Raw genomic sequence first — 114460 nt, 5'->3', positions numbered from 1 at the left:
GTCGCGTCTCTCGATACTGCGGTGTTCTGGGTTATTGCTCTCGCACCGTTGATTGGCCTGATTTCGCTGCTTGCCATTCGCTGGGAGCCGTCCGGCTACGATATTGACGCCGAAGATTATCGCTAAAATCCCCCAAACCGGCTCAGCAATGAGCCGGTTTTTTCCGCCATCCATAAGCGTCTCATATGACAAGGTTCATTTCTGCCAGGGCATACTGAAGCAGATAATGACGAGCGGATGGATGCAGCATGTTAGCAACCCAGGTCACTGATAACGCGTATAAAGGCTGGCAGGCGTCGCTTGCGTTGCAGTTTCGTCACACCCCTGAAAAAACCATTCTGCACTCGGCGCGACACGTCGGCCCGCTTACCGTTCAGCGCCCGTTTTATCCCGAAGACGAAACCTGTCATCTCTATTTGTTGCATCCGCCCGGCGGAATTGTCGGCGGCGATACGCTGGATATTTCGGTCGAACTGGCCGCGAATAGCCATGCGCTGATCACCATGCCGGGTGCCAGTAAGTTCTATCGTAGTAGCGGCGCGCAGGCGCTTCTCAATCAGCGTTTTTTTATGGCCGAGAACGCAACGCTCGAATGGCTGCCGCAGGACACCATTTTCTTCCCCGGTGCGAACGCCCGACTCCGCTCGGTTTTCCATTTGCACCCTTCCAGCTCCTTGCTGGCGTGGGAGTTGCTGTGTCTGGGCCGCCCGGTGATCGGAGAGACCTTCAGTCACGGCACGCTCGACAGCCGACTGGAAGTGTGGCTCGACGACCAACCGCTGCTCATTGAGCGCCAGCATTTGGCCGACGGCGATTTGACTCCAGTGGCGGAACATCCCTGGATCGGCACGTTGCTCTGCTATCCGGCGAACGACGCGCTGTTGGACGGCGTGCGCGAACGCCTCACGCCGCTTGAGAACTTTGCCGGTGCGACGCTCACCGACGGCCTGCTGTCGGTGCGTTTTCTTTCTCACGATAACCTGATTTGCCAACAGGCGATGCGCGATATCTGGCAGTACCTGCGACCAATGGTGACCGCCAAAGCGCCCCACGCTCCACGAATCTGGCAGACCTAAGAGAACCCTATGGAACTGACCCCCCGAGAAAAAGACAAGCTGTTGCTGTTTACCGCCGCGCTGGTCGCGGAGCGCCGCCTCGCGCGCGGCGTCAAACTCAATTACCCGGAATCGGTCGCGCTGATTAGTGCCTTCATTATGGAGGGTGCGCGCGACGGGCAAACCGTGGCGGAGCTGATGGAAGCGGGTCGTCATGTGCTAACGCGCGCACAGGTGATGGAGGGCGTGCCGGAGATGATCCCGGATATTCAGGTGGAGGCCACCTTCCCGGACGGCTCCAAGCTCGTTACCGTCCACAATCCGATCCTTTGAGGTGGAGCGATGATCCCAGGCGAATACCAGATTAAACCCGGCCAGATCGCCCTGAACGTCGGGCGCAAAACCCAGCGCACGATCGTCGAAAACCACGGCGACAGACCGATCCAGGTAGGATCGCACTATCACTTTTACGAAGTGAATCCGGCGCTGAAATTTGATCGTGAACCAACCAAAGGATATCGCCTGAACATTCCAGCCGGTACCGCCGTGCGTTTCGAACCGGGGCAAAAGCGCGAGGTGACGCTGGTGCTGATCGCCGGGGCGCAGCGGGTGTTTGGTTTTCGGGGCGAAGTGATGGGCGGTCTGGAGGATAACAATGGCTGAGATTTCGCGTCAGGCATATGCCGACATGTTCGGCCCAACGACGGGCGATAAAGTTCGGCTGGCCGATACTGAGCTGTGGATCGAAGTAGAAAACGATCTCACGGTGTACGGAGAAGAGGTTAAATTTGGCGGCGGGAAAGTGATCCGCGACGGCATGGGTCAGGGGCAAATGACCGCCCAGCACTGCGTAGATCTGGTCCTGACCAACGCGCTGATCGTCGATCACTGGGGAATTGTGAAAGCCGATATCGGCGTCAAAGACGGCAGGATCTTCGCTATCGGCAAAGCCGGAAACCCGGATATTCAGCCCGGCGTGACGATCCCGATCGGCGCGTCGACCGAGGTGATCGCCGCCGAAGGCAAGATCGTCACCGCCGGTGGGATCGACACCCACATCCACTGGATCTGCCCGCAGCAGGCCGAAGAGGCGCTGGTCTCGGGCGTAACCACCATGATTGGCGGCGGCACCGGACCCGCAGCAGGAACAAACGCCACCACCTGCACGCCGGGGCCGTGGTATATCGCGAGGATGTTGCAGGCTGCGGATACGCTGGCGGTCAATATTGGCCTACTCGGAAAGGGCAACACGTCAAACCCTGAAGCCCTGCGCGAACAGGTCGCGGCGGGCGCGATCGGCCTGAAAATTCACGAAGACTGGGGTTCAACGCCTGCGGCAATCAACTGCTCGCTGGAGGTCGCCGAAGAGATGGATATTCAGGTGGCGTTGCACAGCGATACGCTGAATGAAGGCGGGTTTGTCGAAGACACGCTTGCAGCCATTGGCGGGCGAACCATTCATACCTTCCATACCGAAGGGGCGGGCGGCGGCCATGCGCCGGATATTATTACCGCCTGCGCGCACCCGAATATTTTGCCCTCCTCCACCAATCCAACGCTACCCTACACGGTCAATACCATTGATGAGCATCTCGATATGCTGATGGTGTGCCATCACCTGGACCCGGATATCGCCGAGGACGTGGCCTTTGCCGAATCGCGCATTCGCCGCGAAACCATAGCCGCCGAAGATGTATTGCACGATATCGGCGCGTTCTCGCTGACTTCGTCCGATTCCCAGGCGATGGGCCGCGTGGGTGAAGTGATCATCCGCACCTGGCAGGTGGCGCACCGCATGAAGGTGCAGCGCGGGCCGCTTGCGGAGGAGTCCGGGGATAACGACAATTTTCGCGTCAAACGCTACGTCGCCAAATACACCATCAACCCGGCGCTGACCCACGGCATCGCTCACGAAGTCGGCTCAATTGAAGCGGGTAAACTGGCGGATCTGGTGGTCTGGTCGCCGGCATTTTTTGGCGTCAAACCGGCCACCATAGTGAAAGGCGGAATGATCGCCTGTGCGCCGATGGGGGATATCAACGCCTCGATCCCCACGCCGCAACCGGTGCACTATCGCCCGATGTTTGGATCGCTCGGGGCTGCGCGTCACGCCACGCGCCTGACGTTTGTCTCCCAGGCTGCCGCCGCGAACGGCATTCCTCAGCAGCTCAATTTGCAAAGCGCGATTGCCGTGGTGAAGGGCTGCCGGACGGTGAAAAAAGCCGACATGATCCATAACAGCCTGCAGCCGAACATCACCGTCGACGCGCAAACCTACGAGGTACGCGTCGACGGCGAACTGATTACCAGCGAACCGGCAGACATCCTGCCGATGGCGCAACGCTATTTCCTGTTCTGAGGAGAGATGATGATCTATTTAACCCAACGTCTTGATCACCCCCATCCCGTCACCGCCAGCGTGACCCTGCCGATTGATGTGCGGGTGAAAAGCCGCGCCCGCGTAGAGCTGAACGACGGGCGTGAAGCGGGCCTGATGCTGCCGCGCGGGCTGTTACTTCGGGGTGGCGATCTGCTGACTACCGACGATGGCCAGGAGGTTGTCGAAGTGATCGCCGCGCCAGAATCCGTGTCAGTGGTGCGCTGCGCCGATCCGTATCTGCTCGCACGCGCCTGCTATCACCTCGGCAACCGCCATGTGCCACTGCAAATCATGCCTGGCGAGCTGCGCTATCACCACGATCATGTCCTCGACGACATGCTGCGCCAGTTCAGTCTCGAGGTGACTTTTGCCCATCTGCCGTTTGAGCCGGAAGCCGGGGCCTACACAAGTGAAGCCCACGGCCATGCGCACGCCCATTCTCATTAAGGCACGTTGAGCGAATGGAACACAACCGCCAGCAGTTACGCCTGATGCAGCTCTCCAGCAGCAGCCTGCCGGTCGGGTCATTCACCTGGTCCCAGGGGCTGGAGTGGGCAGTGGAAGCTGGCTGGATCAAAACGGTGGCAGAGTTCAGCCGCTGGCAGATTCAGCAGATGGAGCAGAGTTTTTTGTGCGTCGATTTGCCGCTGTTTATCCGCCTGTATCGCGCCTGCGAGCAGAACGATTTCGCCGCCGCAAAACGCTGGACGACGTATCTCCTCGCCTGCCGGGAGACGCGCGAACTGCGCGAAGAAGAACGCAATCGCGGCGCGGCTTTTACCCGCCTGATTAAGAGCTGGGAACCGGATTGCCCACCCGACTGGCTGCCGCTGTTTTCACAAAGCCAGCTGTGCGGCATGGCATGGCTAGGCGTGCGCTGGAGGATTGACGCCCACGCGCTGGCCCTGAGTCTCGGCTACAGCTGGATAGAGAGCGCGGTAATGGCGGGCGTGAAGCTGGTGCCGTTCGGGCAGCAGGCTGCCCAGCAGTTGATTATCGATTTAAGCGACCATTTTGCTGAAAAGCTCGGTCAGGCGTGGCAGCTCAGCGATGACGAACTGGGTGCGGCGACGCCGCTCTCGGCCATCGCCTCGGCGCGTCACGAAACTCAATATTCACGGTTATTCCGATCCTGAGGATTTTTTATGGCTGATTACAAACATCCCCTGCGCGTGGGCGTGGGTGGCCCGGTCGGTTCGGGTAAAACCGCCCTGCTGGAAGCGCTGTGCAAAGCGATGCGCGACACATATCATCTGGCCGTCGTGACCAACGATATCTACACCAAAGAGGATCAGCGCATCCTGACGGAAGCTGGGGCGCTGGAGCCGGATCGCATTGTCGGCGTGGAAACCGGCGGCTGTCCGCATACCGCGATCCGCGAAGATGCCTCAATGAACCTCGCGGCGGTGGAAGCGTTAAGCGAGAAGTTCGGCAATCTGGATCTGATTTTTGTCGAGAGCGGCGGGGATAATCTCAGCGCCACTTTTAGCCCGGAGCTAGCGGATTTGACGATCTACGTGATTGACGTGGCGGAAGGCGAAAAGATCCCGCGCAAAGGCGGGCCGGGGATCACTAAATCGGATTTTCTGGTGATCAATAAAATGGATCTGGCACCGTACGTCGGGGCATCTTTAGAGGTGATGGAGCGTGACACCAATCGCATGCGCGGCGAACGTCCGTGGACGTTTACCAACCTGAAAGTGGGTGACGGGCTGGCGACGATTATTAAATTTTTGGAAGTGAAGGGGATGTTGAAGGTTTAGCAGATTTTGCCGGGCGGCGCTTCGCTTGCACCGGCCTACAAAACCGTGGCTCGGAGAAATTTGTAGGCCCGGTAAGCGCAGCGCCACCGGGCAACACAGACCACACTTATGCCGCAGGCAGCTCTGCCAGCGGCCAGCGTGGACGCACGGAAACACTTAAATCCGCCGTCGCGCCCGCCTTCGCACGCACCATGCCCGCGTAGGCAATCATCGCGCCGTTATCGGTGCAAAACTCCGGACGCGCGTAAAACACTTCGCCGCGACGTTTTTGCATCATCTCCGCCAGCTTCGCACGCAGTGTACGGTTGGCACTCACGCCTCCCGCCATCACCAGACGCTTAAAGCCGGTCTGATCCAGCGCGCGTTTGCACTTGATCATCAACGTATCCACCACCGCATCTTCAAACGCACGAGCGATATCTGCACGGGTCTGATCATCGTTGTCATTGTTGCGAATGGTATTCGCCGCGAAGGTTTTCAGGCCAGAGAAGCTAAAATCCAGCCCTGGGCGATCGGTCATCGGACGCGGGAAAACAAAGCGTTTTTCGACGCCCTGAGACGCCAGTTTTGACAGCATCGGACCACCTGGATAATCAAGGCCCAGCAGTTTGGCGGTTTTATCAAACGCTTCACCGGCGGCGTCATCGATAGACTCGCCCAGCAGTTCGTACTCGCCAATGCCCGTCACGCTGATAAGCTGGGTATGACCGCCGGAAACCAGCAGCGCCACAAACGGAAACTCCGGTGGATTCTCTTCCAGCATCGGTGCCAGAAGATGCCCTTCCATGTGATGAACCGCAATCGCCGGAACATCCCACGCGAACGCCAGCGAACGCCCTACGGTTGCGCCAACCAACAGCGCGCCGACCAGACCCGGACCGGCGGTATAGGCCACCGCATCGATATCTTTTGCGGTCAAACCGGACTCTTTCAGTGCCGCCTGAATCAGGGGAACGGTTTTACGCACATGGTCGCGAGACGCCAGCTCAGGCACCACTCCGCCGTAATCAGCGTGTAATTTCACCTGACTATACAGTTGGTTGGCTAGCAGACCTTTTTCGTCGTCGTAAATGGCGATGCCGGTTTCATCGCAGGATGTTTCAATACCCAGTACACGCATGGCTAAATTTACCTCTTTTCAATACCGCGCAGTGTAGGGCGAATGCGGGTCGATGTATACCCTGAGGGGTGAGTTCGTGTATACTCTACCCCCTTACAAAAGTCCCGTTCAAAAACGGCATTGGTGCTTTACAAAGCAGCGTTAGTTGCAGTAAAATTCCGCACCATTTTGAAATAAGCTGGCGCCGATGCCAGCGGCAAACCGAATTTATCAAAGGTGAGAGTTACATGCCGGTAATTAAAGTACGTGAAAACGAGCCGTTCGACGTAGCACTGCGTCGCTTCAAGCGTTCATGCGAGAAAGCAGGTGTTCTGGCGGAAGTTCGTCGTCGTGAGTTCTATGAAAAACCGACTACCGAACGTAAACGCGCTAAAGCTTCTGCTGTGAAACGTCACGCGAAGAAACTGGCTCGCGAAAACGCACGCCGTACTCGTCTGTACTAATCTGTTGAGGGCGCACGCCCTCAATGGTCAGACTGAGTTATAGTCGTAAGGCCGTGCTTCCGGAAGGAATGCGCGGCTTATTTTCGTTTATGCATTAGCAAATACACAAAATCATTCACACTGTATCAAGGCGGCAAGGGAGTGAATCCCCGGAGCTTACTTAAGTAAGTGACAGGGGTGAACGAGCGCAGCCAACGCAGAGACAGTTTGAAGGATGAAGTGTACTAACGGGGCCTATGGCTGGACGAATTCCACGCGTTTTTATCAATGACCTGCTGGCCAGAACCGACATCGTCGATCTCATCGATGCGCGGGTAAAGCTCAAAAAGCAGGGTAAGAACTACCATGCGTGCTGTCCGTTCCATAACGAAAAAACCCCCTCTTTCACCGTTAACGGTGAAAAACAGTTTTACCACTGCTTTGGCTGTGGCGCACACGGGAATGCCGTCGACTTTCTGATGAACTACGACAAGCTCGAGTTTGTCGAAACCGTCGAAGAACTGGCGGCGATGCACAACCTTGAAGTGCCCTATGAAGCAGGCAGCGGTCCGAGTCAGATTGAACGTCATCAGCGACAAACGCTTTATCAGCTGATGGACGGTTTGAATTCGTTTTACCAACAGTCTCTTAAGCAAAATGCAGCTGAACCTGCGCGTCAGTATCTGACAAAGCGCGGCTTGAGCGACGAAGTGATTGCGCGTTTCGCTATTGGTTACGCCCCGCCCGGCTGGGACAACGTGTTAAAGCGTTTTGGTGGCAATAGCGAAGATCGTAAGTCTCTGATTGATGCCGGTATGCTGGTGACAAACGATCAGGGCAGAAGCTACGACCGCTTCCGCGAACGGGTGATGTTCCCCATCCGCGATAAGCGAGGCCGGGTGATTGGTTTTGGTGGGCGCGTGCTGGGTGACGGCATGCCGAAATACCTTAACTCCCCGGAAACCGATATTTTCCACAAAGGTCGCCAGCTGTATGGCCTTTATGAAGCCCAACAGGATAACGCTGAACCCCGGCGTTTGCTGGTGGTCGAAGGCTATATGGACGTGGTCGCGCTGGCTCAGTACGACATCAACTACGCGGTTGCGTCGTTGGGAACGTCGACCACCGCCGACCACATTCAACTCCTGTTCCGGGCGACGAACAACGTCATCTGTTGTTACGACGGTGACCGTGCCGGACGCGACGCCGCCTGGCGCGCACTGGAAACTGCACTACCCTATATGACCGACGGGCGCCAGTTGCGCTTTATGTTCCTGCCCGACGGTGAAGACCCAGATACGCTGGTGCGTAAAGAGGGCAAAGCGGCGTTTGAAGCGCGGATGGAGCAGGCTCAGCCGCTCTCCACGTTTTTGTTTAACAGCCTGATGCCGCAGGTAGATTTGAGTACCCCGGACGGTCGCGCTCAGCTGAGTACGCTGGCCCTGCCGCTGATTACTCAGGTCCCAGGAGAAACCTTGCGCATATATCTGCGTCAGGAACTCGGCAACAAGCTCGGCATTCTGGATGACAGCCAGCTTGAACGTTTAATGCCAAAACTGGCTGAAAACGGTGCGGTTCGCCCCGCGCCACAGCTAAAACGCACAACCATGCGTATACTGATAGGGTTACTGGTGCAAAACCCAGAGCTGGCGCCGCAAGTGCCGCCGCTCGCGGGGTTGAACCATGAAAAGTTGCCAGGACTTGGCCTGTTCTCAGAACTGGTCAATACGTGTCTGTCTCAGCCGGGTCTGACCACCGGCCAACTTTTAGAGCATTATCGCGGCACAAAAGAGGCCGCCACCCTTGAAAAACTGTCGATGTGGGACGATATAGCAGATAAGGATATCGCAGAAAAAACGTTCACCGACTCACTCAACCATATGTTTGATTCGATGCTTGAACTGCGCCAGGAAGAGCTCATTGCTCGCGAGCGCACTCACGGTTTAAGCAGCGAAGAACGCCGGGAACTCTGGATGTTAAACCAGGAACTGGCGAAGAAATAAACGAAAGAAGCAATCTTTCAAGAATTCAACGGCTTAAGTGCCGAATATCGATCGGGAAGCCCCCGGCAGCCGCACTGAGAGGCAGCGGCAAAAATATAAGTACGCCCTCGCTTCAAAGGTTGGCAGCGACACCGCCGACACCAATTAAACGAATTAAGTGTGGATACCGTCTTATGGAGCAAAACCCGCAGTCACAGCTGAAACTTCTTGTCCAACGTGGTAAGGAGCAAGGCTATCTGACCTATGCCGAGGTCAATGACCATCTGCCGGAAGATATCGTCGATTCAGATCAAATCGAAGACATCATCCAAATGATCAATGACATGGGCATTCAGGTGATGGAAGAAGCACCGGATGCTGATGATCTGTTGCTGGCTGAAAACTCCAACAACACCGACGAAGATGCAGAAGAAGCTGCTGCACAGGTGTTGTCCAGCGTTGAATCTGAAATCGGGCGTACCACTGACCCGGTGCGCATGTACATGCGCGAAATGGGCACCGTTGAACTGCTGACCCGCGAAGGCGAAATCGACATCGCGAAACGTATTGAAGACGGGATCAACCAGGTTCAGTGCTCTGTTGCCGAATACCCTGAAGCGATCACCTATCTGCTTGAGCAGTACGATCGCGTCGAAGCCGAAGAAGCGCGTCTGTCTGACCTGATCACCGGTTTTGTCGATCCTAACGCTGAAGAAGACCTGGCGCCAACGGCGACTCACGTCGGCTCTGAGCTGTCTCAGGAAGAGATGGATGACGACGAAGACGAAGAGGAAGAAGAAGACGACGACAGCAGTGATGACGATAATAGCATCGATCCTGAGTTAGCGCGCGAGAAGTTTGGCGAGCTGCGTACTCAGTACGAACTGGCTCGTGACACCATCAAAGCCAAAGGCCGCAGCCATGTTGCCGCTCAGGCTGAGATTCAGAAACTGTCAGAAGTGTTCAAACAGTTCCGCCTGGTGCCAAAACAGTTCGACTATCTGGTTAACAGCATGCGCGTCATGATGGACCGCGTTCGTACTCAAGAACGTATCATCATGAAGCTGTGCGTTGAGCAGTGCAAAATGCCGAAAAAGAACTTCATCACTCTGTTCACCGGCAACGAAACCAGCGAGACCTGGTTCAACGCGGCTATCGCGATGAACAAACCGTGGTCTGAAAAACTGCATGACGTGGCTGATGACGTTCAGCGCGGCCTGCAGAAACTGCGTCAAATCGAAGAAGAGACCGGCCTGACTATCGAGCAGGTTAAAGACATCAACCGTCGCATGTCCATCGGCGAAGCGAAAGCCCGTCGTGCGAAGAAAGAAATGGTTGAAGCGAACTTACGTCTGGTTATTTCGATCGCCAAGAAATACACCAACCGTGGTCTGCAGTTCCTGGATCTGATTCAGGAAGGTAACATCGGTCTGATGAAAGCGGTTGATAAGTTTGAATATCGCCGTGGTTACAAATTCTCCACCTATGCTACCTGGTGGATTCGTCAGGCGATTACCCGCTCTATCGCGGATCAGGCGCGCACCATCCGTATTCCGGTGCATATGATTGAGACCATCAACAAACTCAACCGTATCTCCCGCCAGATGCTGCAAGAGATGGGTCGCGAGCCGACGCCTGAAGAGCTGGCTGAACGCATGCTGATGCCAGAAGATAAGATTCGTAAGGTGCTGAAAATCGCTAAAGAGCCAATCTCCATGGAAACGCCAATCGGCGACGATGAAGATTCGCATCTGGGTGATTTCATCGAGGATACCACCCTCGAGCTGCCGCTGGATTCTGCTACTACTGAGAGCCTGCGTGCTGCCACCCACGACGTTCTGGCTGGCCTGACCGCCCGTGAAGCGAAAGTCCTGCGTATGCGTTTCGGTATCGATATGAACACCGACCACACGCTGGAAGAAGTGGGTAAACAGTTCGACGTAACCCGCGAACGTATCCGTCAGATCGAAGCGAAGGCCCTGCGCAAACTGCGCCACCCAAGCCGCTCTGAAGTGCTGCGTAGCTTCCTCGACGATTAATCGTCTTTGAAAAGTAAAAGCTCCCAAATGGGAGCTTTTTTTTTCACCGTTATTCCACCAGACTTCTACCTTCCCCGCACCATCAGCGCCTCGTCCAGCTCCCGATACGCCTCTACCAGCTTATCCAGCGTCGCCCGATTTAACCCGCTCGGATTCGGCAGCACCCACACCTGGGTCATGCCGATCGTGATACTTTGCTTGCCCCACTGCGCCCCTCGCTGGCTAAATGCCTGCTCGTAAGCCTGCTTGCCGAGGATTGCTAACGCCGCGGGCTGATAGTCTTCTATCTTCTTCACCAGCTCCCGCCCGCCGCTGCGCAGCTCATGCAGGTTAACTTCCGTCGCCTGCACCGTGGGTCGCTCCACCAGCATGGTGATACCACAGCGCGTATCCAACAGATGCTGTTCTTCTTCGGGCTTTAAAAGCCGATCGGTAAAACCTGCCTGATGAATCACTTTCCAGAAACGGTTTCCCGGATGGGCAAAGTGAAAACCCGTATGCGCGGAGGACTTGCCAGGATTGATCCCACAGAACACAACCCGCAGTCCAGGTGCCAGAATATCGTTGATCATCTCATTCCCCGATGAATGCATCAGGCATTCAGTATAAAGGATTGATAATGCGTTGTTTATAAAAACAGCAGGCAGGTGCGAATGTCTGGATTGCAGCAGGGAGTTACTCTATAATTCACCGCCACGGCCCCTTAGCTCAGTGGTTAGAGCAGGCGACTCATAATCGCTTGGTCGCTGGTTCAAGTCCAGCAGGGGCCACCAAATAACAAGGGCTTACGTGAAAACGTAGGCCCTTAGTTTTTTCAGGATTGATGAATCAGCGTGTGGTTAACTCACACCAGCTCCCGGAGTTGCTCCTGCATGTAGGCAGAAAAGTATTCAGGGTTCTTGATCACTACGTGGTCAGTTGCGTTAATTTTCTCGGCCCACCCGGCCACTTTTTTCGTAAAGTCGGGATCCCATCCCTCTTGTGCCCCTCGCGCCATAATGTCATCCGCGCTTGCAGGCGTACCCAACTCCTTCAAATACTTGAAAATTCCTTTCGCAGTACTTTCATCCATCGAATGCGGCACTGACGCGGAAGTGTCCATACCACCAATGAAATCCAATGCTTTCTCAATGACTGTTGGCATACTCTTATCCTTAAAATTAACCATCTAGTAAACAAGGTTATACTATGGCCTGAAATTGATCGGAAATTCAAAGAGATTGTCACGGTACCGGAAACCACATCACACACCCTTGAGCGCTTCCGATACGTTCCTGAAGCATTGCATAATCCACACCCCCGAACCATTAACCCCCTCACAAACATCTAAAACTAAAGAAATCCCCCGTCGCGCCGATCATCATCCGTGTGTATTATTTCCTGTAGCTCTGACCACAACTAACCTTAACTCAAATACTTAAGCGCTAAAGCGAAAGGCATCATGAGCACACCGATCAAACGGCTAGAAATCATAAAAAATGCCATTGAACTGGAAGATGACGACATCATCGACAGCCAACTGGCACGGCTGAAAAGTGAAGCGTTTGACGATGAGCTACAGGCGATCGTCGTGGCGCTTGAGAATAAAAACTATACCGCAGCAATCAGAGCCATCACCGCATGGTTGCAGAGTCAGCGCTCACTGACTCAGTGGCGCGATCCGCAGGTTGCCGCCAGCAAGCTGGAATTGAAGGCTCTGGAAGAGCGCCTTCGCGAGCTGATTGATCGCCGTAACGCCCGCGTGCAACAACTGGACGAGTTCAACGATCTCTATTTCTCCCGTCTCGGCCCATTGATGTCGCAAATACTTCAGCTGCGTAAAACCCTCGCAGAACTGAATCTGCGCCGCCAGCAGGCGGAGTCGCGTCGCCGCGAAGAGGATTATCGTCGCTGCCAGCAATATATGGCGCAGGCCGTTGAAGTGCTGACCACACTGACGCAGCGCTGGCGTGCGCTGCCAGCCGATTCGGTGCAGGCCGCCGATGCGCGTAAGCATTTGCAGCAGCAAAGCGATCTGATTGCCAATCTGTTGGCCGAAGCGCAAGAGCTGGAAATGGGCTTAACGCGCGAAGAAGAACCGGCGCGTCAGGCGCGGGACGAGGCTAACGAAGAGTACGAGAAATATCGCGAGCAGCACCACGATGCAGAAATGCGTCTGCGCAAAGGCAAGGATCTGTCAGAAGAAGATCAGAACGAGCTGAAACGGCTTTGGCGTCAGGCCAGCAAACTCTGCCATCCGGATCTGGTAGCGGACGATCTGAAAGAAGAAGCCAACACCATGATGGTGCAGCTCAACCAGGCCAAACAGCGCGGAGATGTGAAAGCGATTCGCTCGTTGGTGGCGCGTCTGCAGCAGGGCTTTGAGCCGCTGATGGCCAGCGATCGACTGAACGATCTGGAACGTATTCGCAAAAAAATGGCTCAGGTTCGCGAACAAATCGACACTTTAGTGAACGAGCTGGCGGAGCTGGAGAAAGAAGAGTCCTGGCTACTGGTCTCCTCGCTGAGCAATATGGAGTCTTATTTTGCCCAGCAGGAGAAAGCGCTGCATGACGTTCGTAGTGCGCTCGAACACCAGGTGAACGAAGCGCAGTTCGACGAAGTTGCCTAGTTACTTCGCGTGCCAGTATGCGCTGGCACGCACCAGCTGTGGGTCAATCGCGTCAGTCTCAAACTGGCAACTCAGGTTTTTGACGACCTTCCCTTCCCCGGTCAACCAGATAAAGTAATCCGCAGCAGGCACGCTCAGCATCGCCAGACGATCGGCCACCGCCTGCTCGCTATGTCCGACAATCCAGGTGATGTTGAAATCACTCAGATGCGCCAGATAGTCTTTATAAGACTCATCACCCACGGTCACCACGGCGTGAATTTCCGGTTTGAACGGCAGTGCAGCAATCGCTTCCAGACGACGACGCAGCGCAGGCATGCCGGACTCATCGCAAACGTACAACTGCCACGCATAATCTTCCGGCACCACAAGCGATCCGCGCGGGCCGCCGATCGTTAGCTTATCGCCTGCTTTAGCCTGTACCGCCCAGTTGCTCGCAAGCCCACCGTCATGAACAAAGAAATCGAGCACCAGTTCGTTGCGCGCCTCATCGTACAGCGGCGTGTAATCACGCGCTTGCGGGCGTACACCCTCACCCCAGTTGATGCCTTCGTCGGTCACAACCGGAGGTACAAAAGCTGCGCCCGGAGCCGGGAAAAAGACTTTGGTATGGTCGTCAAAACCCTTTGAACTAAAACCTTCCAGCGCTTCACCACCTAAGACGATGCGTTGAAAGCCAGCGCTTACACGCTCAACGCGGAGCACGGTCAGCTCGCGAAAGCGCAGTTCATTGCGTACACGTTGTGGGTAACGAGGTGATGTCATTTTTCTGCCTTCGTGAAGTGAATACGATATATCTAAATCAGATTCAAATGATAATGATTGCTAACAAACGAGATTGCAAGTCTTTTTTTGATATAGATGATTCATGCACATCCCCAATCTAAAAAATAACAACAAAGACAATTATTTCAATATTTTAAAGAAAAAACAAAAAACTAATTTGCTAATCAGATAACTTTAGATATAAATTAGATATATCAAATTAAGGAGAACACTCATGCGACATTCACACGACGATTTTGGCCACGAACACCACCATCATGGCCGTGGCGGGGAGCATCACGGTGGCGGACGCCGCCAGCGCTTCTTTGGCCACGGCGAGTTGCGCCTGGTGATTCTGGATATTCTCACCCGCAACGCCAGTCACGGCTATGAGCTGATTAAAGAGATTGAGAGCATGACGCAGGGAAACTACACCCCGAGTCCTGGTGTGATTTATCCGACTCTCGATTTCCTGCAAGATCAGGCGTTTATTACGATTTCAGAAGAGGAAGGCGGGCGTAGGAAGATTGCCATCACCGTTGCCGGGCAGCACTGGCTTGATGAAAATAAGGAACATCTGGAACACATTCAGGCACGCATTACCGCACGCTGCGTGGGGTTCCAGTTGCGTAAAAACCCGCAAATGAAGCGGGCTTTGGATAACTTCAAAGCGGTACTGGACCTGAAAGTTAATCAGGGAGAGATCAGCGACGCGCAGCTTAAGCAGATTATTGGCGTTATCGACCGCGCAGCGCTGGATATCTCCCAGCTGGATTAAGCCAGCGCTTCCTCGCGCACGCGGAATACTTTTACCAGCTCTTTCAGGTGCAGCGCCTGATCGTTAAGCGAAGCCGCCGCCGCAACAGACTCCTCCACCAGCGCTGAGTTCTGCTGGGTGGTGGAGTCGATCAGGCCAATCGCACTGTTAATTTGCGAGATGCCTTCCGTCTGTTCGTGGCTCGCCTGGCGTATCTCACGCAAAATAACGTCCATCTCTTCCACATTCCCCACCATGCCGTTAATTAGCCCGCTGGCTTTTTCCACCAGGTTCATTCCGTCTTGAGTCTGGCTAGTCGAGCTTTCGATCAGCTGGCGAATTTCGCTGGCTGAGGAGGCGCTTTTCTGCGCCAACTGGCGCACTTCGCCTGCGACCACCGCAAATCCACGCCCATGCTCACCGGCACGCGCCGCTTCGACAGCGGCATTCAGCGCCAGAATATTGGTCTGGAAGGCAATCGCATCGATCAGGTTGATGATGTCGGACATGCGGTTAGAGGTTTCATTAATCAGGCGCATTTTCTGCGTCACCTGCTTCATCATCTCGCCGTTGTTTTTGACCACACTCGCCGCATCGGCGGAGAGATTTGTCGCTTCACCGGTGTGCGCCGCCGTATTTTTCACCGTCGCGGTGATCTGCTCCATCGACGCGGCAGTCTGCTCAACCGAGCTGGCCTGTTCTTCGGTACGTGCCGCCAGATCCTGATTCCCCGCGACAATTTGCGCCGCCGCGCTGGAGATATTTTCCGAGCCGGATTGAACCTGCTGCACAATTTCCAGCAGCCGGGTTTTCATCTCCATCAGCGCATGAAGCAGCAAACCCGTTTCGTCTTTGCTGCGCGTGGTAATGTTGCGGGTTAAATCGCCTTCGGCAATGGCTTCGGCAAACGAGACCGCCTCGCCCAGTGGGCGGGTGATGGAACGCACGATAAACCAGCCAATCGTACTGCCGATCACCACGCTAAACACGGTCAGGATCACCAGCAACAGGCGGTTGGTGTTGAAATCCCCGTCGACCTGCTTCCCGGCGCTCTGCATTTCACTGTTTTGCACCGCGATCAGCTCCTGCACTTTGGCCTTGTATGCCTGTTGCAGGTTCACCGTTTTGGTCATCATCTCCTGGATCGCGCCCTCACGATCCTTGTTCTGCACCGCCTGCAATATCCGGTAACGAGAATCCAGATACTGCTGACGCACATCTCGAATGCCGGTCAGGATCTGTTGCGATTTGGGGTCTTTAAGAGAGTTATTCAGGTCCGTGAGGATGACGGTAATGTGTTCGCTGATCTCCTTCAGCCGCTGCTGCGACTGAGCGGCATACTGGCCCTGCTCGTCCAGCAGCATGAGCTGTTGAGTGCTAACAAATTCCTGGAAGTTATCGATTAACTGATTGGCTTTTACCGTCGTCGGGTAATCCTGGGTAATGATGGATTGCATCCCATTATTTGCCCGATTCAGGCTCAGGAGCGACAGACTGGCGCTTACTACCATCAAAACAATTAAGAATCCAAAGGCCAGAAATAATTTTGTGCCGATCTTTACGTCATGTAAGAACATATATACTCCATCGATGTGATTATTTCTCAGACGATCAGCGTTATCGGTAACTTTCTCGCTAACTTTATGACTTTGATCGTTTTTATATTTCATAACCACGGCAATGGATAGGCTGAATCTATTAATAACGCGCCATCGATCGTTACTTAAGCTTCTGACAGGCTCTTTGTGAAATAGCGTTGGGGTAAATTGGCTTAGGTGAATATAAATAACTGAGGTGATTATTTTAGTTATTTAATATTAAATTAACATTTGAACGTAAATATAATTACAACTTTAGGAACGAAAAAGCCCGCTTATTTTTGCAGAAATAAGCGGGCTTTTTTCCTGAACCTTACTGACTCAATGGAGAACCGTTACCGCATCTTCAAGACGCCCGGCGCGGTGCTTCACCATTGCCGAAACCCGGGCGCTCTCTTCCACCAGATCGGCGTTTTTCTGCGTGATGTCATCCAGTTCAGCCACCGCGCGAGTCAGGTCAGATAGCCCTGTCGCCTGCTCGGACGTCGAGTGGCTGATCTGGGCAATCAGGCGCGTCACATTTTGTACCTGCTCAACAATGTCATCCATAGTGCGCCCGGCGGCATGAACCTGGTCGGAACCCGACTGAACCTTGCTGGCACTGGCATCAATCAGTTTGCGGATATCATTCGCAGCGCTGGCGCTGCGGCTTGCCAGGTGGCGAACCTCTCCGGCCACCACGGCAAAGCCTTTGCCCTGCTCGCCCGCACGCGCCGCTTCTACTGCCGCATTGAGCGCCAGAATATTGGTCTGGAAGGCGATATCGTTGATGAGTTTAGTGATGGAGCCAATCCGCTGGGTGCTGTCGGCAATATCGTCCATCGTTTTCACGACGGTCTGCATTGCGCTGCCGCCTTCAGCCGCCGCACCGCTCGCCACTATCGAGAGTTTATCAGCCGCCGCTGCGGTTTCAGAATTACTCTGCACCGATGCCGCCATCTGATTCATGGTGGTCACCGTCTGCTGCACGTTAGCCACCGTCTGACGGGTGCGGTCATTAAGATCTTCATTGCCCTTCGCCAGGCGATCGCTGCCATCACGCACGCTCACCACCTGACTTGAAACATCATTGATCAGCCAGCGACACATCAGTCCCAGTTGTCCAACGGCACGTAAGGTCAGCCCAAGCTCGTCGCTGCGATTAAGATGGTCGACGCTGTTCCGCTCACCGGTTGCGACTTTGAGCGCCTGTCGGGCCACATTTTCTACCGGACGGACGATTTGCTGCTCGAACAGAACGGTGCCCAGCAGCATCACCAGCGCGCTCGCACCCAATGCGGCCCAGCTCGCATGCGTTGCAATAAGCGTGGCCGCCAGTGCCACAAACAGTATTGCCATGACGCACCGCACCCGCCAGCGCAGCGGCATCGCCGGTAATTTCCCAAACACGCCTTTACTCACCACCAGCCCTTTATGGACGCGCTTGTTGCAGCGCCCTTCGTTCAGCGCTTTGTACAGTGGCTCAACCGCCGCGATCTCTTCCGCCGTCGCCCGGGTACGAATCGACATGTAGCCCGTCACCGCGCCGCCGCGCACCATCGGCACTGCGTTAGCACGCACCCAGTAGTGGTCGCCATTCTTGCGGCGGTTTTTCACGATCCCGCTCCACGGCTCGCCCTGTTTTAGCGTGTACCACATATCGGCAAACGCCGCTTTCGGCATATCCGGGTGGCGCACTAAATTGTGCGGCTGCCCCAGCAATTCATCCAGTTGGTAGCCGCTCACTTTCACGAAGGTGTCGTTGGTGTGGGTCATGTGGCTGTGGAGATCGGTGGTGGACATGAGGGTGGTATCGTCGTTCAGAGGATATTCATTCTGAGTGACATACGGTTGAGCGGACATGATGGGCATCCCTTGCAGGTTATTTGAATGTTAATTTTGTGGGTTTATCTTTTTTCGGCGGTAAACAGTTTATCTTTAGTTGTTAAATCCGATCGAGATCGCAAATTGCGGTTAAACCGCACTTTTTGTACGCATTTCTAATTGATTGATTTAAAATACTTTCATAAAGAAATTACCCACAAAGGCTGACCTGTTAACGTCTCCTTAAGAATCAAAGTCCGCACCACAAGGGTGCAACTGACCCATTCAGGCGCAAATAACCCCCTCGCAAAGCCCAGCGGCAAACCTCGTTTCGCCCTCCCGGCACGATTAAATTTTGCGCAACATTATTTTAACCTGGCATTTATCCCGATTTTCGTTAAGTCACCAGAAGTGGCGTAATCCCTGCAATAATTAATTCAGTATCATGTGATACGCGATCCCCCGGAGCTCATTTTGAACAGGTTACCTTCCAGCGCCTCGGCTCTTGCCTGTACCGCGCACGCACTGAATCTCATTGAAAAGCGAACGCTTGACCATGAGGAGATGAAACAACTTAACCGAGAGGTGATTGATTACTTTAAAGAGCATGTAAATCCGGGGTTTTTAGAGTACCGAAAATCTGTTACCGCTGGCGGGGATTACGGAGCCGTAGAGTGGCAAGCGGGAAGTCTGAATACGCTTGTCGACACCCAGGGACAGGAGTTTATAGATTGCCTGGGTGGTTTTGGAATTTTCAACGTGGGGCACCGTAATCCAGTTGTGGTTTCCGCCGTACAGAATCAGCTCGCGAAACAACCCCTTCACAGCCAGGAACTGCTCGATCCGCTTCGCGCCATGCTTGCGAAGACGCTGGCGGCCTTAACGCCTGGCAAACTGAAATACAGCTTCTTCTGCAATAGCGGCACGGAATCGGTCGAAGCGGCGCTGAAACTCGCCAAAGCGTACCAGTCTCCGCGCGGGAAATTCACCTTTATCGCCACCACCGGCGCGTTCCACGGGAAATCCCTTGGCGCACTGTCGGCTACGGCAAAATCGACCTTCCGCAAACCGTTTATGCCGCTGCTGCCGGGCTTCCGTCACGTGCCGTTTGGCGATATCAACGCGATGCGCACCGTGCTGACCGAGTGCCGTAAAACCGGCGACGACGTGGCGGCGATTATCCTTGAGCCGATTCAGGGCGAAGGGGGGGTGATCCTGCCGCCGCAGGGCTATCTGCCTGCGGTTCGCAAGCTGTGCGATGAGTTTGGCGCGCTGCTTATCCTCGATGAAGTGCAAACCGGGATGGGACGCACCGGCAAGATGTTTGCCTGTGAACACGAGAACGTGCAACCGGACATTCTGTGTCTGGCAAAAGCTCTCGGCGGCGGCGTGATGCCGATCGGCGCAACCATCGCCACCGAAGAGGTGTTCTCGGTGCTGTTCGATAATCCGTTCCTGCATACCACCACTTTTGGCGGTAACCCGCTGGCCTGTGCGGCCGCGCTGGCAACCATCAACGTGCTGCTGGAGCAGAACTTACCGGCTCAGGCGGAGCAGAAAGGCGATATGTTGCTGGACGGTTTCCTGCAGTTAGGCCGCGAGTACCCGGATTTGGTACAGGACGCGCGCGGAAAAGGGATGCTAATGGCCATTGAGTTTGTGGATAACGAAATCGGCTACAACTTCGCGAGCGAGATGTTCCGCCAGCGTGTGTTAGTGGCCGGGACGTTGAACAACTCGAAAACCATCCGCATTGAACCGCCGCTGACGCTGACCATTGAGCAGTGCGAGCAAGTGCTGAAAGCGGCCCGTAAGGCGCTGGCGGCAATAAGGGTGAGTGTGGAAGAGGCATAAGTGCCGATATCTCGCCGGATGGCGCTGCGCTTATCCGGCCTACGTGAGAGTGGTTTCGTAGGCCGGGTAAGCGCAGCGCCATCCGGTTTTTTTAAACGATACGAACGCCCACTGGCATCGCGCGCTCCGCTGTTAACAGCACGCTTTCGCTGCCGTCCTCGGTCTCAGCGCACAGCAGCATACATTCCGACACTTCCCCGCGCATTTTGGCTTTTTCCAGATTACACAGCACCACCACCTCTTTACCGAGTAATTCCTGTTCGGTGTAATACGGCACCAGGCTGGTGACGGTCTGAAGCTGGCGCTCGCCAATATCAATCTGCACGATATACAGCTTATCGGCATTGCCGTGACGCTTTACGTCGATAATTTTCCCGGTGCGCATCTCCAGGCGGGCGAAATCCCCGTAAGAAACCTTTTCCATGATAACCCCCAAGTAAATATTTAGTAAAATTATCACAACATAAGCGGCGTTGCCGATCAATGGATTTTTACTAAATACGCGGGATTCATTACAATGGCGGCAGATTCTATTTTAACTCCCGCGCTGAGGGGCCACATGGCAACACTGAAAGATATCGCAAAGGAAGCGGGCGTGTCGCAGGCCACTGTGTCGCGCATTCTTAACGACGACCGGACGCTAAACGTCAAAGAAGAGACGCGTCACCGGATCCTGGAAATTGCTGAAAAGCTGGAATATCGCGGCAGCAGTGCGCGTAAAAGCCTGATCCAGCATGATGCCTGCCATCACGTGCTGGCACTTTACAGCTACCGTCAGGAGCTGGAAATCAATGACCCCTACTACCTCGCCATCCGTCATGGCATTGAAACCCAATGCGAAAAGCTGAATATCGGCCTGACCAATTGCTATGAAAATCAGGGGCTGCCGGAGATAAGCAAAGTCAGCGGAATTCTGATTGTCGGCAAACCGGCAGAGCAGATGCGCCAGGCGGCAGAAGCCCTGAGCGACAATATCTGCTTTATCGATTTTCACGAGGCGGGTTCCGCTTTTGACTCGGTGGATATCGACCTGGTGCGCATCAGCAAAGAGGTGATCGACTTCTTCGCCGCCCAAGGCGTGCAGCGTATCGGCTTTATCGGCGGCGAAGATGAGCCGGGTAAGGCAGATATTCGCGAAAAAGCGTTCGTCGAATACGGCCAGCTCAAAGGCGTAGTGTCGGAGAAAGATATCTGGCGCGGCGGCTTCTCCAGTTCATCGGGCTATGAGCTGGCGACGAAGATGCTGGCGCAGAACGACTTCCCCGAAGCGCTGTTTGTCGCCTCCGACTCTATTGCCATCGGCGTGCTGCGGGCGATCCACGAGAAAGGGCTAACCATTCCGCAGGATATCAGCCTGATTAGCGTCAACGATATTCCCACCGCGCGCTTTACCTTCCCGCCGCTGACCACCGTGCGCATCCATTCTGAGATGATGGGCAGCCAGGGTGTAAACCTGCTGCTGGAAAAAGCACGCGATGGCCGTGCACTGCCGCTGCAGGTGTTTGTTCCCAGCCGGTTGAAGCTGCGCGGCACGACGCGTTAAACCCCTTGCCGGGTGGCGGCTACGCCTTACCCGGCCTACAAAACCCGAGGCCGTTGAAGGTTTTGTAGGCCCGGTAAGCGCAGCGCCACCGGACAATGACCTCATCTCCCCCTCCCCCCTATTTTCGTGATCCACTTAACTCATTTCATTTTTACTGATTTTATTTAGTAAAATATTTACTAAACTCCCCAGCAATGATGTTTTAACCCACAGGGAGATGACATGAACCGCTGGGAGAATGTTCAGTTAACGCACGAGAACCGGCTGCCGCCGCGCGCGTACTTTTTTGCCTATCACGATATCGATCAAGCCCGCCGCTTTGCCCGCGAGGCTAGCAGCCATTTTCTGCTGCTGAGCGGCCAATGGGCGTTCCGCTATTTCGACCATCCGCTTGAAGTGCCCGAAGCGTTTCCCCACCAGCTGATGAGCGACTGGGGCCAGATTAGCGTGCCGTCCATGTGGCAGCTGGAAGGCCACGGCAAACTGCAATACACCGATGAAGGCTTCCCCTTCCCGATTGACGTGCCATTCGTTCCGAGTGCGAATCCTACCGGCGCCTATCAGCGCGTATTCACGCTTGGTGAAAGCTGGAGCACGCGCCAGACGCTGATTAAATTCGACGGCGTAGAGACCTATTTCGAAGTGTACGTAAACGGCCATTACGTCGGGTTCAGCAAGGGCAGCCGCCTGGCCGCTGAATTCGACGTTTCGCCGTTCGTTCATGCGGGTGAAAACCTGCTGTGTGTCAAAGTGATGCAGTGGGCGGATTCAACCTACATCGAAGATCAGGATATGTGGTGGACGGCGGGGATCTTCCGCGACGTCTATCTGGTGGGTCGCGAGCTGACGCACATCGACGATTTCACCGTTACCACGACCTTCAACGACGACTATTGCGACGCCACTCTCTCCTGCCACGTCGAGCTGGAAAACCTGGCCGCCCAGACGCAAAACGTCACCCTTGAGTATCAGCTTTTCGACGGCGAACAGCGACTGTATCAGGGCGAAGCGCAGGCCAGCGTCAGTCAGCGCCAGGCTCTCGATTTCAGCGTGGATGTGAAGCAGCCCAAACAGTGGTCCGCCGAAACGCCTTATCTGTATCACCTGCTACTGATCCTGAAAAACGCGGCGGGCGAAATACTGGAAGTGGTGCCGCAGCGCGTGGGCTTCCGCGACATCCAGGTGCGCGACGGCCTGATGCTCATCAACAACCATTACGTGATGCTCCACGGCGTGAACCGCCACGATAACGATCATCGCAAGGGGCGCGCGGTGAGTATGGATCGCGTCGAGAAAGATCTGATCCTGATGAAGCAACACAACATCAACTCGGTACGCACCGCCCACTATCCGAACGATCCGCGCTTTTACGAGCTGTGCGATCTCTACGGTCTGTTCGTGATGGCGGAAACTGACGTCGAATCCCACGGATTTGCCAACGTCGGCGATCTGAGCCGCATCACCGACGATCCAACGTGGGAAAGCATGTATGTCGAGCGCATCGTGCGCCACGTGCAGGCGCAGAAAAACCATCCGTCGATTGTCATCTGGTCGCTCGGCAACGAATCCGGCTATGGCTGCAACATTCGCGCGATGGCGAAAGCCTGCAAGGCGCTGGACCCAACCCGTCTGCTGCATTACGAAGAGGACCGCGACGCCGAAGTTGTGGACATCATCTCCACCATGTACACCCGCGTGCCGCTGATGAATGAGTTCGGCGAATATCCGCATCCAAAACCGCGCATCATCTGCGAATATGCCCACGCGATGGGCAACGGTCCCGGCGGATTAAATGAATATCAGAACGTGTTTTATCGTCACGACTGCCTGCAAGGGCATTACGTCTGGGAGTGGTGCGATCACGGCATTCAGGCGCAGGACGCGGACGGCAATACCTTCTACCAGTACGGCGGCGATTTTGGTGACTACCCAAATAACGCCAACTTCTGCCTCGACGGGCTGATCTACTCCGATCAAACACCTGGCCCCGGCCTGCTGGAATACAAGCAGGTGATCGCCCCGGTGAAAGTCAGCGCCGTCGATCTCGCGCGCGGCGAGCTGCGGGTCGAGAACAAACTGTGGTTCAGCACACTCGACGACTACACCCTGCGCGTGGAGATCAAAGCCGAAGGCGAGCTGCTCAGCAGCCAGACGCTGAAAGTAAGTGATTTAGCCCCGAACAGCGCCCGCACCGTTCAGATTACCGTGCCAGAGACAGACGGGCGCGAAAGCTGGGTCAACGTATTCGTCAGCAAAGATTCCGCCACTTCTTACAGCGATGCGAATCACCCGATTGCGCAGTATCAGTTTGCGCTGGCCCCGCGCACCCTGGTCGCGCAGCCGTGGCAGACAGACAGCGCCACGCCACTGGCCGTCAGTGACGAGCGCCTGACCTGCGTCGTCAGCGGACACAACTTCCGCATGGTGTTCTCGAAACTCAGCGGCAAGCTCACGTCCTGGCGGGTGAACGGTGAAGAATTGATCGCCGAAGAGGGCAAAATTAACTTCTTCAAACCGATGATTGATAACCACAAGCAGGAGTACGAAGGGCTGTGGCAACCGAATCATCTGCACATCATGCAGGAACATCTGCGTGCATTTGGCATCAAGCACGACGGTGATGAACTGGTGATTGAAACTCAGACCATCATCGCGCCGCCGGTGTTTGATTTCGGGATGCGCTGCACCTACCGCTGGCGCATCAGCCCTGCCGGTGCACTCGGCGTCGAGCTGGCGGGCACGCCGTATGGCGACTACCCGCACATGATCCCGTGCATCGGCTTTACGCTCGGCATCAACCAACACTTCGATCAGGTGACGTACTACGGGCGTGGGCCAGGCGAAAACTACCCGGACAGCCAGCAGGCGAATCTGATCGACGTCTGGAAAAGCGACGTCGATGCGATGTTCGAAAACTACCCGTTCCCGCAGAACAACGGCAACCGCCAGCAGGTGCGCTGGGCGTCGCTCACCAACCATAGCGGCCACGGCCTGCTCGTGGTGGCGCAAAAGCCGATCCACTTCAGCGCCTGGCCGTACAGCAGCGAAGCAATTCATGCCGCGCGTCACTGCAACGAACTCAAGCGCAGCGGGCATATCACATTGAATCTTGATCACCAACTGCTGGGATTAGGTTCTAACTCCTGGGGCAGCGAAGTGCTGGACAGCTGGCGCGTGCGCTTCCAGCCGTTCCGCTACGGCTTCACCCTGCTACCGACCTGTGGTGACGTGCAGGCCCAGGCGTTTTCTCTTACTCCCGCAGCCGCCGAAAGCGAGGCCGAATAATGGACATTATTAACAACCTGGAAGAGTTTACCCGCCGCTACCACGGTGGTCGCAAATGGCAGCGCTGCGTGGAAGCCATACAGAACATCGACAGCATTCGTCCCGGCGTGGCGCATTCGATTGGCGATTCGCTCAGCTATCGCCTGACCACCGACACCACCACCGACGCGCTTTTCCTCGGACACAGACGATATTTCGACGTGCATTACTACCTGCAGGGTGCGCAAAAAATCGAGTACGCACCGAAAGCGCAGCTTCAGGTGGTGGAGTGCTACCGCGATGAAACCGACCGAGAGTTCTTTAAAGGCTGCGGGACCACCGTGCAGGTGCACGAAGGCCAGATGGTGATCTGCGATATCGACGAAGCCTGCCGCTTTATTAGCGACGGCGCGGTGAAGAAGGTCGTCCTGCGGGTGACCGTAGAAGATGGCTATTTCCATAACAAATAAAAAGATCCGGTGGCGCCGAAGTAGCGCCACTACACTCCTCGTACCCGGAGATTCGTTATGTCAGAGTCCACTGTTTCACAGTCCAAGCGTAATACCATCGGCAAGTTCGGCCTGCTGTCGCTGACCTTTGCCGCCGTTTTTAGTTTTAACAACGTCATCAACAATAATATCGAGCTGGGGCTGGCATCCGCGCCGATGTTCTTCCTGGCGACGCTGTTCTACTTTATTCCGTTCTGTCTGATCATCGCCGAATTCGTCTCGCTGAATAAAAACTCCGAGGCGGGCGTTTATGCGTGGGTGAAAAGTTCGCTTGGCGGGCGCTGGGCATTTATTACCGCCTACACCTACTGGTTCGTGAATTTATTCTTTTTCACCTCGTTATTACCGCGCGTCATTGCCTATGCCTCCTATGCTTTTCTCGGCTATGAGTACATTCTCACGCCGTTTGCGACGGTGGTGCTGAGTCTGGTGCTGTTTGCGTTTTCGACGTGGGTGTCAACCAACGGCGCGAAAATGCTCGGGCCGATTACGTCCGTGACATCCACTCTGATGCTGCTGCTCACGCTTTCCTACATTTTACTGGCGGGCGCGGCGCTGATGGGTGGCGTACAGCCTGCCGATCCGATTACCGTCGATGCGATGATCCCCCACTTTAACTGGGCGTTCCTCGGGATAACCACCTGGATCTTTATGGCCGCTGGCGGCGCGGAATCCGTCGCGGTGTACGTCAACGACGTGAAGGGAGGCTCGAAGTCGTTCGTCAAAGTGATTATCCTCGCCGGGATCGTCATCGGCGTGCTCTATTCCATCACCTCGGTGCTGATCAACATTTTTATCAGCAGCAAAGAGCTGAAATTTACCGGCGGCTCGGTGCAGGTATTCCACGGTCTGGCGGTCTGGTTTGGTCTGCCGGAAGTGCTGATGAACCGCTTCGTGGGTCTGGTCTCCTTCACCGCGATGTTCGGCTCCCTGCTGATGTGGACCGCCACGCCGGTGAAAATCTTCTTCTCCGAAATCCCAACGGGCATCTTTGGGGCGAAAACTGTGGCCCTCAATGAAAACGGCGTTCCGGCGCGCGCGGCGTGGATCCAATATTTGATTGTCATTCCGCTGATGATTATTCCGACAATGGGATCAAATACCGCGCAGGATCTAATGAACACGGTGATTAATATGACCGCCGCCGCGTCGATGCTGCCACCGCTGTTTATTATGCTGGCCTATCTGAACCTGCGTCGCAAACTCGACCATCTGCCGCGTGAATTTAAAATGGGCTCTCGCACCACCGGCATAGTGGTGGTGTCGATGCTGATTGTTATTTTCACCATTGGTTTTATTGCCTCCACCTTCCCGACCGGCGGCAATATTCTGACGATTGTGTTCTATAACGTTGGCGGCATTGTGATTTTCCTCGGCTTTGCGTGGTGGAAATACAGCAAATACGTTAAGGGATTATCGCAAGACGAAAAAAAGATTGAAGCCGCGCCAGCTTCGACCACCTCCTGATCACACCAGAAAATAACAATGAAAATAACTCCTTCTCTTTATGGGGCACTCGCTGCCCTCTCTTTTTGCACGCCATCGATGGCAGCGGAAGAAGTACGACCGGCAGAACATGACGATACACGTACGCCAGAATTGAGCGCCACGTCATTCCGTTTTTACGGCGAGATGGGCGTCGGCGGGTATATGGATCTCGAAGGCCCGGAGAAACACAAATACAGCGACGGAACCTATATCGAAGGCGGGCTGGAGATCAAACACGGCCCGTGGTTCGGCCTGATCTACGGCGAAGGCTGGACCGTGCAAGCGGATCATCAGGGTAACGCCTGGGTTCCCGATCACAGCTGGGGAGGTTTTGAAGGTGGCCTGAACCGTTTTTACGGCGGCTATCGCACGGATGACAGCACCGAAATCATGCTCAGCCTGCGCCAGGATTCATCTCTCGACGACCTGCAATGGTGGGGCGATTTCACGCCCGATCTGGGCTATGTCATCCCCAACACCCGCGACATCATGACGGCGCTTAAAGTGCAAAATCTGGCAGGAAAACTGCGCTACAGCGTGACCGCCACGCCCGCCGGACATCACGACGAGAGTAAAGCGTGGCTACACTTCGGCAAGTACGATCGCTACGACGATAAGTACACCTATCCAGCGATGATGAACGGTTATTTGCAGTACGAATTCATCGATGGCGTGACCTGGATGAACGGTCTGGAAGTAACCGACGGCACCGGCGAATTATTCTTAACCGGGCTGCTGTCACCTAATCTCGCCGCCCGCGCATGGCATCATACCGGGCGCGCCAAAGGGCAAAACGTGCCGGGAACGGAAACCGGGTTTATGGCGAGCGCGATGGTCGAAACGCTAAAAGGGCTCTACTTCTCCACCGCCTGGAGCTACGCCAAACATCGCCCTGATGATTCTGCCGACGAAACCACCTCATTTGCGCAGTTCGGCATCTGGTACGAATACGGCAACGGACGCTTTGCCACCGCCGCCGACAGCCGCTGGTACATGAAAACCGCCTCCGGCGACCCCAGCGACCAGGTTTTCCTGATGCAATATTTCTACTGGTAACAAGGACCGATTAACCATGAAACTGACCACCCCACTCGCCCCGCTGGCCTGTGCTTTGATGCTCAGCCTCTCGGCGCACGCGGCTACCGCTGATAGCTATAAAAACGTGATTAACCGCGTCGGCGCGCCGCACTACATGCAGGATTTTGACAGCGACGACCACCAGCGTTTTAACCCGTTCTTCGATCTCGGGGCCTGGCACGGACATTTGCTACCCGATGGCCCGGAAACAATGGGCGGCTTCCCCGGCCCAGCGCTGCTGACAGAAGAGTACATCAACTTTATGGCCACCAACTTTGACCGCCTGACGGTCACGCGCGGCGGCAAAAAAGTCGATTTCACAATGCAGGCATGGAGCCTTCCCGGCGCATTAGTCCAGACCCTGACCGCGCCGGGCGTGAAGATCGTCATGACCCTGCGCTTCGCCAGCCCGCGCACCTCGCTTCTGGAAACACAAATCACCAGCGACGCGCCTCTCGTTCTGCAATGGGATGGCGAGTTGCTGGAAAAACTGGAAGCCAAAGAGGGCAAAGCGGTTTCCGATAAAACTATCGACAGAGCGTATCCGGACTATCAGCGCCACCTGGCCGCCACGCGCGACGGCGTGAACGTGACGTTTGGCAAAGTGCGTTCGACCTGGGATCTGCTGACCTCCGGGGCATCGCAGTATCAGGTGCATAAGTCGATTCCCGTTGAGACTCACATTGACGGGCATCGCTTCACCAGCACCGCGCACATCAATGGTTCGACGACGATCTGGACCACTTATTCCCATTTGCTGACCGCCGACGACGTCAGCCATGAGAAGGCGCAGATCCGCGATATCCTCGCCCGCCCTGCGCACTTTATGCAGGCGTCGGAGAAGCGCTGGGAAGGTTACTTACAGCGCGGACTGACGAATCCAGACGCCACGCCGGAACAGACGCGCGTCGCGGTGAAAGCCATCGAAACCCTGAACGGTAACTGGCGCTCGCCGGGCGGCGCGGTGAAATTCAATACCGTCACGCCGTCGGTTACCGGGCGCTGGTTCTCCGGCAACCAGATCTGGCCGTGGGATACCTGGAAACAGGCGTTTGCGATGGCGCACTTCAATCCGGAGATCGCCAAAGAGAACATCCGTGCGGTCTTCTCGTGGCAGGTCAAAGCCGACGATAAGGTGCGTCCGCAGGATGCCGGATTTGTTCCGGATCTGATCGCCTGGAACCTCAGTCCGGATCGCGGCGGCGACGGCGGGAACTGGAACGAACGCAATACCAAACCGAGCCTCGCAGCCTGGTCGGTGATGGAAGTGTATAAAACCACCCAGGACAAAGCCTGGCTGGAGGAGATGTATCCGAAACTGGTGGCTTATCACGACTGGTGGCTGCGCAACCGCGATCACAACCACAACGGCGTGCCGGAGTACGGTGCGACGCGCGATAAAGCCCACAACACTGAAAACGGCGAGATGCTGTTCACGGTGAAAACCGGCGATAAAGAGCAAACCCTTTCCGGGCTTAAAAATTACGACGCGACCGTCAGCAAAGGCCAGTACGACAGCCTGCAAATTCCGGCGCAGGTGGCAGCGTCCTGGGAATCCGGGCGCGACGATGCGGCGGTGTTTGGCTTTATCGACAAAGATCAGCTGGATAAATACGTGCAGAATGGCGGGAAACGCAGCGACTGGACGGTGAGCTTCGCCGAAAACCGCGACGCCAAAGACACCCTGCTCGGCTATTCCCTGATGCAGGAGTCCGTCGATCAGGCGAGCTATATGTTCAGCGATAACCGCTATCTGGCGGAAATGGCGACGATCCTCGGTAAACCCGAAGCGGCGAAGCACTACGGACAGCTGGCGGATAAGCTCGCGGGCTACATCAATACCTGCATGTTTGATGCGAAAAGTGGTTTTTATTACGACATCCGCATTGAAGAAAAACCGCTGGCCAACGGCTGCGCGGGCAAACCGATCGTCGAGCGCGGCAAAGGGCCGGAAGGCTGGTCGCCGCTGTTTAACGGCGCAGCGACGCAGGCGCACGCCGATGCGGTGGTGAAAGTGATGCTGGACCCGAAAGAGTTTAATACCTTCGTGCCGCTCGGCACCGCGGCGTTAACCAACCCGGCGTTTGGCGAAGATATCTACTGGCGTGGGCGCGTATGGGTGGATCAGTTCTGGTTTGGGTTGAAAGGGATGGAGCGCTACGGGCATCGCGACGCGGCACTGAAACTGGCGGATACCTTCTTCCAGCACGCCAAAGGGCTGACCAGCGACGGGCCGATTCAGGAGAACTACAACCCGCTGACCGGTGCACAGCAAGGTGCGCCGAACTTCTCGTGGAGTTCTGCGCATTTGTATATGTTGTATAACGATTTTTTCCGTAAGGAGTAGTCTGGGCCCCTCACCCCGGCCCTCTCCCCAAGGGAGAGGGGGAAAAGCGAATGACCCCCTCACCTACAGGGAGAACACCGGACGATCCCCTCTCCCTGTGGGAGAGGGTTAGGGTGAGGGGCAAGGTCTTACTCCGGCATCAACCCCACAAAACTGCGCTTCTTACGCGGCTCCGACATCAACGCCTCAAGCTTATCGACGCACGCCAGATAGTGCGGGGTTTTCTTGTGGGCCAGCACCGCTTCTTCGTCTTTATAGGCCTCGTAGATAAAGAACCGGGTTTTCACTCGCGGGTCCTGCAACACGTCAAACCGCAGATTCCCTGGCTCCTGAATCGCCCCTTCGTGATTAGCGCGAAACACCTCCAGAAACTCATCCACGCGCTCCGGTTTGATATTGATTTCCACTAACGTCACGTTCATTTCACCTCTCCCTGTTTCTCTTCCTGCCAGAACTGGAACGCCTCGCGGGCGCTCATGTTCTCGTGTACTACTTTCTTCACTGCCTTCAGCATCGCCAGCGGCGCGCTGGACTGGAAGATGTTGCGCCCCATATCCACGCCCGACGCCCCCTGATCGATAGCGCGGAAGCACATCTCCAGCGCCTCGTGTTCCGGCAGCTTTTTACCCCCGGCGATCACAATTGGTACCGGGCAGCTGGCGGTCACTTTTTCAAAACCCTCTTCCACGAAATAGGTTTTGACGAATTGCGCCCCCATTTCGGCAGCAATACGGCTGGCGAGCGAGAAGTAGCGCGCGTCGCGAGCCATCTCTTTCCCGACGCCGGTTACCGCCAGTGTCGGAATGCCGTAGCGGTTCCCTGCATCCACCAGTTTGATAATGTTGTTGATCGACTGATGCTCAAATTCGCTACCGATATACACCTGCGCCGCCACGGCGCAGACGTTCAGGCGCAGCGCATCTTCCATCGCCACCGCCACGCATTCGTTCGACAGCTCACCCAGAATCGAGTTACCGCCCGAGGCGCGCAGCACCACCGGTTTGTTGGTGGCGGGCGGCACGGTGCTTCGCAAAATGCCACGGGTACACATCAGCACGTCGGTCTCGGCAAACAGCGGAGCAATCGACAGATCGATGCGCTCAAGCCCGGTGGTTGGCCCCTGAAAATAGCCGTGGTCGAAGGCGAGCATCACCGTGCGGTTGCTTTTTGGATTAAAGATGCGCGCCAGCCGCGACTGCATCCCCCAGTCCAGCGCGCCGCACCCCTTCAGGGTAAAGGGCACGTTCTGCTGCGGCGTGCCGATGCCAAAATCTTTTCCGTCTTTGATGTCATCTAAATCAGCCATGTTCTCCCCCGTCAGAAGTCGTATTTGTCGATGTTCTCTTTGGTGAACACCACGCGCTCCGGCAGCAGCACGATGCCGTTCCCTTTCGCCTCATACTGATAGCCCTGCACGCTGTTCGGCTCGACCTTCAGCACGCCGATGCCTTTCACATCCACGCTGTCGCCGACGTTAAGATCGCCTTTTTTCAACAAATGATCGGCGACATTGACCGCAATTTTGCCCTGCTGTACCACATCCCACAGGCCAAAGGCTTTCACCGTACCGCGCTCGACGTACGGGCGCATCACGTTTGGCGTACTGAAACCGACAATCGCCACCCCTTCACGTTTGAGGTTTTCCGCCGCCTGTGCCGCCGCTGGCAGCGCGTTGGCGTCCGGGGCAATGATCGCGTCCAGATCCGGATAGGCTTTTAAGATCCCTTCGGCGGTTTGCAGAGATTTGGTGGCGTCGTTATAGCCAAACTGGGTGGTCACGACCTGCCATTGCGGGTGGTCTTTCTCGATTTTGGCCTTCGCCTCTTTCACCCACTGGTTCTGGTCGGTTACGGTCGGGCTTGAGTAGAAGAAGGCGACTTTGGCGTTCGGCTTAGTGACCTGTTTTCCGGCCATATCGACCAGCAATCCGCCGAGCTGTTCCGGCGTCCCCTGGTTGATATAGACGCTGCGGCATTCAGGTTTGGTGTCGGAATCCCAGGTCAGCACTTTCACGCCGCGCTGCATCGCACGTTTCAGCGCCGGGCAGAGGCCGTCCGGCGAGACGGCGGAGACGATAATCGCGTTGAAGCCCTGGTTAACGAAGTTGTTGATGAGCTGCACCTGGCCGGAGACGCTCGGCTCGGTCGGGCCGTCGTAGGTCACGTCCACACCGAGTTCTTTACCCGCCTCTTTCGCGCCGTTGCCGCCGCTGGTAAAGAAGCCGACGCCAACCAGTTTCGGAATGAAGGCAATCCGTTCGGCGGCCTGCGCCGAGGCAAAGCTTAACGCCATCGCCAGGACTATCAGTTTTGTTTTCATCTTACGCTCCGGGTATTTTTTGTGAGAAGAGTGCGCAGCCATTCACGGTGCAAACTCAGCGAACGTCCCATCACCACCACAACCAGCAGCGCCCCTGACAGCGCGCTCGACACCTGGTTGGGGATGCCGACCATCTGTAAACCCTGTTGCAGATACCCCACCAGCAATGCCGCCAGCGCCGTACCGACAACCGAACCTGAACCGCCATAAATATTCGCCCCGCCGAGCACCGCTGCCGTCAGCGCAGGCATCAGCAAGTCGCGCCCCAAATCAGAACGCGCCGAGCCGAAATAGGAGACCATCACCAGCGCGGCAATGGCCGACGCCACGCCAACCAGCCCGTACAGCGCATAGGGCATTCCGTTCACCGACAGCGCCGCATAGCGTGCCGCACGCGGGTTTTGCCCAATCAAAAACAGGTGTCGACCAAAGCGCCCGCGATGGGTGAGAAGCCAAAAGAAGAAGGTGATCACTGCAAAAAGCACTAACGGAATTGGCAGGCCAAACAGCGTCAGATTGGCAAACGCCGTAAAGCTGTCCGGGAAGCCGCCGATGCCCTCATAGCCGGTCGCGCCCGCCATGCCGGAGAGCAGCAGCGCGCCGCCGCCGTAGAGGTAAAGCGTGCCGAGGGTGATCACCAGCGGGCTGATGCCGGTGTAGTGAATCAGTGCGGCGTTGAACAGGCCGCACAGCAGGCCAACCAGCAGCGTGAGTGGGATCGCCAGCGCCATCGGCCAGCCTGCCTGCATCATCACGCCCAGCGCAATCGCGCACAGGCCAATGGTCGAACCGAGAGAAATATCAATCCCACCGCTGATGATCACCAGTGTCAGCGGCAGCGCCACAATGCCGATGCAGATGAAATCGCTGGTGCTGAACAGCAGCATGTTGATGTCTAGCATGCGCGGGTTGATGGCCCCGAATAGCAGGATCTCCAGCACCAGTAAAATCAGCAGCGCGCTTTCCCAGTTAAGCTTCATTTACGCCACCTCTTTTTTGCGTTTCGGAAACGGGGTGACGTGCTTTCCCCCTTTATTGCCCGGCTGGAAACGGCTGTACTTCAGCGCACGCTGATGGCGGGTCAGCGCCTGGCGCAGCCGCCCGTCGAGGACCAGCACGCCGAGCAGCACCAGCCCGGCGATAAAGTCGTTCCACCAGGCAGGGAGCTTGAACAGCACCAGCACGGTGTCGATTTGCGTGAGGAAAAAGGCACCGAGAAACGCGCCGACCAGCGTCCCGGTTCCGCCAAGCAGCGAAATGCCGCCCAGCACGCAGGCGGCGATGGCTTTCATCTCCAGCCCGCTGCCGGTCTGATTCGGCACAAAACCGATCTGCGAGGCAAAGACGATCCCGGCGCAGGCAGCCAGCACGCCATTAAGCGTAAAGGCGATCATCCGGGTGCGGTTCACCGCCACGCCGAGCTGGCGCGCAGCGGCGAGGTTATCGCCCACGGCGTAAAAATCGCGGCCCGACGCGGTGCGCGACAGCGTCCACGCGCCAATCAGTGCCAGACACAGCACCACCATCCCAAGCGGCGAAATGCCCACCGCGACCGGCTCCGACAGCGCTTTCAGGCTAGACGGTAAACCTTCGATCCACTTCCCGCCGGTCCACAGCAGCATCGCGCCACGGTACAGCCCCAGCGTACCGAGCGTGGCGACAATCGCCGGAATGCGCAGCCCGACCACCAGTAGCCCGTTAAAGGCCCCGGCCAGCGCACCAATCGCCACCGCAAACAGCATTGAAACCGGCAGACTGTAGCCATTGTTGAGCGCCACGCCGACGGCGATCGCACACAGCCCGACGGTCGAACCGACCGACACATCAATGTTGCGCGTCAGCATCACCAGCGTCGCGCCCAGCGCCAGCAGGATCAGGATTTGCGAACTGGCGAAAATCATCCCCAGGGTCTGAAAACTCAAATAGGCCGGATTGAGCGCAACCAGCACGCCGAACAGCGCCAGAATGGCGAGGAAGGCGCTCAACTCGCGGTTTTTAAGTAAGGTCTTCATGATTGGCCTCCAAAAGCCAGCGCCATCATTCTGTCGACGCTGACGGCGTGGCGCGGGAGTTCGCCGTTGAGCACGCCCTGATGCATCACCAGTACGCGGTCGGCGAGCCCCGGAAATTCATCGAGATCGCTGGAGATCATCAGCACCGCCACGTTTTGTGCCGCCACGCTTTTGATCAGTTGATAGATATCCGCGCGGGCCGAAACGTCCACCCCGCGCGTCGGTTCATCGACGATCAGCAGCAGCGGATTGGCCTCCAGACAGCGCGCCAGCAGGACCTTCTGCTGATTGCCGCCGGAGAGCGTACGCACGGTTTGATCCGGGTGATTGAGTTTGATCCCCAGCGCCCGGTGATAACGCTCCACCACCGCCGCTTCACGCTTGCGCTGCTGCCAGATGGAGGGCTCATTCAGCGCCACGGTGTTCCAGCGGATCGGCGCATCGAGAAACAGACCGGACACCTGCCTGTCTTCCGGGAGGTAAACCAGCCCCTTGTCGAGGCGCGACAGCACCGAGTCGCCACCGATCTCCTGATTTTCCAGCCAGATCTTTCCGCCGCGAACGGGGCGCAGTCCGTACAGCGTTTCGGCAAATTCCGTGCGCCCCGATCCTACAAGACCCGCCAGCCCAACGATCTCTCCGGCATAGATCTCAAGATTTAGATCGATAAAGCCTTCGCCCGTCAGATCTTCCACCCGCAGCACCGGGAAATCCTGCGCCTGGGTGCGCCGATTGCCCGGCAGCGCCAGCCACAATTTTTGCGTGTCGCTTAAGGTGTGTTCACGGCTGACGGGCGTCATCGCCGCAATTAAGGCGCTGTCGTCGAACGCCGCGGTTTCGCCGCTCAGCACTACCGCCCCGTCGCGCATCACCGAGACGTGGCTGGCGAGCAGGCGAATCTCCGGCAGTTTGTGGGAGATAAACACGATGCCGACGCCGAGCGCCTGTAGCGCGCGAATCTGGCGAAACAGGCGCTCGGTTTCCCCTGGTGTGAGCGACGCCGTCGGTTCATCGAGGATCAGGATTTTCGCCTCGCGCATTAATCCGCGCAGGATCTCCACCATCTGCTGATCCGCCACTTCCAGCGTGCTGGCGGCAGCGTCGAGATTAAGCTGGCATTGCAGCTGCTGGAGTTTATCGGCGAGGCGTTTTTCGAGCGCAGTCCCGCGCGGCAGGCGGAACAGGATGTTTTCACGCACGGTAAGATTGGGAAATAACATCGGCTCCTGCGGCACCAGATAGATCCCTAACTGGTGCGCCTGGCCGGGCTTAAGGCGCGCAAAAGGTTTTCCTTCAACGGTCAGTTCACCGCCGTCGGGCGTTTCCACCCCGGCGATAATTTTCATCAACGTCGATTTTCCCGCGCCGTTACCGCCCATCAAGGCGTGGACCTGACCGGACAGCAGCGTGAAATCAATGCCTTTCAGCACCGGCACGCCGGAGAACTGCTTGTGGATATCACGCGCTTCGATCAGGACCGTCATCATCGCTCCATTTTGAACAAATGATTTTTTGATTTAATAATGTTCAAAAGCGTAGACGGTGAACTATATTGACAACCGTGCAGGGATCACAATTTCATGGATTAAGATCCTAATAACCGGTCGTCGTTTTTTTAAAGATCCGTTTTGCCGCGTGGCTCACACTTTCTGCCTGCGTCAAAGCGAACATATGATCTAAATTTTTATAAGAGTTCAAAATATGGGCGATAAACGCATTGCCGAAGAGAGTCGGTTTGCCGGACTGGCGCTGGCAGAGGAAGAACTGGTCGCCCGGGTGGCGTGGTGTTACTACCACGACGGCCTGACGCAGAACGATATTGGCGAGCGCTTAGGGCTGCCGCGCCTGAAGATCTCGCGCTTACTGGAAAAAGGGCGTCAGTCGGGGGTGATCCGCGTGCAGATCAACTCTCGCTATGAGGGATGTCTGTCGCTGGAAACTGAGTTGCAGCAGCGCTTTGGCCTGAAATTGGTTCGCGTGGTGCCGGCTCTGAATTCCGCGCCGATGAACGTGCGCCTGGGGATTGGCGCAGCGCAGTCGCTGATGGGTTTACTGGAACCCGGACAGCTGCTGGCGGTGGGATTTGGTGAAGCCACCATGAGCTGCATTCAGCACTTAAGCGGCTTTATTAGCTCACAGCAGGTGCGGCTGGTGACACTTTCCGGCGGCGTAGGGCCGTACATGACCGGCATCGGCCAGCTGGATGCAGCCTGCAGTATCAGCATGATCCCGGCTCCGCTGCGGGTTTCTTCGGCAGAAGTGGCAGGGATTTTAAAACGCGAAGCCAGCGTGCGGGATGTGATCCTCGCCGCCACCGCCGCCGACGCAGCGGTCGTGGGGATTGGCTCCGTGAATCAGCGCCGCGACGCCACTATTCTGCGCTCCGGTTATATCAGCGAAGGCGAGCAGCTCATGTATGCGCGCAAAGGGGCGGTCGGCGACATTCTCGGCTATTTCCTCAATGCCGCAGGCGAACGGGTGCCGGATCTGGAGATTCATCAGGAATTACTCGGCGTGACGCTCGATGAACTGGCGCAGTTGCCCACCATCGTCGGCGTGGCCGGAGGGGAAGAAAAAGCAGATGCGATTTACGCCGCACTGAAAGGTCGCCTGATTAATGGCCTGGTGACGGAAGAGACGACAGCCCGCGCGGTGCTTGCCCTGGCGAACTAAGCCACTTGCCCCGTGCCAACACGAGGCAAGCTCATGAGTTACCTTTTAGCGTTAGATGCAGGGACGGGAAGCGTTCGCGCCGTGGTGTTTGATTTACAGGGCAACCAAATTGCCGTCGGCCAGGCAGAGTGGAAACACCTGAGCGTGGAGAACGTGCCCGGCTCGATGGAGTTCGATCTCGACACCAACTGGCGTCTGGCCTGCCAGTGCATTCATCAGGCGCTGGAGCGCGCACATCTGAGCGCGGCAGATATTCAGTCTGTCGCTTGTTGTTCGATGCGCGAGGGGATCGTGCTGTACGATCGCAACGGCGACGCCATCTGGGCCTGCGCCAACGTCGATGCCCGCGCCAGCCGCGAAGTGGCTGAGCTGAAAGAGATCCACGACTATCGTTTTGAATCCGAAGTGTATGACGTCTCCGGCCAGACTCTGGCTCTCTCCGCCATGCCGCGCCTGCTGTGGCTGGCGCACCATCGCCCGGATATTTATCGCAAAGCGGCGACCATCACCATGATCAGCGACTGGCTGGCGGCGAAACTTTCCGGCGAGCTGGCGGTAGACCCGTCCAATGCGGGTACCACCGGGATGCTCGATCTGTTCAGCCGCGACTGGCGTCCTGCTCTGCTGGATATGGCAGGGCTGCGCGCCGATATTCTCTCGCCGGTGAAAGAGACCGGTACCGTACTGGGAGCCGTGACCCGCGAGGCGGCGTCGCAGTGTGGTCTGCGGGAAGGCACGCCGGTGGTGATGGGCGGCGGCGACGTGCAGCTGGGCTGTCTGGGCCTCGGCGTGGTGCGCGCCGGGCAAACCGCCGTACTGGGCGGGACCTTCTGGCAGCAGGTGGTGAATCTCCCGCAGGTGCGTACCGATCCGGAGATGAATATCCGCGTGAATCCGCATGTGATCCCCGGCATGGCGCAGGCTGAATCCATCAGCTTCTTTACCGGACTGACGATGCGCTGGTTCCGCGACGCGTTTTGCGCCGAAGAGAAGCTGATCGCCGAGCGGATGGGGATGGACGCCTATTCCCTGCTCGAAGAGATGGCCGCTCGCGTCCCGGCGGGTTCACACGGCGTAATGCCGATCTTCTCCGATGCGATGCATTTTAAGCAGTGGTATCACGCGGCACCGTCGTTTATTAACCTCTCAATCGACCCGGAAAAATGCAATAAAGCGACGCTGTTCCGCGCGCTGGAAGAGAACGCGGCGATTGTCTCCGCCTGTAATTTGGCGCAGATTTCCCACTTTTCCGGCGTGACGTTTGAGAGCCTGGTGTTCGCGGGTGGCGGCGCAAAAGGCGCACTCTGGAGCCAGATCTTATCCGACGTTACTGGCTTGCCGGTACGCGTGCCGGAAGTGAAAGAAGCCACCGCGCTGGGCTGTGCCATTGCGGCAGGTGCGGGGGCTGGGCTGTATGCAGATATGGCGTCGACGGGGGAAAAACTGGTGCGCTGGAGCCGGGAGTTTACGCCCAATCCCGAGCATCGCGAGCTGTACGACGGCATGATGCAGAAGTGGCAGGCGGTCTACGCCGATCAGCTTGGGCTGGTGGATAGCGGGCTGACGACGTCGATGTGGCAGGCGCCGGGGCTTGTAAGAGTTGTGGCACCTTGAAAAGATGCCGGATGGCGCGATGCTTATCCGGCCTATGTTTTTGCATTGCTCTCTTCGATTTTTCCTTCGGGGGTTAATTCATATTCATTGACCGACCAATCTGAAGAAATCTGAAAATGAATATTTTCATAGGGCCGCTCGTTCACGACTAGCGGATAGTTTTTCACAATGCAATTATGTTCATCCTTACCCATTGAAAAACACAACAGATCTTCTTTGGGACTCTCTTTATTGTTCGTAAATCCATCTCCCACATCCATAATATAATAAGAATGATGAATACCATCAATTAAGGGGTAATCCTTAATAAAGGCTTCCCTGTGTGATAAGAACCATTCAATTTTATCCCTGTCGGCCCATGGCAAATGGTCGACGACAACAAAAACAGACGAATTAAAGTCTGAATAGACATGCGAAATTTTAACTGGACGAAGTGTCCATAGATTACATAATGCAGCGATAATAAAAAAACCAATGCAAATAAATAGCTTTTTTTTGTTTTTCATTTATAACTTCCAGTTATTTTTGATGTAGAAAATTTCGGAAGGAGGTTTTAAATGCAGAACCCCTGTGCCGCTCTAGCAGAAACCGCCTCAACTAATGCAGGCGGTCGCACGTTGAATCCATGTCGGATGGTGTTGCGCTTATCCAGTTAGGTTTCTGCGTTATCTATTCAGGACTCTGGCCGGAATACGCGTTCGACTTGGTTATCGGGGGTGAGCTGGTACTCAATGTCACTATCCGGATAAAAACGAGTATTACTATAAGGATTTTCATAAACAGATAAAAAATAATTTTTAACGACACAATTATTTTCATTTTGTATCATTGGGATGCAAAACAGATCCTCATGCGGGCTTTTCACATTATTGGTGAAACCATCACTAATATCGATGATGTAATAATATTGCCATGTATTATCATATGGTGGGTATTTTCGTTTAAGTTCATCACGTCGAGCCAGATACCAGTCAATTTTTTCTCGGTCGGTCCAGGGCATATGATCCACGACTAATGTCACCGTTATGCCTTCATTAGAATAAACATACAGAATATTGACGGGCCTTATCGTCCATAAATTATAGAATGCCCCAAGAAGGAACAGACATAACAGCATAGCGGGTAGTTTCTTTTTCATTATTATTTCTCGATTTTTTCTACCGAGTTAAAATTCGTAAAGAAAGGTTTAAATGCAAAATCTCTGTGTCGCTGTAAGAAAAACCAAATGCGGAAGAAACGAAATTGACTATAGAGTTTATCTTGAATATCAATGACATCAAGTCCAAAGTGATCCTGGGCCTCGAAAAATAAAGTTGCACTCCAACCCATTGTATATCCCTGTAGCGATGAAAGCGTTATGGTTTGGGCTGCAATGTCATGTACGGTAATACCCAATCCATTAATCCTGTCCTCATTTTCGTTAAATTTAGGCAGTGTCGAACCTAATAATACATATTTAATTTTATGTAAAAGTTCTTGGTAATCCCTGGAAGTTGAGTTTAAGTAAAAGTATTCGATTGCATTTTCTATTAATAACATAGGGTTATGATTTATGTAGCTATTTAACCTCTCATGAAATGCCAAATTCAGCCGTTCACTATAAAACCCGCAGCCATTGCCAAACCTAAAATGATCAATCATCTCTCCTATAAGCATTTTATACTTGCCCTCAAAAGAGAACATCAGGGAGAGTTCCTTCATTTCGTTAAATAAAATCTCAACACACTGCTGGTGAGATATTTTTACACCCGATACGGATGAACTAAAGGGGGAGTCCAGTTCATATCGGTTAAGAAGGTCATAGCGAACAAGCCGGTAGGGATCGACTTTCGCAGAGATATCCCTGAGACCGAGCGCCAGGAGTTCTCGCTCCCCCATATCACCGCACTGCATGTCGTCGGCAGTCCTGTCATCAAAACGCGCAACCGTCTCAAAGAGAGTGCAGGGGAGATACATTGATGAGCTGAAAGAGTTATCCATTTATTATTCATCCATTTAATAATCAATGATTTACGAAAATCCAGTCTCACACGTTAAAATAAAAACCCTTCAATAAACAGGTCTTTTATCAAATTGTTTAATGCTGGGCTGTGGGTAGCCAGATCTTTGAATCCCATCACAATCACCGCACTCCTCTTTTCCCCTTTTGCCCGCGACTGGCTAAATTAGTAACTCATCCGACCACATAACAATAATTTTACACTGGAAGAGATTATGAGCCGCTATCCGTCGCTTTTTGCCCCCCTCGATCTGGGGTTTACTACGCTCAAAAACCGCGTGTTGATGGGCTCTATGCATACCGGTCTGGAGGAGCATCCAGACGGCGCTGAGCGTCTGGCGGCGTTTTACGCCGAGCGCGCGCGTCACGGCGTGGCGCTAATTGTCACCGGCGGCGTAGCCCCTGCCCTTTCGGGCGTCGGGATGGAGGGCGGTGCGGTGTTGAACGACGCCAGCCAGTTGCCGCATCATCGGATTGTGACCGACGCGGTGCACAAAGAAGGCGGTAAAATCGCCCTGCAAATCCTGCACACCGGGCGCTACAGCTATCAGCCGCATCTGGTAGCGCCTTCCGCCATTCAGGCACCGATCAACCGTTTCAAACCCCACGCCCTCACCCACGAAGAGATCCTCGCGTTGATCGATGACTTCGCCCGCTGCGCCGCACTGGCGCGTGAAGCAGGCTACGACGGCGTGGAAATTATGGGTTCCGAAGGTTATCTGATTAACGAATTTCTGGCCGCACGCACCAACCAGCGCGACGACGAATGGGGCGGCGATTACCCACGTCGGATGCGTTTTGCTATCGAGGTTGTCCGCGCCGTCCGCGAGCGGGCCGGGGCCGATTTTATTATCGTCTTCCGCCTGTCGATGCTGGATCTGGTCGAGGGTGGCGGCACGTTTGACGAAACAGTTCTGCTGGCGCAAGCCATCGAAGCGGCAGGCGCGACCATCATCAACACCGGTATTGGCTGGCACGAAGCGCGCATCCCTACTATCGCCACGCCGGTCCCGCGCGCGGCGTTTAGCTGGGTGACGCGCAAGCTGAAGGGCAAAGTGTCGATTCCGCTGGTGACGACCAACCGAATCAACGATCCGCAGGTCGCGGACGACGTGCTGGCAAAAGGCGATGCCGATATGGTGTCGATGGCGCGTCCGTTCCTCGCCGATGCCGAGCTGCTGTCCAAAGCGCAGAGCGGCCGCGCGGATGAGATCAACACCTGCATCGGCTGTAATCAGGCGTGTCTGGATCAGATCTTCGTCGGGAAAGTCACTTCCTGCCTGGTCAACCCGCGCGCCTGTCACGAAACTAAAATGCCGATTATGCCTGCGGTGAAAACTAAACGTCTGGCGGTGGTGGGCGCAGGCCCGGCGGGGCTGGCGTTTGCGGTCAACGCCGCGTCGCGCGGGCATTCGGTGACGCTGTTCGACGCTCTGGCAGAGATCGGCGGGCAGTTCAATATCGCCAAACAGATCCCCGGCAAAGAGGAGTTTTACGAAACGCTGCGCTATTACCGTCGGATGCTCGCCCTGACGGGCGTCGATCTGCGGCTCAATCAGTATGTTCGCGCGGAAGATCTGACCGCGTTTGACGAAGTGATCCTTGCCAGCGGGATCGCCCCGCGCACGCCGGCGATCGAGGGCATCGATCACCCTAAAGTGCTGAGCTATCTCGATGTCCTGCGCGACAAAGTCCCGGTCGGTGAGCGCGTGGCGATTATCGGCTGCGGCGGTATTGGCTTTGATACGGCGATGTATTTGAGTCAGCCGGGCGAAGCGACCAGCCAGAATATCGCTGAATTTTGCGTGGAATGGGGGATCGACACCAGCCTGAATCAGCCCGGCGGCCTGCGCCCGGAAGGGCCACAGTTGCCGAAAAGCCCGCGCCAGATCGTGATGCTCCAGCGTAAAGCCAGTAAACCGGGCGAAGGGTTGGGCAAAACCACCGGCTGGATCCACCGCGCGACGCTGCTGTCACGCGGCGTGAAGATGATTCCGGGCGTGAGTTATCAGAAGGTAGACGATGAGGGACTGCACGTGACGATCGGCGGTGAGCCGCAGGTATTACGCGTGGATCATGTGATTTTGTGTGCCGGACAGGAGCCGAAACGCGATCTGGCCGATCCGCTGCGCGAGGCCGGGAAAACGGTGCATTTGATTGGCGGGTGTGATGTGGCGATGGAGCTGGACGCCCGACGCGCGATTGCGCAGGGGACAAAACTGGCGTTAACCATTTAACCTGTTGCCCGGTGGCGCTGCGCTTACCGGGCCTACAAAACCTCGTAGGCCGGTGCAAGCGAAGCGCCGCCCGGCAAAAAGAGCTTAGCGACGACGACCCAGTTTCACCGCTTTCAGCACCACGAATTTGTTATTGGTGGCGATGGTCTCGCAGTTACCGAAGATCTTCTTCAGTTTATGGAAGTAGTCGAGGTGACGGTTCGCCACGATGTACAGCTCACCGTTAATTTTCAGACAACGACGCGCATGGTGGAACATTTCCCACGCCACGTTATCCGTCAGAGCGTGTTTCTGGTGGAATGGCGGGTTGCAAATGACCGCGTTGAAGCGGAAAGGCTCCACGCCTGACAGGGCGTTGTTGATCATGAACTCGCAACGGTCCAGATTTTCCGGCATGTTGGTTTCAACATTCAGTCGGCTGGACGCCACCGCCATTGGCGATTCATCGGTGAAGATAACGCTGGCTTCCGGGTTTTTCTCCAGCAACGTCAAACCGATGATGCCATTACCGCAGCCGAGATCGACGATTTCGCCTTCCAGATTGTCCGGCAGATGTTCCAGGAAGAAACGTGCGCCGATATCCAGGCCGGTGCGCGAGAAGACGTTTGCATGGTTGTGGATAGTCCAGTTGGTTCCATCCAGTTTCCAGCTCAGCGTTTCTGGTGCATCCGCAAGTTCAGGTTTAGTGAAGGTTGGGTTGATCAAACGCGCCTTTTTCCACGCTAACGTAGTGGTGGTTGGACCCAGCACTTTTTCGAACAGCTCAATCGTGGAGTTGTGAATATCACGCGCTTTAGCACCCGCGATAATGCGCGTTTCTGGGGTAACGACCTGACGCAACGCGCGCAACTGCTGTTCCAGCAGAGCCAGCGTTTTAGGGATTTTAATCAGCACCACGCCCGGCGCCTGCGGATATTCTGCCGTGCTGTCGAGAAATTTGACGCTGGATTCCGCAATCTCGTTGTGACGCAGGTTTTCGCGCGTTGCAAGTTCGCTTAAATAGGAATCGCCGATGCTGTAAGGCGTGTGTTCGGCCAGCGCGCAACCCAGCGCACCAAAGGTGTCATTCAGGATCAGAACCGGGCCGACAATTTCAGTGTCATCCAACTGTTGCAGCAGATATTCATCCGCCGCTTCCCACGCCTGAAGCGGGTTAACGTCGTCCGTTTCCGGGAAACGTTTAAGATTGAGTGAACGGAAACCGTTGTCTAAGTGGCTCATCGGCCCTCCTGAGTGGTAAAATTTGGCGTTATCCCTGAAAAGGGTGCGTGAGTATACCCTTTTTACGATTTGCGTGGAGCATTGATGAGTCATCTTAGTTATCTCCAGGGCTATCCGGAGAATTTACTTTCCCAGGTTCGCACTTTAATTGCCGAGGAGCGGCTGGGCAGTGTTCTTGAAAAACGGTATCCAGGAACCCACAGCTTCGCGACCGATAAAGCGCTCTGGCAATATACGCAGGATCTGAAAAGTCAGTTTCTGCGCAACGCCCCACCAATCAATAAAGTGATGTATGACAACAAGATCCACGTGCTGAAAAACGCCCTGGGTTTGCACACCGCCGTGTCCCGCGTGCAGGGTGGAAAGCTGAAGGCCAAAGCGGAGATCCGCGTGGCGACTGTGTTTCGCAATGCACCGGAAGCCTTTTTGCGCATGATTGTGGTGCATGAGTTGGCGCATCTGAAAGAAAAAGAGCACGACAAAGCGTTCTACTCCCTGTGTTGTCACATGGAGCCGCAGTACCACCAGCTGGAGTTTGATACGCGCCTGTGGCTAACGCATTTATCGTTAAATGGTAATGCGGTGTGAAGCACTGGTTTTGTCATCAACGCGTGCTAAAGTGACAAAAGGTTCCCCGCTACGGAGTACGTGAACGTTTATGATACGTTTCGCAGTTATAGGCACGAACTGGATCACGCGCCAGTTCGTTGACGCCGCCCATGAAACCGGCAAATTCAAACTCACCGCCGTCTATTCCCGCAGCCTTGAACAGGCACAGACGTTTGCGAATGATTATCTCGTCGAGCATCTGTTTACCTCGCTTGATGAGATGGCGCAGAGCGATGCGATTGACGCGGTGTATATCGCCAGCCCGAACTCCCTGCACTCCCCTCAGACCCTGCAGTTCCTTGCGCACAAAAAACATGTGATTTGCGAGAAACCGCTGGCGTCGAATATTCAGGAAGTGGAGGCGGCCATTCAACTGGCACGAGAAAATCAGGTGGTGCTGTTTGAAGCATTTAAAACCGCCAGCCTGCCTAACTTCCTGCTGTTGCAGCAGTCTTTGCCGAAGCTCGGCAAAGTACGCAAAGCCTTTATCAACTACTGCCAGTACTCCTCGCGCTACCAGCGCTATCTTGACGGCGAAAATCCCAATACCTTTAATCCAGCCTTCTCGAACGGCTCGATCATGGATATCGGTTTTTACTGTCTGGCATCGGCTGTTGCCCTGTGGGGCGAGCCGCATGGTGTGATCGCCACCGCCAGCCTGCTCGACAGCGGCGTGGATGCTCACGGATTAGTGGTTCTGGATTACGGTGATTTTAGCGTGACGCTCCAGCATTCCAAAGTCAGTGATTCGGTGCTGCCGAGCGAGATTCAGGGCGAAGAGGGTTCGCTGGTTATCGAGAAAATCTCTGAGTGCCAGAAAGTGAGCTTTATCCCGCGCGGTGGCAAGGCGCAGGAGCTGACGCAACCTCAGCATATTAACACTATGCTGTATGAGGCAGAGGTGTTCGCGCGCCTGGTCGAAACCAATGAAGTGAACCACCCGGGGCTGGCCGTGAGTCGCACCACGGCGAAACTGCAGACAGAAATCCGCCGTCAGACCGGCGTGGTATTCCCTGCGGATGACGTGAGTGCAACAGCAGTCGCGTAAAGCTGTGTAATAGAATCGTTAAGGGCATTGACGAAAACCGCGTCCTGACATATTTTGTTACCTGCAAAGGGGAGTAACTTCATTGCCGGTGGGTCGTCATTACGATGCGTGCAATACCGCATCCGGTCGCCGGGCAACGAAAAAGAGTCACGACACGTGTTCTTTTTGGTTGTAAGTGAGACCTTGCCGGAAGGCGAGGTCCCTGCATAAATAACGCAACGGCTATCGTCTTCTGACGTTGGCCGTTTTTGTTTTTTATGCGTAAGGAAATAGATATGCACTCTGTCGGCACTCCAATGTTATGGGGCGGATTCGCAGTCGTGGTGGTCATCATGCTGGCGATCGACCTCTTTTTACAGGGCCGTCGCGGCGCACATGGCATGACCATGAAACAGGCCGCCGCCTGGTCGCTGGTGTGGGTCACCCTCTCCCTGCTGTTCTGCGCCGCGTTCTGGTGGTATCTGGTACAAACGGAAGGCCGCGCGGTGGCAGACCCACAGGCGCTCGCCTTCCTGACCGGCTATCTGATTGAGAAAGCCCTCGCCGTTGATAACGTTTTTGTCTGGCTGATGCTGTTCAGCTATTTTGCGGTGCCTGCTGCATTGCAGCGTCGCGTGCTGGTTTACGGCGTGCTGGGCGCGATTATCCTGCGTACGGTGATGATCTTCGCGGGTAGCTGGCTGATTACCCAGTTCGAATGGCTGCTGTATGTCTTCGGTGCGTTCCTGCTGTTCACCGGTGTGAAAATGGCGCTGGCGAAAGAGGATGAAACCGGGATTGGCGAGAAGCCGCTGGTGAAATGGATCCGTGGGCATTTGCGCATGACCGACACCATCGACAACGAGCACTTCTTCGTGCGTAAAAACGGGATTCTGTTTGCAACGCCGCTGCTGCTGGTGCTGATTCTGGTCGAGCTGAGTGACGTTATCTTCGCGGTCGACAGCATTCCGGCTATCTTCGCGGTGACCACCGATCCGTTCATCGTGTTGACCTCTAACCTGTTTGCGATCCTCGGTCTGCGTGCGATGTACTTCCTGCTGGCGGGCGTGGCAGAGCGCTTCTCGATGCTGAAATACGGTCTGTCGATTATCCTGGTGTTTATCGGTATCAAGATGCTGATCGTCGATTTCTACCATATCCCGATCGCGATTTCGCTGGGCGTGGTATTTGGTATTCTGGCGCTGACGCTAATCATTAACGCCTGGGTTAACCATCAGCACGATAAGAAACAGCGAGCGCAGTAAAAGATTGCCCGGTGGCGCGCAACGAGCGGGCCCAGGGCAGGTGCGGTCTGGTGCCCTCACCCCGGCCCTCTCCCACAGGGAGAGGGAGAAAACATAAAAAAACGGCAACCTTTGGTTGCCGTTTTGCGTTGACCTTGTAGGCCGGGTAAGGCGCAGCCGCCACCCGGCAACACACGCGACACCTTATAAGGTCACACCACTTTTGAAAATCGCCAGTTCGCGGAAGTCGTTCTTTTCATTGCAGGTCTGTTTACCGTTAGCAAAATCCACAATGGTATCGATGAACTCATTCAACAGCTGCGGCATAGCTTTGCCATGAATTAACTGCCCGGCGTCAAAATCTATCCAGTGCTTCTTCTTCGCCGCCAGCTCGCTGTTGGTGGCAATTTTCACCGTCGGCACAAAGCCGCCGTACGGGGTTCCGCGACCGGTACTGAACAGCACCATATGACAGCCCGCGCCAGCCAGCGCACTGGTGGCGACGGCGTCGTTCCCCGGCGCACTGAGCAGATTCAGACCGTGCGTTTTCAGGCGCTCGCCATAGCGCAGCACGTCCACAACCTGGCTGGCACCGGCTTTTTGCGTACAGCCGAGGGATTTTTCTTCAAGCGTGGTAATGCCGCCCGCTTTGTTGCCCGGCGATGGGTTTTCGTAAATCGGCTGGTTATGAGCGATGAAATACTGTTTGAAGTCGTTCACCATCGTGACCGTTTTTTCAAACGTCTCTTCATCGCGGCAGTGGCTCATCAGAATGCGTTCCGCACCGAACATTTCCGGCACTTCGGTCAGGACGGTAGTGCCGCCGTTGGTGATCATGTAATCCGAGAAGCGGCCCAGCATTGGGTTGGCGGTGATGCCTGAAAGGCCATCAGAGCCACCGCACTCCAGACCAAACTTCAGCTCGCTCAGTTTACCCGGTACACGTTTGTCGTGGCGCATCACTTCATACAGCTGATGCAGCTGTTCGAGGCCGGCCTCCACTTCGTCGTCCTGATGCTGGCACACCATAAAGTGCACGCGTTCAGGATCAAAATCCCCCAACGTTTCGCGGAAGGCATCGACCTGGTTGTTTTCACAGCCAAGACCAATCACCAGCACCGCGCCCGCATTCGGATGACGCACCATGTTTTGCAGCATGGTGCGGGTGTTAACGTGATCGTCGCCTAGCTGCGAACAACCATAGGTGTGGCTAAACAGGAACACGCCGTCGGTGCCTTCGGCATTATTGGTCTCTTTCAGGAATCGGTTCTGAATTTGACGCGCAATACCGTTCACGCAGCCGACGGTCGGCAAGATCCACAGCTCGTTGCGGATCCCAACTTCTCCGCTAGCGCGGCGGTAGATCTCGACATCACGATCTTCCCCCTGCCCTTCTTCAGCCTGAAAATCAGGTTGATAGCTGTACTCGTCCAGATCGCTGAGATTGGTGCGGGTATTGTGGGAATGAATATGTTCACCCGGCGCAATATCCGCCAGCGCATGACCGATCGGCAAACCGTACTTCACCACGTTTTCGCCTTTGGCAATCGGGAACACGGCAAATTTATGCCCGCGAACAATAGCCTGACGCAGGGTGACGGTCTGGTTTTCAACGGTCACTTCCGCGCCTTCGGTCAGATCCGCCAGCGCTACGGCAACGTTATCCAGCGAATGGATCTTGATGTATTGCATATCAACCTCAAACGGCCTTAGTTCAGTTCAATGGCGAAGTAATCGCGCGCATTGTTAAAGCAGATGTTTTTCACCATTTCGCCCAGCAGTTGGATATCCGCCGGCGCTTCACCCGCAGCCACCCAGCGGCCAATCATCTGGCACAGAATGCGACGGAAATATTCATGGCGGGTATAAGACAGGAAGCTACGGCTGTCGGTCAGCATCCCCACGAAGCGGCTCAACAGGCCCAGCTGCGCGAGCTGCGTCATCTGACGTTCCATGCCGTCTTTCTGATCGTTAAACCACCAGCCGGAACCGAACTGCATCTTGCCTGGCATCCCTTCGCCCTGGAAGTTACCGGTCATGGTGCCCAGCACTTCGTTATCGCGCGGGTTCAGGCAGTAGAGAATGGTTTTTGGCAGCAGATTTTGTTCGTTCTGTTTGCTCAGCAGTTTCGACAGCTCTTCGGCCATTGGACGGTCGTTGATGGAATCGAAGCCCACATCTGCGCCCAGCAGTTTGAACTGGCGCTGGTTGTTGTTGCGCAGCGCACCGATGTGATACTGCTGCACCCAGCCGCGACGCGCGTATTCCGCGCCGAGGAACACCAGCACGGCGGTTTTGAACTGAGCCACTTCGTGCTCGGTCAGGGATTCACCCGCCAGACGGCGCGCCAGGATGTTATCCAGCTCAGATTCGTTAGATTCGGCGAACAGCACGACATCCAGCGCGTGGTCAGAGACTTTGCAGCCATGAGCCGCAAAGTGGTCGAGACGTTTGGTGAGCGCGGTTTGCAGATCGGTGAAACGACGGATATCGGTATCAGAGACTTCGGCCAGCTTCGCCACATATTCGCCAAAGGTCGCCTGTTCGATATTGAAAGCTTTATCCGGACGCCAGCTTGGCAGCACTTTGATATCAAAAGAGGTGTCTTTGGCCACGACCGCGTGGTGTTCCAGAGTATCAATCGGATCGTCGGTGGTGCCGACCATCTTCACGTTCATCTGTTTCATGATGCCGCGCGCGGAGAATTTGTCCTGTGCCAGCAGGTCATTGCACTGGTTCCAGATTTCGTCAGCGGTCGCAGGCGACAGCAGTTTGCCGGTGATACCGAACGGACGACGCAGTTCAAGATGCGTCCAGTGGTATAACGGGTTGCCGATGGTATGCGGAACAGTTGCAGCCCAGGCGTCAAACTTCTCACGGTCAGTCGCATCACCGGTACACAGGCGTTCAGCCACACCGTTGGTACGCATGGCGCGCCATTTGTAGTGGTCACCCTTCAGCCAGATGTCATACAGGTTTTTGAAACGGTAATTTTCGGCAACCTGCTGCGGCGGTAAGTGGCAGTGGTAGTCGAAAATCGGCTGGTCTTTTGCGTAGTCGTGGTACAGACGGCGGGCAAATTCGGTATCTAACAGAAAATCTTCGGTCATAAACGGCGTCATTATCGTCTTCCTCTATCACGAGAGCGTCGGAAAGCTAAAGCTTGTGTTCAGATGCTGCAAAGTTATCACACCAATTTCCAGAGACCGATGTTTTTTTCGTGAGTTAGATCAATAAACGTCGACAAATAAATTACCCCTTAAGGAGCAAACCCCGTCGTAAGCCGCGCCGTATCTGGCTTCAAGAAGGGTTAATAATGACCACACAAAGATTCACACATTTGTGATGTCACTCACCTTTTAAAGTTGTATGACAAGTTATCTTTTCGCCGTCGCAACATATAAGCCGACGGAATGCATTACCGGTGTTTGAACACCGGAATTAGCGGTACGGATACCGACTTATGCACGATTACAACTGGCAAGGTTCGGGCCGTTCCGGGAGTCACTCCCGTTACGCCCTCCCGTTACAAGACAGCTCCCGGAAACGGTCGAGATGTACCGTGCTCCGGCGCGGCAATACTATAACGATGAGGTTTTACATGCGTAAAATTAAAGGGTTACGTTGGTACATGATTGCACTGGTGACGCTTGGCACCGTGCTGGGTTACCTGACGCGTAACACCATAGCGGCGGCGGCGCCAACGCTAATGGAAGAGCTGCATATTTCCACGCAGCAATATTCCTATATTATCGCGGCCTACTCCGCGGCTTATACCATCATGCAGCCTGTAGCGGGCTATCTCCTTGATATCCTTGGCACCAAAGTCGGTTACGCCGTCTTCGCCGTGACCTGGGCTATCTTCTGTGGCGCGACGGCACTGGCGGGAAGCTGGGGCGGACTGGCACTGGCGCGCGGTGCGGTTGGTGCCGCAGAAGCGGCGATGATCCCTGCGGGTCTGAAGGCCAGCTCTGAGTGGTTCCCGGCAAAAGAACGTTCAATCGCGGTCGGCTACTTCAACGTTGGCTCCTCCATCGGCGCGATGATTGCTCCACCGTTGGTGGTGTGGGCTATCGTGATGCACAGCTGGCAGTTAGCGTTCGTCATCTCTGGCGCACTGAGCTTTGCCTGGGCGATGGCGTGGCTGATCTTCTACAAACATCCGCGCGATCAGAAGAAACTGTCTGACGAAGAACGCGAATACATTATTGGTGGTCAGGAATCCCATCACCAAACCAACAACGGCAAAAAAATGTCCGTCTGGCAGATCCTGGGCACCCGTCAGTTCTGGGGTATCGCCCTGCCGCGCTTCCTGGCAGAACCGGCCTGGGGTACGTTCAACGCCTGGATCCCGCTGTTCATGTTTAAAGTCTACGGCTTTAACCTGAAAGAAATCGCGATGTTTGCCTGGATGCCAATGCTGTTTGCTGACCTGGGTTGTATCGTCGGCGGATACCTGCCACCGCTGTTCCAGCGCTGGTTTGGCGTGAACCTGATTGTCTCGCGTAAAATGGTCGTGACTATGGGCGCGCTGCTGATGATTGGCCCTGGGATGATCGGCCTGTTCACCAGCCCTTACGTGGCTATCGGCCTGCTGTGTATCGGTGGTTTTGCTCACCAGTCCCTGTCTGGCGCACTGATTACGCTCTCTTCTGACGTCTTTGGACGCAACGAAGTGGCGACCGCCAACGGCCTGACCGGTATGGCCGCCTGGACCGCAAGTACCATGTTCGCTCTGGTGGTCGGTGCGCTGGCTGACACCATCGGCTTCAGCCCGCTGTTCGCGGTACTGGCTATCTTCGACCTGCTGGGTGCCGTGGTTATCTGGACAGTGCTGAAAAACCAGTCCGCCGAGGAACTACTCAGTTCTCAGGTTGGTGGGCCCGCACAACAAAGTTAGCGTTTTTATCTGATATCAACGAAGCCGCCTCCAGGGCGGCTTTTTCATGGGGAAATCTGGAGACTGGCTCGCAAAAGTGGTATAACAAATCATCTGCCGTACCCTGCCTGGAGCGCATATGGAAATCACCGAACCACGTCGTTTATATCAGCAACTTGCTGCCGAGCTGAAAGATCGCATCGAGCTAGGTGTCTATCTCGTCGGTGATAAACTGCCTGCCGAACGCTTTATTGCTGATGAGAAGAGCGTCAGCCGCACCGTGGTGCGTGAAGCCATCATCATGCTGGAAGTCGAAGGCTATGTTGAGGTGCGCAAAGGTTCCGGCATTCATGTGATTTCCAATCTTCCAAAACACTCTCCGGTGCCGGACGAAAGTCTGGAATTTGCCAGCTATGGTCCGTTTGAACTGCTCCAGGCGCGTCAGCTGATAGAAAGCAATATCGCTGAGTTTGCTGCGACCCAGGTGACCAAGCAGGACATCATGAAACTGATGGAAATTCAGGATCAGGCGCGCAAAGAAAAATGTTTCCGCGATTCCGAATGGGATCTGCAATTCCACGTTCAGGTGGCGCTGGCCACGCAAAATACCGCCCTGGCAGCAATCGTCGAAAAAATGTGGACTCAGCGCGTTCACAACCCGTACTGGAAGAAATTACACGATCATATTGATTCGCGTACCGTCGACAACTGGTGCGACGATCACGATCAAATCCTTAAAGCGCTGATTCGTAAAGACCCGCATGCTGCAAAACTGGCGATGTGGCAGCATCTGGAAAACACCAAGCTGATGCTGTTCAACGAAACCAGTGATGACTTTGAATTTAACGCCGACCGCTATCTTTTTGCCGATAATCCGGTGGTTCATCTTGATACAGCATCCAGTCAGGCAAAATAGTTCACCATCTCGCTGGCAGGCGCACCGCTGCGCCTTCCGGCATATCGTGGGTCAGTAAACATATATAGTGTCAGCCTGTGTAAATACCCTCGCGTCACTTCCTCTCCATAGGCCAAAATCATTTCCCCGGCCGATCGCAAAATCTGTGACGTATTACGTTGGGCTTTGTTACAATTGGATGCAAATTGCATTTTTTAGTTAGTGCTTGCTTACCTAGCCACTTAACAGGGAACAGTTCTGGCCACCACAATGTGTCCGCGAGCGACCATAATGAAATCATAAATCATGTCGCTTTGCTGTTTGACCCGGATAACAGGCGAGACGTTAACCGATTTCCAGGAACACTGAATGGAACTTTTGACCCAACTACTGAATGCCTTATGGGCCCAGGATTTCGAAACCCTGGCCAATCCCTCCATGATTGGCATGCTCTATTTTGTCTTGTTTATGATTCTGTTCCTAGAGAACGGATTACTTCCTGCTGCCTTTTTACCCGGCGACAGCCTGCTGGTGCTGGTTGGCGTATTGTGTGCCAAAGGGGCGATGGCCTTTCCGCAAACCGTGTTATTGCTCACCATCGCCGCGAGCCTCGGTTGCTGGGTGAGTTATATTCAGGGGCGATGGCTGGGTAATACGCGCATCGTCCAGAACTGGCTTTCCCATCTTCCGGCACACTATCACCAACGCGCACACCATCTGTTCCATAAACATGGGCTTTCAGCGCTGCTGATTGCGCGCTTCATCGCCTTTGTTCGAACTCTATTGCCAACCATCGCAGGCCTTTCTGGCCTTAATAACGCGCGTTTCCAGTTCTTCAACTGGATGAGCGGCCTGCTGTGGGTACTGATTTTAACTTCTCTGGGATATCTGCTGGGTAAAACGCCGGTGTTCCTGAAATATGAAGATCAGTTGATGTCCTGCCTGATGCTGCTGCCCGTGGTGCTGCTGGTCTTTGGTCTTCTGGGTTCGGTTTACGTCCTGCTGAAAAAGAAATACGGGACCAGAAACTAATATGGAAATCACACCGCGTTCCTTGCGCCGGTTATCCTTTGCCTTGATCGCGCTGATGATTCTCAGCGCGATAGTGCTGGTATGGACGGCCGTTCAGCATCAGGAATCGACGCTGTCCATTCGCCCGGTGAGTCAGGGCGCCAGCGTACCAGACGGTTTTTCTGTCTGGCATCATCTTGATGCGAACGGCATTCGCTTTAAAAGCATCACGCCTGAAGACGACGTTTTACTGATTAAGTTTGACTCCAGTGCGCAAAGCGCCGCCGCAAAAGAAGTGCTGGACCGGTCCCTGCCTCAGGGTTATATCGTTGCACTGCAGGACGATGAGAGTCAGACTGCGCTATGGTTAACACGGCTGCGAGACACCTCGCATCGATTTGGTTAATTACCAGGATTCTGAATCTTTTCACTCACTTTGGTGATAACCCCGTTTACTTACTATGCTTAAGTACGCGGAGCACCCCTCAGAAGTTCTCCGCATGACACTGGAAAAGCGGCATACTCTTCACAAGTGCCGTAACACAATGGAAGGTTTCTATAATGAAATACCGCATCACTCTGGCTTTGGCTCTGTTTTCTTTAAGCACCGCTTCTTTCGCGAACTCTCTCTGTCAGGAGAAAGAAAAGGACATTCAACGCGAGATCAGTTATGCCGAAAAGCATAACAATCAGCATCGTATCGACGGTCTGAAAAAAGCGCTGAGCGAAGTGAAAGCTAACTGCTCAGACAGCAAGCTGCGTGCCGATCACCAGAAGAAAATCGCTGAACAGAAGGACGAGATTGTCGAACGCCGTCAAGACCTGAAAGAAGCGCAAGAGAAAGGTGATGCGGATAAAGTTGCAAAGCGCGAAGCTAAGCTGAAAGAGGCTCAGGAAGAACTGAAAGCCCTGGAAGCTCGCGATTATTGAGTTAACGGAAATCTCAACAGGAGAAAATCATGTCTAAAGATACTACTTCAGAAAATCTGCGCGCTGAGTTGAAATCCCTGGCCGATACCCTGGAAGAGGTGCTGAACTCTTCGACCGACAAATCGAAAGAAGAGTTGAGCAAACTGCGCTCTAAAGCCGAAAGTGCGCTGAAAGAGAGCCGCTATCGTCTGGGTGAAACCGGTGATGTGCTGGCGAAACAGACCCGCGAAGCCGCTGCTAAGGCAGACGAATATGTCCGCGATAATCCGTGGGCTGGCGTGGGTATTGGTGCCGCCGTCGGCGTCGTTCTGGGCGTTCTACTGACGCGTCGCTGATATGGAAGATCCTCGTCACGCACAAGGGCCGGCAAAAAACGTCCTCGGCATCGGCCAGCGTATTTTGACTACGCTGGTCGGCATTGCCGAAACGCGGGTTCGACTGGCAGTCGTGGAGCTGGAAGAGGAGAAAGCCAATCTCTTCCAGATGCTGCTCATGCTGGGTTTAACCATGCTCTTCGCCGCGTTCGGACTGATGAGCCTGATGGTGTTAATCATTTGGGCTATCGATCCGCAGTATCGTCTGAACGCGATGATCGCCACAACCGTGGTGCTGTTGGTGGCTGCGCTCATTGGTGGCGTATGGACGCTGCATAAAGCGCGCAGCTCTACGCTGCTGCGTCACACTCGTCAGGAGCTTGCCAACGACCGCGCACTGCTGGAGGAAGACAAGCCGTGAGCAGCACAACGGAACGTCGCAAGCGCAAAGCGTATCTGCTAAGCCAGATCCAGCAGCAGCGGCTGGACCTAACCGCCTGCCGTCGCGACTGGCTCGACGTGACGCAATCTTACGACCGTCGCTGGAATACGTTCCTGAGTTTGCGCTCATGGGTGATGGTCGGCAGTAGCGTTATGGCCATCTGGTCAGTACGTCATCCGAGTATGCTGGTCCGCATGGCACGCCGTGGCTTCGGTGTATGGAGCGCCTGGCGGCTGGTGAAAGCGACGCTGCGCCAGCAGCAGTTACGATCTTAATATCTGTGGTATTGCCGGGTGGCGCTCACGCTTACCCGGCCTACAAAACCAAGCCGTGCCCGTAGGCCGGGTAAGGCGAAGCCACCACCCGGCACATTTCCCTGATTCCACTCACTCAATATCTTTGAAGAAGATTGACAGTTTTCCTTGCTAACAATTGTCATTCGTCACGTTTATTATCCTCTCCATCGACAGCAAACACGCGGTATCTACCCGGATTTGCACACAAATAATGATGAGCCGCACAAGTGGTTTCCTGGAGAGTAAAATGAAAAAATTAGAAGATGTTGGTTTGCTGGTAGCACGTATCCTGATGCCAATTCTGTTTATCACTGCTGGCTGGGGCAAAATTACCGGTTATGCAGGGACACAACAGTACATGGAAGCGATGGGCGTCCCAGGTTTTCTGCTGCCTCTGACCATTCTGCTTGAGTTCGGCGGCGGTCTGGCGGTTCTGTTTGGCTTCCTGACTCGCACTACCGCGCTGTTCACTGCGGGCTTCACCCTGCTGACCGCGTTCATCTTCCACAGCAACTTTGCGGAAGGCATGAACTCCCTGATGTTCATGAAAAACCTGACCATCGCAGGCGGCTTCCTGCTGCTGGCTATCACCGGTCCTGGCGCATTCAGCATCGACCGTGTTCTGAATAAGAAGTGGTAAGCACGCTATACTGAATAAAAAAGCGAGGAGATATCTCCTCGCTTTTGTCATTTCAAGACGGAAAGAAGACGGAGGAAAGCATGGGACAATTAGTTGACGGCGTCTGGCAGGATATCTGGTATGACACCAAATCCACTGGAGGACGCTTCAAGCGTTCTGTTTCGGCCTTCCGTAACTGGCTAACAGCGGACGGCGCATCGGGCCCAAGCGGTGAAGGCGGTTTTGCGGCAGAAAAAGATCGCTACCACCTTTACGTTTCTCTGGCCTGTCCGTGGGCACACCGCACGCTGATCGTGCGCAAACTAAAAGGTCTGGATTCCTTAATTCCCGTTTCCGTCGTCAATCCGCTGATGCTGGAAAATGGCTGGACCTTCGACAGCGACTTCCCTGCCGCCACCGGCGATGAACTGTATCACCACGATTTCCTCTATCAGCTTTACCTGCGCGCCGACCCGCACTACACCGGGCGCGTCACCGTCCCGGTTCTCTGGGACAAGAAAAACCAGACCATCGTCAGTAATGAATCCGCTGAGATCATCCGTATGTTCAATACTGCGTTTGATGCGCACGGTGCACGGGCCGGTGATTTTTATCCGCCGGAACTGCGCGATAAAATCGACGAACTGAACAGCTGGATTTACGACAATGTGAACAACGGCGTTTACAAAGCCGGTTTCGCCACCAGCCAGGAAGCTTACGACGAAGCGGTCGGTAAGGTGTTTGAATCTCTGGCGCGCCTCGAACAAATCCTTGGCCAGCACCGCTATCTGACGGGCGACCGCCTGACAGAAGCCGACATTCGCCTGTGGACCACGCTGGTGCGTTTCGATCCGGTTTACGTCACCCACTTTAAATGCGACAAACACCGCATCAGCGATTACCTGAATCTGTACGGTTTCTTGCGCGATATTTATCAAATGGAAGGTATTGCTGAAACCGTCGATTTCGATCACATCCGCACCCACTACTATCGCAGCCACAAAACGATTAACCCGACGGGGATTATTTCCATCGGTCCGTGGCAGGATCTGGACGAACCGCACGGTCGTGATACGCGTTTTCGCTAAAGCATAAAGGCGCCCACTGTGGCGCCTTTACCACTCTTTTATTCCCGTCTACGCTTTAAGTGATTGCTTAAAAAACAAGTGATTGACTGAATATCGAGGCTAAGGAAAATGGACTGGTATCTAAAAGTACTGAGAAATTACGTTGGATTTGGTGGCCGTGCGCGTCGCAAAGAGTACTGGATGTTTATTCTGGTGAACTTCATCCTCGCCATCGTGCTAGGTATTGTCGATAAAATTCTGGGGTGGGAACGCGCGGGTGGCGAAGGCATTCTCACCACAATTTACGCCGTGCTGGTTCTACTGCCCTCCTGGGCTGTGTTGTTCCGCCGTCTTCACGATACGGATCGTTCAGCGTGGTGGTTACTGCTGATTTTGATTCCGATTATCGGCTGGCTGATCATTCTGGCCTTTAACTGCCAGAGCGGTACGCCGGGCGAAAACCGCTTCGGGCCGGACCCTAAGTTACAGCCGTGAAATTTGCCCGGAGACGCGTAGCGATCCGGGCCTACAAAAACTACTTATGATGCGCGAACAGTTTCGGGATTTCGCGCAGACACCAGGATTTGGCCTCGCCCATGCTGTCACGACGCCACGCCATAATAATATCCACTTCGTTAGTGTATTCCGGGCTGACCACGCGCAGTCGCCCTTCAGCGATATCTTTTTCCACAAACGGATACGGCATCGTGGCGACACCCAGGCCAGCTAACAGCGCCTGACGCTTGTCTTCCAGAGAGGTCACCGTCAGACGCGGCTGCTTGTCCAGCAACTGAACGGTGAGCACCGGTCGTTCCCGCGCAGTATCCGCCACCGCCACGCCGCGATACTTCACGCGAGTCACTTCGGATAACGGCTCCGGCTCTTGATGAATCGGGTGATCCGGCGCGGCAACGTAGACGTTCATCACGCTATAAAGCTTGCGCGAGTTGATCTCCGACGAGGAGCGGAAGTGCATGTCAGGCGCGATCACGATGTCCGCCCTGCCCGTCTCCAGCCGCTCCCACGCGCCTGCCAGCACTTCGGTAATGACCGAGAGTTGGGTGTTGGCTTTGGCGGCCAGACGGTCCACCAGCGGGAACAGCGCCGAAGTCGGCACCAGCGCTTCGGTGACCAGCGTCAGATGGGTTTCCCAACCACGCGCCAGAGCTTCGGCGTCGGTGGTCAGTTTGTCGGCTGCTTCGAGCAGAACGCGGCCACGCTCCAGCAGCATTCGCCCGACATTAGTGAATTTTGTTCGGTGACCGGAACGGTCGAAAAGCACCACATCCAGCTCTTCTTCTAGCTTCTGCATGGTGTAGCTCAGGGCAGATGGAACGCGCCCCAGCTCGTCTGCCGCAGCGGCAAAGCTGCCACGCCTGTCTATCGCGTCCATGACGCGCAGCGCCTCAAGCGTCAATGCTCTCTCTTTAGCCATCTCGTTCTCATTCAGGAAATTTGAACATACCGGGCAGAATATCTGGCTAACAATGAAGCGTCCATACCTTTACCATTGTTTTAGTGTAAAGAGAGGTCAGTTTTATGATTACGACAAGAACAGCAAAACAGTGCGGACAAGCCGATTTCGGTTGGCTGCAGGCCCGCTACACCTTTTCCTTTGGACACTACTTTGACCCAAAACTGCTCGGTTACGCCTCACTGCGCGTGCTGAATCAGGAATTGCTCGCACCGGGCGCCTCCTTCCAGCCTCGCACGTATCCGAAAGTGGATATCCTGAATCTGATCCTGGAAGGTGAAGCGGAATATCGCGACAGCGAGGGCAATCATGTCCAGGCGAAGGCGGGCGAAGCGTTGCTGATATCAACGCAGCCGGGCATTAGCTATAGCGAACACAACCTCAGCAAAGATAAGACGCTAACGCGTATGCAGCTGTGGCTGGACGCCTGCCCGGAGCGGGAAAATCCGCTGGTGCAGAAGATCAATCTCAGCGGCGATAAACAGCAGCTGATAGCAACGCCGGATGGCAGCAACGGCAGCCTGCAACTGCGCCAGCAGGTATGGTTGCATCATATCGAGTTGAAAAAAGGTGAACAGGCGAGCTTCCAGCTCCACGGGCCACGCGCCTACCTGCAATCCATTCACGGCACGGTACATGCTCTGACGCATACGGAAGAGAAAGAAGCGCTCACCTGCGGTGACGGCGCGTTTATTCGCGATGAAGCGAACATTACGCTGGTCGCCGATACTCCGCTGCGCGCGCTGCTGATTGATTTGCCGGTGTAATAACGACTCTCTCCCTTCACGGGAGAGAGCCTGCACGTCAAGTCGCCTTATTCGCCATAATCTCGATAATCTGCCGATCGGTGGCTTGCATCGACTGACACGCCAGTGAGCACAAATTGGCGATTGAGTGCTCCACATCATCGGCCACAATCCCTTCGTTGCCCGTCACAGCAGAATCATCCAACGCCATCATCACCGCTTTCCAGGCACTTCCCACGCTGGTTGACACTTTCATGGCACAGCTATTGGAAGCGCCATCGCAAATCATACCGCTGACGTCACCAATCATGCTGCTGATCGCCATCGACAGCGTTTGATAGCGTCCATCGAGCAGCCACGCCATTCCCGCCGCCGCGCCCATCGCTGCCGTGGTGGCCGCGCACAGCGCTGATAAACGTGGAAGCTGGTAGTGGATGTAGATCGCCGCCAGATGCGAGAGCATGAGCGCCCGCGCCAACTTTTCGTCGTCAGCCTGAAGATGCTCGGCCACCACCAGTACGGGCATGGTTGCGGTGATCCCCTGATTGCCTGAACCGGAATTGCTCATGGCCGGGAGTGTCGCACCGCCCATCCGCGCATCCGACGCAGCGCTGGTGCGAATGACAATATCCGAGCCCAAATCCTGCGCCATAAATCCGCGAGAGCGCTGCTTATTCAACGTCGCACCGATATGCAGCCCCCATTGCCCGGTGAGTCCTTCGCGGGAAAGTGCATCGTTCAGGCGCGCGGCCTCCAGAATGAACCCAATCTTTGAGAACGGAACCTGTTCGACAAACTCAAGGATCTGCGACAGCGTGGTGCGTGAAAGCATGGCCAGCGGATCGTCGGCGTCGCTTTGCGGTTGCTCGTCCAGCGTGAAGCAGGTTTCACCCTGACAGGTTATCTGCACGACGCGTGTATGCCCGCCCGCAATCGTTACACTCGCCGACTCTTCGCCTGCGTAGACGCGCGCTCGGGAATAGAGGATTTCCGCGCACGGTTCCTGCAATTTCACCTGCACTTTTCCCGCGTTGAGCAGCGCCTTCGCCTGTTCAACACTATCTGTTGAAACGCCTTTCAGCACTTCAAGCCCGCCCTGCGCATTGCCACCCAGAGCACCCAGCGCAGCGGCAATCGGCAGACCCACCATGCCGGTTCCTGGTACCGTCACGCCGAGACCGTTTTTCATCAGGTTAGGAGAAACCCACGCCTCAATGTGCGTGACCGCCCCGGATAACTGCTGCGCGGCCATCGCACAAGCCAGCGCCAGCGAGATCGGTTCTGTACATCCCAGCGCAGGTTTGACCTCTTCCTGCACCGCGCGAATAAAATGGTTCCATAAAGGATTAATTTGCTCAGACATCGTTACGACCTTAATTGCCCCTCAGGAGAACGCGAGGAAAGGAGAAACACAAAGCAGCAGCCCGGTAATAATAATAATCACCAGTGATACGCCTTTATATTTGTGCAGCGCGGGGACTTTATAGACCAGCCACGCCGGAATTAAACAGCCGACCATGCCAAAGATCGGGCTACAAATAGAGGTAAAACTCAGGACCGGTGCATTGAGAACAATCGCACTCCAGGCCAGCAGAATGGCGAACAGCATTATTCCGCGCTGCACCAGACGCTCATTAATCTTCTCTTCAGGCAATTTGCGGCGCAGCACATTCATCATAATGCCCTGCGTCGCTTCCCGGAAGCCTAAATAAACGCCGAAGAACGCGGTCATCACGGCAAAGATATTTAAGATAACGCTGACGATTTTGACCCAGCCCGCACCGTCGCCGCTAATAAACTGCGCGGCAATCGCCAGAGCCGAGATATTTTGTTCGTACGCTTTCACCGCCTCGTCATGCCCCATCGCCAGGGTGAACGAAACCGCATAGAAAAAGACCGTCACAAACAGAATACCGAACGCAATATTCATCGCTCGCAGCGCTTTATGGCGCGCCACTTCGATAGATTTGGCCCGCGAGCGATAAGAGATCACCATCGGACTGAGTGTCTGAATAAAGAGAATAGAGGTTAAGGTAAACGGCAGTGTGATGATGGCGTTCTTGATAAGCAAGCCCATCGGCGGCAGCATCCCGACGTTAATCAGCTGCCACATGCCAATCATCGACAGACCGAGCGCTGCAACCACCAGCAACTTGGTCAGAACCATCAGGCTCGACACTTTAAACAACAGCTTTTCACCGCGTGATGAAATGGCCACCAGGATACAAATCAGAAATAGACCGTAGAAAGGGTTTTCAGATAACAGGCTATCGGTGACGCCAAAGGTATGCAAATACGAGGCGCTGTCGTTGGTAATCGCGGTGGAATAAACAAACATCCAGATAACCAGCATCACGAAATAGAGCGCACCTAATAAGATGCCCCAGTTTTTGCCGAGATAACCGCTGATCACACTCGGGTAATCTTTGCACTCGGGGGATTCTGCCAGCGTGTTAATAAATAAACGCTGAAAGAGATACATCGCCGGATAACCAATAATTGACGAGAGCAGAAAAACCCAAAGCCCCATTAATCCGACCTGCACAGGGAGAAAAACAATCCCCGCGCCAATCGCCATGCCGATACTCATGATCACCCAGCCGGTGTCATTACTGTCGAATTTAATCGCTTCCTGCCACTCGCTTTCACTCATTCCCGCCCGTCTTGCCGCCGGGGAATCAATCACAATAACGCTGTTGTTTGTCGCCGTATCCATAAGGCACTCGCTTATTTTGTAGGGTAAACAGTTATTTTTATGGGTTCCGCTCACCAGCGATAATGAGCCAGAAGAGTACAGGTGCTTATTATTTGAATGGAGAGATGATACCGAGGGAGCAAGAGAAAAAAATCACAATGTTTGTATGGCTTTTGGTTATAGAGAGGAAAATAATGCTCTTAACGTGGCGAATGTAGAAATAATTTTCCAACAGTGACGCAGTTCAAAGAAACAAAACGTCCGAAACAAATGCGTATTGTTGATTGATTCGCCAGTGTGAACGCAATTTCTCTTTGTGGGGACTTTTGAGCAGCCCTGGTCCTGGAGACTTCACAGGTTGCATTTCCCTGCTCATCTCTCCTTTATTTCTTGATATGTCGGTCCGGAAAAACCACTCGCCATGATATTTATTTTCTGACTCTATGACACTAACGACAATATTGACGAGCGCAAAAAGACTACACTCCTGACCTGCTTTATTAATCACATCAATATATTTTATTAATCAATGAAAAGGACATCATTGAATGAGCAACGTTATCTATTTAACGCTGATGGGAGAGCGTCAGGGGGAAATATCCTCTGGCTGTGGAACAGAAAAATCGATCGGCAACCGCTTTCAGTATCGACATGAAAACGAAATCCTTGTTTATCAGCTCTCATCCAGCAGTGTCAGTACCACAGATGGTGTGCATCACCAGGGACTGAGCTTCACCAAGCCGGTCGACAAAAGCTCACCGCTTCTGATGGCGGCGATAAATGAAAATGAAAAGCTGCGGCTGAGCTTTGATTATTACCGTACTAACCGGTTTGGCAGCCAGGAAAAGTATTTTCATATTGAACTGCGCGGCGCGTCGATTCAGGCTATATCGAGTTCGGTAACGAAGGATATGTTGGATACTGAAAGTATCAGCGTGAGTTATGATTATATTCGCAGTAAACATCTCATTGCGAATACCGAGTTCAGCGATCTGGTGTTGCCGGAAAAGTATAATGAAATATTCCCTCCGTCTGAACAAAAGCAGCCTGAAAAACGGAATATCACCCTGACCCTCGGGGTGTTTTTTGATGGAACCGGCAATAATGCTGTCAACACGCAAAATATGCTCGCCGCCTGTACCGCCGCGCACTTCGACCTCTCCGACCCTGATGCTGAGAGCATTCTGGCGCGTACGGCTCAGGAACAGATGGGCATCTCCGGGACCGGGGCGATCAGCTATACCGGCGGGTACACCAATATTCACTGGTTAAATACGTTGTACAAAACGGATCTGCCCATTGATTCAGGGCAGGCGCAGGCGGCCATTTACGTTGAGGGGATCGGTACCGAGGCGGGAAAACCGGACAGCATGATTGGGCTGAGTTTTGGGGTGGCAGATACTGGAGTGATTGCGAAGACGGATCTGGCGGTGAAGCAGATTGCGGGAGCGATTAAAAAGTTCTTTGATGATATCAGGGAGTTTGTATCAGTTCCTTCCCTGAAAGTGACTGAGTTTAGATTCGATATCTTCGGTTTTAGTCGCGGTGCGGCGGCGGCACGCCACTTTGCCAACCGCATTCAGATGGAAGATCGGGACATTATCAATGCCATCCGCCAGGGATTGAATAACGTCGAATACGCGGGTGCTCCGGCAGGAAAAACTCGCTTTATCGGTATTTTTGATACCGTCGCCGCCATCGGCACACCGCAAAACGGACTTAATCCGCACACGGCTAACACCGGTGACGTCAATATCGTGCTACGTCCCGGCGTGGCAGAGAAAGTATTTCACATCACGGCGCAGCACGAGTGCCGTTTTAACTTCGCTTTGAACAGCGTGCAGCCCGCCTGGCCGGAGCTCGCTCTGCCCGGAGCGCATTCCGATATCGGCGGTGGCTACCTGCCTGTGATGCGGGAAAATCTCTATCTGACGCATCCGGAAGTGGAAACCGTGCCGCTGGATACACCGCTGACGGATACACGAGCATACCGGCATGCCATGGAGCAGCTACCGATTCTGAAACTTTCTGCGGTATTGGCACCGTTAATCCGCACCTATGACATTACGGCTGACGTCTGGGAGGACACAAGGATGCCAGCCCATCCGAGAGAAGGGATGCAGAAACGTGCGTTTGCGGCTCTGGTCATGAAAAAGCGCATCGTGAAGAACGACTGGTCTAAGGTGGTACTGCGAGTGATGATCGATGCAGCGCAGGATGCTGGGGTGGTGTTTAAGGAAATTCAAAAAAATGATGCCCTAAATCTCAGCCCAGATCTTTTAAAACTATGTGAAAAATCGATATTAATGGGGCAAGCATGTCGTTCTGGGAAAATTCCGTCAGAATTTAATCAGCAAGAAACTGATTGTATTGCTAAAAACCTTATCCACTGCTCGGCAAACTGGAACAGCATTATTTTTGATAGAACCCAAAAGCCCTACGGTGGAGCCTCAATGTCTGAGACCCTTGGTTTTGTAAACAGGCCAGATGAAAACTGGCAAAGGACAATCTACAACATGGATGGAATTCAAAAATGAGTTATGGAAAACAGTCCCTATTTGCTTTGGTACTTGCTTTATTCGGGTGCCAATCCGGCAAGTCCATAACACCAGAAGAAACGGGTAAGATGCCCTATGGACTAATTGAATTTACGTTTTTCACTCCGAAGGCTTTGCCCGCTGATGTTACTTATGTTGGTATCATCGATGACAAAAAAATCCTTTACTCATTCAGGAGTCTGGATAGTATTCAGGACAATTGGGCGACAGTTAACACATGGAATAATAAAGTCAGACGACATGCACAGTTCAATAAAATCCGGCACCCTCCGGTGACAATGCTGTTTTGTTGGGACTCTGTCATTGATAAAAAAACCTACGAAACGCATGTGACTTTTCCCGAATCCGTCAGGCAAAAGATGAGTGTTTCAACAGGGTTAGACGATTATGGTGAAATGGCCTGGTTTAATACTTTACTGTTTGGCTTAGCTCCTGAAGGTAAAGTAAAGGTTTGGCTACAGAACACTGCCAGCGGCAATGGTAGCAGTCCGGTAGAACCGGAAAAAATAATCACATTATCCGGCGATAGACTGGATGGTTGTAAAGGGATAACTCAACATTCGCAGGGTTACGAATATACCAAAGAGACAGAAGAATTTATTAAAGGCAAAACCTACCCCTACGGCGATTGGTAAATTAACCCGCTCTTACTGCGGATACAAAGAATGATCGCCAACACAGCAAAAGCATTCCCACAAACACCACATCAAAACGCCCGCGACTTTCGCGGGCGCACAGAATCACTCGCTCAGTGCATTCGCCATATCGGTTTTGATCTGCTTACGCTGCTCCGGCGTGAGCACCTGGCTGACGTCGAAGTAGTATTTCACGCGATAGTAGCGCGCTTGTTCTTCTACTCTGCTAAAAGCGGACAGCTGGTTTTTCACTACGCTTTCGTTCCATTTGCCGGACTGGAACATATCAATCAGCGCACCATCTTTCACGCCGGTCATCGGGATTTTGCTGACGTTATCTTCCAGTTTCTGGTGCAGATCTTCAATTTTCTTCACCTGATCGGTACTGAGTTTAAGATGCTGCACGAGAGGATCTTGCGACGGGGACGGTGCGGCCTCAACGTTTGCCGCCTGCGCGGTAAAACTAAAACCAGCGAGCGTTGCTGCGAGCAGAGCAATTCGGGTCATTTTCATCATCTTACTGTCCTTAAAGAGTTGTAGGGGAAGCAGGTGCATTGTTTTTCAAGACTGGATGAAGATGTGTGATCAATTATATAAACAAATTTGTATGTGCAGCGGGCAAAAAAAAGCCCCCTTCATGGAAGGGGGCGTATTCACAGGTGTTGGCTTAAATGGACTGGGTGAAAGTTCGTGAAATCACGTCCTGCTGCTGTTCACGCGTCAGGGCGTTGAAGCGCACTGCATAGCCTGAAACGCGGATTGTCAGGTTCGGATAATTCTCTGGATGTTCAATGGCATCCATCAGCATTTCCCGGTTCATAACGTTGACGTTCAGGTGTTGCCCGCCTTCGATGGCCGCTTCATGGTGGAAATATCCGTCCAGCAGACCGACCAGGTTAGTTTTACGTACCCCTTCGTCTTTGCCCAGCGCCTGCGGCACAATTGAGAAGGTGTAAGAAATCCCGTCTTTGGCGTAGGTGAACGGCAATTTCGCGACAGACGTTAACGAGGCCACCGCACCTTTGCGATCGCGCCCATGCATCGGGTTCGCCCCCGGCGCAAATGGCGTGCCGCCACGACGTCCATCCGGTGTGTTACCCGTTTTCTGGCCGTACACCACGTTCGAGGTGATGGTCAGAATCGACTGCGTCGGCACAGCGTTGCGATAGGTCGGCAGCGCCTGAATTTTCTTCATAAAGCGCTCAACCAAATCGCAGGCGATGCTGTCCACCCGATCGTCATTGTTGCCGTACTGCGGATACTCCCCTTCTATCACGAAGTCGACCGCCAGGCCGGTGTGGTCGCGCACCGGTTTCACGGTAGCGTACTTGATTGCCGCCAGGGAATCCGCCGCCACCGACAGGCCCGCGATCCCGCACGCCATCGTGCGATGCACGTCGCGGTCGTGCAGGGCCATTAGCGAGGCTTCATAGCTGTATTTATCGTGCATGAAGTGGATCAGGTTCAGGGCGCTGATGTACTGCACCGCCAGCCAGTCCATAAAGTGATCCAGGCTCGCCATCACGGTGTCGTAATCCAGCACATCGTCGAGCAGCGGCTCAGTTTTCGGTCCGACCTGGATTTTCAGCTTCTCATCCACCCCGCCATTGATTGCGTACAGCAGCGTTTTGGCGAGGTTGGCGCGCGCACCGAAGAACTGCATCTGCTTGCCGATCACCATCGGGCTGACGCAGCAGGCGATGGCGTAATCATCGCTGTCGAAATCGGCACGCATCAGATCGTCATTCTCGTACTGCAACGAGGAAGTAGCGATCGACATCTGCGCGGCATATTTTTTGAAAGCAATCGGCAGCTGTTCGGACCACAGGATCGTCAGGTTCGGCTCCGGCGCAGGCCCCATCGTGTTGAGCGTGTGCAGATAGCGGAACGAAGATTTGCTGACCAGCGTACGGCCATCTAATCCCATCCCGCCGATCACTTCCGTGGCCCAAATCGGATCGCCTGAGAACAGGGTGTCGAATTCCGGTGTACGCAGGAAGCGCACCATGCGGATCTTCATGATGAAGTGGTCGATCAACTCCTGCGCCTGCTGCTCGTTCAGGCGTCCGGCCTTCATGTCGCGTTCGATGTAAATATCAAGGAAGGTCGCCGTGCGGCCCAGGGACATCGCCCCGCCGTTCTGTGATTTCACCGCCGCCAGATAGGCAAAGTACAGCCACTGCACCGCCTCCTGGGCGTTCATCGCCGGGCGCGAAATATCACAGCCATATTTCGCCGCCATCTCCTGGATTTGCAGCAACGCGCGGCGGTGCTCGGATAACTCTTCACGCAGGCGAATGGTCGCCTCCAGATCTTCTCCGCGCTCCATTCTCGGCTGCAGATCGGCAAACTGCAGCTCGCGTTCACGCACCAGATAGCTGATGCCGTACAGCGCCACGCGGCGATAGTCGCCGATAATGCGCCCGCGCCCGTAACCGTCCGGCAGGCCAGTAAGCACGCCGGATTTACGACAGCGCATCATCTCCGGTGAATAGACGTCAAACACACCCTGGTTGTGAGTTTTGCGCAGATGGGTGAACAGATACTCAAACTGCGGGTCCATCTCGCGGCCATAGGCTTCAAACGAGCTGCGGATCATGTTGATTCCGCCGTACGGATGCAGGGCGCGTTTCAGCGGCTTGTCTGTTTGCAGGCCGACAATCGTTTCCAGCGCTTTCTCGATATAGCCCGGTCCGTGGGCAGTAATGGTGGTGGCGACGTTAGTGTCGAAATCGACCGGAGCGTGAGTCGAGTTTTCGTGACGAATGCCCTCCATTACCTTCTGCCACAGCGCCGTGGTGGCAGGCGTCGCGGGCGCTAAAAAGTGCTCGTCGCCCTCATACGGCGTGTAGTTTTGCTGGATAAAATCCCGCACATTAATACTGTCTTGCCATTCGTTACCGCAAAAGCCGGCCCACGCGTCGCTGTAGGGAGCGACACGAATATCGATATTAACCTTCATGATTTTCTCTCTGTATCAGGCGATTTCCGCAGCCAGATGGACCTTTCCAAGACGGAGGGCATCCAGTGCGATCATTTTTTCTTCGTTGGTTGGGATCACGGCGCAGGGCACGCGGGACGTGTCAGCGGAGATGATGCGCTCACCCGCGCTACCTGGCTGGGCGTTTTTCTGCTCATCAAGCCGGATGCCAAATACCTGCAGGCGGTCGGCCACCAGCTGGCGAATCAGTTTTGAGTTTTCTCCAATGCCGCCCGTAAAGACCACGCCGTCCAGACGGTGCAGGGACGCGGCATGACCGGCGATGTGACGGGCTATGCGATGGACGAAGGTCTCAATCGCAAGGCGGGCGCGCTCGTGTCCGTCGTGCCAGGCTTTTTCAAGAGTGCGTAAATCAGACGAGAGGCCGGAAAGCCCGAGCAAGCCTGATTCTTTGTTGACGACGCGCTCAAGATCCTCGAACGTCTGCCCGGTCTGCTGGGCAATCCAGGACATGGCGCCAAAATCAACATCGCCACAGCGCGTGCCCATCACCAGCCCTTCCAGCGGCGTCATGCCCATCGAGGTATCCACGCTGTGTCCGTTGCGGACCGCGCAAATCGACGCCCCGTTACCGAGGTGCGCAATCACCAACCCGCTGTCCGCTTCGGGAATGTTCAGCAAGGACCGGGCCTGCTGAGAAACATAGCGGTGGGAGGTGCCGTGGAACCCGTAACGACGCACGCCCAGTTCTTCAAAGAAGCGATACGGCAGGCCGTAGAGATAGGCCTGTGGCGCGAGCGTCTGGTGGAAACTGGTATCAAACACCGCCACCTGCTGCACGCCTGGGAACAGCTGCTGCGCGGCTTCCACGCCGCTGAGGTTAGCGTAGTTGTGCAACGGAGCCAGGGGGGAAACCTGACGGATTTGGTCGATAACCTCATCGGTGATCAGGGTGGACTCGCTGAACAGGCTGCCACCGTGAGCGATACGGTGGCCAATTAAGGCCACGCTGCTCATCAAATCGCGCTTTTCCAGCTCCAGGGCGATGGCAGCCAGCGCCCCTTCGTAGTCCTTGCGAGCCAGTTTGACTGGCTCGCTCCCGTTCACGGATATAAAGGCACTTTCGGTGTTCACTCCATCTGCGATACCGGTCATCAGCGCATCACAACTCGCTGCATCCAGTACCGAAAACTTCACAGAGGACGATCCACAGTTAATGACCAATACAACCGGAAATTCATTCATGTCTTTACTCCGCTCATCCTGAGCTTTGAATCAGAAAAGTTTGTAAACGATATTCAGAATGGTCAGCAGGCCAATCGCGGTAACGAAGATGTTCTCGGTTCTGCCTTTGTATTTCGCCAGTGCTGGCGTTTTGCGGATGGCATACATCGGCAGCAGGCACAGCAGGGAGGCGATAATCGGTGCGCCCATCGCTTCAATGAGATCCAGAATGTTCGGGTTGGCGTACGCCACGACCCAGGTGGAGCCCATGATGAAGATCATGCTGATGGTGTTGAGTTTGCCGACGGAAACTTTCTTCTTATCGCCTTTGTAACCAAACTTCAGCACCAGGCCGTTCAGCCCTTCCAGCGTACCGAGATAATGTCCGAAGAAGGATTTGAAGATGGCAACCAGGGCGATGATCGATGCGCCGTATTCCAGCACAGTAGCGAATGTCGATTTGGTGCCTGACAGCGAAGCAAAGTGGTTGGCCAGGTAAGACAGCACGGGAATGTTCTGTGCTTTGGCTTCCGCCATGTTCTGCGGAGAGAGCGTGAACAGGCAGCTAAAGGCGAAGAACATCACTACCGCCACCATCAGCATGCTGGCGCGACCGATGATTTTGGAACATTTCTGCTCGGTGAACTCTTTGCCGAATTCGCCTTCGTACTCTTCACGTTTTGACACCACAAACGAAGAGACAATTGGCGAGAAGTTGAAGGAGAAGACCATGATGGAAATCCCAAGCCAGACGGTAACCAGAATGCCATCGTGTCCGGTAAAGGAGATATCACTCAGGTTGACCTGGTCGATCACCGCCGAGTTCCAGTAAGGGATCAGCGACAGGGAGATCAGGATCAGGCTGGCAATGAACGGGAACACCAGGAAGCTCATCACTTTCACCATCAGGTCTTTACCAAACCAGATAACGAAGGCCATCAGCAGCAGCAGGAACAGGGCGACAAAGCCACGGTTCAGCGCAGGCAACTGGAGTTGGTTTTCCCAGAAGGTCATAAAAGTGTTCGTAATGGTAACGCCGTAAATCCACAGCAGCGGGCAGATGGCGAAGAAGTAGAGGAAGGTGATGACCACGCCGCCGGTCTTACCAAAATGCTCTTCGACCGTTTCGGTAATATTACCGGATGGGTTGCTGCCAGACAGACACAGACGTGCCAGCGCGCGGTGGCAATAGAAGGCTATCGGGTATGCCAGAAGCAGCATCAGCAGGATCGGAATCAGGCCGCCAAAACCGGCGCGGATCGGGAAGAACAGCACGCCTGCACCGATTGCGGTACCGAACAGCCCCAGTGTCCAGGTGGTATCTGATTTTCGCCAGGAGGACGTTTTTGTCTGACTGGCAATAATAGTTTCAGAGTTGCTCATAATTTATCCTTATTTATGCGTCAACGAGGCCGGTAATTTGGGAAACGCGGGAAAGGTCAATATTACCACCGGAAATGATACTTACCGTTTTACGACCCTGAATATAATGGTCCAGTTTGCCGCTTAATAATGCAGCAGTTGCCAGCGCGCCAGCCCCTTCTGTTACCACTTTATTGCGTTGAATCAGCGCGACCATACTGTTACGAATATCGTCTTCGCTGACCAGCACGATGTCATCGACTAATTCACGCACAATCTGGAAGGTTAAATTACCAGGACGAGAAACATCGCAACCGTCGGCTAATGTCCCGGTGGTACGGTGATTCATTATTTCCCCGGCGTGGTATGACGCCGCCATACCGTGAACGTTTTCTGACTGAACGCCGATAATATTAATGGTTGGGTTAATGGATTTAATTGCAGTCGCAATACCCGCGATTAAACCACCGCCGCCGATAGGGACAATCACGTTATCGACATCATATAAGTCTTCCAGAATTTCCAGACCAATGGTTCCCTGTCCGGCAATGACTTTCACATCGTCATACGGTGGGATAAAGATGCGGCCTTCCAGCTCAACGATTTCGCTCACTTTGGCGATGGTGTCGTTAAAGTTCTCGCCGTGCAGCACAACTTCGGCGGAGTAATCACGCGTGGCAGCCACTTTCGATTTAGGCGCGCCCATCGGCATCACCACTTTACCGTCGATGCCCAGCATCGCACAGGAGAGTGAAACGCCCTGAGCGTGGTTGCCCGCAGAGCACGCGACGACACCTTTGCGGCGTTCGGCTTCGGTTAATGAACTTAATTTATTGAACGCACCGCGAATTTTAAACGAACCCGTGCGTTGCATATTTTCAAACTTGAGGAAAATTTCGCCTTTGCAGCGTTCACTCAGATAATTAGAACGCGGCATACCTGTTTTATAAATTTTACCAGCCAGTCGTTTGCGGGCATCTTGTATTTCTTCAATCGTTACCGGAAGATCGTAAGTAATGTGCATATAATCCTCTTTATAATAATTAATTTTCTATAGACAAAATCTGGGTGTCAGCGAAGTATATTTTCGCCGGGTGTTTTTAAAATTAAATACTTAATTCATTATTCAGTAATTGTAAGCTGTTTTCGCCTTTCACTATTTTGAGCGGAATATTGCTTCGCCAACTCCACTAATACCGAAGCGGATTTTTTAATACGATAATTTTTTGACCAGACTGCGGCATAACGTGCAATAGGTAATTCATCTTCTACGGGCAACACCACAAACTGATCTGAACCGAACGGCGTAATCATGTCTCTTGGGATCACGGTAAGATAATCAGCGTTGAGAACCAGGTTATAGATGGTGACGACGGAATCGGTTTGGACGATGTTTTCGATGCTGATGTGGTTATTCTGGAGGGTGGTTAATAATTCTTTGTAGTAGCCCATATCCGTTTGCGGCATCACCCACTGCTCGTGCGTGAGTGATGCCAGTGTCGTCGTTCCCGTGCTCGTTCGTGTTTTGCTGGCTACCAGTACAAACTCAGACTCAAACAGTGGCTCAACGTGCAGATCCTGGAGCAGCATCTCATCGCTCAGTGTACCGATGGCAAAGTCCAGCCGTCCGTCACGGATAGCCGGGAGGAACGAAGAGAGCTGTGCTTCAAACATCGAAACTCGCGCTTTCGGGAACACTTCCTTGAACTTTTTGATCATGCTGGAGAGGAACGTAAAACCAATCAGCGACGGATAACCGAACGAGACGTCAATGACGGTGCTGAAGCTCAGGTTGTTCATCTCACTGACCATATTCTTCATTTCGCGCGTGATGGATTCGGAGTAGGCGAGGAGCGTTTGCCCCGCGCTGGTCAGCTTCACGCCGGTGTTTTTACGCACAATCAGTTCGACGCCAAAGTAGGATTCGATATCGTTGATGATTTTGCTAACGGCTGGCTGAGTCAGACCAAGTTGTCGGGCGGCAGAACCAATAGATCCACTTTTAATGACTTCCTGAAATACAACCAGATGTTGTGTTTTCGGTAGAATAATAGTGTTCATTATATTCTGCTCTTATTTCCATATCCCGTGACAGAATTCTACCCATTATTGATGACGAGGGTATGTGCTGTTACTCACAGATTGCTTTTTCGTATTTTCCAGATAGCAACAAAAAGCCACTTTTATCATTATAAATCATACCGATAGCATTTCTTCAATCAATGATTCGCCTGATATTGATCAACAAAAGACAGAGAGATAAATTAATTTTATGGCGATAACCACGATCTATTTATGGCAATAAACCAGAATGAATAAAGGTGATATTTCAGGCAATTAAAGGTGAATAATTAGGCGTTATTAGAGTTAAACATTTTTGTATATTATCAAATAAGTTAATAAATACTGGTCAACATCTGAAAAAGCGTCGAAGGCATCACACATTCATAGGGCAAATGTATTGAACGGAAAGATTTCGTTAATCTATGAGCTATAAATGAATTACAACTCAACAGCATTTATAACATCAACTCAACACTGAAAAATGGACCGTTTTTAGCGCGTAATTTTGTGAATGGGATCGCTTATGTTGGTAAAAAATCACCATCCCCGCCAGAAACAGTGAAATGTGCTATCAGTCGCAAAAATGAGAATTGGTTTGATTTGGCGGGAGCCTTCCCCCCTCACCCCAGCCCTCTCCCTCAAGGGAGAGGGGGCCGTCTGTGCAAATATTCAGGCCCCTAAAAGCAAAAACCCCGCCGAAGCGGGGTTTTCTGAATGGTTGAAGCTGACCGATAAGCCGGGTTCTGTCGTGGACAGTCATTCATCTAGGCCAGCAATCGCTCACTGGCTCAAGCAGCCTACCCGGGTTCAGTACGGGCCGTACCTGGTGAACCCCTATTTGGCCTTGCTCCGGGTGGAGTTTACCGTGCCACGGACTGTTGCCAGCCGCGCGGTGCGCTCTTACCGCACCCTTTCACCCTTACCTGATCCCGCTTGCGCGGGCCATCGGCGGTTTGCTCTCTGTTGCACTGGTCGTGGGTTTCCCCCCCAGGCGTTACCTGGCACCCTGCCCTATGGAGCCCGGACTTTCCTCCCCTCCGCCCGTCTCCCCCGAAAGGGACGACGACGAAGCGGCGACTGTCTGGTCAGCTTCGGCGCGAAGTATAGAGGGTTTGAGGGCTGCTGTCACCCTTGCGTGCGCATCCCCACCTGCAAAGTCGCCGCAATGTTGCGCGATGAGCGATAAATATTGTCAAATGCCCCGCGGAAGGCTTCTTCCAGCGAGCCAATGCTGTTCAGCACGCTGAACACCGCGTCGATACCGTACTGATGCACCACGCCGACATCGCTGGTTAAACTGCCCGCAATACCGATCACCGGTTTGTGATATTTTTTGGCGACACTCGCCACGCCAACCGGCACTTTGCCATGAATACTCTGGCTGTCGAGCCGCCCTTCTCCTGTCAGCACCAGAGTGCAATCGTGGATATGTTCTTCGAGGTTCAGCGCCTGGGTAACAATCTCAATCCCGCTGCGCAGCTCTGCGCCGAGAAATGCCATCAGCGCAGCCCCCATTCCCCCAGCCGCGCCAGAACCCGGTGCGTTTTTCACGTCAATCGACAGGGATTTTTTTATCACATCCGCGAAGTGGCTGAGATTGCGATCAAGCTCGACGATTTTTGCTTCATCGGCCCCTTTTTGCGGACCAAAAATGCGCGACGCGCCCTGCTCACCAATCAGTGGATTGGTCACGTCGCAGGCCACGCGAATAGTGCAGCCCTTCAGTCGCGGGTCCAGCCCGGAAACGTCGATCCGGTTCAACGCCATCAAACTGCCGCCACCGTAGCCAATCTCTTTGCCGTTGGCATCGCACAGCTTCGCACCCAGCGCCTGAACCATGCCAGCCCCGCCATCGTTAGTCGCGCTGCCGCCGATACCGATAATAATGTTGCGTGCGCCTTTATCCAGCGCATCCAGAATCAGCTCGCCCGTGCCGCGAGAGGTGGTTATCAGCGGATTGCGTTTTGCCGACGGAACCAGCGCCAGACCGCTGGCGGCGGCCATTTCGATAATCGCAGTCGCGCCATCGCCGGACATTCCCCAGCAGGCATTCACTTTCTCGCCCAGTGGACCGGTGACAACGGCGTGGTGCTCCGTTCCCTGAGTGGCGGCAATCATCGCATCGACCGTGCCTTCTCCACCGTCAGCGACGGGCACCGAGACATATTGAGCATCCGGAAATATTTCCCGAAATCCTTTTTCTATCGCCTGAGCTACCTCGGAAGCAGACAGGCTTTCTTTATAAGAGTCAGGGGCGATTACAATTTTCATAGTGGTAGCCTGTTACTGCACAGCGCCGGATGACGTTTCACTTATCCGGCCTACAATGTAGGCCCGGAAAGCGCAGCGCCACCGGGCAGAACGTCATTAGCGAGTGACTTCCACTTTCGCCAGTTTTTCGTAGTAGCACGCAATCGCGCTGTGATCAGCCGTTCCCAGACCATCGGCACGCAAGGCCTGCATCATCTCCATCACCGCAGCGGTCAGCGGCAGCTGCGCGCCCACGCCGTGAGAGGTATCCAGCGCGTTCGCCAGATCTTTAATATGCAGATCGATACGGAAGCCCGGCTTGAAGTTGCGATCCATCACCATCGGCGCTTTGGCGTCCAGCACGGTGCTCCCCGCCAGACCGCCGCGAATCGCCTGATACACCAGGTCCGGATTGACGCCTGCTTTGGTCGCCAGGGTCAGGGCTTCAGACATCGCGGCAATGTTCAGCGCCACAATCACCTGGTTCGCCAGCTTGGTGACGTTGCCCGCGCCGATTTCACCGGTGTGTACCACGGAACCGGCCATCGCTTTCAGCAGGTCGTAATATTTGTCGAAAATCGCTTTATCACCACCAACCATTACCGAAAGAGTACCGTCGATGGCTTTTGGCTCGCCGCCGCTCACCGGTGCATCCAGCATCTCCACGCCTTTCGCTTTCAGCGCTTCGCTGATTTCGCGGCTCGCCAGCGGGGCGATAGAGCTCATGTCGATCAGAACCAGGCCCGGCTTCGCGCCTTCGATCAGGCCATTTTCACCCAGCGCCACGTCCTGCACGTGCGGAGAGTTGGGCAACATGGTGATGACCACGTCGCACTGCTCGGCAATCGCTTTGGCCGTGAGGGCCGTTTCGGCTCCGGCGGCAATCAGCTCGGCGATAACTTCCGGATTGCGGTCAGAAACCACCAGTGAGTAACCTGCTTTAATCAGGTTTTTACTCATTGGTTTACCCATGATCCCCAGGCCAATAAAACCAACTTTCATCGTCATAACGTTCTCTCTTCTCAGTGGTGATTATTTTTTAAAGGAATCGGCTAACTTCTGCGTGGCAGAGCGGAAGACGCCGAGATCGCTGCCTACCGCCACAAAGGTCGCGCCCCACTCCAGGTAACGGCGGGCGTCAGCTTCGACCGGTGCCAGAATGCCGCACGGTTTGTTGTGCGCTTTGGCACGGGCGAAAATGTGCTGAATGGCGCGCTGCACATCAGGATGATTGGCGTTACCGAGGTGGCCAAACGCTGCCGCCAGATCGCTTGGGCCGACAAAGATGCCGTCCACACCGTCGGTAGCGGCAATGGCATCGACGTTGTCCACGCCCTGCTGGCTCTCAATCTGAACCAGGATGGTGATGTTCTTGTTGGACTGGGCAAAGTAGTCCGGCACGGTGCCAAACATGTTGGCGCGATGTGAAACCGATACCCCGCGAATGCCTTCCGGCGGATAGCGGGTCGAGGCGACGGCCTGCACGGCTTCTTCCACATTTTCCACAAACGGGATCAGGAAGTTATAGAAGCCGATATCCAGCAGGCGCTTGATAATCACCGGCTCGTTGGTCGGAACACGCACCACCGGCGCACTGTGGCTGCCTTTCAGCGCCATCAGCTGCGGAATAAAGGTGCTGATATCGTTCGGGGCGTGTTCACCGTCTAGCACCAGCCAGTCAAAACCGGCCAGCCCCAGAACTTCCGTGCTAATAGGGCTTGCCAGCGCAGACCAGCAGCCAATTTGAATCTCTTTTGCCGCCAGAGCTGCTTTAAACTTGTTCGGGAAAATATCGTTACTCATCGCTTTCACCTTCAATGAATCGTTATTTTTGCAATTCCATACGCTTGATATCGCCTACGACGAAGAGGTAGCAGAACATCGCCCCTAGCGCAGAACAGCCAACGAAGACCAGCGCCGCATTGAACGAATGCAGTTCACTTACCAGATAACCAATCACCAGCGGGGTGACAATCGACGCCACGTTACCGAAGACGTTAAACACGCCACCGCACAGGCCCACAATTTCTTTTGGCGCAGTATCGGAAATCACCGGCCAGCCCAGCGCACCAAAGCCTTTACCGAAGAACGCCAGCGCCATCAGCGCGACAACCAGTACCGTGTTGTTGGTGTAGTTGCACAGGATAATGGAGGAGGCCAGCAGCATGCCGAGCACAATCGGCAGCTTACGCGCCAGGGTGATCGACTTACCGGTTTTAATCAGATGGTCCGAGAACACCCCGCCCAGCACGCCACCCGCAAAACCGCACAGCGCCGGGATGGACGCCACCATGCCGACTTTCAGGATCGACATACCTTTTTCTTGCACCAGGTAAATCGGGAACCAAGTGAGGAAAAACCAAGTAATGGTGTTGATAAAGTATTGACCAAAAAATACGCCCAGCATCATGCGGTTGGTCAATAACTGTTTGATGTAATGCAGCTTTGGACCGCTCGCCGCTTTGTCGCCCGGTTTTTTATGATCCATGTCGACCACCGCGCCGCCGTCAGAGATGAACTTTAGCTCTTCGGCAGACATACGCGGGTGGTCGGTTGGGTTATGGATGAACTTCACCCACATGCCGGTCAGAATGAAACCAATCACCCCCATCACGGTGAAGACGTGTTCCCAGCCCCACGCAAAGGTCAGCCAGCCGAGCAGTGGCGAGAACAGCGCGAGGGAGAAATACTGCGCGGAGTTAAAAATCGCCGAGGCGGTGCCGCGCTCTTTGGTCGGGAACCAGGCCGCCACGATACGGGCGTTGGCCGGGAATGACGGTGCCTCCGAGAAACCGAGCATAAAGCGCATACAGAACATGGAGATACCAGCCCATGCCAGCGGGAAGAAATCGACGAAACCTTGCATGAACGTAAACAGCGACCAGAAGAACAGGCTGTAGGTATAGACTTTCTTCGAGCCAAATTTATCCAGCAGCCAGCCGCCAGGAATTTGCATCAGCAGATAGGCCCAGCCAAACGCGGAGAAGATGTAGCCCATCGATACGGCGCTTAACTGCAGCTCTTTCGCCACTTCGGTTCCGGCAATTGACAGCGTGGCGCGGTCAGCGTAGTTCACCGCCGTCACGATAAAAATAATCAGTAATATTAAATGACGGGTATGAATACCCTTTTTCGTTTCTACAGTTGTTTCCAGTGACATGTTTATTTCCTCAGGCACATCGATCCAGATATTTTTATTATTTTGAATAAGTCATTACTGATTATTTATTGATAGCAGGCAATATCCGTTAATTAACCAGATGCATTGAAATCGTGATTAAGTATAAACATCCGACTGGGGCTGCACATTGTCGTATCGCTCAATTTTAAATGCCTGTTCAAACGTTATTTTGAGCATATGCACAACATCATGGGCGCTGATGCACAGATTTACGCATTGCCTCCCAGGCGGCGCTATGGCTCGCACCGATGAGTGATCTCGGTCACATTTTTATCGTTTCAGTCCTGACATTCTTTATCCAAGAAGGCAGCGTCTTTATTTCTGACAATAAGAAAATAAACACTCGCTTAACAGCATTTAATATCTAAAGTTTTACTGGAGAATAATGAGCAATGGCCGACATTAACATTCGACAAACGTCGCCGACGGCGTTCTATATAAAGGTGCACGACACGGATAACGTGGCGATTATTGTTAACGACAATGGCCTGAAAGCCGGAACGCGTTTCCCAGATGGCCTGACGCTGATTGAACATATTCCCCAGGGGCACAAAGTCGCACTGGTCGATATTCCTGCTCACGGTGAAATCGTCCGTTACGGGGAAGTCATCGGCTACGCTGTACGGGCTCTCCCGCAGGGCAGCTGGATTGACGAATCGTTAGTTGAACTGCCGAAAGCGCCGCCGCTGAATACCCTGCCGCTGGCGACACGCGTGCCTGAACCGCTACCGCCACTGGAAGGCTACACCTTCGAAGGCTATCGCAACAAAGATGGCAGTGTCGGCACCAAAAACCTGCTCGGCATTACCACCAGCGTGCATTGTGTGGCGGGCGTGGTGGATTACGTGGTGAAAATCATCGAGCGCGATCTGCTGCCAAAATACCCGAACGTCGACGGTGTGGTGGGCCTGAACCACCTGTACGGCTGCGGCGTGGCGATCAACGCTCCGGCTGCCGTGGTGCCGATTCGCACCATTCACAACATCTCGCTCAACCCGAATTTTGGCGGCGAAGTGATGGTGATTGGTCTGGGCTGTGAGAAGCTCCAGCCAGAACGTCTGTTGCAGGGCACTGAAGATGTGCAGGCGATTGCGGTGGATGATGCCAGCATTGTCCGCCTGCAGGACGAGCATCACGTCGGCTTTAAATCAATGGTTGACGATATTTTGCAAGTCGCGGTGCGCCACCTGGAAAAACTCAACCAACGCCAGCGCGAAACGTGCCCGGCATCTGAGCTGGTTGTCGGTACTCAGTGCGGCGGCAGCGATGCGTTCTCCGGCGTCACGGCCAACCCGGCTGTTGGCTATGCTTCAGACCTGTTTGTACGCTGCGGTGCTACGGTGATGTTCTCAGAAGTGACCGAAGTGCGCGATGCGATCCACCTCCTCACCCCGCGCGCCATTAACGAAGAAGTGGGCAAACGCCTGCTGGAAGAGATGGCCTGGTACGACAATTATCTCGATATGGGGCAAACCGACCGCAGCGCGAACCCGTCTCCGGGCAACAAAAAAGGTGGGCTGGCGAACGTGGTTGAAAAAGCTCTCGGATCGATTGCCAAATCCGGCCAGAGCGCGATCTCCGAAGTGCTTTCTCCGGGTCAACGCCCAACAAAACGCGGCCTGATTTATGCCGCCACACCGGCCAGCGATTTCGTTTGCGGCACGCAGCAGGTGGCGTCGGGCATTACGGTGCAAGTGTTCACGACCGGGCGCGGCACGCCGTACGGCCTGATGGCGGTGCCGGTGATCAAAATGGCGACCCGCACCGAGCTGGCAAACCGCTGGTATGACTTAATGGATATCAATGCGGGGACGATTGCGACGGGTGAAGAGACGATTGAGGATGTGGGCTGGAAGCTGTTCCACTTTATTCTGGATGTGGCGAGCGGGCGTAAGAAAACCTTCTCGGATCAATGGGGATTGCACAACCAGCTGGCGGTGTTTAACCCGGCTCCGGTGACGTGATGCCTTTTGCTGCCTGAAGCCCTCACCCCGCCCCTCTCCCACAGGGAGAGGGAGAACACACCAAAACGGCAACCCGAGGGTTGCCGTTTGCTTTTACCTTGTAGCCGCCACCCGGCTCTGTTCGCACTTACTGTTTTACCCGCACCACTTCAATCCCCGACCGCTGAAGCTCCTGTAAGCTCTCCGCCGGAATGCCTTCGTCGGTGATGACCATATCGATACGCGGAGTATCGATGATTTTATGCAGACTTGAGCGATTGAACTTGCTGGAGTCGGTGACCACGATAATACGCTCCGCCACTTCGCACATCTTCCGATTCAGCCTGGCTTCATCCTCATTATGCGTACTGACACCTCGGTCCGTATCAATAGCATCCACGCCCAGAAACAGCAGATCGAAATGATAATTTTGCAGTGACTGCTCGGCCTGGTCGCCGTAAAACGACTGCGATTGTCGACGCAGATGGCCGCCGGTCATCAGCAGCTCAACGCCTTCAGCCTCCAGCAGTGCATTCGCCACGTTCATGCCGTTGGTCATGGCAATCACATCATTATGCTGGCGCAGCATGCGCGCGATTTCGTAGGTGGTGGTCCCGGAGTCAAGAATGATGCGATGGCCAGGTTTAATCAGATCCGCCGCCGCCTGCGCAATACTGCGTTTGACCGCTGTATTAAGCGAACTTTTATCCTCGACGGAAGGCTCTACGCCAGGCGTATTCCCGTCGCAAATCAACGCGCCACCGTAGGCGCGAACGGCGATGCCCTGTTTTTCGAGGAACGCCAGATCGTTACGGATCGTCACCGTTGAAACACCATAAAGCTGCGAAAGATCGTTTACCTGTACGCTTCCCTGCTGCCTCAGCCGCTGGATAATATGTTCACGCCTTTCGCTGGTGCCAGTGATGCGCTTTTCCATAGAGGAATCAGTGCTGCTCATACGAGCTCCTTTGAGAAAATCTTTCGTTTCATTTCGTTTTACCCATTAACGCCTTTCTTTTGCGGGAATGCAAGCCCCATTAGCCTGCCAACCGTGGCTGATGCCTTTGCTGAAACCTTTCATTATGTTTCTTTTGTGAAACAGATCGGAAAACCATTATCTTTCGTTTTATTTTTATAGCACCATCGCGCAGTATAAAGTGAAATAAAACGAAAGATAAGCACGCGAACCATCCAACGTGGAGAGGAAAGTGAAACATCTTATTGAAATGGTGGAATTGCATAAAGCTGGTGCAGCCAACGGAATTTATGCCGTCTGCTCCGCACATCCGCTGGTACTCGAAGCTGCCATTCGCTTCGCCGGCGATAGTCACACCGCCCTGCTGGTTGAAGCAACGTCCAACCAGGTGGATCAGTTTGGCGGCTACACGGGCATGACACCCGCCGATTTTCACGGCTTTGTCAGCCAGCTTGCCGAGCGTCTCAACTTCCCGCTCTCGCAGCTGATTTTAGGCGGCGATCATCTCGGCCCAAATCGCTGGCAAAACCTCACCGCCAGTGAAGCAATGGCGAACGCTGACGACCTGATCAAAAGCTACGTGGCCGCAGGATTCACAAAGATCCACCTCGATTGCAGCATGTCCTGCGAGGACGATCCGGTTCCACTGACGGATGAGATCGTCGCAGAGCGCGCCGCGCGACTGGCAAAAATAGCTGAACAGGCCCGCCGCGAACATTTTGGCGAATCTGACCTGGTGTACATCATTGGCACAGAAGTCCCGGTTCCCGGCGGTGCTCATGAGGCGTTAACCGAGCTGGAAGTCACTACGCCCGAAGCGGCGCGCGCCACGCTGGAAGCCCATCGCCTCGCTTTCGAAAAACAGGGGCTGGCTGATATCTGGCCGCGCATCATCGGCCTGGTAGTGCAACCTGGCGTCGAGTTCGACAACACCCACGTGATTGACTATCGGCCAGAAAAAGCCGTCGCACTGAGCGAAATGGTGAACGCCTATGATTCACTCGTCTTTGAAGCGCACTCCACCGATTACCAGACGCCGCAGGCCCTGCGCCAGCTGGTGAAAGATCACTTCGCGATTTTAAAAGTCGGCCCGGCGCTGACCTTTGCCCTGCGTGAAGCCCTGTTCTCGCTAGCCGCGATTGAAGAAGAGCTGCTGCCCGCCAAAGCCAGCTCCGGCCTGCGTCAGGTGCTGGAAAGCGTGATGCTGGATCGCCCCGAATACTGGCAAAGCCACTACCACGGTGACGGCAACGCGCGACGACTGGCTCGCGGCTACAGCTATTCGGACCGCGTTCGCTACTACTGGCCGGACAGCCAGATCGACGACGCCTTCGAACGACTGGTGCGTAATCTGGCGGATGAGCCTATTCCGCTCCCGCTCGTGAGTCAGTACTTACCGCTGCAGTATCGAAAAGTTCGCGAGGAGGCTCTCAAGGCGACGCCGCGAGAACTCATCATCGACCACATTCAGGACATACTGCGCCAGTATCACGCAGCCTGTCAGGGCACGTCGTCCCATAACGCATAACAACGAAGAGGATAATGCTATGCCAAACATTGTCTTATGCCGCATCGATGAGCGTCTAATCCACGGTCAGGTGGGCGTTCAGTGGGTCGGATTCGCAGGCGCGAATCTGGTGCTGGTCGCCAATGATGAGGTCGCTGAGGATTCGGTCCAGCAAAACCTGATGGAAATGGTGCTGGCAGAAGGTATCGACGTGCGCTTCTGGTCTCTGCAAAAAGTGATCGACAGCATTCATCGCGCGGCAGACCGCCAGAAAATCCTGCTGGTCTGCAAATCACCCGCCGATTTTCTGACCCTCGTCGAGGGTGGCGTTCCGGTTAAACGTATCAATGTGGGAAACATGCACTACGCCAATGGCAAACAACAAATTGCCAAAACGGTCTCTGTCGATGCCGGTGATATCGCGGCATTTAGCGACCTGAAAGCCGCCGGGGTGGAATGCTTTGTTCAGGGCGTTCCGACAGAACCCGCTTTGGATCTCTTTAAACTACTCTGAGGGATTCACAATGGAAATCAGTCTGTTGCAGGCATTCGCGTTGGGCATTCTCGCCTTTATCGCGGGCCTGGATATGTTCAACGGGTTAACACACATGCACCGCCCTGTGGTGCTTGGGCCACTGGTGGGCCTGATTCTGGGCGATCTGCATACGGGGATTTTGACCGGCGGGACGCTGGAACTGGTGTGGATGGGTCTGGCCCCGCTGGCAGGCGCGCAGCCCCCAAACGTCATTATCGGCACCATCGTCGGGACCACCTTCGCCATCACCACGGGTGTGAAACCGGAGGTCGCCGTCGGCGTCGCCGTGCCGTTCGCCGTGGCGGTGCAGATGGGCATTACCTTCCTGTTCTCGGTGATGTCCGGCGTGATGGCCCGCTGCGACAAAATGGCGGCGAACGCCGATACCAACGGGATCGAGCGGGTGAATTATCTGGCGCTGCTGGCCCTCGGGATATTCTATTTTCTCTGCGCATTCCTGCCGATTTACTTCGGGGCAGAACATGCCAAAACCGCCATCGACGTGCTGCCGGCTCGCCTGATTGATGGCCTCGGCGTGGCGGGCGGCATCATGCCTGCGATTGGCTTTGCCGTGCTGCTGAAAATCATGATGAAAAACGTCTACATCCCGTATTTCATCCTCGGTTTTGTTGCCGCCGCGTGGCTCAAACTGCCGGTGCTGGCGATTGCTGCCGCTGCGCTGGCAATGGCATTGATCGATTTTGTGCGTAAATCACCGGAACCGGCCGCGCCGGTCGCTCAGAAAGAGGAATTCGAAGATGGCATCTAATCAAACCACTCTGCCGACTGTTTCCGATACCGACGAGACGCTGCTGTCCGGCGTGAATGAAAATATCTATGAAGATCAGACTATCGGTGCGGAGCTGACGAAAAAGGATATCAACCGCGTGGCGTGGCGTTCGATGCTGCTGCAGGCGTCGTTCAACTACGAGCGTATGCAGGCTTCGGGCTGGCTGTATGGCCTGCTTCCGGCATTGAAAAAAATCCACACTAACAAACGCGATCTGGCTCGCGCCATGAAAGGCCACATGGGATTTTTCAACACCCATCCGTTCCTGGTGACCTTTGTGATCGGCATTATCCTGGCGATGGAACGTTCCAAGCAGGATGTGAACAGCATTCAAAGCACTAAAATTGCGGTAGGTGCACCGCTTGGGGGAATTGGCGATGCCATGTTCTGGCTAACGCTATTGCCCATCTGCGGCGGTATCGGTGCCAGCCTCGCGCTGCAAGGCTCAATTCTTGGCGCAGTCGTGTTTATTGTGATGTTTAACGTGGTACATCTGGGGCTGCGTTTTGGGCTGGCGCACTATGCTTATCGGATGGGTGTCGCCGCTATTCCACTGATCAAAGCCAACACCAAAAAGGTAGGCCATGCGGCGTCTATTGTCGGGATGACGGTCATTGGTGCGCTGGTCGCCACCTATGTGCGCCTGAACACTACGCTTGAGATCACGGCGGGCGATGCGGTGGTGAAACTGCAAACCGATGTTATCGACAAGCTGATGCCCGCGTTTCTGCCGCTGGTCTACACCCTGACGATGTTCTGGCTGGTACGCCGTGGCTGGAGTCCGTTACGCCTGATTGGCATCACGGTGGTTCTGGGCGTAGTCGGTAAGTTCTGTCAATTCCTTTAAATTAAAGAGGTCTTCGATGTTAGGCATTATTTTGACGGGCCACGGTGGATTTGCTAGCGGGCTGGAAAAAGCGATGAAGCAGATCCTCGGTGAACAGGAACAGTTTGTCGCCATCGACTTTCCCGAAACCTCCACCACTGCGCTGCTGACTTCGCAGCTGGAACAGGCGATTGGCAGCCTGGACGGTGGGCAAGACATCGTCTTTCTGACCGACTTACTCGGCGGCACGCCGTTTCGCGTCGCCTCGACGATGGCGATGGAAAAACCGGGCTGGGAAGTGATTACCGGCACCAACTTGCAGCTGCTGCTGGAGATGGTGATGGAGCGTGACGGCCTGAGCAGTGAAGCGTTTCGCTTGCAGGCTCTGGAGTGCGGGCATCGCGGGCTGACCAGTCTGGTCGATGAACTCGGGCGCTGTCGCGAAGAAAAGCCCGTTGAGGAAGGCATCTAAACACTGATTTTATTCCGGGCAGGCTCTCCCCCTTAGCCCTTTTATTGTGTATGACCTTGGCCTTCGGTGAGATCCGCAAGGCCTTTCTTTTCCTTTCTAAAAACCCCTGAACTCACATTTTCGTTTTATTTCTTTTATACCTGTTGATCTTTCGATTTCCTTTCGATAAATTTTAATCAATCGAACAAGCGAAACGAAACGAAAGACAAGGCACTGTTGCTGAAGTCTGATGTCGGTTTCACCCAACTAAGGACTGCGTTATGCCAGAAACCAAAACTGCCACCGGCACCTGGACGGAAAAAGAGATCCGTCAGCAGCCAGAATGCTGGAGCCGTTCGCTTAATCATATCGACAACATTAGACAGACTCTCGATCAGTTCCTCTCCCCGTTGTTACAAAAAGACGATCTGCGGATCGTGCTGACGGGTGCGGGAACATCGGCATTTATCGGCGACATTATCGCCCCGTGGCTTTCGCGCCACACCGGGAAAAATTTTAGTGCTATTCCGACCACCGATCTGGTGACCAACCCGATGGATTATCTGAGCCCGGCGCATCCATTGCTGCTGGTCTCTTTCGCCCGCTCCGGCAACAGCCCGGAAAGCGTGGCGGCCGTAGAGCTGGCAAACCAGTTCGTCCCTGAGTGTTATCACCTGTCGATCACCTGTAACGAGGCCGGTAGCCTCTACAAAAATGCGGTCGATAGCGACAACGCTTTCGCTCTGCTGATGCCTGCCGAAACCCACGATCGCGGTTTTGCGATGACCAGCAGCATCACCACCATGATGGCCAGCTGCCTCGCGGTGTTCGCCCCGGACACGATCAACAGCAACACCTTCCAGGACGTGGCGGATCGCTGTCAGTCGATCCTCTCTTCACTCAGCGATTTCAGCCAGGGTGTATTTGGCGAGAAACCGTGGAAGCGGATCGTTTATCTCGGTAGCGGCGGTTTGCAGGCAGCCGCGCGTGAATCTGCGCTGAAAGTGCTGGAGTTGACTGCCGGGAAAGTGGTTGCCTTTTACGACTCACCAACCGGATTCCGTCATGGCCCGAAATCATTGATCGATAACGAAACGCTGGTGGTGGTGTTTGTCTCCAGCCATCCGTATACGCGTCAGTACGATCTTGACCTGCTGGAAGAGTTGCGCCGCGATGGCCAGGCAATGCACGTCGTCGCCATCACCGCTGAACACGATCCGGTGACCGACTCCGGCCCTCACATTCTGCTGCCCGCTTCACGCCCGTTCCTCGATGTAGAACTGGCCTTCTGTTTCCTGATTTACGCCCAGGTGTTCGCATTAACGCAGTCAATTAACGTCGGGAATACCCCGGACACCCCATCCGTCAGCGGCACTGTGAACCGCGTGGTGCAAGGCGTTGTGATTCACCCGTGGCAGACCCCAAGGAGCGCATCATGAGCATCATCTCAACCAAATATCTTCTGCAGGATGCGCAGGCAAAAGGGTACGCCGTGCCTGCGTTTAACATCCACAACGCTGAGACGATCCAGGCGATCCTCGAAGTGTGCAGCGAAATGCGATCCCCGGTGATCCTCGCCGGGACGCCCGGCACCTTTAAACATATCGCACTCGAAGAGATCTACGCCCTGTGTAGCGCCTACTCCATCAGCTACGACATGCCGCTGGCGCTGCACCTCGATCACCATGAATCTCTGGAGGATATTCGCCGCAAGGTCAACGCTGGCGTGCGCAGCGCGATGATTGACGGCAGCCATTTCCCGTTTGAGCAAAACGTGAAGCTAGTGAAATCGGTGGTGGATTTCTGCCATCTCAATGATTGCAGCGTCGAGGCAGAACTGGGACGGCTGGGCGGCGTGGAGGACGATATGAGCGTGGACGCCGAAAGCGCGTTTCTGACCGATCCGCAGGAGGCCAGGCGCTTTGTCGAACTGACCGGCGTCGACAGCCTGGCGGTGGCGATTGGCACGGCGCATGGTCTGTACACCAAAACGCCGAAAATTGATTTTAAGCGTCTGGGCGAGATCCGCGATGTGGTGGATATTCCGCTGGTGCTGCACGGTGCGAGCGATGTGCCCGATGAGTATGTGCGTCGCACCATTGAGCTTGGCGTGTGCAAAGTGAACGTCGCGACGGAGCTGAAAATCGCATTTTCCGACGCAGTCAAAGCGTGGTTCCGAGAAAATCCGCAGGGTAACGACCCGCGTTACTACATGCGGGTGGGCATGGATGCCATGAAAGAGGTGGTCAAAAACAAAATCAACGTCTGCGGTTCGGCCAATAAGCTGGTGCTCGACTCGACAACCGTTGCATAAATACAACAACACTCACAATCCAATATCGGCAGGAAGGAAGACTATGAGTAGCCCCAATATTCTCTTAACCCGGATCGATAACCGCCTGGTGCATGGCCAGGTGGGTGTGACATGGACATCAACTATCGGTGCCAATTTGTTGATCGTTGTCGACGATGAGGTTGCCAAAGACGAGATCCAACAAAAACTCATGGGGATCACCGCGGATACCTACGGTTTTGGTATCCGCTTTTTCTCCATCGAGAAGACTATCGCCATCATTGAAAAAGCCGCGCCGCACCAGAAAATTTTCCTGATTTGTCGCACGCCGGACATCGTCAGAAAACTGATTGAAAGCGGCGTGCCGCTCAATGATGTCAACGTTGGGAATATGCACTTTTCGGAAGGCAAAAAACAAATCAGCAGCAAGGTGTATGTCGACGAACGGGATCTCGACGATCTGCGTTTTATCAAGCGCAGCGGCGTGAATCTCTTTATCCAGGATGTTCCGGGGGACGCAAAAGAAGGTATCCCCGATTAGTGGCAGTGTCTCGACATTCAAATAGCTGAAGTCATCATTACGAGGCAAAAAAATGCACGAAATAACATTAATTCAGGGGATATCCCTGGCTGCTTTAGTTTTCTTTCTAGGGATAGATTTCTGGCTGGAAGCGCTGTTTCTGTTTCGCCCGATCATTGTCTGTACGCTTACCGGGGCGATTCTGGGCGATATCCACATTGGCCTCATCACCGGCGGTTTGACTGAGCTGGCCTTTGCTGGTTTAACGCCTGCCGGGGGCGTACAGCCACCGAACCCGATCATGGCCGGGGTGATGACCACCGTCATTGCCTTTTCGACCGGCGTCGATGCGAAAACCGCCATCGGGCTTGGGCTGCCGTTTAGCCTGCTAATGCAGTACGTGATTCTATTCTTCTACTCGGCATTCTCGCTGTTTATGTCGAAGGCTGATAAGTATGCGAAAGAGACCAATACCTCCGCTTTCGCCCGGCTGAACTGGACCACGACGCTGATTGTCGCCTGCACCTACGCCATTATCACCTTCCTGTGCACTTACCTGGCACAAGGGGCGATGCAGGCGCTGGTCAAAGCGATGCCAGCCTGGCTGACCCACGGCTTTGAAGTGGCGGGCGGCATTCTGCCAGCGGTCGGTTTTGGCTTGCTGCTTCGCGTGATGTTCAAGGCGCAGTACATCCCTTATCTCATCGCCGGATTTTTGTTTGTCTGTTACATCCAGGTCAGCAATCTGCTGCCGGTGGCCGTGTTAGGCGCCGGATTTGCAGTGTATGAATTCTTTAACGCTAAAGCCAAAAACGCGGCGCAGCCACCCGCAAATACCGCGAAAAAAGATGAAGAGGATTACAGCAATGGGATCTGAAATCAGTAAAAAAGACATTACGCGCCTGGGGTTCCGATCCTCTCTGTTGCAGGCGAGCTTTAACTACGAACGCATGCAAGCAGGCGGTTTTACCTGGGCGATGTTGCCGATCCTGAAGAAGATCTACAAAGGCGACAAAGAAGGTCTCAGCGCGGCGATGAAGGATCATCTGGAATTTATCAACACCCACCCAAACCTGGTCGGGTTCCTGATGGGGCTGCTGATCTCTATGGAGGAGAAAGGTGAAGACCGTAGCACCATCAAAGGGCTGAAAGTGGCGCTGTTTGGCCCTATCGCTGGGATCGGTGACGCAATTTTCTGGTTTACGCTGCTGCCGATCATGGCGGGGATTTGCTCCTCCTTTGCCAGCCAGGGCAACCTGCTGGGACCGATCCTGTTCTTCGGCGTTTATCTTGCGATCTTCTTCCTGCGCGTCGGCTGGACCCACGTGGGTTATACGGTGGGGATCAAGGCTATCGATAAGGTGCGAGAAAATTCGCAGATGATTGCCCGCTCGGCAACGATTCTCGGGATCACGGTGATCGGCGGGCTTATTGCCTCATACGTACATATCAACGTGGTAACTAGCTTCGCTATCGACGCCACTCATAGCGTGGCGCTGCAAAAGGACTTCTTCGATAAAGTGTTCCCGAACATTTTGCCGATGGGTTATACCCTGCTGATGTACTACCTGCTGCGGGTGAAGAAAGCGCATCCGGTGCTGTTGATTGCCGTCACGTTTGTGTTGGCGATTGTCGGGTCGGCGCTGGGGATTTTGTAACGAAGGGCGTGCCGGGCGGCGCTGCGCTTGCCCGGCCTACAACGACTGATTCACCTGCCAGTGGCCGCCTTTCTTCGGGCCAATACGTTGCAGCAAGGATTTTTCCTGCAGCTGTTTGAGATAGCGTTCAATTGTGCGCGATGTGGTTCCGGTTTGTTCCGCCAACGCTGCTGCCGACAACTTCGGGTTATCCTGCAAAATCTGCAGAATGTCGCGTTCTGTTGCGGTCAGATATGCCGCTCTTTCTTCCGACATTTTATCCGACATTTTATCCGACACGGAAAGGGATTGGGATATGCCTTCCCGAAGTGCATCGCCCATATTTTTTAGCATAAACTCGATGAACGCTGTGCAGTCGCTGGCTTTATCGCACTGACCCAGTATCTGGTAATAATGAGCTTGTTGATAGTAGATCAGGGTTTCAACCGGCAGCCACGCCAGCTCATTTCGCCAGTGGCTCAAAATCAGCGTTTGCCACAAACGGCCCATGCGGCCATTCCCGTCGGCAAACGGATGAATAAATTCAATTTCGTAATGAAAGACCGAGCTGGCAATCAGGGGGTGAAGGTCCGTCTTTTTGAGCCAGTCCAGCAGGTCATCAACGAGGCGCGGCATCTGCGATGCAGGTGGTGCCATATGCACCAGCGTATTGCCACGGTAAATGCCGACATCGCCAGTCCGTAGCTTCCCCGGATTATCGACGAGGCCAGTCATGAGTAAACGGTGTGCGCTCAGAAGATCGCTGAGATTCGAGGCTTTCCAGTCAGGCATTTTCTCATATGCGAGAATGGCGTTTCGCACCTCCTGAATATCCTTTTCAGGCGCCAGCACTCTCTTGCCATCCATGATCGCTGTTACCTGGCCTGTCGTCAGCGAGTTATGCTCTATCGCCAGGGACGCCTGAATGGTACGAATACGGTTTTCTTTGCGAAGCAGCGGTGAAGCGCGCCCAGACTGAGCCGCCCAATGCCCCAGCAGTTCACCAATCTCCACAACCTGATTGAGGATGGATGGCGTGATGGTGAAAGGAGGCTGGTAGCGGCTCACGGATTATTCCCCCTGCTGCTCCAGCGCATGCTTGTACAGCGCATTCTTTTTCACGCCGTGGATTTCGGCGGCAAGCGCAGCGGCTTTTTTTAGCGGCAGTTCGGCTTGCAGGAGCGCCAGGGTGCGCAGCGCTTCGGCAGGCAGCGCGTCTTCCTGCGCTTTATGGCCTTCAACAATCAGGACCATCTCACCCTTACGGCGGTTTTCGTCCTCTTTCACCCACGCCAGCAGTTCACCGACCGGTGCGCCGTGGATGTTTTCCCAGGTTTTGGTCAGCTCGCGGGCCAGCACCACGTAGCGGGATTCGCTCCAGACGGCAACCATATCTTCTAAACTGTCCAGCAGACGATGGGTGGATTCATAGAAAATCAGGGTACGCGGTTCGGCTTCAAGATCTTTCAGTACGTCGCGGCGGCCTTTGGATTTTGCCGGTAAGAAACCTTCGTAGCAGAAACGGTCAGATGGCAGACCCGCAGCGCTCAGCGCGGCAATCGCGGCGCACGGCCCCGGCAGAGGCACCACGCGGATACCTGCTTCGCGGCAGGTACGCACCAGATGATAGCCAGGATCGTTAATCAGCGGCGTGCCGGCATCAGACACCAGCGCGATGTTCGTCCCTTCTTTCAGTTTGGCCACCAGCGATTCGGCTTTTTGTTGCTCATTGTGATCGTGCAAAGCGAACATTTTGGCGCTAATGGCGAAGTGTTGCAGCAGCAGGCCGGTGTGGCGTGTGTCTTCGGCGGCAATTAAATCAACAGCTTGTAAAACGGTGAGCGCACGTTGGGTAATATCAGACAAATTCCCGATAGGAGTAGGTACAATATAAAGCTGGCCTTGAGAATTATCTGCCGTTTCGTGTTGTTTCATTGTTTAGTCCGTATTGCCGATTTAATATTGAGCATTGCCTAAAAAATATCACTGGATACAGTATGGTACCCTTAACGTTTCTTCGAACAAAAGCTTCGCGCAGCCTGCCCATTGTGCTGGCAGCCTTGATTTTCGCAGGCTGTGGCACTCAGGCGCCCGATCAGACTGCTGCCCATATGGAGGGTACTGCGCAGGCTGATTCCGGCTATTATCTGCAACAGATGTCGCAAAGCTCAGATGATACCAAGACCAACTGGCAATTACTTGCCATTCGTTCACTGCTGAAAGAGGGCAAAACCCAGCAGGCGGTCGATCTGTACAACCAGTTGCCGCAGGAATTGAACGATACTCAGCGTCGCGAACAGACTCTGCTGTCGGCGGAAGTGAAAACCGCGCAGAAAGATTATCCGGCCGCGAAAAAGATCCTCGCCGATATCGACGTAAAAGCGCTGGATAACAACCAGCAGGCGCGCTACTGGCAGGCGACGATTGCCGCCGAACAGGGTCGCCCTTCTCTGCCATTGCTTCGCGCACTGATTGCCCAGGAGCCGCTGCTGAGCGGCGACGCTAAGCAGAAAAATATCGACGCCACCTGGCAGGCGCTCTCCGCCATGACGCCAGAGCAGGCACAAACGCTGGTGATCAACGCCGACGAAAACGTGCTGCAGGGCTGGCTGGATCTGCAACAAATGTGGTTCACCAACCGCAGCGATCCGAAGATGCTGAAAGCCGGAATCACCGACTGGCAGACCCGTTATCCGCAAAATCCAGGCGCGAAAATGCTGCCAACGCAGCTGGTTAACGTACAGAACTTCAAACCGGCATCTGTGAATAAAATCGCCTTGTTACTGCCTCTGAACGGCCAGGCGGCGGTGTTTGGTCGCACCATTCAGCAGGGTTTTGAAGCGGCGAAAAATGGCACCACTGCGGTTGCGGGCAGCGCGGTTCCAGCGCAAGCCGCACAGGCAGCCAACGTGAATGACGTGGTTAGCCCATCTGCGGCGGAAACTACTGATTTAACCACCACACAGGCGCCTGCCCAGGGCACCCTGCAAAATCCGGTGACGGCGCCAACAACGCCTCCGACCACTGCTCCGGCGCAAGAACCGCAAGCTCCGGCGGCACAGCAAGCGCCAGCCGCTCCGGCGACTGATGCAGCTGCTGCGCAGCCACAAACCGCAGCAACGCCGGAACAACAGCCCGCCGCACAGCCGCAGGCCGTTGCCAGCACAACCGCTAATCCAGGCGCTGAGCTGAAGATTTATGACACCAGTTCGCAGCCGCTCGATCAAGTTCTGGCGCAGGTTCAGCAGGACGGCGCCAGCATTGTTGTCGGCCCACTGTTGAAGAACAACGTTGAAGAGCTGATGAAGAGCAATACCTCGCTGAACGTGCTGGCACTCAACCAGCCAGAGCAGGTGCAGAATCGTGCGAACATCTGCTACTTCGCTCTTTCCCCAGAAGATGAGGCTCGCGACGCCGCGCGCCATATCCACGAACAGGGAAAACAAGCGCCACTGCTGTTAACGCCGCGTAGCGCACTGGGCGATCGCGTGGCGAATGCCTTTGCTCAGGAGTGGCAGCAACTGGGTGGCGGCGTGGTGCTGCAGCAGAAATTTGGTTCAACGTCTGAGCTGCGTGCGGGCGTTAACGGCGGCTCGGGTATCGCCCTGACCGGCAGTCCGGTTTCAGCCAGCCTGCCGCAGCAGCAGGGTGTTACCATCGGCGGCCTGACCATCCCCGCTCCGCCGACTGACGCGCAAATCAGCGGTGGCGGTAAAGTGGATGCGGCCTATATCGTCGCGACACCGGAAGAGATTGCCTTTATTAAACCGATGATTGCGATGCGCAACGGCAGTCAGAGCGGAGTGACCTTGTACGCCAGCTCGCGCAGCGCGCAAGGTACGGCGGGCCCGGATTTCCGTCTGGAAATGGACGGCCTGCAGTACAGCGAGATCCCGATGCTGGCAGGCAGCAATCCGGCACTGATGCAACAGGCGCTGAGCAGCGTGCGTAACGATTACTCCCTCGCACGTCTCTACGCGATGGGTGTGGATGCGTGGGCGCTGGCGAACCACTTTACCCAGATGCGCCAGGTGCCGGGATTTGAGCTTAACGGCAACACCGGCGATCTGACCGCCACCCAAGATTGCGTGATTAACAGGAAGTTATCATGGCTCAAATACCAGCAGGGGCAGATCGTCCCGGCCAGTTAAGCCGCAAACAGACCGGCGACGCGTGGGAGTTAAAAACGCGTCGCTGGCTGGAAGGCAAAGGACTGCGTTTTATCGCCGCCAACGTTCGTGAACGGGGCGGCGAAATTGATCTGATCATGAAAGAGGGTCAGGTAACCGTGTTTATTGAGGTCCGTTTTCGTCAGTCGTCCCGCTTTGGTGGCGCTGCCGCCAGCGTGACCCTCGCCAAACAACGAAAATTATTACAGACTGCCCACTTGTGGCTCGCCCGCCATAATGGGAGTTTTGATACTGTGGATTGCCGGTTCGATGTGGTAGCCTTCACCGGAAACGACGTAGAATGGCTGAAAAACGCCTTTGGCGAAGACGTCTAAAACAAAGTTTTAAAGGGATAACGTGCTCGAAAGAATTAAGGTTTGTTTCACAGAAAGCATTCAAACTCAGATTGCTGCGGCGGAAGCCCTCCCGGATGCTATTTCTCGTGCCGCGATGACGCTGGTGCAGTCCCTGCTGAACGGCAACAAAATCCTCTGTTGTGGCAATGGCACATCGGCCGCCAACGCACAGCATTTTGCTGCCAGCATGATCAATCGTTTTGAAACAGAACGCCCAAGTTTACCTGCCATTGCACTTAATACCGATAATGTGGTCTTAACGGCGATCGCCAACGATCGTCTGCATGACGAAATATACGCAAAACAGGTGCGCGCCTTAGGGCATGCTGGGGATGTTCTGCTGGCGATTTCCACACGAGGTAATAGCCGCGATATCGTCAAAGCCGTTGAAGCGGCCGTGACGCGCGATATGACCATCGTCGCACTAACCGGCTATGACGGTGGCGAACTGGCGGGTCTGTTAGGGCCGCAGGATGTGGAGATCCGCATTCCTTCGCATCGCAGCGCGCGCATTCAGGAAATGCACATGCTGACGGTGAACTGCTTATGCGATCTGATCGATAACACGCTTTTCCCTCACCAGGAATGATTAAGGAGTACTAATGAAGGCATTAACGCCCCTCGCAGTCCTTATTTCTGCGCTGCTGCTTCAGGGATGCATCGCGGCGGCCGTTGTAGGCACCGCAGCTGTCGGCACCAAAGCCGCAACCGATCCGCGTTCCGTGGGAACTCAGGTTGACGACAGTACGCTGGAACTTCGCGTCAACAGCGCTCTGTCGAAAGACGAACAAATTAAGAAAGAAGCGCGTATTAACGTGACCGCTTATCAGGGCAAAGTGCTACTGGCAGGCCAGGCACCGAATATGGATCTCGCTTCCCGCGCCAAGCAAATCGCTATGGGCGTCGATGGAGCGACCGAGGTATTCAACGAAGTGCGTCAGGGCCAGCCGATTGGTCTGGGAACCGCATCGTCTGACACCTGGATAACCACCAAAGTGCGCTCTCAACTGTTGGGCAGCGATCAGGTGAAATCGTCAAACGTCAAAGTGACGACCGAGAATGGCGAAGTCTTCCTTCTCGGCCTGGTTACAGACCGTGAAGCCAAAGCGGCTGCGGATATTGCCAGCCGGGTGAGCGGCGTGAAGAAAGTCACCACCGCGTTTACCTTTATCAAATAAGAAAATCCCCGGCTCTGACCGGGGATTTTTTTGTCTTACAGTAGCGCAATACTTCCTGTTATCACCCCACTCAATGCCACCAGCCCTCCCGTCAGCCACAGGGCTTTCGCCGGAAATGACTTACGCAGCATGATCAGCGACGGTAAACTTACCGCAGGTAGCGTCATGAGCAGCGCCAACGCGGGTGCCGCGCCCATCCCTGCCAGCATCATGGTTTGCACAATCGGAATTTCCGCCGCCGTAGGAATGACGAACAGACACCCAGCGACCGCCATCGCAATTACCCACAGCAGGGAATTATCGATCGCCCCGTCCGCGTGCGGGAACAACCAGACGCGCGCCGCGCCCAGAACCAGCACCGCCAGAATATAGACCGGGATAGTGCTCCAGAAGAGCTGCCACAGCGCTTTGCCCCAGCGGCTGAAAAAGCCGTCCTGTGATTCAATATGACTTACATCGAAAGTGCTCGCGGGTTGTGCGGTATCTTTCACCAGAGACTGCACTAATGAGGCGACCACCAGCACCATAATCAGCCCGGCAACCAGGCGGATAAGTGCGAAATGCCAGCCCAGCACAAAGCCCATAAACACAAGCGTAGCCGGATTAAGAACGGGGTTTCCCATCCAGAACGCCAGCGCGCCGCCCATCGACACATTCTGACGACGCATGCCTGCCGTGACGGGCGCCGCGCAGCAGGAGCACATCATCCCCGGCAGCGAGAAGATCGTACCAAGCAGCGTTCCCTGAAAGCGCGGTTGTCCGAGCGTGCGCATTAACCAATTACGCGGAATGAGAACCTGAACCAGTGAACCTAAAAGCACGCCTAATACCGCGGCTTTCCAGACCGCCAGGAAGTAGACCATCGCGTAATTCCAGGCTGCCTGAAGTGGACTGGAATCGGTGTGGGCGAGAATAGATTTACCGATGCTATGGGTTTCGGCGGCAGTGAACGCTTTGCCGTAATAAGGCTGCCATTTCACATACCAAAGACCCACAATAACGACGAGAAAAAAGAGTGCGGGCTTCCACCACTGAAATGGCGTTGCCGCCTGAGATGAAGACTGACCAGTCATAGCATTCCCCGGAAGTGAGATTCGTTTAGGCCGAGGAGTTTACGCCTCGCCTTTTGCGATTTCACGCAGTTTAGCCGACGGGATGATATTCACGCCCTCCTTTGAGGGGGAGCGAGCTTCGTGGAGCATGGCGCTGGCCACATCACGCGCCTGAATGGATTTCCAGTTGCCGGGAAAAAGCTGGAACAGTGGGGCAAAAATCGATTCATTAAAGCGCTGCTTTTCACGATCGCCCAGCAGCATCGACGGGCGCACAATCGTAAGCCGATCCCAGTTTTGGGCGATCAGCGCGTCTTCCATTTTGCCTTTCACTTTGTTGTAGAAGAACGGCGAGTTAGCGTTCGCGCCCATCGAGCTGACCACTAAGAAGTGCTTCGCCCCCAGACGCTTCGCGGTGAGCGCCGTGTCCACCACCAGCGTGTAGTCGGCGTGGATAAAAGCCTCTTTGCTTCCGGCTTCGCGGCGGGTGGTGCCGAGACAGCAAAAGGCGATATCAATCGGGTCCTGCACCTGCGCGAGCGCATCGGTCAGCTGTGGATCGTGAGGATTGTATACGCCCGAGATGTCCGCTAACGGGCGTCGGGTGGGCGCGGCGATGTAATTGATCCTCGTCTCCCGGATCAGCATTCTCAGAAGGTGATCGCCCACCAGCCCGGTGGATCCTGTGATTAATACCTGGCTCATTTTCTCTCCTTTGCAGATTAGTCCGTTTGCGATTTCAGCCTGCTTAGCCACACTTAAAAGTCTGTTACGGGTAAGTATTTACCACAAACGGAAAAAAATCTGTCTGAAGCCAAAACAACGGAGGAAACATGGGCAAGAAAATAGCCGTCTTGATCACCGACGAGTTTGAAGATTCAGAGTTCACCTCGCCCGCAGAGGCGTTCCGCAAAGCCGGGCACGAGGTGGTGACGATCGATAAGCAGGCCGGAAAAACAGTAAAAGGCCATAAGGGCGAGGCCAGTGTGACCATCGACAAAGCCATTGATGAAGTGCGCCCGGCAGACTTTGACGCCCTGCTGTTACCAGGCGGCCACTCCCCGGATACGCTGCGCGGCGACGAGCGCTTTGTGACGTTCACACGTGATTTTGTCTCCAGCGGCAAACCTGTTTTCGCCATCTGCCACGGGCCACAGCTGTTGATCAGCGCAGAGGTCGTGCGGGGGCGTAAGCTGACCGCGGTTAAACCCATCGTCATCGATCTGAAAAATGCAGGAGCGGATTTCTACGATCAGGAAGTGGTCGTCGATAACAATCAGCTGGTAACGAGCCGGACGCCAGACGATCTGCCGGCCTTTAACCGCGAAGCATTACGCTTGCTCGGATCGTAGCCAGTGAAGCTTCTTACCAAAACCCAGCGTGTTGTCGGTAAATTTCAGCTCATCGAGGCGAATTTCCCAGACCGGTGCTGACATGGCGAGAGCCACCGGGAAGCGGCGCGTGTAGCACTTGCGCATTGCGTCGCTCTCTTCTCCTTCCAGACGACGAATCTCGCCTTTAAATTGTACGCCACGGATCAAGGCGACATTTTTCGGCTGACCGTTGATCGTCCCCGCAACGGGCGCTTGTGGGCCTGACATCTGTGCGTGGCGGGTTTTGTCTTCACTTAACAGGTAAAAAGCGACACGATCGGGGTCGTAGTAATAAAAGGCATTTGCGCACCACAGTTCGCCCTCATTATGGACGCACCAGGTGACGACATGCTGCTTTGCCAGCCAGCGGCTAATGGCGGCCAGAGTTTCCATTTTTGCGCTCTCTCATGCTATCGTGCGTTCACCTTAACATACTGAATCTGCGAACTGTGTGCTGGTTTCTCTATCTTGTCCGAACGGGCAATAATGCGCTTTATACCGGAATTACCACCGACGTGGCGCGTCGTTTTCTTGAACATCAAACGGGGAAAGGCGCTAAAGCACTGCGGGGGAAAGGTGAGCTGACGCTGGCCTTTTCGGCACCCGTGGGCGAGCGCTCGCTGGCGCTAAAGATGGAGTACCGCATTAAGCAACTGACGAAGCGCCAGAAAGAGCGCCTCGTCGCCGGGGATGGCTCGTTTGAGGCCCTACGCGAGAGCCTGCAAACAGCGCCGATTAAAAGCGATTAAAGTGGTCGTGATATTCAACCAGACCGCTGACACCGTTCAGGGCGTCATCCGCCAGAGGATGCACCTGGAAGGCGGTTTCGGTGCCCGGCCAGCGGCAGTGCAGATCGTAAGGCGCGGCAGGCTTAAAACCAAAGCGACCGTAAAATTCCGGCTCGCCCAGCGTCACCACCGCTGCATAGCCAAATTCATTCAGAGAATCCAGCCCTTCATACACCAGTTGGCGCGCCAGCCCCTGACCGCGATAGTTTTCATCGACAGCCAGCGGTGCCATTCCCACCCACTGTAGATCCTCGCCCTGGATCGTGACCGGACTAAACGCCACGTACCCGACAACCTGGCCTTCATCGTCCGTTGCCACCAGACCGAGCGTTACCAGCCCGTCTTCGCGCAGGTCATGGACCAATCTTGCTTCGCCGTCCTCCGGGAAAGAGCGGCGTAATAATGCATCGATACCAGGGGCATCAATCCCAATTTCAACTCGAATCAGCATGGCTCACCTACTGAAGTGTGTTTACTTTCAGGCGGGTTTTTCAGGCCAGCCTCAACGAAATCGGCCATTTGCATCAACACCGTGCGCAGCGGCTTCGGCATCTGATCCAGCTCAATGGCATCCATTAAATTTTTGACGTACAGGCCCAGTTCAGTATCGCCTTCAATCACCAGACGGCGCTGGAAAAAGAGGGTGTCCGGATCCTGTTTACGGGCGGCGATCATCAGCAGATCGCTGGCATTCGCGCTGAAACTGACGTCCGCCGGAGCGGAATCACTGACCAGCAGCTTGCCGTTCTCTACGGAGGTAAACCAGCGCAGTCCAATGTCACGCACGTCGATACTCAGCCAGCGACCTTCCAGAAACGCCAGCTCGCCCTCTTCAAGCGCCTGGCGGAACTGCCAGCTTAGCACTTGCTGCAGTACCTGACGTTTAAGAGCGAACGGTGTCAGTTTTACCGGCACGCTCAGCATTGAAGGACCAAATTGTACGAGGCGTGAACGCAGTTTTTCCAGCACGAGCTTTACTCCCTGATGTCGATAATCCTGTTATTTTGCCATATCCGGCGGCCATCGTAGCGGCGTAAATCAACAAACCGTATTGTGCCGTCATTGATTATTGGTGTCATCAATACGCCATTAACTGCCTTAAATCAAAAATTGTCGCGTGGAGGTTAATTAAACTCCCCGTTCGTTAACAATTTTGCGCCCTCTGGGGCAGCCAACGTCAGGATAAATTATGGAGCTGCTCTGTCCAGCCGGAAACCTTCCGGCACTTAAAGCGGCCATCGAAAATGGCGCCGACGCGGTTTATATCGGGCTGAAAGATGACACCAACGCCCGCCATTTTGCGGGTCTTAACTTCACGGAGAAAAAGCTCCAGGAAGCGGTCAACTTCGTTCATCAGCACCGCCGCAAGTTGCATATCGCCATCAATACCTTTGCGCATCCCGATGGCTATGCACGCTGGCAGCGTGCGGTGGATATGGCGGCACAGCTCGGGGCGGACGCGTTGATTCTCGCCGACCTCGCTATGCTGGAGTATGCCGCAGAACGCTATCCACATATTGAGCGCCATGTCTCTGTTCAGGCTTCGGCAACGAATGAAGAGGCCGTGCGTTTTTATCACCGCCACTTCGACGTCGCTCGCGTGGTGCTGCCGCGCGTGCTGTCTATTCATCAGGTTAAGCAACTGGCGCGGGTCTCGCCAGTTCCGCTGGAAGTTTTTGCGTTCGGCAGTCTGTGCATCATGGCGGAAGGCCGTTGCTATCTGTCGTCTTACCTCACCGGTGAATCGCCAAACACCGTAGGCGCGTGCTCCCCTGCCCGCTTTGTGCGCTGGCAGCAGACACCTCAAGGCCTGGAATCGCGCCTGAACGACGTGCTGATCGACCGGTATCAGGACGGGGAAAACGCCGGTTATCCGACGCTGTGTAAAGGCCGCTATCTGGTCGACGGCGAGCGTTATCATGCCCTGGAAGAACCGACCAGCCTGAATACGCTTGAGTTGCTACCGGAACTGCTGGCGGCGAATATTGCCTCGGTGAAAATCGAAGGCCGCCAGCGCAGCCCGGCGTACGTGAGCCAGGTCGCCAAAGTCTGGCGTCAGGCAATCGACCGCTGCATGGCCGATCCGCAGAACTACGCCGCACAACCTGCCTGGATGGAGACCCTCGGGGCGATGTCTGAAGGCACGCAAACCACGCTTGGCGCGTATCACCGTAAATGGCAGTGAGATAATCATGAAATATTCATTAGGACCGGTGCTCTATTACTGGTCAAAAGAGACGCTGGAAGATTTTTACCAGCAGGCGGCGAGCAGTAGCGCCGATACGATTTATCTCGGTGAGTCCGTGTGCAGCAAGCGTCGTGCGACCAAAGTGGGCGACTGGCTGGATATGGCGAAAAACCTCGCGGGTAGCGGCAAGCAGGTGGTGCTGTCGACGCTGGCGCTGGTACAAGCTTCATCTGAGCTGGGCGAAATTAAGCGCTACGTAGAGAACGGCGATTTTCTGCTGGAAGCGAGCGATCTTGGCGTGGTGAATATGTGCGCCGAACGTAAGCTGCCGTTTGTCGCCGGACACGCGCTCAACTGCTATAACGCAGTGACGCTGCGCCTGCTGCTTAAACAGGGGATGACGCGCTGGTGTATGCCGGTGGAGCTGTCCCGCGACTGGCTGGTCAACCTGCTGACTCAGTGTGAAGAGCTAGGCATCCGCGATCAGTTCGAAGTGGAAGTCCTGAGCTACGGGCATTTGCCGCTGGCCTACTCCGCGCGCTGCTTTACCGCCCGCTCGGAAGATCGCCCGAAGGACGAGTGCGAGACCTGCTGCATCAAGTATCCCAAAGGCCGCAACATGCTGTCGCAGGAGAATCAGCAGGTGTTTGTGCTCAACGGCATTCAAACCATGAGCGGTTATGTTTATAACCTCGGTAACGAACTGACGTCGATGCACGGCGTGGTGGATATGGTACGTCTGTCACCGTTGGATACTGATGTCTTTGCGATGCTGGATGCGTTTCGCGCCAACGAAAATGGCGCTGCACCACTGCCGCTGAAGGCGCACAGTGACTGTAACGGTTACTGGAAACGTGTGGCGGGGCTGGAGTTGCAAGCCTAAAAAAAGCTCACTTTGTTAACAACGGTTATTAAATTTTAATGCACTATTAAAAGATATGCCGTCGACAAAGTGAGCTGTTATGACTGATAAATCCATCCCATTTTCGGTGCTCGATCTGGCGCCGATCCCAGAAGGCTCCTCTGCACGAGAAGCCTTTTCTCACTCTCTGGATCTCGCACGTCTCGCTGAACAGCGCGGCTATCATCGCTACTGGCTGGCGGAACATCACAACATGGTTGGCATCGCCAGCGCAGCGACCTCTGTGCTGATTGGCTATCTGGCCGCGAATACCACCACCCTGCATCTCGGCTCGGGCGGCGTGATGCTGCCGAACCACTCCCCGCTGGTGATTGCCGAGCAGTTCGGCACGCTGAATACGCTCTACCCTGGCCGTATTGATTTGGGGCTTGGGCGTGCGCCGGGCAGCGATCAGCCAACAATGCGTGCGCTGCGCCGCCATATGAGCGGTGATATTGATAACTTCCCGCGCGATGTGGCGGAGCTGGTGGATTGGTTCGATGCCCGCGATCCAAATCCGCAGGTGCGTCCGGTCCCCGGTTATGGCGAAAAGATCCCGGTGTGGTTGTTAGGTTCAAGCCTCTACAGTGCACAGCTGGCGGCTCAGCTCGGCCTGCCGTTTGCGTTCGCCTCCCACTTTGCCCCGGATATGCTGCATCAGGCGCTGCACCTCTATCGCACGAATTTCAAACCGTCAGAAAGACTGGAGAAACCGCACGCGATGGTGTGTATCAATATCATCGTCGCCGACAGCAACCGCGATGCGGAATTCCTGTTTACCTCGATGCAGCAGGCCTTCGCCAAACTGCGCCGTGGAGAAAGCGGGCAACTGCCGCCGCCGGTGGAAAATATGCATCAGCTGTGGTCAGCATCGGAACAGTACGGCGTGCAGCAGGCACTGAGCATGTCTCTGGTGGGCGATAAAGCGAAAGTACGTCACGGGCTGGAGTCGGTGCTGCGCGAGACGCAGGCGGATGAGATTATGGTTAACGGACAGATTTTCGATCACCAGGCGCGTTTGCATTCGTTTGATTTAGCGATGCAGGTGAAAGAGGAGTTGTTGGGGTAGTGCTGTTTGTTGCCCTCACCCCGGCCCTCTCCCACAGGGAGAGGGAGAAGAACGTAGGCCCGGTAAGCGTAGCGCCACCGGGCGTTTTGTTTACTGATATACCGGCAATAAATCAAAGCTCGAAAGTACATGCACCAGCGCGTTGCCAACACCGAACACCAGAATCAGTGCAATCATCGGCTTGCCGCCCCAGACGCGGAATTTTGGGCTGCCGAAGCGTTTACGTGATTTACGCGCCAGCAGCGCCGGAACAATCGCCGCCCAGATGGTCGCAGCTAATCCCGCATACCCGATGGCATACAGAAAACCGTTCGGCCACAGCAGGCCACCAACAATTGGCGGCAGGAAGGTCAGCAGCGCGGTTTTCAGACGGCCCATTGCGGAATCATCGAAACCAAACAGATCCGCCAGATAGTCGAACAGGCCCAGCGTCACGCCGAGGAATGAACTCGCCACCGCAAAGTTCGAGAACACCACCAACAGCAGATCCAGACTGCGGCTGTTCAGCACGCCACTCAGCGCCTGTACCAGCACATCAATGTTCCCGCCCTTCTGAGCAATACCGATAAATTCAGGACGTGGGATGTTGCCCATCGTCCCCAGCAGCCAAATCACATACAGACCCAACGCCAGCAGCGTACCGTAAACCAGACAGCGAATAATCGTGCGCGGATCTTTGCCGTAGTATTTCATCAGGCTTGGAACGTTGCCGTGATAGCCAAACGACGCCAGGCAGAACGGTAGCGTCATCAGCAGGTACGGGGAGTACGACGCGTGGCTCTCGGCGACGTTAAACAACGTTTGTGGCGTGACGTGCCCAAGCAAGCTGCCGAAGGTCAGGAAAAAGGTGATGACCTTTGCGCCAAGAACGATAGCTGTCATGCGGCTCACCGCTTTGGTGCTCATCCAGACGATAAAAGCCACCGCCAGCGCGAAGACTAACCCTGCCATACGCGCCGGGACGTTCAGCGACATTTCAGAAAACGTATGGTGCAGAATTGAACCGCTCGCCGAGATGTAGGCGTAGGTCAGGATGTAGAGCACAAAAGCAATGGAGATGCCGTTCACCAGGTTCCAGCCTTTGCCCAGCAGATCTTTAGTGATGGTGTCGAAGCTCGACCCGATACGGTAGTTCAGGTTCGCTTCGAGGATCATCAGCCCGGAATGCAGCATACAGAACCAGGTAAACACTAGCGCAGCCAGCGACCAGAAGAACCACGCACCGGACATGACCACCGGCAGGGAAAACATCCCTGCACCGATTATCGTCCCGCCGATAATCACCACGCCGCCGAGCAGTGAAGGTGAAGTTTGTGTGGTGGTTAGTGTCGCCATACAGCCGTTTCTCCAGTTAAACATTTTGCTACTGCATTTTAATGTGTCGCACTGTACCAGTACGATAGTACAAATGAAATAAAAAAAGCCCCGATAATAATATCGGGGCTGTAATGATTACTTTACGCTATCAGGCGTGGCAATTACGCGTCACGACGACGGGAGGTGCCTTCTTCACGACGTGGGCCGCGATTTTCGCGACGCTCACCGCTGAAACGGCCTGCACCAGCAGGTGCTGCGCCATCACGACGAGGAGGACGGCTGCCTTCACGACGCTCACCACCACCGAAACGACGTTCGCCAGCTGGACGATCGCCTTCACGACGAGGACCACGGTCAGGACGCGGCTGGGCATCACCCATCAGCTGCATGTTCATCGGTTTGTTCAGGATGCGAGTGCGAGTAAAGTGCTGCAGAACTTCGCCCGGCATACCTTTTGGCAGTTCGATCGTAGAGTGAGTACCGAACAGCTTGATGTTACCGATGTAACGGCTGCTGATATCGCCTTCGTTAGCAATAGCGCCAACGATATGACGAACTTCAACACCATCATCACGGCCAACTTCAATGCGGTACAGTTCCATATCGCCAGCGTCACGACGCTCACGACGTGGACGGTCTTCGCCACTACGCTCTGGACGGTCACCACGTGGGCCACGGTCATTGCGATCGTTGCGGTCATTACCACGACGTTCGAAACGCTCATCACGCTCACGGAATTCACGCTTAGGACGCATCGGTGCATCAGGTGGCACGATCAGAGCACGTTCGCCCTGTGCCATTTTCAGCAGCGCTGCAGCCAGAGTTTCGATGTCCAGCTCTTCGCCTTCCGCAGTCGGCTGGATTTGCGCCAGCAGAGCACGGTACTGATCCAGATCGCTGCTTTCCAGCTGCTGCTGTACTTTCGCGGCGAATTTTTCCAGACGGCGTTTGCCCAGCAGGTCTGCGTTTGGCAGGTCTGCTTCTGGAATGGTCAGCTTCATAGTGCGTTCAATGTTACGCAGCAGACGACGCTCGCGGTTCTCAACGAACAGCAGGGCACGGCCAGCACGACCCGCACGACCGGTACGACCGATACGGTGAACGTAAGACTCGGAATCCATTGGGATGTCGTAGTTCACAACCAGGCTGATACGTTCTACGTCCAGACCACGTGCTGCCACGTCGGTTGCAATCAGGATATCCAGACGACCGTCTTTCAGACGCTCCAGAGTCTGCTCACGCAGGGACTGGTTCATGTCGCCATTCAGTGCAGCGCTGTTATAGCCGCTACGTTCCAGAGCTTCAGCCACTTCCAGGGTCGCATTTTTGGTACGAACGAAGATGATCGCCGCATCAAAATCTTCTGCTTCCAGGAAACGCACCAGCGCTTCGTTTTTACGCATTCCATGTACAGACCAGAAAGTCTGGCTGATGTCCGGGCGAGTGGTAACGCTGGACTGGATACGCACTTCCTGCGGATCCTTCATGAAACGACGGGTAATACGACGGATCGCTTCTGGCATAGTTGCAGAGAACAGAGCGGTCTGATGACCTTCTGGAATCTGAGCCATAATGGTTTCTACGTCTTCAATGAAGCCCATGCGCAGCATTTCGTCAGCTTCATCCAGAACCAGACCGCTCAGTTTAGAGAGATCCAGCGTACCGCGTTTCAGGTGATCCAGCAGACGGCCAGGTGTACCGACAACAATCTGTGGACCCTGACGCAGGGCGCGTAACTGCACGTCATAACGCTGGCCGCCGTAAAGGGCAACCACGTTCACGCCGCGCATGTGTTTAGAGAATTCAGTCATCGCTTCCGCAACCTGAACAGCCAGTTCACGGGTCGGAGCGAGCACGAGGATCTGCGGTGCACGCAGTTCCGGATCAATGTTGTGCAGCAGTGGCAGCGAGAACGCTGCGGTTTTACCGCTACCAGTCTGGGCCATGCCCAGCACGTCACGACCAGAGAGCAGATGCGGGATGCATTCAGCCTGGATCGGAGATGGTTTTTCGTAACCCAGATCGTTAAGGGCTTCAAGGATAGTGGCCTTCAGGCCCAGATCTGCAAAAGTGGTTTCGAATTCAGCCATGTAGTACAAGTGCCTCGATATTAATGGCGGCCAGTCTACATAACTCGTCGTGAAAATGATTAGCAATTTTCATTGAAAAGTGTGAACCGGCTCAAAGTAGGTGTATTGACGAACAACAACGCCCTCACCCGTTAAGATGATGGCAATCAAGAAAAATGATTACGGGCTGATGTGGTGTCGTCAGCTATTGCTGGTCCGATTCTGCCAGGTCGTCTTGCTCCTGGCCCAAGAGCGATAATTCCAACAATGCATAACGGTGCTCAACGAAGTTGTGTACGTTGTTAGCGACCGCTAATTTGAACAGTGCCGTAGCGCTGTCCTTATCCCCCAGACTTAGGTAGTACTTACCTAAATAGAAGTTGGTTTCACTGAGATGCTCAGCGAGCGAGGTGTTATCCGTTGCGTCCGCCTTGAGCCTATCCATCAGCGTTGCTTCGCTAATGTTGCCCAGGTAGAACTCGACAATGTTCCATCCCCATTGTTCCTTGTCCGATTTCTCGAAACGTTGCTTTAACGTCTCTTTCGCCTGCTTTTCATCGAGCTTCTGCTCGACAATGTAAAGCCACAGGACGCGGAAAGGATCATTAGGATCGTCATGATAAAACGCCAGCAGATCATCTTGCGCTAACTTATCACGACCGCCGTAATACAATGCGATACCGCGATTCAAGTGCGCGTAGTTGTAAGTTGGATCAAGCTCAAGTACAGAATCAAACGCTTCATAGGCAGCATCAAAATTGCCTGCCTGCGTTAAATATATGCCTAAGTAATTGAATACTTCAGGCATATCAGGTCGGATTGCCAACGCTTGTGAAAAATCATTTCGCGCTAGTGCCCTCAGACCGAGACTATCATACAACACTCCGCGCTCATATAAAAGCTGTGCGCGTTCATCATCGGTTAAAGCCCGACTGGCAAGAATTTGTTCCATGCGTGCCAGAATCACTTCCTGCTGCAAAGTCGGTTGCAATGGCACTGCGAGGACTTCGCTCTTACGCCAGGCAGAGTTGCTGCATCCTGCCAGCGTTAAAGCTGTCGCAACGAAACACCAGCGCAAAAAAGGCTTCATTTCCCACTCCCGAAGACAACTATTGGATGAACGTCCTGTCCCCCGGCTGCTAACAAGGCGTCCTGCCTGATAATACGCCCTCCGCCAGAGCGGAGGGCAAATGCAACCTTACTCGCCTTGTTCTGCGGCCGGTGCTTCCGGCGCGGCAGCAGGCTGAGACTGCTCGGTTGCTTCTTTAATGCTCAGACGGATACGGCCCTGGCGGTCAACTTCCAGAACTTTAACCGGTACTTCCTGGTTCATCTGCAGGTAATCGGTCACTTTCTCAACGCGCTTGTCAGCGATCTGAGAGATGTGAACCAGACCTTCTTTACCGCCACCGATGGCAACGAACGCGCCAAAGTCAACGATACGGGTCACTTTACCATTGTAGATACGACCCACTTCGATTTCTGCAGTGATCTCTTCGATACGACGAATAGCGAATTTCGCTTTTTCACCGTCGGTCGCAGCGATCTTCACAGTACCGTCATCTTCGATTTCGATGGTGGTGCCAGTTTCTTCGGTCAGAGCACGGATCACAGAACCGCCTTTACCGATCACGTCTTTGATTTTGTCCGGGCTGATCTTGATAGTGTGGATACGCGGTGCGAACTGAGAAATATCGCCACGCGGTGCGTTAATCGCCTGCTCCATCACGCCCAGGATGTGCAGACGCGCACCTTTAGCCTGGTTCAGTGCAACCTGCATGATCTCTTTGGTGATGCCTTCAATTTTGATATCCATCTGCAGAGCAGAGATACCTTCGCGGGAACCCGCAACTTTGAAGTCCATATCACCCAGGTGATCTTCGTCGCCCAGGATGTCAGAAAGAACAACAAAGTTGTCGCCTTCTTTCACCAGGCCCATTGCGATACCCGCAACAGCGGCTTTGATTGGCACGCCTGCATCCATCAGGGCCAGAGAAGCGCCACAAACGGAAGCCATAGAAGAAGAACCGTTAGATTCGGTGATTTCAGAAACCACACGAACGGTGTACGGGAATTTGTCAGCTTCCGGCATAACAGCCAGCACGCCGCGCTTCGCCAGACGACCGTGACCAATTTCACGACGCTTAGGTGAGCCAACCATACCGGTTTCGCCTACGGAGTACGGAGGGAAGTTATAGTGGAACAGGAAGCTGTCAGTGCGCTCGCCCATCAGTTCGTCGATGTTCTGCGCGTCACGTGCGGTACCCAGAGTTGCTGTTACCAGCGCCTGAGTTTCGCCACGGGTGAACAGTGCGGAACCGTGAGTACGTGGCAGAACGCCAGTACGCACATCCAGACCACGGATCATGTCTTTTTCACGGCCATCGATACGCGGTTCGCCAGCCAGAACGCGGCTACGTACGGCATTTTTCTCGATAGCGTGCAGGATTTCGCTCAGCTCGTTTGCGTCCAGGGATTCATCTTCTGCAACCAGCGTAGCGATGGTTTCAGATTTGATGACATCAATCTGAGCGTAACGCTCTTGTTTGTCAGTGATGCGGTATGCATCGCTCAGACGAGCTTCTGCCAGGGCAGCAACGCGCGCGTTCAGCGCTTCGTTCACGGCTTCTGGCTGCCAGTCCCAACGTGGTTTACCGGCTTCTTTCACCAGGTCGTTGATGTTCTGGATAACAATCTGCTGCTGTTCGTGGCCAAACACCACAGCGCCCAGCATCTGGTCTTCGCTCAGCAGTTCAGCTTCGGATTCAACCATCAGTACTGCAGCTTCGGTACCGGCAACAACCAGATCCAGCTTACTTTCTTTCAGCTCATCCTGAGTCGGGTTCAGTACATACTGGTCGTTGATGTAACCCACACGAGCAGAACCGATAGGACCGTTGAATGGAATGCCTGACAGGGACAGTGCAGCGGATGCACCGATCATCGCAACGATATCCGGGTTAACCTGTGGGTTAACGGAAACAACGGTCGCGATAACCTGAACTTCGTTAACGAAGCCTTCCGGGAACAGCGGACGAACCGGGCGGTCAATCAGACGCGCAATCAGGGTTTCGCCTTCGCTTGGACGGCCTTCACGACGGAAGAAGCCACCAGGGATTTTACCAGCAGCGTAGGTACGCTCCTGATAGTTAACGGTCAGAGGGAAGAAGTCCTGACCTGGTTTTGCTTTTTTCTGGCCAACAACGGTCACGAATACAGCAGTGTCATCCATGCTTACCATAACGGCAGCAGTAGCCTGACGTGCCATCATGCCGGTTTCCAGCGTGACGGTATGCTGACCATACTGGAATTTACGAACGATCGGATTCAGCAAAGTTCTGTCCTTTCTTAATGAATGACAGCACACCCACGGTGTGCTGTCGATTTAACCCGACCTTCTTCGCATCCTCGCGACTAATGACAACCGACACCCTCATGGGTGAAGCCTCTCATTAGCCGCGCGAACCTCTGCAATGAAGATCATTTATAGCAACAATACAATAGTTTCCAGTGAATTGCTGCCGTCTGGTTGAAAAAAGGGGCCATTAGGCCCCTTTTTCTGAAACTCGCAAGACTTAGCGACGCAGACCCAGACGCTCGATCAGCGCGGTGTAGCGTGCAACATCTTTACGTTTCAGGTAGTCGAGCAGTTTACGACGCTGAGAAACCATACGCAGCAGACCACGACGGCTGTGGTGATCTTTTTTGTGCTCTGCAAAGTGACCCTGCAGGTGGTTAATCTGTGCAGTCAGCAGGGCAACCTGAACTTCGGTAGAACCGCTGTCGTTAGTACCACGACCGAACTCGGAAACGATTTTAGCTTTAGCTTCAACGCTTAGAGACATGATGAACTCCAAAATATAAAGAATGAAAGGGTGCCGATCTCTAATTCAGCAACCCCAGTTTACGCCTCGCAGATTGTTAAACAATTCGCCAGGCGTTAAGCGGCGATATTCTACCCGTCTCCCCTGCTTATCGCAAGGCAAGTAAATGCCTTAAGCCGGATATTCAACCACCAGGCGACGCGGTGCGACGCGGCCTTCGTCGTCGATTTCACCCATTCCGATGAACTTGTTTTCTTCGCCTTCCGTCACACGAACCAGCCCGGTATGCGGGGTATCTGTCGTGCGAACCGGGTTACCGTTTTTAAAGTAAACGGATGACGTCAGGGGCAAATTCACGATCGGGAAATCAGAGGCCGGACTGTCCATCGGCATCAGCAGCGGATCGAGCAAATCAGCCGGGGAGATCCCCTGCTCTTCTGCCTGTTCGACCAGCGCACGAAGATGCTCAAGCGTCACCATACGTTCAACCGGATATTTACTGACCGCGAGACGACGCAGATAAATCACGTGCGCGCCACAGCCCAGCTTTTCACCGAGATCGTCAATGATAGTGCGAATATAGGTGCCTTTCGAACAGTGAACTTCCAGCTCCAGTTCGTCACCTTCATGGCGAATAAACAGCAGCTCGTAAACAGTAATCGGGCGTGCTTCACGTGGGACTTCAATCCCCTGTCGTGCATATTCGTACAGCTTCTTACCCTGATACTTCAGCGCCGAATACATGGATGGCACCTGTTGGGTATCACCACGAAAGCTTTCAAGCGCCGCCTGAAGCTGTTCTTCACTGAAGGTCACCGGACGCTCTTCGACAACTTGACCATCCGCATCGGAAGTATCCGTGCGCTGGCCAAGTTTAGCGATCACACGATAACGCTTATCGGAATCGAGCAGGTACTGAGAAAACTTGGTTGCCTCCCCCAGGCAAACCGGCAGCATACCGGTCGCCAGCGGGTCTAGCGCACCGGTATGACCGGCGCGGTTGGCATTATAAATGCGTTTTACTTTTTGCAGCACGTCGTTGCTGGATGCACCTTGTGGTTTATCCAGCAACAGCACGCCGTGCACGTCGCGACCGCGACGACGAGGACGGCTCATCAGTCCTCCTTGCTGTCTTCTTCCGGGTTCACACGACGCTCATCGTCATGTTTAACCACACTGGTCACCAGGTTGGACATCCGCATACCTTCTACCAGTGAGTTATCGTAGAAGAAGGTCAGCTCAGGCACGATGCGCAGACGCATGGCTTTGCCAAGCAAAGAACGAATGAAACCAGAGGCTTCCTGCAATGCTTTAATGCCGTTTTTAACAGCGGCTTCGTCTTTATCGTTCAGGAATGTGACGAACACTTTGGCATACGCCAGATCACGGGACATCTCAACACCCGAAACGGTGGTCATCATGCCCACGCGTGGGTCTTTAATTTCACGTTGCAGGATGAGAGCGATTTCTTTCTGCATCTCCTGAGCCACGCGCTGTGGGCGACCAAATTCTTTCGCCATAATAAATTCTCCAGACAAAAAAGGGGCCATAAGCCCCTTTTGATATTTCATGCCGGATGGCGCTTCGCTTACCCGGCTTACAATTTTTTTAATCCGCTGAAGGATTAAGCGATGCTACGCTGGATTTCGATGATTTCGAACACTTCGATCATATCGCCAACGCGAACGTCGTTGTAGTTCTTAACGCCGATACCACATTCCATGCCGTTACGGACTTCGTTAACGTCATCTTTGAAGCGGCGCAGGGATTCCAGCTCGCCTTCATAGATAACCACGTTGTCACGCAGAACGCGGATTGGGTTGTGACGTTTGATGAGACCTTCCGTCACCATACAACCTGCGATCGCACCGAATTTCGGTGATTTGAACACGTCACGAACTTCAGCCAGACCGATGATCTGCTGTTTCAGTTCTGGAGACAGCATGCCGCTCATCGCTGCTTTCACTTCGTCGATCAGATGATAGATGACGGAGTAGTAACGCAGATCCAGGCTTTCAGAATCGATAACTTTACGCGCAGAAGCATCAGCACGGACGTTGAAGCCAACCAGAATCGCGTTGGACGCCGCTGCCAGGGTTGCGTCGGTTTCGGTGATACCACCGACACCAGAACCGATGATCTTCACTTTCACTTCGTCGGTAGACAGTTTCAGTAAAGAGTCGGAGATTGCTTCCACAGAACCCTGAACGTCAGCTTTCAGTACGACGTTCACTTCGTGAACTTCGCCTTCAGTCATGTTAGCGAACATGTTCTCGAGTTTAGATTTCTGCTGACGAGCCAGTTTAACTTCACGGAATTTGCCCTGACGATACAGTGCAACTTCACGCGCTTTCTTCTCGTCACGAACAACGGTGACTTCATCACCGGCAGCCGGAACACCGGACAGACCCAGGATTTCCACTGGAATAGATGGACCTGCTTCCAGAACTTCCTGACCCAGTTCGTTGCGCATTGCACGAACGCGACCGTATTCGAAGCCACACAGTACGATATCGCCTTTGTTCAGGGTACCTTCACGGACCAGAACAGTCGCTACCGGACCACGACCTTTATCGAGGAAGGATTCGATTACCGCACCGCTTGCCATGCCTTTACGAACGGCTTTCAGCTCCAGAACTTCAGCCTGCAGCAGGATAGCGTTCAGCAGGTCATCAATACCGGTGCCTGCTTTTGCAGATACTGGGATGAACTGAGACTCACCGCCCCACTCTTCCGGCATAACGCCGTACTGAGACAGTTCGTTTTTAACGCGATCCATGTCAGCTTCTGGCTTATCGATCTTGTTCACAGCAACAACCACCGGCACCTGCGCCGCTTTCGCGTGCTGGATTGCTTCGATAGTCTGTGGCATCACGCCATCGTCAGCTGCAACAACCAGAACAACGATATCCGTTGCCTGAGCACCACGAGCACGCATAGAGGTAAACGCGGCGTGACCCGGGGTATCCAGGAAGGTGATCATACCGTTGTCAGTTTCAACGTGGTAAGCACCGATGTGCTGAGTAATGCCGCCCGCTTCGCCAGAGGCGACTTTCGTTGAACGAATGTAGTCCAGCAGAGAGGTTTTACCGTGGTCAACGTGACCCATGATGGTCACAACTGGAGCGCGGGATTCTGCCGCTGCGCCAGTATCACGGTCGCTCATGACCGCTTCTTCCAGTTCGTTTTCACGACGCAGGATAACTTTGTGGCCCATTTCTTCAGCAACCAGCTGAGCAGTTTCCTGGTCGATAACCTGGTTGATGGTCGCCATTGCGCCCAGTTTCATCATCGCTTTGATGACCTGAGAGCCTTTAACAGCCATTTTGTTCGCCAGGTCGCCCACGGTGATGGTTTCGCCAATCACAACGTCGCGGTTAACGGCCTGAGCAGGTTTCTGGAAGCCCTGCTGTAAAGAGGAACCTTTACGCTTGCCACCTTTACCACCGCGACCAGCGGCACGCGCTTCTTCACGGTCAGCTTTGGTTTCAGAGTGCTTATTACCTTTCTTCTGAGGACGCGCTGCTTTTGTCGTGCGAGTACGGCCACGGCCGCCTTCGACTTCGCGGTCATTCTCATCTTCGGCCTGGCGAGCATGCTGAGAAGTGGTGACGTGATAATCGCTCTTATCCTCTTCACCTTTCTCTTTTTCTTGCTCTGCCCAAACACCAGCATTTTCTTCCGCCATACGACGAGCTTCTTCAGCTACGCGACGCGCATCTTCTTCAAGCTTACGGCGCGCTTCTTCTTCCGCTTTACGCTTCAGATCTGCTGCTTCATTTT

Annotated in this window: 109 protein-coding genes, 1 tRNA gene, 1 other RNA gene and 2 pseudogenes (2 of these 113 only partly in view); 61 read left to right on the top strand and 52 right to left on the bottom strand. The window is 54.6% G+C overall.

The window, feature by feature from the left end:
- The 8 genes from C3708_RS03930 to ureG all read left to right on the top strand — a co-directional run.
- Positions 1 to 126: the final stretch of an MFS transporter gene (locus C3708_RS03930; protein WP_095283415.1), read on the top strand. The gene continues 1341 nt to the left of window position 1, outside the view; the window shows 126 of its 1467 coding nt (coding positions 1342–1467); the start codon falls outside the window, past its left edge; the stop codon is at positions 124 to 126.
- 122 nt (positions 127 to 248) lie between these two features.
- A complete protein-coding gene (locus tag C3708_RS03925) occupies positions 249 to 1076 on the top strand; it encodes an urease accessory protein UreD (RefSeq protein WP_103946996.1) in 828 nt (275 codons plus the stop codon).
- Between the two features lie 9 nt (positions 1077 to 1085).
- The gene (locus C3708_RS03920; RefSeq protein ID WP_039031754.1) at positions 1086 to 1388 is read left to right on the top strand and encodes an urease subunit gamma; all 303 of its coding nucleotides are present in this window, start codon (positions 1086 to 1088) and stop codon (positions 1386 to 1388) included.
- Between the two features lie 9 nt (positions 1389 to 1397).
- Positions 1398 to 1718 carry an urease subunit beta gene (locus tag C3708_RS03915; protein WP_103946997.1) on the top strand — a complete coding sequence of 107 codons (321 nt, stop codon included), beginning with the start codon at positions 1398 to 1400 and terminating at the stop codon, positions 1716 to 1718.
- Positions 1711 to 3414, top strand: a complete 1704-nt coding sequence (gene ureC / locus C3708_RS03910; RefSeq protein WP_103946998.1) for an urease subunit alpha — start codon at positions 1711 to 1713, stop codon at positions 3412 to 3414. The genes C3708_RS03915 and ureC overlap by 8 nt, the downstream gene beginning before the upstream one ends.
- Before the next feature lie 9 nt (positions 3415 to 3423).
- Positions 3424 to 3882, top strand: a complete 459-nt coding sequence (gene ureE, locus C3708_RS03905) for an urease accessory protein UreE (RefSeq protein ID WP_095283419.1) — start codon at positions 3424 to 3426, stop codon at positions 3880 to 3882.
- Between the two features lie 14 nt (positions 3883 to 3896).
- Positions 3897 to 4571, top strand: a complete 675-nt coding sequence (locus C3708_RS03900) for an urease accessory protein UreF (RefSeq protein WP_095283420.1) — start codon at positions 3897 to 3899, stop codon at positions 4569 to 4571.
- A 9-nt stretch (positions 4572 to 4580) separates the two neighbouring features.
- Positions 4581 to 5198 (top strand): urease accessory protein UreG, encoded by a 618-nt coding sequence (gene ureG / locus C3708_RS03895; protein ID WP_103948880.1) that lies wholly within the window; start codon positions 4581 to 4583, stop codon positions 5196 to 5198.
- Between the two features lie 106 nt (positions 5199 to 5304).
- Here ureG and tsaD read toward each other — a convergent pair whose 3' ends face one another.
- A complete protein-coding gene (tsaD, locus tag C3708_RS03890) occupies positions 5305 to 6318 on the bottom strand; it encodes a tRNA (adenosine(37)-N6)-threonylcarbamoyltransferase complex transferase subunit TsaD (RefSeq protein ID WP_095283422.1) in 1014 nt (337 codons plus the stop codon).
- 227 nt (positions 6319 to 6545) lie between these two features.
- On the opposite strand from tsaD, the gene rpsU reads away from it, so the two are divergent.
- The 3 genes from rpsU to rpoD all read left to right on the top strand — a co-directional run bounded on the left by rpsU (position 6546) and on the right by rpoD (position 10761).
- On the top strand, positions 6546 to 6761 hold the full coding sequence (gene rpsU, locus C3708_RS03885) for a 30S ribosomal protein S21 (protein WP_001144069.1): 216 nt from the start codon (positions 6546 to 6548) through the stop codon (positions 6759 to 6761).
- 236 nt (positions 6762 to 6997) lie between these two features.
- A complete protein-coding gene (gene dnaG, locus C3708_RS03880) occupies positions 6998 to 8743 on the top strand; it encodes a DNA primase (RefSeq protein WP_095283423.1) in 1746 nt (581 codons plus the stop codon).
- Positions 8744 to 8916: 173 nt separating this feature from the next.
- Positions 8917 to 10761 (top strand): RNA polymerase sigma factor RpoD, encoded by a 1845-nt coding sequence (gene rpoD / locus C3708_RS03870; RefSeq protein ID WP_103947000.1) that lies wholly within the window; start codon positions 8917 to 8919, stop codon positions 10759 to 10761.
- Positions 10762 to 10826: 65 nt separating this feature from the next.
- Here rpoD and mug read toward each other — a convergent pair whose 3' ends face one another.
- Positions 10827 to 11333, bottom strand: a complete 507-nt coding sequence (gene mug / locus C3708_RS03865; protein ID WP_095284381.1) for a G/U mismatch-specific DNA glycosylase — start codon at positions 11331 to 11333, stop codon at positions 10827 to 10829.
- Between the two features lie 125 nt (positions 11334 to 11458).
- On the opposite strand from mug, the gene C3708_RS03860 reads away from it, so the two are divergent.
- Positions 11459 to 11534 (top strand) — tRNA-Ile (locus C3708_RS03860).
- 71 nt (positions 11535 to 11605) lie between these two features.
- Here the strand turns inward: C3708_RS03860 and C3708_RS03855 are convergent.
- The gene (locus tag C3708_RS03855) at positions 11606 to 11929 is read right to left on the bottom strand and encodes a DUF1889 family protein (RefSeq protein ID WP_103947001.1); all 324 of its coding nucleotides are present in this window, start codon (positions 11927 to 11929) and stop codon (positions 11606 to 11608) included.
- A 273-nt stretch (positions 11930 to 12202) separates the two neighbouring features.
- On the opposite strand from C3708_RS03855, the gene C3708_RS03850 reads away from it, so the two are divergent.
- Positions 12203 to 13372, top strand: coding sequence for a DNA repair protein (locus C3708_RS03850; RefSeq protein ID WP_103947002.1), 1170 nt, complete (start codon positions 12203 to 12205; stop codon positions 13370 to 13372).
- On the opposite strand, the gene C3708_RS03845 is transcribed toward C3708_RS03850, so the two are convergent.
- Positions 13373 to 14137, bottom strand: coding sequence for a siderophore-interacting protein (locus C3708_RS03845; RefSeq protein ID WP_103947003.1), 765 nt, complete (start codon positions 14135 to 14137; stop codon positions 13373 to 13375).
- Between the two features lie 235 nt (positions 14138 to 14372).
- Between C3708_RS03845 and C3708_RS03840 the strand changes: the two genes are divergently transcribed.
- A complete protein-coding gene (locus tag C3708_RS03840) occupies positions 14373 to 14915 on the top strand; it encodes a PadR family transcriptional regulator (RefSeq protein ID WP_103947004.1) in 543 nt (180 codons plus the stop codon).
- Here C3708_RS03840 and C3708_RS03835 read toward each other — a convergent pair.
- The 4 genes and pseudogenes from C3708_RS03835 to C3708_RS24015 form a co-directional block, all read right to left on the bottom strand.
- Positions 14912 to 16471: a methyl-accepting chemotaxis protein gene (locus C3708_RS03835; protein WP_095283472.1), complete on the bottom strand. Its 1560-nt coding sequence runs from the start codon at positions 16469 to 16471 to the stop codon at positions 14912 to 14914. The genes C3708_RS03840 and C3708_RS03835 overlap by 4 nt on opposite strands.
- 342 nt (positions 16472 to 16813) lie before the next feature.
- Positions 16814 to 17365 (bottom strand): annotated as a pseudogene (locus C3708_RS24025) (methyl-accepting chemotaxis protein); the annotation flags it as partial.
- Positions 17366 to 17657: 292 nt separating this feature from the next.
- Positions 17658 to 17837 carry a Kazal-type serine protease inhibitor domain-containing protein gene (locus C3708_RS24020; protein ID WP_370446863.1) on the bottom strand — a complete coding sequence of 60 codons (180 nt, stop codon included), beginning with the start codon at positions 17835 to 17837 and terminating at the stop codon, positions 17658 to 17660.
- Positions 17838 to 18004: 167 nt separating this feature from the next.
- Positions 18005 to 18274: pseudogene (locus C3708_RS24015) on the bottom strand (PAS domain-containing protein); the annotation flags it as partial.
- 495 nt (positions 18275 to 18769) lie between these two features.
- Between C3708_RS24015 and ygjG the strand changes: the two are divergent.
- Complete coding sequence (ygjG, locus tag C3708_RS03820) at positions 18770 to 20149, top strand: putrescine aminotransferase (RefSeq protein WP_167381242.1); 1380 nt, start codon at positions 18770 to 18772, stop codon at positions 20147 to 20149.
- A gap of 91 nt (positions 20150 to 20240) precedes the next feature.
- Here ygjG and C3708_RS03815 read toward each other — a convergent pair whose 3' ends face one another.
- Positions 20241 to 20573, bottom strand: coding sequence for a tRNA-binding protein (locus C3708_RS03815; protein WP_103947006.1), 333 nt, complete (start codon positions 20571 to 20573; stop codon positions 20241 to 20243).
- Positions 20574 to 20708: 135 nt separating this feature from the next.
- Between C3708_RS03815 and ebgR the strand changes: the two genes are divergently transcribed.
- The 6 genes from ebgR to ygjK all read left to right on the top strand — a co-directional run bounded on the left by ebgR (position 20709) and on the right by ygjK (position 30377).
- Positions 20709 to 21692, top strand: coding sequence for a transcriptional regulator EbgR (ebgR, locus tag C3708_RS03810; protein ID WP_103947007.1), 984 nt, complete (start codon positions 20709 to 20711; stop codon positions 21690 to 21692).
- 222 nt (positions 21693 to 21914) lie between these two features.
- Positions 21915 to 24977 (top strand): beta-galactosidase subunit alpha, encoded by a 3063-nt coding sequence (gene ebgA, locus C3708_RS03805; protein WP_103948879.1) that lies wholly within the window; start codon positions 21915 to 21917, stop codon positions 24975 to 24977.
- Positions 24977 to 25426, top strand: a complete 450-nt coding sequence (locus tag C3708_RS03800; protein WP_103947009.1) for a beta-galactosidase subunit beta — start codon at positions 24977 to 24979, stop codon at positions 25424 to 25426. The genes ebgA and C3708_RS03800 overlap by 1 nt, the downstream gene beginning before the upstream one ends.
- 57 nt (positions 25427 to 25483) lie before the next feature.
- Positions 25484 to 26932, top strand: a complete 1449-nt coding sequence (locus C3708_RS03795) for an amino acid permease (RefSeq protein WP_095283479.1) — start codon at positions 25484 to 25486, stop codon at positions 26930 to 26932.
- Positions 26933 to 26950: 18 nt separating this feature from the next.
- Complete coding sequence (ygjJ, locus tag C3708_RS03790; protein ID WP_103948878.1) at positions 26951 to 28009, top strand: protein YgjJ; 1059 nt, start codon at positions 26951 to 26953, stop codon at positions 28007 to 28009.
- 16 nt (positions 28010 to 28025) lie between these two features.
- Complete coding sequence (gene ygjK / locus C3708_RS03785; RefSeq protein WP_103948877.1) at positions 28026 to 30377, top strand: alpha-glucosidase; 2352 nt, start codon at positions 28026 to 28028, stop codon at positions 30375 to 30377.
- A 128-nt stretch (positions 30378 to 30505) separates the two neighbouring features.
- Here ygjK and lsrG read toward each other — a convergent pair whose 3' ends face one another.
- Genes lsrG through lsrA form a run of 6 tightly spaced genes read right to left on the bottom strand, consistent with a single transcriptional unit; the run spans position 30506 to position 36192 of the window.
- Entirely contained in the window at positions 30506 to 30799 is a 294-nt protein-coding gene (lsrG, locus tag C3708_RS03780) for a (4S)-4-hydroxy-5-phosphonooxypentane-2,3-dione isomerase (RefSeq protein WP_095283482.1), read from the bottom strand.
- Entirely contained in the window at positions 30796 to 31683 is an 888-nt protein-coding gene (gene lsrF / locus C3708_RS03775; protein ID WP_095283483.1) for a 3-hydroxy-5-phosphonooxypentane-2,4-dione thiolase, read from the bottom strand. Before lsrF ends, lsrG begins: the two co-directional genes overlap by 4 nt.
- Before the next feature lie 11 nt (positions 31684 to 31694).
- The gene (lsrB, locus tag C3708_RS03770; protein WP_095283484.1) at positions 31695 to 32696 is read right to left on the bottom strand and encodes an autoinducer 2 ABC transporter substrate-binding protein LsrB; all 1002 of its coding nucleotides are present in this window, start codon (positions 32694 to 32696) and stop codon (positions 31695 to 31697) included.
- Positions 32693 to 33676 (bottom strand): autoinducer 2 ABC transporter permease LsrD, encoded by a 984-nt coding sequence (gene lsrD, locus C3708_RS03765; protein ID WP_095283485.1) that lies wholly within the window; start codon positions 33674 to 33676, stop codon positions 32693 to 32695. The genes lsrB and lsrD overlap by 4 nt, the downstream gene beginning before the upstream one ends.
- Positions 33677 to 34708 carry an autoinducer 2 ABC transporter permease LsrC gene (lsrC, locus tag C3708_RS03760; RefSeq protein ID WP_103948876.1) on the bottom strand — a complete coding sequence of 344 codons (1032 nt, stop codon included), beginning with the start codon at positions 34706 to 34708 and terminating at the stop codon, positions 33677 to 33679. It lies immediately after the preceding gene.
- On the bottom strand, positions 34705 to 36192 hold the full coding sequence (gene lsrA, locus C3708_RS03755; protein ID WP_103948875.1) for an autoinducer 2 ABC transporter ATP-binding protein LsrA: 1488 nt from the start codon (positions 36190 to 36192) through the stop codon (positions 34705 to 34707). Before lsrA ends, lsrC begins: the two co-directional genes overlap by 4 nt.
- Positions 36193 to 36409: 217 nt before the next feature.
- Between lsrA and lsrR the strand changes: the two genes are divergently transcribed.
- Together lsrR and lsrK are read left to right on the top strand one after the other, a co-directional pair.
- Positions 36410 to 37381, top strand: a complete 972-nt coding sequence (gene lsrR, locus C3708_RS03750; RefSeq protein WP_095283488.1) for a transcriptional regulator LsrR — start codon at positions 36410 to 36412, stop codon at positions 37379 to 37381.
- 33 nt (positions 37382 to 37414) lie between these two features.
- The gene (gene lsrK / locus C3708_RS03745) at positions 37415 to 38995 is read left to right on the top strand and encodes an autoinducer-2 kinase (protein WP_103948874.1); all 1581 of its coding nucleotides are present in this window, start codon (positions 37415 to 37417) and stop codon (positions 38993 to 38995) included.
- A gap of 32 nt (positions 38996 to 39027) precedes the next feature.
- Here the strand turns inward: lsrK and C3708_RS03740 are convergent, their stop codons facing one another.
- The 3 genes from C3708_RS03740 to C3708_RS03730 form a co-directional block, all read right to left on the bottom strand.
- Complete coding sequence (locus C3708_RS03740) at positions 39028 to 39501, bottom strand: DUF943 family protein (protein WP_103948873.1); 474 nt, start codon at positions 39499 to 39501, stop codon at positions 39028 to 39030.
- Between the two features lie 167 nt (positions 39502 to 39668).
- A complete protein-coding gene (locus tag C3708_RS03735; protein WP_103948872.1) occupies positions 39669 to 40133 on the bottom strand; it encodes a DUF943 family protein in 465 nt (154 codons plus the stop codon).
- Positions 40134 to 40135: 2 nt separating this feature from the next.
- The gene (locus C3708_RS03730; protein ID WP_103948871.1) at positions 40136 to 40975 is read right to left on the bottom strand and encodes a YPO3983 family protein; all 840 of its coding nucleotides are present in this window, start codon (positions 40973 to 40975) and stop codon (positions 40136 to 40138) included.
- 234 nt (positions 40976 to 41209) lie between these two features.
- On the opposite strand from C3708_RS03730, the gene C3708_RS03725 reads away from it, so the two are divergent.
- Entirely contained in the window at positions 41210 to 43231 is a 2022-nt protein-coding gene (locus C3708_RS03725) for an NADPH-dependent 2,4-dienoyl-CoA reductase (protein ID WP_103948870.1), read from the top strand.
- 84 nt (positions 43232 to 43315) lie between these two features.
- On the opposite strand, the gene rlmG is transcribed toward C3708_RS03725, so the two are convergent.
- Entirely contained in the window at positions 43316 to 44452 is a 1137-nt protein-coding gene (gene rlmG, locus C3708_RS03720) for a 23S rRNA (guanine(1835)-N(2))-methyltransferase RlmG (protein ID WP_095283491.1), read from the bottom strand.
- Positions 44453 to 44536: 84 nt separating this feature from the next.
- Between rlmG and C3708_RS03715 the strand changes: the two genes are divergently transcribed.
- From C3708_RS03715 to C3708_RS03705, 3 genes are all read left to right on the top strand, one after another.
- Positions 44537 to 45040, top strand: coding sequence for a YgjP-like metallopeptidase domain-containing protein (locus tag C3708_RS03715; protein WP_095283492.1), 504 nt, complete (start codon positions 44537 to 44539; stop codon positions 45038 to 45040).
- Between the two features lie 70 nt (positions 45041 to 45110).
- Entirely contained in the window at positions 45111 to 46109 is a 999-nt protein-coding gene (locus tag C3708_RS03710; protein ID WP_095283493.1) for a Gfo/Idh/MocA family protein, read from the top strand.
- Positions 46110 to 46384: 275 nt separating this feature from the next.
- The gene (locus C3708_RS03705; RefSeq protein WP_095283494.1) at positions 46385 to 47353 is read left to right on the top strand and encodes a TerC family protein; all 969 of its coding nucleotides are present in this window, start codon (positions 46385 to 46387) and stop codon (positions 47351 to 47353) included.
- 183 nt (positions 47354 to 47536) lie between these two features.
- Here the strand turns inward: C3708_RS03705 and C3708_RS03700 are convergent, their stop codons facing one another.
- Complete coding sequence (locus C3708_RS03700) at positions 47537 to 49024, bottom strand: UxaA family hydrolase (RefSeq protein ID WP_095283495.1); 1488 nt, start codon at positions 49022 to 49024, stop codon at positions 47537 to 47539.
- 17 nt (positions 49025 to 49041) lie between these two features.
- Positions 49042 to 50454, bottom strand: a complete 1413-nt coding sequence (gene uxaC, locus C3708_RS03695; RefSeq protein WP_103948869.1) for a glucuronate isomerase — start codon at positions 50452 to 50454, stop codon at positions 49042 to 49044.
- Between the two features lie 479 nt (positions 50455 to 50933).
- Between uxaC and C3708_RS03690 the strand changes: the two genes are divergently transcribed.
- The 11 genes from C3708_RS03690 (at position 50934) to C3708_RS03640 (ending at position 58280) form a co-directional block, all read left to right on the top strand.
- Positions 50934 to 52232, top strand: a complete 1299-nt coding sequence (locus C3708_RS03690) for an MFS transporter (RefSeq protein WP_095283497.1) — start codon at positions 50934 to 50936, stop codon at positions 52230 to 52232.
- Positions 52233 to 52350: 118 nt separating this feature from the next.
- On the top strand, positions 52351 to 53127 hold the full coding sequence (exuR, locus tag C3708_RS03685; protein ID WP_103948868.1) for a transcriptional regulator ExuR: 777 nt from the start codon (positions 52351 to 52353) through the stop codon (positions 53125 to 53127).
- A 348-nt stretch (positions 53128 to 53475) separates the two neighbouring features.
- Positions 53476 to 54138 carry a DedA family general envelope maintenance protein YqjA gene (yqjA, locus tag C3708_RS03680; protein ID WP_095283499.1) on the top strand — a complete coding sequence of 221 codons (663 nt, stop codon included), beginning with the start codon at positions 53476 to 53478 and terminating at the stop codon, positions 54136 to 54138.
- Between the two features lies 1 nt (position 54139).
- Positions 54140 to 54523: an EnvZ/OmpR regulon moderator MzrA gene (gene mzrA, locus C3708_RS03675; RefSeq protein ID WP_095283500.1), complete on the top strand. Its 384-nt coding sequence runs from the start codon at positions 54140 to 54142 to the stop codon at positions 54521 to 54523.
- A gap of 155 nt (positions 54524 to 54678) precedes the next feature.
- Complete coding sequence (locus C3708_RS03670) at positions 54679 to 55047, top strand: DUF1090 domain-containing protein (protein ID WP_095283501.1); 369 nt, start codon at positions 54679 to 54681, stop codon at positions 55045 to 55047.
- 29 nt (positions 55048 to 55076) lie between these two features.
- On the top strand, positions 55077 to 55382 hold the full coding sequence (locus C3708_RS03665; RefSeq protein WP_095283502.1) for a YqjD family protein: 306 nt from the start codon (positions 55077 to 55079) through the stop codon (positions 55380 to 55382).
- 1 nt (position 55383) lies between these two features.
- A complete protein-coding gene (locus tag C3708_RS03660) occupies positions 55384 to 55782 on the top strand; it encodes a phage holin family protein (protein ID WP_095283503.1) in 399 nt (132 codons plus the stop codon).
- Positions 55779 to 56078 (top strand): YqjK-like family protein, encoded by a 300-nt coding sequence (locus tag C3708_RS03655; protein WP_095283504.1) that lies wholly within the window; start codon positions 55779 to 55781, stop codon positions 56076 to 56078. The genes C3708_RS03660 and C3708_RS03655 overlap by 4 nt, the downstream gene beginning before the upstream one ends.
- A gap of 268 nt (positions 56079 to 56346) precedes the next feature.
- Positions 56347 to 56739 (top strand): DoxX family protein, encoded by a 393-nt coding sequence (locus tag C3708_RS03650; RefSeq protein WP_184957379.1) that lies wholly within the window; start codon positions 56347 to 56349, stop codon positions 56737 to 56739.
- A gap of 80 nt (positions 56740 to 56819) precedes the next feature.
- Positions 56820 to 57806, top strand: a complete 987-nt coding sequence (locus tag C3708_RS03645; protein ID WP_103948867.1) for a glutathione S-transferase family protein — start codon at positions 56820 to 56822, stop codon at positions 57804 to 57806.
- Positions 57807 to 57914: 108 nt separating this feature from the next.
- On the top strand, positions 57915 to 58280 hold the full coding sequence (locus tag C3708_RS03640; RefSeq protein ID WP_103947023.1) for a DUF805 domain-containing protein: 366 nt from the start codon (positions 57915 to 57917) through the stop codon (positions 58278 to 58280).
- Between the two features lie 40 nt (positions 58281 to 58320).
- Here the strand turns inward: C3708_RS03640 and C3708_RS03635 are convergent, their stop codons facing one another.
- Complete coding sequence (locus C3708_RS03635; protein WP_095283507.1) at positions 58321 to 59220, bottom strand: LysR family transcriptional regulator; 900 nt, start codon at positions 59218 to 59220, stop codon at positions 58321 to 58323.
- Positions 59221 to 59324: 104 nt separating this feature from the next.
- Between C3708_RS03635 and C3708_RS03625 the strand changes: the two genes are divergently transcribed.
- Positions 59325 to 60026: a pirin family protein gene (locus tag C3708_RS03625; protein WP_103948865.1), complete on the top strand. Its 702-nt coding sequence runs from the start codon at positions 59325 to 59327 to the stop codon at positions 60024 to 60026.
- Positions 60027 to 60063: 37 nt separating this feature from the next.
- Here the strand turns inward: C3708_RS03625 and C3708_RS03620 are convergent, their stop codons facing one another.
- Together C3708_RS03620 and C3708_RS03615 are read right to left on the bottom strand one after the other, a co-directional pair.
- The gene (locus C3708_RS03620) at positions 60064 to 61368 is read right to left on the bottom strand and encodes a serine dehydratase subunit alpha family protein (protein WP_103948864.1); all 1305 of its coding nucleotides are present in this window, start codon (positions 61366 to 61368) and stop codon (positions 60064 to 60066) included.
- 21 nt (positions 61369 to 61389) lie between these two features.
- Entirely contained in the window at positions 61390 to 62721 is a 1332-nt protein-coding gene (locus tag C3708_RS03615; RefSeq protein ID WP_103948863.1) for an amino acid permease, read from the bottom strand.
- A gap of 527 nt (positions 62722 to 63248) precedes the next feature.
- On the opposite strand from C3708_RS03615, the gene tssD reads away from it, so the two are divergent.
- Complete coding sequence (tssD, locus tag C3708_RS03610; protein ID WP_103948862.1) at positions 63249 to 65237, top strand: type VI secretion system tube protein TssD; 1989 nt, start codon at positions 63249 to 63251, stop codon at positions 65235 to 65237.
- Positions 65234 to 65893, top strand: coding sequence for a DUF2931 family protein (locus tag C3708_RS03605; RefSeq protein ID WP_103948861.1), 660 nt, complete (start codon positions 65234 to 65236; stop codon positions 65891 to 65893). The genes tssD and C3708_RS03605 overlap by 4 nt, the downstream gene beginning before the upstream one ends.
- Positions 65894 to 65998: 105 nt before the next feature.
- Here C3708_RS03605 and C3708_RS03600 read toward each other — a convergent pair whose 3' ends face one another.
- The 11 genes from C3708_RS03600 to C3708_RS03550 form a co-directional block, all read right to left on the bottom strand.
- A complete protein-coding gene (locus tag C3708_RS03600) occupies positions 65999 to 66409 on the bottom strand; it encodes a Spy/CpxP family protein refolding chaperone (RefSeq protein WP_103948860.1) in 411 nt (136 codons plus the stop codon).
- A gap of 151 nt (positions 66410 to 66560) precedes the next feature.
- Positions 66561 to 68855 (bottom strand): formate C-acetyltransferase, encoded by a 2295-nt coding sequence (gene pflB, locus C3708_RS03595; RefSeq protein ID WP_103948859.1) that lies wholly within the window; start codon positions 68853 to 68855, stop codon positions 66561 to 66563.
- Positions 68856 to 68870: 15 nt separating this feature from the next.
- Entirely contained in the window at positions 68871 to 70079 is a 1209-nt protein-coding gene (tdcD, locus tag C3708_RS03590) for a propionate kinase (RefSeq protein ID WP_095283513.1), read from the bottom strand.
- A 30-nt stretch (positions 70080 to 70109) separates the two neighbouring features.
- Positions 70110 to 71441 (bottom strand): threonine/serine transporter TdcC, encoded by a 1332-nt coding sequence (tdcC, locus tag C3708_RS03585; protein WP_095283514.1) that lies wholly within the window; start codon positions 71439 to 71441, stop codon positions 70110 to 70112.
- A 13-nt stretch (positions 71442 to 71454) separates the two neighbouring features.
- On the bottom strand, positions 71455 to 72444 hold the full coding sequence (gene tdcB, locus C3708_RS03580; protein ID WP_095283515.1) for a bifunctional threonine ammonia-lyase/L-serine ammonia-lyase TdcB: 990 nt from the start codon (positions 72442 to 72444) through the stop codon (positions 71455 to 71457).
- 98 nt (positions 72445 to 72542) lie between these two features.
- Positions 72543 to 73481, bottom strand: coding sequence for a transcriptional regulator TdcA (tdcA, locus tag C3708_RS03575; RefSeq protein ID WP_095283516.1), 939 nt, complete (start codon positions 73479 to 73481; stop codon positions 72543 to 72545).
- A 719-nt stretch (positions 73482 to 74200) separates the two neighbouring features.
- Positions 74201 to 74577, bottom strand: an RNA gene (gene rnpB, locus C3708_RS03570) — RNase P RNA component class A.
- 32 nt (positions 74578 to 74609) lie between these two features.
- The gene (gene garK / locus C3708_RS03565; protein ID WP_095283518.1) at positions 74610 to 75755 is read right to left on the bottom strand and encodes a glycerate 2-kinase; all 1146 of its coding nucleotides are present in this window, start codon (positions 75753 to 75755) and stop codon (positions 74610 to 74612) included.
- Positions 75756 to 75851: 96 nt separating this feature from the next.
- Positions 75852 to 76742, bottom strand: coding sequence for a 2-hydroxy-3-oxopropionate reductase (gene garR / locus C3708_RS03560; protein WP_095283519.1), 891 nt, complete (start codon positions 76740 to 76742; stop codon positions 75852 to 75854).
- 24 nt (positions 76743 to 76766) lie between these two features.
- The gene (gene garL / locus C3708_RS03555) at positions 76767 to 77537 is read right to left on the bottom strand and encodes a 2-dehydro-3-deoxyglucarate aldolase (protein WP_095283520.1); all 771 of its coding nucleotides are present in this window, start codon (positions 77535 to 77537) and stop codon (positions 76767 to 76769) included.
- 22 nt (positions 77538 to 77559) lie between these two features.
- The gene (locus C3708_RS03550) at positions 77560 to 78894 is read right to left on the bottom strand and encodes an MFS transporter (protein ID WP_103948858.1); all 1335 of its coding nucleotides are present in this window, start codon (positions 78892 to 78894) and stop codon (positions 77560 to 77562) included.
- 413 nt (positions 78895 to 79307) lie between these two features.
- On the opposite strand from C3708_RS03550, the gene garD reads away from it, so the two are divergent.
- Complete coding sequence (gene garD, locus C3708_RS03545) at positions 79308 to 80879, top strand: galactarate dehydratase (protein WP_103947030.1); 1572 nt, start codon at positions 79308 to 79310, stop codon at positions 80877 to 80879.
- Positions 80880 to 81006: 127 nt separating this feature from the next.
- On the opposite strand, the gene C3708_RS03540 is transcribed toward garD, so the two are convergent.
- A complete protein-coding gene (locus tag C3708_RS03540) occupies positions 81007 to 81816 on the bottom strand; it encodes a DeoR family transcriptional regulator (protein ID WP_103948857.1) in 810 nt (269 codons plus the stop codon).
- Positions 81817 to 82066: 250 nt separating this feature from the next.
- On the opposite strand from C3708_RS03540, the gene kbaZ reads away from it, so the two are divergent.
- From kbaZ to agaD, 10 genes are all read left to right on the top strand, one after another.
- Positions 82067 to 83362, top strand: coding sequence for a tagatose-bisphosphate aldolase subunit KbaZ (kbaZ, locus tag C3708_RS03530; protein WP_103947031.1), 1296 nt, complete (start codon positions 82067 to 82069; stop codon positions 83360 to 83362).
- Positions 83363 to 83381: 19 nt separating this feature from the next.
- Positions 83382 to 83855, top strand: a complete 474-nt coding sequence (gene agaV, locus C3708_RS03525) for a PTS N-acetylgalactosamine transporter subunit IIB (protein ID WP_103948856.1) — start codon at positions 83382 to 83384, stop codon at positions 83853 to 83855.
- Between the two features lie 10 nt (positions 83856 to 83865).
- The gene (agaW, locus tag C3708_RS03520; RefSeq protein WP_095283526.1) at positions 83866 to 84645 is read left to right on the top strand and encodes a PTS N-acetylgalactosamine transporter subunit IIC; all 780 of its coding nucleotides are present in this window, start codon (positions 83866 to 83868) and stop codon (positions 84643 to 84645) included.
- On the top strand, positions 84635 to 85513 hold the full coding sequence (gene agaE / locus C3708_RS03515) for a PTS N-acetylgalactosamine transporter subunit IID (protein ID WP_103948855.1): 879 nt from the start codon (positions 84635 to 84637) through the stop codon (positions 85511 to 85513). Before agaW ends, agaE begins: the two co-directional genes overlap by 11 nt.
- Before the next feature lie 16 nt (positions 85514 to 85529).
- Entirely contained in the window at positions 85530 to 85964 is a 435-nt protein-coding gene (gene agaF, locus C3708_RS03510; RefSeq protein WP_095283528.1) for a PTS galactosamine/N-acetylgalactosamine transporter subunit IIA, read from the top strand.
- A gap of 260 nt (positions 85965 to 86224) precedes the next feature.
- Positions 86225 to 87382: an SIS domain-containing protein gene (locus tag C3708_RS03505; protein ID WP_103948854.1), complete on the top strand. Its 1158-nt coding sequence runs from the start codon at positions 86225 to 86227 to the stop codon at positions 87380 to 87382.
- Entirely contained in the window at positions 87379 to 88257 is an 879-nt protein-coding gene (gene kbaY, locus C3708_RS03500) for a tagatose-bisphosphate aldolase subunit KbaY (protein WP_095283530.1), read from the top strand. Before C3708_RS03505 ends, kbaY begins: the two co-directional genes overlap by 4 nt.
- 43 nt (positions 88258 to 88300) lie before the next feature.
- Entirely contained in the window at positions 88301 to 88777 is a 477-nt protein-coding gene (gene agaB, locus C3708_RS03495) for a PTS galactosamine transporter subunit IIB (RefSeq protein ID WP_103948853.1), read from the top strand.
- A gap of 52 nt (positions 88778 to 88829) precedes the next feature.
- A complete protein-coding gene (gene agaC / locus C3708_RS03490) occupies positions 88830 to 89633 on the top strand; it encodes a PTS galactosamine transporter subunit IIC (RefSeq protein WP_095283532.1) in 804 nt (267 codons plus the stop codon).
- A complete protein-coding gene (gene agaD, locus C3708_RS03485; RefSeq protein ID WP_095283533.1) occupies positions 89623 to 90414 on the top strand; it encodes a PTS galactosamine transporter subunit IID in 792 nt (263 codons plus the stop codon). Before agaC ends, agaD begins: the two co-directional genes overlap by 11 nt.
- 36 nt (positions 90415 to 90450) lie before the next feature.
- On the opposite strand, the gene C3708_RS03480 is transcribed toward agaD, so the two are convergent.
- Together C3708_RS03480 and rsmI are read right to left on the bottom strand one after the other, a co-directional pair.
- Positions 90451 to 91461, bottom strand: coding sequence for a Fic family protein (locus C3708_RS03480; RefSeq protein WP_103948852.1), 1011 nt, complete (start codon positions 91459 to 91461; stop codon positions 90451 to 90453).
- A gap of 3 nt (positions 91462 to 91464) precedes the next feature.
- Positions 91465 to 92328, bottom strand: a complete 864-nt coding sequence (gene rsmI, locus C3708_RS03475) for a 16S rRNA (cytidine(1402)-2'-O)-methyltransferase (protein ID WP_103948851.1) — start codon at positions 92326 to 92328, stop codon at positions 91465 to 91467.
- Positions 92329 to 92390: 62 nt separating this feature from the next.
- Here rsmI and C3708_RS03470 point away from each other — a divergent pair, with 62 nt between their 5' ends.
- Genes C3708_RS03470 through dolP form a run of 4 tightly spaced genes read left to right on the top strand, consistent with a single transcriptional unit; the run spans position 92391 to position 96096 of the window.
- The gene (locus tag C3708_RS03470; RefSeq protein ID WP_103948850.1) at positions 92391 to 94544 is read left to right on the top strand and encodes a penicillin-binding protein activator; all 2154 of its coding nucleotides are present in this window, start codon (positions 92391 to 92393) and stop codon (positions 94542 to 94544) included.
- Positions 94502 to 94897, top strand: coding sequence for a YraN family protein (locus C3708_RS03465; protein ID WP_095283536.1), 396 nt, complete (start codon positions 94502 to 94504; stop codon positions 94895 to 94897). The genes C3708_RS03470 and C3708_RS03465 overlap by 43 nt, the downstream gene beginning before the upstream one ends.
- 22 nt (positions 94898 to 94919) lie before the next feature.
- Positions 94920 to 95507, top strand: a complete 588-nt coding sequence (diaA, locus tag C3708_RS03460) for a DnaA initiator-associating protein DiaA (protein WP_095283537.1) — start codon at positions 94920 to 94922, stop codon at positions 95505 to 95507.
- 13 nt (positions 95508 to 95520) lie between these two features.
- The gene (dolP, locus tag C3708_RS03455) at positions 95521 to 96096 is read left to right on the top strand and encodes a division/outer membrane stress-associated lipid-binding lipoprotein (RefSeq protein WP_095283538.1); all 576 of its coding nucleotides are present in this window, start codon (positions 95521 to 95523) and stop codon (positions 96094 to 96096) included.
- Positions 96097 to 96131: 35 nt separating this feature from the next.
- Here dolP and C3708_RS03450 read toward each other — a convergent pair whose 3' ends face one another.
- Positions 96132 to 97169, bottom strand: coding sequence for a permease (locus tag C3708_RS03450; protein ID WP_103948849.1), 1038 nt, complete (start codon positions 97167 to 97169; stop codon positions 96132 to 96134).
- Between the two features lie 39 nt (positions 97170 to 97208).
- Positions 97209 to 97853, bottom strand: a complete 645-nt coding sequence (locus tag C3708_RS03445; RefSeq protein WP_146052592.1) for an NAD(P)H-binding protein — start codon at positions 97851 to 97853, stop codon at positions 97209 to 97211.
- 128 nt (positions 97854 to 97981) lie between these two features.
- On the opposite strand from C3708_RS03445, the gene C3708_RS03440 reads away from it, so the two are divergent.
- On the top strand, positions 97982 to 98500 hold the full coding sequence (locus tag C3708_RS03440) for a type 1 glutamine amidotransferase domain-containing protein (protein ID WP_103948848.1): 519 nt from the start codon (positions 97982 to 97984) through the stop codon (positions 98498 to 98500).
- Here the strand turns inward: C3708_RS03440 and C3708_RS03435 are convergent.
- Positions 98480 to 98914 (bottom strand): YhbP family protein, encoded by a 435-nt coding sequence (locus C3708_RS03435; protein WP_103948847.1) that lies wholly within the window; start codon positions 98912 to 98914, stop codon positions 98480 to 98482. The two genes, C3708_RS03440 and C3708_RS03435, sit on opposite strands and share 21 nt — an antisense overlap.
- 14 nt (positions 98915 to 98928) lie before the next feature.
- Here C3708_RS03435 and C3708_RS03430 point away from each other — a divergent pair, with 14 nt between their 5' ends.
- On the top strand, positions 98929 to 99270 hold the full coding sequence (locus C3708_RS03430; protein ID WP_103947038.1) for a GIY-YIG nuclease family protein: 342 nt from the start codon (positions 98929 to 98931) through the stop codon (positions 99268 to 99270).
- Here C3708_RS03430 and C3708_RS03425 read toward each other — a convergent pair.
- Together C3708_RS03425 and C3708_RS03420 are read right to left on the bottom strand one after the other, a co-directional pair.
- A complete protein-coding gene (locus tag C3708_RS03425; RefSeq protein ID WP_095283543.1) occupies positions 99257 to 99760 on the bottom strand; it encodes a GNAT family N-acetyltransferase in 504 nt (167 codons plus the stop codon). The genes C3708_RS03430 and C3708_RS03425 overlap by 14 nt on opposite strands.
- Positions 99754 to 100278: an SCP2 domain-containing protein gene (locus tag C3708_RS03420; RefSeq protein ID WP_103948846.1), complete on the bottom strand. Its 525-nt coding sequence runs from the start codon at positions 100276 to 100278 to the stop codon at positions 99754 to 99756. The genes C3708_RS03425 and C3708_RS03420 overlap by 7 nt, the downstream gene beginning before the upstream one ends.
- A gap of 220 nt (positions 100279 to 100498) precedes the next feature.
- Between C3708_RS03420 and C3708_RS03415 the strand changes: the two genes are divergently transcribed.
- The 3 genes from C3708_RS03415 (at position 100499) to C3708_RS03405 (ending at position 103467) form a co-directional block, all read left to right on the top strand.
- A complete protein-coding gene (locus tag C3708_RS03415; RefSeq protein WP_095283545.1) occupies positions 100499 to 101494 on the top strand; it encodes a peptidase U32 family protein in 996 nt (331 codons plus the stop codon).
- Between the two features lie 7 nt (positions 101495 to 101501).
- Positions 101502 to 102380 carry a U32 family peptidase gene (locus C3708_RS03410; protein WP_103948845.1) on the top strand — a complete coding sequence of 293 codons (879 nt, stop codon included), beginning with the start codon at positions 101502 to 101504 and terminating at the stop codon, positions 102378 to 102380.
- Between the two features lie 79 nt (positions 102381 to 102459).
- Positions 102460 to 103467, top strand: a complete 1008-nt coding sequence (locus C3708_RS03405; protein WP_103948844.1) for a luciferase-like monooxygenase — start codon at positions 102460 to 102462, stop codon at positions 103465 to 103467.
- A gap of 90 nt (positions 103468 to 103557) precedes the next feature.
- On the opposite strand, the gene mtr is transcribed toward C3708_RS03405, so the two are convergent.
- The 9 genes from mtr to infB all read right to left on the bottom strand — a co-directional run.
- A complete protein-coding gene (gene mtr, locus C3708_RS03400) occupies positions 103558 to 104802 on the bottom strand; it encodes a tryptophan permease (protein ID WP_103948843.1) in 1245 nt (414 codons plus the stop codon).
- A 143-nt stretch (positions 104803 to 104945) separates the two neighbouring features.
- Positions 104946 to 106874 (bottom strand): DEAD/DEAH family ATP-dependent RNA helicase, encoded by a 1929-nt coding sequence (locus tag C3708_RS03395; protein WP_095283549.1) that lies wholly within the window; start codon positions 106872 to 106874, stop codon positions 104946 to 104948.
- Positions 106867 to 106947, bottom strand: a complete 81-nt coding sequence (yrbN, locus tag C3708_RS03390) for a protein YrbN (RefSeq protein WP_097919743.1) — start codon at positions 106945 to 106947, stop codon at positions 106867 to 106869. The genes C3708_RS03395 and yrbN overlap by 8 nt, the downstream gene beginning before the upstream one ends.
- 111 nt (positions 106948 to 107058) lie before the next feature.
- Positions 107059 to 107943 (bottom strand): lipoprotein NlpI, encoded by an 885-nt coding sequence (gene nlpI / locus C3708_RS03385; RefSeq protein WP_095283550.1) that lies wholly within the window; start codon positions 107941 to 107943, stop codon positions 107059 to 107061.
- A 108-nt stretch (positions 107944 to 108051) separates the two neighbouring features.
- On the bottom strand, positions 108052 to 110187 hold the full coding sequence (pnp, locus tag C3708_RS03380; RefSeq protein ID WP_095283551.1) for a polyribonucleotide nucleotidyltransferase: 2136 nt from the start codon (positions 110185 to 110187) through the stop codon (positions 108052 to 108054).
- Between the two features lie 241 nt (positions 110188 to 110428).
- The gene (rpsO, locus tag C3708_RS03375) at positions 110429 to 110698 is read right to left on the bottom strand and encodes a 30S ribosomal protein S15 (protein ID WP_003861789.1); all 270 of its coding nucleotides are present in this window, start codon (positions 110696 to 110698) and stop codon (positions 110429 to 110431) included.
- Positions 110699 to 110848: 150 nt separating this feature from the next.
- On the bottom strand, positions 110849 to 111793 hold the full coding sequence (truB, locus tag C3708_RS03370; RefSeq protein ID WP_103947043.1) for a tRNA pseudouridine(55) synthase TruB: 945 nt from the start codon (positions 111791 to 111793) through the stop codon (positions 110849 to 110851).
- A complete protein-coding gene (gene rbfA, locus C3708_RS03365) occupies positions 111793 to 112197 on the bottom strand; it encodes a 30S ribosome-binding factor RbfA (protein ID WP_095283553.1) in 405 nt (134 codons plus the stop codon). The genes truB and rbfA overlap by 1 nt, the downstream gene beginning before the upstream one ends.
- A 104-nt stretch (positions 112198 to 112301) precedes the next feature.
- Positions 112302 to 114460 carry the 3' portion of a translation initiation factor IF-2 gene (gene infB, locus C3708_RS03360; RefSeq protein ID WP_095283554.1) on the bottom strand. Its footprint extends 535 nt past the window's final position, so only the last 2159 of its 2694 coding nucleotides appear in the window; its start codon lies off the right edge, out of view; it ends in the stop codon at positions 112302 to 112304.

Origin of the sequence: Lelliottia sp. 7254-16 (assembly GCF_002922995.1) — a bacterium.
Taxonomy (GTDB): Bacteria; Pseudomonadota; Gammaproteobacteria; order Enterobacterales; family Enterobacteriaceae; genus Enterobacter; species Enterobacter jeotgali.
The sequence above is the reverse complement of the archived record's forward strand: the minus strand, read 5'-3'. Positions and strand labels throughout refer to the sequence as shown.

What these genes read in the sequence shown, in the direction of transcription:
- C3708_RS03800 (WP_103947009.1), top strand. Translation starts at nt 24,977, where the DNA reads ATGGACATTATTAACAACCTGGAAGAGTTTACCCGCCGCTACCACGGT.
- lsrK (WP_103948874.1), top strand. Translation starts at nt 37,415, where the DNA reads ATGAGTTACCTTTTAGCGTTAGATGCAGGGACGGGAAGCGTTCGCGCC.
- C3708_RS03425 (WP_095283543.1), bottom strand. Translation starts at nt 99,760, where the DNA reads ATGCTGATTCGAGTTGAAATTGGGATTGATGCCCCTGGTATCGATGCA.
- C3708_RS03620 (WP_103948864.1), bottom strand. Translation starts at nt 61,368, where the DNA reads ATGTCTGAGCAAATTAATCCTTTATGGAACCATTTTATTCGCGCGGTG.
- agaB (WP_103948853.1), top strand. Translation starts at nt 88,301, where the DNA reads ATGAGTAGCCCCAATATTCTCTTAACCCGGATCGATAACCGCCTGGTG.
- C3708_RS03900 (WP_095283420.1), top strand. Translation starts at nt 3,897, where the DNA reads ATGGAACACAACCGCCAGCAGTTACGCCTGATGCAGCTCTCCAGCAGC.
- truB (WP_103947043.1), bottom strand. Translation starts at nt 111,793, where the DNA reads ATGAGCCGTCCTCGTCGTCGCGGTCGCGACGTGCACGGCGTGCTGTTG.
- lsrF (WP_095283483.1), bottom strand. Translation starts at nt 31,683, where the DNA reads ATGGCTGATTTAGATGACATCAAAGACGGAAAAGATTTTGGCATCGGC.
- C3708_RS03855 (WP_103947001.1), bottom strand. Translation starts at nt 11,929, where the DNA reads ATGGTTAATTTTAAGGATAAGAGTATGCCAACAGTCATTGAGAAAGCA.
- C3708_RS03440 (WP_103948848.1), top strand. Translation starts at nt 97,982, where the DNA reads ATGGGCAAGAAAATAGCCGTCTTGATCACCGACGAGTTTGAAGATTCA.
- C3708_RS03395 (WP_095283549.1), bottom strand. Translation starts at nt 106,874, where the DNA reads ATGGCTGAATTCGAAACCACTTTTGCAGATCTGGGCCTGAAGGCCACT.
- lsrA (WP_103948875.1), bottom strand. Translation starts at nt 36,192, where the DNA reads ATGACGGTCCTGATCGAAGCGCGTGATATCCACAAGCAGTTCTCCGGC.
- dolP (WP_095283538.1), top strand. Translation starts at nt 95,521, where the DNA reads ATGAAGGCATTAACGCCCCTCGCAGTCCTTATTTCTGCGCTGCTGCTT.
- C3708_RS03795 (WP_095283479.1), top strand. Translation starts at nt 25,484, where the DNA reads ATGTCAGAGTCCACTGTTTCACAGTCCAAGCGTAATACCATCGGCAAG.
- C3708_RS03615 (WP_103948863.1), bottom strand. Translation starts at nt 62,721, where the DNA reads ATGGATACGGCGACAAACAACAGCGTTATTGTGATTGATTCCCCGGCG.
- agaF (WP_095283528.1), top strand. Translation starts at nt 85,530, where the DNA reads ATGTTAGGCATTATTTTGACGGGCCACGGTGGATTTGCTAGCGGGCTG.
- ureC (WP_103946998.1), top strand. Translation starts at nt 1,711, where the DNA reads ATGGCTGAGATTTCGCGTCAGGCATATGCCGACATGTTCGGCCCAACG.
- rpsU (WP_001144069.1), top strand. Translation starts at nt 6,546, where the DNA reads ATGCCGGTAATTAAAGTACGTGAAAACGAGCCGTTCGACGTAGCACTG.
- lsrD (WP_095283485.1), bottom strand. Translation starts at nt 33,676, where the DNA reads ATGAAGCTTAACTGGGAAAGCGCGCTGCTGATTTTACTGGTGCTGGAG.
- rsmI (WP_103948851.1), bottom strand. Translation starts at nt 92,328, where the DNA reads ATGAAACAACACGAAACGGCAGATAATTCTCAAGGCCAGCTTTATATT.
- C3708_RS03605 (WP_103948861.1), top strand. Translation starts at nt 65,234, where the DNA reads ATGAGTTATGGAAAACAGTCCCTATTTGCTTTGGTACTTGCTTTATTC.
- agaD (WP_095283533.1), top strand. Translation starts at nt 89,623, where the DNA reads ATGGGATCTGAAATCAGTAAAAAAGACATTACGCGCCTGGGGTTCCGA.
- C3708_RS03835 (WP_095283472.1), bottom strand. Translation starts at nt 16,471, where the DNA reads ATGTTCTTACATGACGTAAAGATCGGCACAAAATTATTTCTGGCCTTT.
- C3708_RS03600 (WP_103948860.1), bottom strand. Translation starts at nt 66,409, where the DNA reads ATGATGAAAATGACCCGAATTGCTCTGCTCGCAGCAACGCTCGCTGGT.
- lsrG (WP_095283482.1), bottom strand. Translation starts at nt 30,799, where the DNA reads ATGAACGTGACGTTAGTGGAAATCAATATCAAACCGGAGCGCGTGGAT.
- C3708_RS03540 (WP_103948857.1), bottom strand. Translation starts at nt 81,816, where the DNA reads ATGAGCAGCACTGATTCCTCTATGGAAAAGCGCATCACTGGCACCAGC.
- tdcA (WP_095283516.1), bottom strand. Translation starts at nt 73,481, where the DNA reads ATGAACACTATTATTCTACCGAAAACACAACATCTGGTTGTATTTCAG.
- ureG (WP_103948880.1), top strand. Translation starts at nt 4,581, where the DNA reads ATGGCTGATTACAAACATCCCCTGCGCGTGGGCGTGGGTGGCCCGGTC.
- C3708_RS03635 (WP_095283507.1), bottom strand. Translation starts at nt 59,220, where the DNA reads ATGGCTAAAGAGAGAGCATTGACGCTTGAGGCGCTGCGCGTCATGGAC.
- C3708_RS03445 (WP_146052592.1), bottom strand. Translation starts at nt 97,853, where the DNA reads ATGAGCCAGGTATTAATCACAGGATCCACCGGGCTGGTGGGCGATCAC.
- C3708_RS03665 (WP_095283502.1), top strand. Translation starts at nt 55,077, where the DNA reads ATGTCTAAAGATACTACTTCAGAAAATCTGCGCGCTGAGTTGAAATCC.
- kbaY (WP_095283530.1), top strand. Translation starts at nt 87,379, where the DNA reads ATGAGCATCATCTCAACCAAATATCTTCTGCAGGATGCGCAGGCAAAA.
- C3708_RS03640 (WP_103947023.1), top strand. Translation starts at nt 57,915, where the DNA reads ATGGACTGGTATCTAAAAGTACTGAGAAATTACGTTGGATTTGGTGGC.
- C3708_RS03430 (WP_103947038.1), top strand. Translation starts at nt 98,929, where the DNA reads ATGCTATCGTGCGTTCACCTTAACATACTGAATCTGCGAACTGTGTGC.
- C3708_RS03915 (WP_103946997.1), top strand. Translation starts at nt 1,398, where the DNA reads ATGATCCCAGGCGAATACCAGATTAAACCCGGCCAGATCGCCCTGAAC.
- lsrC (WP_103948876.1), bottom strand. Translation starts at nt 34,708, where the DNA reads ATGAAGACCTTACTTAAAAACCGCGAGTTGAGCGCCTTCCTCGCCATT.
- C3708_RS03840 (WP_103947004.1), top strand. Translation starts at nt 14,373, where the DNA reads ATGCGACATTCACACGACGATTTTGGCCACGAACACCACCATCATGGC.
- C3708_RS03405 (WP_103948844.1), top strand. Translation starts at nt 102,460, where the DNA reads ATGACTGATAAATCCATCCCATTTTCGGTGCTCGATCTGGCGCCGATC.
- ygjJ (WP_103948878.1), top strand. Translation starts at nt 26,951, where the DNA reads ATGAAAATAACTCCTTCTCTTTATGGGGCACTCGCTGCCCTCTCTTTT.
- rlmG (WP_095283491.1), bottom strand. Translation starts at nt 44,452, where the DNA reads ATGAGCCACTTAGACAACGGTTTCCGTTCACTCAATCTTAAACGTTTC.
- C3708_RS03450 (WP_103948849.1), bottom strand. Translation starts at nt 97,169, where the DNA reads ATGACTGGTCAGTCTTCATCTCAGGCGGCAACGCCATTTCAGTGGTGG.
- C3708_RS03670 (WP_095283501.1), top strand. Translation starts at nt 54,679, where the DNA reads ATGAAATACCGCATCACTCTGGCTTTGGCTCTGTTTTCTTTAAGCACC.
- C3708_RS03715 (WP_095283492.1), top strand. Translation starts at nt 44,537, where the DNA reads ATGAGTCATCTTAGTTATCTCCAGGGCTATCCGGAGAATTTACTTTCC.
- tssD (WP_103948862.1), top strand. Translation starts at nt 63,249, where the DNA reads ATGAGCAACGTTATCTATTTAACGCTGATGGGAGAGCGTCAGGGGGAA.
- C3708_RS03625 (WP_103948865.1), top strand. Translation starts at nt 59,325, where the DNA reads ATGATTACGACAAGAACAGCAAAACAGTGCGGACAAGCCGATTTCGGT.
- C3708_RS03850 (WP_103947002.1), top strand. Translation starts at nt 12,203, where the DNA reads ATGAGCACACCGATCAAACGGCTAGAAATCATAAAAAATGCCATTGAA.
- tdcD (WP_095283513.1), bottom strand. Translation starts at nt 70,079, where the DNA reads ATGAATGAATTTCCGGTTGTATTGGTCATTAACTGTGGATCGTCCTCT.
- garD (WP_103947030.1), top strand. Translation starts at nt 79,308, where the DNA reads ATGGCCGACATTAACATTCGACAAACGTCGCCGACGGCGTTCTATATA.
- C3708_RS03700 (WP_095283495.1), bottom strand. Translation starts at nt 49,024, where the DNA reads ATGCAATACATCAAGATCCATTCGCTGGATAACGTTGCCGTAGCGCTG.
- C3708_RS03410 (WP_103948845.1), top strand. Translation starts at nt 101,502, where the DNA reads ATGAAATATTCATTAGGACCGGTGCTCTATTACTGGTCAAAAGAGACG.
- rpsO (WP_003861789.1), bottom strand. Translation starts at nt 110,698, where the DNA reads ATGTCTCTAAGCGTTGAAGCTAAAGCTAAAATCGTTTCCGAGTTCGGT.
- ureE (WP_095283419.1), top strand. Translation starts at nt 3,424, where the DNA reads ATGATCTATTTAACCCAACGTCTTGATCACCCCCATCCCGTCACCGCC.
- tdcC (WP_095283514.1), bottom strand. Translation starts at nt 71,441, where the DNA reads ATGAGCAACTCTGAAACTATTATTGCCAGTCAGACAAAAACGTCCTCC.
- mug (WP_095284381.1), bottom strand. Translation starts at nt 11,333, where the DNA reads ATGATCAACGATATTCTGGCACCTGGACTGCGGGTTGTGTTCTGTGGG.
- garL (WP_095283520.1), bottom strand. Translation starts at nt 77,537, where the DNA reads ATGAGTAACGATATTTTCCCGAACAAGTTTAAAGCAGCTCTGGCGGCA.
- C3708_RS03470 (WP_103948850.1), top strand. Translation starts at nt 92,391, where the DNA reads ATGGTACCCTTAACGTTTCTTCGAACAAAAGCTTCGCGCAGCCTGCCC.
- exuR (WP_103948868.1), top strand. Translation starts at nt 52,351, where the DNA reads ATGGAAATCACCGAACCACGTCGTTTATATCAGCAACTTGCTGCCGAG.
- rbfA (WP_095283553.1), bottom strand. Translation starts at nt 112,197, where the DNA reads ATGGCGAAAGAATTTGGTCGCCCACAGCGCGTGGCTCAGGAGATGCAG.
- ygjK (WP_103948877.1), top strand. Translation starts at nt 28,026, where the DNA reads ATGAAACTGACCACCCCACTCGCCCCGCTGGCCTGTGCTTTGATGCTC.
- C3708_RS03650 (WP_184957379.1), top strand. Translation starts at nt 56,347, where the DNA reads ATGAAAAAATTAGAAGATGTTGGTTTGCTGGTAGCACGTATCCTGATG.
- C3708_RS03845 (WP_103947003.1), bottom strand. Translation starts at nt 14,137, where the DNA reads ATGACATCACCTCGTTACCCACAACGTGTACGCAATGAACTGCGCTTT.
- garK (WP_095283518.1), bottom strand. Translation starts at nt 75,755, where the DNA reads ATGAAAATTGTAATCGCCCCTGACTCTTATAAAGAAAGCCTGTCTGCT.
- garR (WP_095283519.1), bottom strand. Translation starts at nt 76,742, where the DNA reads ATGACGATGAAAGTTGGTTTTATTGGCCTGGGGATCATGGGTAAACCA.
- C3708_RS03705 (WP_095283494.1), top strand. Translation starts at nt 46,385, where the DNA reads ATGCACTCTGTCGGCACTCCAATGTTATGGGGCGGATTCGCAGTCGTG.
- agaC (WP_095283532.1), top strand. Translation starts at nt 88,830, where the DNA reads ATGCACGAAATAACATTAATTCAGGGGATATCCCTGGCTGCTTTAGTT.
- C3708_RS03815 (WP_103947006.1), bottom strand. Translation starts at nt 20,573, where the DNA reads ATGGAAAAGGTTTCTTACGGGGATTTCGCCCGCCTGGAGATGCGCACC.
- lsrR (WP_095283488.1), top strand. Translation starts at nt 36,410, where the DNA reads ATGGGCGATAAACGCATTGCCGAAGAGAGTCGGTTTGCCGGACTGGCG.
- C3708_RS03735 (WP_103948872.1), bottom strand. Translation starts at nt 40,133, where the DNA reads ATGAAAAAGAAACTACCCGCTATGCTGTTATGTCTGTTCCTTCTTGGG.
- C3708_RS03465 (WP_095283536.1), top strand. Translation starts at nt 94,502, where the DNA reads ATGGCTCAAATACCAGCAGGGGCAGATCGTCCCGGCCAGTTAAGCCGC.
- C3708_RS03645 (WP_103948867.1), top strand. Translation starts at nt 56,820, where the DNA reads ATGGGACAATTAGTTGACGGCGTCTGGCAGGATATCTGGTATGACACC.
- C3708_RS03920 (WP_039031754.1), top strand. Translation starts at nt 1,086, where the DNA reads ATGGAACTGACCCCCCGAGAAAAAGACAAGCTGTTGCTGTTTACCGCC.
- tsaD (WP_095283422.1), bottom strand. Translation starts at nt 6,318, where the DNA reads ATGCGTGTACTGGGTATTGAAACATCCTGCGATGAAACCGGCATCGCC.
- lsrB (WP_095283484.1), bottom strand. Translation starts at nt 32,696, where the DNA reads ATGAAAACAAAACTGATAGTCCTGGCGATGGCGTTAAGCTTTGCCTCG.
- C3708_RS03435 (WP_103948847.1), bottom strand. Translation starts at nt 98,914, where the DNA reads ATGGAAACTCTGGCCGCCATTAGCCGCTGGCTGGCAAAGCAGCATGTC.
- C3708_RS03690 (WP_095283497.1), top strand. Translation starts at nt 50,934, where the DNA reads ATGCGTAAAATTAAAGGGTTACGTTGGTACATGATTGCACTGGTGACG.
- C3708_RS03740 (WP_103948873.1), bottom strand. Translation starts at nt 39,501, where the DNA reads ATGAAAAACAAAAAAAAGCTATTTATTTGCATTGGTTTTTTTATTATC.
- agaV (WP_103948856.1), top strand. Translation starts at nt 83,382, where the DNA reads ATGCCAAACATTGTCTTATGCCGCATCGATGAGCGTCTAATCCACGGT.
- C3708_RS03925 (WP_103946996.1), top strand. Translation starts at nt 249, where the DNA reads ATGTTAGCAACCCAGGTCACTGATAACGCGTATAAAGGCTGGCAGGCG.
- tdcB (WP_095283515.1), bottom strand. Translation starts at nt 72,444, where the DNA reads ATGCACATTACTTACGATCTTCCGGTAACGATTGAAGAAATACAAGAT.
- agaE (WP_103948855.1), top strand. Translation starts at nt 84,635, where the DNA reads ATGGCATCTAATCAAACCACTCTGCCGACTGTTTCCGATACCGACGAG.
- pflB (WP_103948859.1), bottom strand. Translation starts at nt 68,855, where the DNA reads ATGAAGGTTAATATCGATATTCGTGTCGCTCCCTACAGCGACGCGTGG.
- rpoD (WP_103947000.1), top strand. Translation starts at nt 8,917, where the DNA reads ATGGAGCAAAACCCGCAGTCACAGCTGAAACTTCTTGTCCAACGTGGT.
- mtr (WP_103948843.1), bottom strand. Translation starts at nt 104,802, where the DNA reads ATGGCGACACTAACCACCACACAAACTTCACCTTCACTGCTCGGCGGC.
- dnaG (WP_095283423.1), top strand. Translation starts at nt 6,998, where the DNA reads ATGGCTGGACGAATTCCACGCGTTTTTATCAATGACCTGCTGGCCAGA.
- C3708_RS03710 (WP_095283493.1), top strand. Translation starts at nt 45,111, where the DNA reads ATGATACGTTTCGCAGTTATAGGCACGAACTGGATCACGCGCCAGTTC.
- C3708_RS03730 (WP_103948871.1), bottom strand. Translation starts at nt 40,975, where the DNA reads ATGGATAACTCTTTCAGCTCATCAATGTATCTCCCCTGCACTCTCTTT.
- nlpI (WP_095283550.1), bottom strand. Translation starts at nt 107,943, where the DNA reads ATGAAGCCTTTTTTGCGCTGGTGTTTCGTTGCGACAGCTTTAACGCTG.
- ebgA (WP_103948879.1), top strand. Translation starts at nt 21,915, where the DNA reads ATGAACCGCTGGGAGAATGTTCAGTTAACGCACGAGAACCGGCTGCCG.
- yqjA (WP_095283499.1), top strand. Translation starts at nt 53,476, where the DNA reads ATGGAACTTTTGACCCAACTACTGAATGCCTTATGGGCCCAGGATTTC.
- ebgR (WP_103947007.1), top strand. Translation starts at nt 20,709, where the DNA reads ATGGCAACACTGAAAGATATCGCAAAGGAAGCGGGCGTGTCGCAGGCC.
- uxaC (WP_103948869.1), bottom strand. Translation starts at nt 50,454, where the DNA reads ATGACGCCGTTTATGACCGAAGATTTTCTGTTAGATACCGAATTTGCC.
- mzrA (WP_095283500.1), top strand. Translation starts at nt 54,140, where the DNA reads ATGGAAATCACACCGCGTTCCTTGCGCCGGTTATCCTTTGCCTTGATC.
- C3708_RS03725 (WP_103948870.1), top strand. Translation starts at nt 41,210, where the DNA reads ATGAGCCGCTATCCGTCGCTTTTTGCCCCCCTCGATCTGGGGTTTACT.
- yrbN (WP_097919743.1), bottom strand. Translation starts at nt 106,947, where the DNA reads ATGAAAATTGCTAATCATTTTCACGACGAGTTATGTAGACTGGCCGCC.
- C3708_RS03550 (WP_103948858.1), bottom strand. Translation starts at nt 78,894, where the DNA reads ATGTCACTGGAAACAACTGTAGAAACGAAAAAGGGTATTCATACCCGT.
- C3708_RS03660 (WP_095283503.1), top strand. Translation starts at nt 55,384, where the DNA reads ATGGAAGATCCTCGTCACGCACAAGGGCCGGCAAAAAACGTCCTCGGC.
- C3708_RS03415 (WP_095283545.1), top strand. Translation starts at nt 100,499, where the DNA reads ATGGAGCTGCTCTGTCCAGCCGGAAACCTTCCGGCACTTAAAGCGGCC.
- C3708_RS03505 (WP_103948854.1), top strand. Translation starts at nt 86,225, where the DNA reads ATGCCAGAAACCAAAACTGCCACCGGCACCTGGACGGAAAAAGAGATC.
- agaW (WP_095283526.1), top strand. Translation starts at nt 83,866, where the DNA reads ATGGAAATCAGTCTGTTGCAGGCATTCGCGTTGGGCATTCTCGCCTTT.